The organism is Paraburkholderia ferrariae NBRC 106233, from assembly GCF_000685035.1.
Taxonomy (GTDB): Bacteria; Pseudomonadota; Gammaproteobacteria; order Burkholderiales; family Burkholderiaceae; genus Paraburkholderia; species Paraburkholderia ferrariae.
In genome coordinates this window covers 1-112,419 of the sequence record NZ_BAYB01000029.1, presented here as the reverse complement: position 1 = coordinate 112,419, position 112,419 = coordinate 1, and the positions used below count along the sequence as shown (strand labels likewise).

Below are 112,419 nucleotides of genomic sequence, written 5' to 3'. Positions count from 1 at the left end.
GCCTTCCCGGGCGTTGGGTTTTTTTCGCATGGCGAACGCGAAAGAAAAAGCGGGCGCGGGGCGCCTTTGCGCCCCGCGCCCGCTTTCGTTCAATCGCGCAACTGCGCCTAATTCACACTCTGGCTCGTGGGAAGCGAAACGCGCCGCTCGCCGATTTCCAGCAGGCGGTGAGCGCTCGCGAGTGGAATGGCAAAGCCGGTCCAGCCCAGCCCGCTATGCCGGAAGAAGAGCACCACGCCCGCGAACGCGGGATCGACAACGATCTTCCAGTGGGGCTCGGTTTCGATGGGGAAGGGGTGATCGCGCGGCACTTCCGCCGGCACAGCCGGTTCGAGATCCGCGCGGGCGAAGCCCAGCGCCTCGATCAGTTCGTCGATTTCGGCAGGGTCGAGCAACACGCGGCTCGTGCCCAGCTTGAGCATGAGTGCGTTCGCACCGTACGGGTTGACGATTTCGAGTTCGACTTCGGCAGAAGGTTCGTTGGCCGCTGCCACCTCGGCCACCGATACGCGGGGGTCTAGCACGGCTTCTCTCCGCGGCCGGGTCCGCCTTCCAGGGTTCGCACGGCCCCGCGCAGTTCGCCGAGCCAGTCCGCGCGTTGCCGGTCCTTCAGCGCGAAGCCGCTCCAGCCCAATCCCTGGTGGCGAAAGAACACGACCGTGGCATCGAGAAGCGGGCTGGGCTCGGCGTACCAGCAGGGATCGACGGTGATGTGATAGCGGTGCCTTGGCGACATCGCTTCGGGAACCGCGGGTTTCATCGCGGCCCGGTGCAGCGCTAGCTGCTCGATCAGCTCGCCCAGGCCTGCGCCGTCCAGCACGGTGCTATCGCCGCCGACGGTGAGACGAAGCGCACGCTGCCCGCCTTCGTCGATCATTTGTACCCGCATGGGATGGTGCATGGAAAGGCCGCCCTCTCTATCGCTAGTCCGGTTCCCACACGGTAGCGGCATCGTGCCCCACGGGCAATTGCGCGAACATTAAAAGTCTTTTAGCGTTCGCGCGAAAAGCGGGCGCCGCGCCGGGCGCGCGGCGTTTCCTGCGTGCCGTTAAGAAAGCTTAATCCTCAAGTGTTGGGCATCTCGCGAGAGTGGGACTAAGTTGGTCTTTGCATTGCCCCCTATCGCACACCAAGGAGGATCACCATGAAGCTCGCCACTCTTGCCGCCCTCTTCGGCCTGGCCCTCGCGCTCTCCGTTCCGGCTCATGCAAGCCGCTATCAGGTATGCCACAAGGTCATGCAGCATCAGCAATGGGAAATGCATTGCGCACCATGACAAGCACTCCTGTGCAGAGGTGCCGGTTAAACAATATTAACGTCCCCGACACCTCAATTTTTATCAGGTCTTCTAACATGAATTCCGAATCCGACCGATCCACCCAACACAGGAGTCCATCATGAGCAAAGCTACCGTACTGAGCCTGACCGCTGTCTTTCTCGGCCTGAGCCTCGGTTATTCCACTGCTTCGCAGGCCGCGCCGCTCACGCCGCACGAATGCCACGCTTACCCCTTCGTGCGTTCCGGCAGCGTCACGCACCGGCAAATGGTGCGTGAACTCCGCGAACTCGAATCGGTGGGCTATCAGCCCGGCCGTATCGATGCTTACTACCCCACCGACATCGAAAAGGCCGAAGCCCGCCTTCACGCCAAATATGAGCGCGACTGCGAGGGCAATGCCAGCACGGCCAGCGTGAACGGCACGCAAGGCCTGTAATAATCTGGCCAGTGCGGTGGACTCCTGATGATCCACGCTCTGCGCCGGCACGAACAGCAGCACGAGCAGCGTGACGATAGCGGCGGCATTGACGTTGCCCGTGGCCGTGATGCAGCCCGCGCCGCCATGCTGGAGCGTGGGCAGCAACAGGGTTTCGGTGCCCGCGAACACGTCGAAGTCCGGCGACTGGAACGCGTCCAGCAACGCGCGCGTATGGGTCCAGTCGCCCGCATTGCGGCCACCGCCGCGAGCCATGGCGTGGCGATGTGCCCGCACTGGTTCCATGACGTGCATGCGCCGCTCGTGGCCGCCACGCCCAATGCGTGCTACGTCGAGTACTTCTGGGACGACCAGGTGCTGAACTTCCGCCGCCTCATCGACCGCCAGCTCACGCGCCGCAACGGGCGCATCGTGCTGCATCAAACGCCAGGGCTTGGCTTCGGCTTCGACGAAGCGGCCGTTGCGCGCTACGGCAAATGGACGGTGGTGCGCTAACCGCCTGGCCGCGCCACGCTTCGAGAAAACGCAGCCACGCGGTCGCGGCGCTCACCTGCTGCGCGGCGGTCGCGATCATCGCGGCGAGTGGAGCGCGCAGCGCTCTTTTAGGCCATTACCCATATGAACGACGAAAACTAGCAAGTACTGTTTGGCGTTTCACACGCATAGTCACGGAATAATCGAAATGAGCCACATACTGGCTAACGCGGCAGTCTACGGCGGGCGTCGCTTTCCCAATGCGAAAGGCCACACGGAATGCGTCGAGTTCGTCCGCCAAACCTTGAATGCGCCCACTACGGCGGTGTGGCGTGAGGGCACGAAAATCGTCAGGCTGGTTCCCGGCGCAACAGACCCGGTTCCGGCGGGAACGCCTATTGCCACTTTTGTGAGCGGCAAATATCCGCAGCACGGAAGCACCGGCAAACACGCCGCCATCTACCTTGGCCAGAACGACCAGGGGATTCAGGTCATGGATCAATGGAACAGCCAGAATCAGGTACGTCAGAGGACAATCTACTGGCACCCGCATTCCGGTGGGCTCAGCAACAACGGCAACGCTTTCTCGGTGATCGAATGGTGAAACGCAACTTCCTGCCGGTGGCGGTGGCGGTGGCGGTGGCAACCTCACTTGTTGCGGGTCTGATAAACCAGGCCTGCGCAGCAGAGCTGTCGTGCCCCTCGTCGATTTCAGTCAATGAGTCATTGGCTGCAGCGCTACCTGACGGCTGGACCTCTCATGTGGATACGTCGCCTCGCTATCTGCAAGGGGTAACGTTCTTCGACGATAACCCTGAAAAGAACGCAAGCCTCGCCCCGACCAGCGACAAAGCATCTTCGGGTAACGAACGGATCGCGCAGTGGCGTTTTGGATCGAGCGGGGTTCCGGTCTGGTTGGGGTGCCGGTATGAAGGCACCCACGTTATGCTGACAAGGCAACTGCCGATTTCCAGCAAGGAATGCAGGCTCGTCTATGGTCCTGGCGGCATCGTCAGGAAGCTAAGCTGCGATTAGTCACGCAGAAGCCGTTGCGCGCTACGGCAAGTGGACAGTAACGCTAACCGCCTGGCCGCGCCACGCTTCGAGAAAGCGCAGCCACGCGGTCGCGCCGGGGTCCGGGTGGCCGGCGCTGCGCTCCTGGAGCCAGCCCGCGCGCCCCTTCCTCGACTGCAGCGCGGCCGTGGCGCTCACCTGCTGCGCGGCGGTCGCGATCATCGCGTCGAGTTGCGCGCGCTCGTCGCCGCTCGCCGCTTCAAGCGTGTCGAGGCTCGGCACGAGCGCATCGAGCACGGTCTTGTCGCCCAGTTGCGCCTTGCCGCGCTCGGCGATCCGGTTGGCCAGCGCCCGGCCCATGGCAAGCGCCTCCGCTTTGCCCACTTCGTGCCGGCCCGTCACCGTTTTGGCGGCTGCCAGCAAGCCGCCGCCCACGAGTGCGGCAAAGGTCGATGGGTTCGCCGTGGAAAATGCCTTGCCCATGGCGAGCAGCACATCCGAAGCCGTGGCCTCGTCAGGCAGCTTCGCGATGGCCTCGGCGGCCGCGCGCGAGCCGGCCGATACCGTCAAGCCCAGATCGCCGTCGCCCAGGGCGGCGTCGAGTTCGCGCAGTTCCTCGGCGCAGGCTGGCATCTTGTTCAGGACTGCTATGAGGTGCACACGCAATTTCTCCACGGGCAGGCTCATCGCACACCTCCCTCGTCCACACGCCAACCCTCGCGCCAGAACGGCGAGCGCGCCGGCGCATCGAGCAGCGCATCGAGTTCTTCGTCGAGTTGCATCACGGTGATCGAGGCACCCGCCATTTCGAGGCTCGTCACATACTCGCCGAGATAGGCACGCGTAACGTGCAATCCCGCTGCTGCCACTTCGCTTGCCGCACGCCGGTACAACAAATACAGTTCTTCGAGCGGCGTAGCGCCCAGCCCATTGATAAGCAGTGCGACGCGCGATCCCGCGGCCGCGTGCAGATCGCGCAGGATCTCCTTCGCAAGCCGTTCGGCAATCGCGTCCGCGCTTTCCAGCTTGCCGCGGTGCGTGCCCGGCTCGCCGTGAATGCCGATGCCGATCTCCATCTCGCCGTCGGGCAGCGTGAACGTGGGCTTGCCTGCCGCCGGCAGGATGGTGGGCGAGAGGCCCACACCCATCGTGCGCGTCGCGCCGTTCGCCTTTGCGGCGATACGGGCCACTTCATCGAGCGTATCGCCGCGTTCCGCCGCCGCGCCCGCGCATTTGAAACCAAACACCATGCCCGCCACGCCGCGCCGCTCCGAAGCGCGTTCGGCGGGTGCCGAGGCCACGTCGTCGGCCACCGGCACGGTGCGCGTTTCGATACCGTCTGCCTCCGCGAGGTCGGCGGCAAGATCGAAGTTGAACACGTCGCCGCCGTAGTTGCCGTACAGATAGAGCACCCCCGCGCCGCCGTCCACGGCCTTCGTGGCCTCATGGATCTGCTCGGAAGAAGGCGACGAAAACACGTTGCCCACCGCCACGCCGCTCGCCAACCCCTTGCCGACATAGCCGAGAAAACCGGGCAAATGCCCCGAACCGCCGCCCGTCACGATGCCCACCTTGCCCTCGCGCGGCGCATCGGCGCGCACGAGCGCACGGCGGTCGGCCGTCACGGGCTTGAGCCAGCCCGGGTGGGCGAGCAACAGCGCGTCGATCATTTCATCGACGAAGTGGTCCGGGTGATTGATGATCTTTTTCACGTCTCGCGTCTCCAGAATCGGCGGCGTGTGCGCCGCCCGTCAGGGATGAGGCGGCGCACTCAGCGCTTGCGCCGCTGGCTGAGCGCGTCGAGCAGCACGGCGGCCAGGATCACGCCGCCCTGGATGAACTGCGTCCAGAAGGGATTGACGCCGAGCAGCGACAGCCCGACATTGATCACGCCGATCAGCACGACGCCGATGAACGTGCCGACAATCGAGCCGCGCCCGCCCGAAAGCGAAGTCCCGCCAATCACGATGCCGGCGATCACCTGCAACTCCAGGCCGTTCGCGGCCGAGGGCAGCGCGGAGTTGAGCCGCCCCGCCAGCACGATGCCCGCAATCGCGGCCGTCGCGCCGGCCAGCGTGTAGGTGAGGAAGATCACGCGGCTTACCGGAATGCCGGCGAGGCGCGCCGCCTCCTTGTTGCCGCCGACCGCGAACACCTGGTGGCCGAAAGCGGTCTTGCGCAGCAGCACGTGCCCGATCACGAACACGGCGAGCATCACGAGCATGGGCATCGGCAAGCCGCCCAGATGCTTCGCGCCGAAGGCGGTAAACACATTGGGGAAGTCGAATTTGGTGCGGCCGTCCGAAATCGCGAGCGTGAGACCGCGCCCCATCGCCATCATCGCGAGCGTGACGATGAACGGCACGAGACGCAGCCACGCAATGGCGAAGCCGTTGATCGCGCCCACCACGGCCCCCGTCACGATCGCAACGACGAGGCCCGCCAGGCCGAGACCCACGGCATCCGGGCTCGCACCGGCCATCACCGTGGCCGCCACCATGCCCGAGAGCGCCACGAGCGAGCCGACCGAAAGATCGATGCCGGAGGTGATGATGACGAAGGTGCCGCCCACGGCGGCAATGCCCACCACGGAAACCTGCACCATGATGTTGGTGAGCGTGCTGGGGGTGAGAAACTCCGGCGAAGCGATCGAGAGCCCGATGCAGATCAGCACGAGCGCCGCGATCAGCGGCCCGAGGCCGCTGCGCATCTGCCTGAATACGCGCTGCTGCAGGGTTTCCGTTTCGTTTTGCTGAACGGTGGTGGACGTCATGCTGCAACTCCGGTGGTGGCCCATTGAATGATCGTCTCCGAGTTCGCGTGCTCGCGCGCCACCTCGCCGACGATACTGCCGCGGTACATCACGAGCACGCGGTCGGACATGCCCAGCAGCTCCGGCAATTCGGAGCTCACGAGCACGACGGCGGCGCCCGCGCGCGCCATCGCGACGATATCGGCGTAGATCTCGGTCTTCGCGCCCACGTCGATGCCGCGCGTGGGCTCGTCGAGCAGGATCACGGAAGGCGACGTGGCCGTGGCGCGCCCCAGTATCACCTTCTGCTGATTGCCGCCCGAGAGATTGCCGGTCAGCTGCGTGACCGAAGGCGCGCGCACGGCGAAGCGCTCGCTCGCCTCGCGCGCGAGACGGCGCTTGCGGGCCGCGCTCACGAAGCCGCCGCGCACGAGCGCACGCAGGCTGGAGAGCGCGATGTTCTCTTCGATGCTCGCCTCCAGCACGAGCCCTTCGAGCTTGCGGTCTTCGGCGGTATAGACGATACCTGCGCGCACGCCCTGTGCAGGGGAACGCAGCGCGAGCCTGCGTCCGCGCAGCCACAGTTCGCCGCCGGTAAGCGGGAGTGCCCCGCACAGCGTCTTGAGAAGCTCCGTGCGCCCCGCCCCCGCAATCCCGCCGATCCCCACAATCTCACCCGCACGCACGCTGAAGCTCGCGTCGCGCAGCACGGGCGCGCTCGCCAGATGGCGCGCTTCGAGTACCACGTCGCCATAGGGGCGCGCTTCCCACGGATAGAACGAGTCGAGATTGCGCGCCACCATGGCCTGCACGAGCGCAGGCTCGGTCCATTCGGACATGGGTCTCGCCCCCACGGTCGCGCCGTCGCGCATCACCACGGCCGAATCGGCCAGCTCGAACACTTCTTCGAGGTGGTGCGAGATGAAGATGATGCCCATGCCCGCCGCGCGCAACCGGCGCACCACGGCGTAGAGGTGTTCGATGTCGTGGTGCTGGAGCGCCGCGGTAGGTTCGTCCATCACGAGGATGCGGGCGTCGCGCGCGAGCGCCTTCGCCACTTCCACCAGTTGACGTTTGTTCAGCGGCAGGTCGCCCACGCGCAGGGTGGGCGCCACGCCTTCCAGCCCCACCTGCGCGAGCGCCTCGCGCGCCATCGCATTGGCCTCGCGCTGCGCGAGAAAGCCATAGCGCGCGGGCATGCGGCCGAGGAAGAGATTCTCGGCCACGGTCATGTCGTTGACGAGCGAGAGCTCCTGGTAAATCACGGCCACGCCCGCGTCGATGGCCGCCTGGGTGCCGCGCCCAAGGCGCCGGCCGTCGATCTCGATCGTGCCCTCATCCGGCTCGTAGGCGCCGGAAAGCGTCTTGATGAGCGACGACTTGCCCGCGCCGTTCTCGCCGACGATCGCCATCACGTGGCCCGCATGCAGTTCGAGGCTCACGCCGCGCAGCGCCTTCGCGCCGGGAAAACTCTTCACGATGCCGCTCATGCGCAAGAGCGGCGCCGCGGCCCGTGCGGCCGCGCCTTCCGAGGCACCTTCCGCACCTTGCGCACCTGCGCCGACATGACCGCCGGCGCCGGCGCCCGTGCTGCCCTGCGCCGCGTGCTGCGCGTGCAGGGCCGAACCTGGTTCGCGTTTCATCCGTTCATCCTGAGCGCCGGCGCGCGCCGCGAGGCGCGCGCCAGACGCGTTGATCGACGCGCGTTACTGCGAGACTTCCTGCGCCCACAAGCCGTACTGCTTCACACCGTCCGAATCGATGTTGGCCTTGTCGATCAGATAGGTCGGCCATGCGTAGTTCGCCGGTACGTCCTTCTTCGCCTCGTAGTCGGTAATGAAGCTCATCGCCTTCGCCGACATGCCGATGGGATTCTGCGAAATGGTCGCGTCCTGCTTGCCCGCACGGATTGCCTGCAGCGCCTGGGCCGTGCCGTCCGCGCCGATGATCATGATGTGATCCGGAGCGCCGAGCGGCTTGTAGCGGCCTGCATTGTCGATGGCTTTTTCGGCGCCCACCGTGTTGTCGTCGTTCGCGCCGAACACCGCATCGATCTTGGGGTACTTCTGCAGGATATTGGTCATCGCGTTGAGCGACTTCTCCTGATCGAAGCCACCTTCCTGACGCGCCACGACCTTGATATCGGGATACTTGGCGATTTCATCCGAGAAGCCTTTCTCGCGGTCCGTCGCCGCCGTCGTGCCAACGAGGCCGATCAGATCGACCACGTTGCCCTTGGGCGAGCCATAGCGTTTGGTGAGCTGGTCGGCGATCCACTTGGCGCCGGTTGCGCCGAGCGCCACGTTGTCCGAGGCGACGAACGACGTCACCTTGCCGCCGTCCGAACCGCGGTCGAGCATGAACACGGGCACGTTCATCGCGTTCGCCTTCTCCACGGCGGGGATGATCGCCTTCGAGTCGATGGGGTTGAGCACGAGCGCGTTCACGCCCTGGCTCAGCAGGTTCATCGCGTCGTTGACCTGCTGCTGCGCGTCGCCATTGGCATTCGTCTGCACGAGATCGAAGCCCTGCTCTTTCGCCCCGCGCTCCACGCCATTCTTCAGGCCTACGAAGAATGCATTGTTGAGCGTGGCGATCGAAAAGCCCACCTTCAACTTGCCGCCCGCCGGTGCGGCCGCTTCCTGCGCCGGCGCGCTCGCGGGCGCGTTCGCCGCGGCCGCGCCCGAAGACGCATCGCTCGAAGAAGGCGACTCGCTCTTCGAACAGCCGCCCAGCATCGCCGCAAAGGCAAGAACCATCGCGCCCGCCGTTGCCCCCGCCTTTGCCCCAAAACGCGCACGCGGCGCGACCCATCCGTCGAAACCTGCAGAACTCCACGCCATCGCTGTCTCCTGTCTCTTGTGTGCCGTCTCGCCTGATGCGAGCCGTCTCTCGATTACCTGAGTTACCGTGTGTACCGCACATTGCTACGACTTGCCACGACTGCCCGGGCCCACGCTTCTCGTCTCACTTGCGCGGCCCGTACCCCTTGAACTTCTCGATCACTTCGCTCATCTGCGCATCGGTCAGCAGCGGCGGTTCGCCGAGCTGGCACGCCAGCAGATATTGTTTTGCCAGCACCTCGACTTCGTTCGCGAGCCACAGCGCGCGCGAAAGATCCGGGCCCAGCGCAATCACGCCATGATGGGCAAGGAGACACGCGAAGCGGTGGCGCAGCGCTTCGAGCGCGCGGTCCGAGAGCGCCTGGCTGCCGAAGATCGCATACGGCGCGCAGCGGATCGAGTTGCCGCCCGCTGCCGCCACCATGTAGTGATGGGCGGGAATGCCGCGGCCATGGATCGCAAGCGCGGTGGCCGCACTCGAATGCGTATGGACGACTGCGTTCACATCGAGCCGCGCGCTCAGAATGTCGCGATGAAAGCGCCACTCCGAGGAGGGGCGTTGCGCCTCGAACAGCGGATTGTCGTCGCGCACGTCGAGCGGCATCCAGACAATGCGCTCGCGCGTGAGATCGGCAGACGGCACGCCGCTCGGCGTAATCAGCAGCCCCTCGCACCAGCGCGCGCTCACGTTGCCCGAGGTGCCCTGATTGATGCCCAGATGCTCCATCTCGCACACCGTATCGACGATCTGCTGACGCAAGGCCGCTTCTTCGCGCACTTCGCGTGCGCGCACCGCGGCTTCGCCTGCGCGGCGCTCGCCGTTCATGCCGCTTCTCCCGCTGCTTTCTCTCCGGCCGCAAAGAGCGCCGCGAGATTGGACTCGAACGGCGCACGCACTATGCCCAGTTCCGTGACGATGCCGGTCACGAGTTCGTGCGGGGTCACGTCGAAGGCGGGATTGCGCACCTGGATGCCGGCGGGGGCGCTGCGCTGCCCGCCCAGCTGCGCCACTTCGTCGGCGCCGCGCTCCTCGATCACGATGTCCGTGCCGCGCGCGGTGCGCAGATCGAGCGTGGAGGAAGGACACGCCACGTAGAACGGAATGCCGAAGTGCTTCGCTGCAATGGCCACGCCCAGCGTGCCGATCTTGTTCGCTACGTCGCCGTTCGCGGCCACGCGGTCGGTGCCCACGATCACGAGATCGATCAAACCCTCGGCCATCAGCGCGGGCGCCATGCTGTCGGTGATCAGCGTGACGTCGAGCCCCGCCTGCTGCAACTCGTAGGCCGTCAATCGCGCGCCTTGCAGGAGCGGACGCGTTTCGTCCGCGTAGACGCGGAACGGCACGCCGTCGCGGTGCGCGCAATAGAGCGGCGCGGTGGCCGTGCCGATGCCCGTGGTCGCCAGCGCGCCCGCATTGCAGTGCGTGAGCACGCCCTTGCCCGGCGCGATCAACGCGCGCCCCTGCTCGCCAATCTGCGCGCAAAGCGCGATGTCCTCGCGATGAATGCGCATGGCTTCGGTCAGGAGTGCTTCATAAAGCACTTCGCCGTTTGCCGCCTGCTGCGCCGGCAGGCCGCGGCTGTGCGCGAGCATCCGGTCGAGCGCCCAGCGCAGATTCACCGCCGTGGGCCGCGCACTGTCCAGATACGCGGCATGCTGTTCGAGGCGCGCGAGGAACGCTTCGCGCGAAGCGCCCCGCTCCGGCTGCATCGCCACGCACAGACCGTACGCCGCGGCCACGCCGATAGCCGGCGCACCGCGCACGCGCAACTCGTGTATGGCCCGCCACACGGCTTCCACGGTGCGGGTTGCCTCGACGACGCACGCGTGGGGCAGGCGCGTCTGATCCAGCAGGAAAAGAGTGTCGTCACGCCACTCGATGGTGGGAGGGAGACTCGGTTGCGTTGGCTGCAAGGCCATGTATTCTCCGTGATGCCGGTCGATACCAGATCGGTGCCTGGATCGGCGCCCGGTGTGCGGATCGATCCGCACGGGCGCCAGCGTGTTTCAATGCGCGAACGCGCGCCTACGCTTCGATGTCCTGCGCAAGTACCGCCGCCGCGAGCGCAGTCACCGCTTCGATCGAGGCCAGTTCATGCCGGCGCACGAGCAGTGCTTCGGCAAGACGCAGGCAGCGCAGTTCCACGAGCGCGCGCACCGCGGGGTCCGCAATGCTGGTGATTTCCGCCACTTTCGCCATGCCCACGATACGGCGAATCATCTTGCAGCCGGCAAAACCCAGCGTGTCGGCAAAGAGCTGCCGCATGAAGTCCTCGCGATACGCTTCGGCCGCGCGCGTATCGGCGGGACCGCCGATAAAGGCGCGCCCCGCCTTGCGTTCGTGCATGCGCCATAGCCCCGCGAATTTTTCGGCGAAGCCGTTCCACACCTGCGCGACCTGCCCAAGCAGCCAGCGCTGATACTCGCGCGGATCGCGGCCCTTCAGCCGGTCGTGCCAGTCGCGCGCGTAGTACGCGAGCAGCAGGTTCGCAACGAACGCGCCCGTATCGAAACCGAATGGCCCGTAAAACGCAAACTCGGGATCGATCACGTAGGTCTCGCTTTCGTTCGCCATGACGGACCCCGTATGCAGGTCGCCATGCACGAGCGTTTCCGCGCGATTCATGAAAGCCCACTTCATGTCGGCCGCCGCGCGGCGCAGCGGCTCGTGCGTGCGCAACCGGTCGATGGCGCCAGCCGGCAGCGCCGGGCTGTACACGTTCGATGCGGCGTCCTCGAACGGAAACGTGAACACGAGGTCTTCGGTAATGCGGCACAGCTCGGTGTTGATGTTCGCGCGCACCGCTTCCTTCTTTTCGGCGGCCGAAAGATACAGGTCGGAGCCGTGAAAGAGCGTGCGCGCGAGAAACGTGGAGATGTGGTCGGCAAGGCGCGGGTACACGATGCCCTCGGTCAGCCCCTGGCGCAGCACGCGGTGCGACATGAGCCGCTGCATCACCATGAGGTACTTGCCGCTGTCCGCGTGAAAGACGCTCGGCACATGCTGCGGACACAGCGCGCCGAAGCGGCGCAGCGCCTCCACTTCGCGCTCCATGCGCTCGCGCGGCAGCGGCCAGCCTTCGCCCACGAGCCGCAGGAAAGGCGGCGCCTGCTTCACGACCACGCTGTGCCGCGGATCGCGCACGCTGCTCACGAAGTACACGTAGTTCAGATTGCCGTCGCCCACTTCGACGACCTGCAGGTCGGTGTCTCCCCCCAACTGCTCGCGCACGGCGGGAATGCCGCTCAGGTATGCCGCGAGCCCGGAAGCGCTGAAAGCCTCGAATTGCATCGGTTTTCCTCGACCCGAAGGTCCGTCTACCGCCGTTTGCGTACGAGATCGAACTTGAAGATGCTGGTGTTGTAGTAGTCGTTGCTGTAGCACACCGCGCGCCCCGTATCGTCGAAATCGACCTCGTCGATCAGCAGGAAGAGTCCCAGGCTCTCCTGTAGTTCGGGCAAATCGCGCGGCGTGAGCACGGTGGGCTGAATCGAGCTATGCGTGTGCGAGAGGCGGATGCCGGCGCGCTCCAGCGTGCCGAAGAGCGATTCGCCCAGCGCCTCGCCGTCGAACACCGACTTCGGCACGATGTCGATGCAGTAGGCTGCGATGGCATCGTTCGCGCGGCGCACGCGCTCCACCCGCATGCAGGGGTCGCCCACGGCAATGCCCAGCTTCTGCGCGAGATTCTCCGAAGCGGCGATCGTCTTCACCTGCAGGCGGCTCGTGGAGGGCACCGCGCCCACGCTGCGGATCATGTCGGTCACAGAGATCAGATCATCCAGACCGCCCTCCAGCTTCAGCACGACCTGTCTGACGAAGGTGCCCTTGCCTTGCACACGCGTGAGCACGCCATGCGAAATCATCTGCGCAACGGCCTCCCGCAGACTCGAGCGGCCGACGCCGAGCAGCTCGCAAAGCTCGGTTTCCGTGGGGATCTGATCGCCCGGCTTGAGCGCGCGCTCGCGTATCATCGCCAGCAGCGAATCCTGGATTCGCTCGCTCATCGACTGATCGACGCTCAGGCGCATGATGCCCCTTGGTAGCCACAATGAGCGCCAATGTACATCAGACGTCTGATGTTATCGATTCATGGTTTTCCCTGGCGCGCGCCGCACAATGGCATGCTGCAACGCCACAGGAAACGAGGGGCTATGCCGGGACGGACAAGCCCGGCGGGGCTTGCTTATTCGTGCCCTTGCCGCATGAACGGGAATGTGAATGCCTTGCCGTCGAAGCCGTAGTAGTAGGTTCCGTGGGCGGCGCTCTCGTTGCGGCTTCCGCGCACAACCAGAATGCAGCTATCGGCGCGATACGACAGCGGTTCCGTCACGTCTAGCGGCCAGTCCGAAACCGTGAAAGGTAGTGACGTCACGCGGCCTGTCTTTTTGTCGATCGCCGCCGCCATGACACAGCCTGCACCGCAACCCCAGGTGGCGAGAACATAGTGCCCCGCGAAATTGACGGGCCCACGTGCGGCGTCACGAATCGCGGTTTTGTAGTGGCGCGACTGGGCATCCCCGTATTGCAGGCGCGGCATGGATGTGTGGATGTTTTCAACCGGGACGGGGCAATCCGCGAACCGGGGGTCTGCTTCGCCGCGTGCGGCACCGGACAGCACAGCAATAAGGCTTGCGATGAGAAGGGGATGAACGCGCATGGCTCAATACCCGCGGTGATGTTGCCAAAAGTCTCTTGCAGCACGGGTCGTGTGATCGCGGTTGCAAAGGTAGCGTCTGCCGCCCGCGCACTCGTCCAGCGCATTGCGGGAGGTAGAACGACGTTCGTGGCCTTCGATTGCCATTCGGATTGGCGATTTTTCCCGGTGCCGTAGGGGTGCTTGCCGTGCAACTTGCCAACTCCAGTGATCAGTGGAAATTGAGCATACTTCCCACACACAACCACAAAGACAATGGGCCGATACCCAAAAGCAGCCATTCCGGAATTTTCGCGTGTGAATCGCAGCACGTTGTCCGCTATCAGTCTGCGTAGAGGCGGCTCGCGGCACGCCGGATAAAAAACACGAGGGAAGTATCGCAAATCCTCTGCGCGATTACATGAAAGATCCTTTATCTCCACGCCCGTTTGCGTATAAGTAACCGCTTGCGAATTTGCCGCGAATTTTTTACCTAAAGAAAGCTTAATCTCCATTGCGTTCTGCGCAACAGCCGGACTTGAGATGATAGGAGTGCGTCACATGCAAGCGGATGAAGAAAACCCGCCGCATGGCGATGCGTACTCCTCTTCAACTCGTCCCAAGGTGGCACACCATGAAACGTACTCTCGCCGCTGTTCTGCTTACCGCAACGACTGCGCTGCTCGCGGCAGGCGCCCACGCTCAAACCACCTCGCAGGGCCTGACCCGCGAGCAGGTTCGCGCCGATCTCTACCGCTCGTTCCTCAACGGCACGACGTCGGCCGACGAAAAGACCTCGTATCCGCAGGCGCCCGGCGACCGGGCTTCGGTCGCGGCACAGCGTACGCACGAAGCGCGCGTAGATCCGGCCTACTCGAACTTCGTGCAGTGACAACGCGCAAAGGCGGTACTGATGTGGCCCGCGCCGACTTCACGCTTATTTCGTACCTACTTCGCATCTTCGGCGCGACGCTCTTCGGGATTGCTCGGATACCTGGCCTGCCCGTAGCGAATCATCAGTACTCCTAGCGCGATCAGCACGATGGCGCCCGAAGACGCCAGCAGGTGAAGTTCCGAATTCGAACCCGCGCGCAGGATGAGGTCCCGTGCGATCGAGACCATCGCAATGTAGAGCGGAAAGCGCACCGGCAACTGGCCTGCCTTGAGGTATTGCCCCACCATCGCGAACACTTCGAGGTAGAGGAACATGAGCAGGAGATCGGTCAGGGTCACGCCATCCGACTGCACCATGTGCCAGATCAGGGTTCCCATGGCCGCAACGGTGCCAATGCCGATAATGAACAGGCCGAAGAGTTCGGCGAGTTCCATGGCGCGCTCGAGGCGCACCTTGATCGCCCGTTGAAGGGCATTTTCGTATTTCATTTGCAGGCTCCCCATATACACGGTTTTCGGGGGATGGTAACGCGACAGAATGTCATTCCCCTAACGGTGCAGCGAGGTGCGGCAGAATGCCCCTAGCCCGAGCGCGCCGGCCGGCGCCGGCTTGACCGGCTCAGGGTCTTGACGTCGCCCGCTGCGAGCGTCGGGCGGCCGATCTCGCCGGAGCGGATGCGCGAGAGCACCCGCTTCGCGTTGGCAGCACAATCGATTTCATCGGGCCTGGCCTCGATTTCCGCCATGAGCGCGACGAGTTGTGCCTTGCTCTGCGCGAGCCGCGCCTCCAGCGCCTCGATGTCCTGCACCTTGCGGCGCAACGTGTCGAGCAGCACGCCGTGCTGCCATTGCGCCATGTCGTGCGGCACCAGCATGCGAATTTCGTCGAGGCTGAAGCCCGCCTTCTGTGCGGCCGCGATCAGGTCGAGCACCATGACCGCTTCCGGCGGGTAGGTGCGGTAGCCGTTCGACTCCCGTTCGACCTTCAGGAGGCCAATTTCCTCGTAGAAGCGAATGCGCGACGCGGCGAGGCCCGTGCGCTCCGCCAGTTCTCCAATCTTCATGTTGCCCATGCTCCGCGATTCAGGCCGACGTTCGGCCTCGCTGCCCGGCGCAATACCCGTGCATGCCAGTGCGCTGCCGCCCTTCACCTTAACATCCCGTTCACCTTCGCGCATCGTCGAACGCCTTTAGCGGTGCCGGCAGATTCAGCACCACCTGAGCGTCCTTCACCACGTCGAAGCGAAGCGCGGTCGCGGCGCCCAGCCCGTCGAGCAACTGGCTCAGCGGGCCGCCGCCGCGCAGCAGCTTCACATTGCGCGGAAAAATGCGCTGGGCGAACGAGAGCGTATTGGTCTGAACCGAGGTCTGATGCCATTGCCCGTCGATCAGGTTGACCATGGTGGTCGTTCCCATATGCGATTGGGGCGCGACGTGGCGCATGGTCGGCAGCGGCGCGCTCAGGAGCAGATCCGGCGTGCCGTCCGGCGCATCGATACGGGCACTAACGTCGGCACCGAGTTTCAGATCGATCGCAGCGCGCCACTTGGGCAACTGGTAGCCATGTACCCCGCGCACGCGCGCAATCTCGGTGGTGACGGGCAGCGCCAGCACGTGGGCAAAGAAACTGCGCCGCCGCATGGAATCGCGCAGCTCCAGCGCAGCGGACCCGCGCGCGCCAGGCCGCCGGATCACTACCGCAACGGACACTTCATCGTACGGGTCGTTATCGCAAACCGCGTACGAGAAGAAGGTCAGCGCCACCAGCCCATAGCCCGGGAATGCCCGCAGCGGTTCGAGCGGCACGGGCAGCGCTGCCCGCAGGCGGGCGAGCGGCGCGAGCATCAACAACTGCACGTTGCTCGTGCGGTAGTAGAAGTTGGGCGCCCATGCGGGTCCGACTCTCGACTCCACAAGATGCTTCGGTATCCTTCTGAAATAGTCGATGTTGCCGGCGGCAGGATCGCGCGCCACCTCGTCGAGATTCGGGTTCATCCGGAAGCGGTCGTAGTAGCCGCCCGCGGGAACCGCCACCTTGTACGATCCGAATTCGACCTCAGTAAGCGCCCTGTCCATATTCGCCGCCCCTTTTCCGTTGATTGACCCATGCCTCGCGGCAACCGATGGTCTTCACTCTAAGGTTGAACTCAACCTGAAGGTCAAGAGCGCACGATGCGCCACGATGCAAATAGAGACTGAAACCGCGCTCATGAGGCACCTGAAAAAAATATTGACTTCAACCTTAATTTAAATTCTAGAGTGGTACGGCGTGCCGCAATGCCACGCGTAGGCTCAACGTTTTCAAACGATTCGAGCATGCCGCGCGGCGCTCACGCCATTCACCGGGGAAAACATGCCTGCCGGGTTTCCGTTGCCCCCTTACCGGAGAAGCGAACATGGGATTCGTCACAACGAAGGACGGTGTGGATATCTTCTACAAAGACTGGGGTCCGCGCGACGCGCAGGTGATCTTCTTCCATCACGGCTGGCCGCTCAGCGCCGACGACTGGGACGCCCAGATGCTCTTCTTCCTCGCGCACGGCTATCGCGTGGTGGCGCATGACCGCCGCGGGCATGGCCGCTCCACCCAGGTCTGGGACGGCCACGACATGGATCACTACGCCGACGACGTCGCCGCCGTCGTGAACCATCTGGGCGTGCAGGGCGCGGTGCACGTAGGCCATTCCACGGGCGGCGGCGAGGTCGCGCACTACATCGCGCGCCATGGCGAAGACCGCGTGGCCAAGGGCGTGCTCATCAGCGCCGTGCCGCCGTTGATGCTGAAGACCGAGGCCAATCCGGGCGGCCTCCCCAAGTCGGTTTTCGACGACCTGCAGGCCCAGCTCGCGGCGAACCGCGCGCAGTTCTATCACGACGTGCCGGCCGGACCTTTCTACGGTTACAACCGCCCGGGTGCGAAGCCGGAGGCGGGCGTTATCTGGAACTGGTGGCGCCAGGGCATGATGGGCGGCGCCAAGGCGCATTACGACGGCATTGTCGCGTTCTCCCAGACCGACTTCACCGAAGACCTGAAGCGCATCTCGATCCCCGTGCTCGTCATGCACGGCGACGACGATCAGATCGTCCCTTATGCGGACTCCGGCCCGCTCTCGGCCAAGCTGCTGAAGAACGGCACGCTCAAGACCTATGCGGGTTTCCCGCACGGCATGCCCACCACCCAGGCCGAGACGATCAACGCCGATCTGCTCGCGTTCATTCGCGGCTAACCGGCGGGTGACGCGTGGCCGGCCGGTCGCCAACAGCCGCCCCGGATGCCGCGGATGCCGCGGATGCCGGGCGCAACAGCCCGGCATCCGCCGGCCGATCCCCCGCCGAATGCGTGCTCCCAGGCCACCCACTGCTCGCGCCCGCCCCGCGCGGGAACGGCACTGTCAAAGCGCGACGGCGCCCACCCGTGTTAGCGTTCGCGTTGGCAAGTTGCATTGCCCCGGCTGCGTGATTCAGGTGACTTAGGCGCGCTCTATCGAAGACATTGTCACTGCCAAATTCAGTTTGCAGACGATCTTCCCTATAGTGAAGCTGCGGTCATCACAAAGCCAAAACCGCAGCAAAAGCGCAGCCGCAAAAGCGCCGCAGTCAATGCGCTCAAGGCATTGCAATTTCACGTTTGCACGATGGGCGCCACGGGCGCAGCAAGGCCCGGGTACGCCCGCCGTGCACGACGACACAATCATTACATCCCCTCATGGAGGTGCTCATGTCGCAAGAAGGAAAGTGCCCGTTCAACCACACCGCCGGCGGCGGTACGACGAACCGCGACTGGTGGCCCAAACAACTACGGCTGGATCTGCTGAACCAGCATTCGAGCCGCTCCAACCCGCTCGACCCGGAATTCGACTACGCCAAAGCATTCAAGTCGCTCGACCTCGCGGCGGTGAAAAAAGACCTCGCCGCGCTCATGACCGATTCGCAGCCCTGGTGGCCCGCCGACTTCGGCCACTACGGCCCGCTCTTCATCCGCATGGCATGGCACAGCGCGGGCACCTACCGCATCGGCGACGGCCGCGGCGGCGCCGGGCGCGGCCAGCAGCGCTTCGCGCCGCTCAATAGCTGGCCGGACAACGTGAGCCTCGACAAGGCCCGCCGCCTGCTCTGGCCGATCAAGCAGAAGTACGGCCAGAAGATCTCGTGGGCCGATCTGCTGGTCCTCACTGGCAACGTCGCGCTCGAAACCATGGGCTTCAAGACCTTCGGCTTCGCGGGCGGCCGCGAAGACACGTGGGAGCCGGATCTCGACGTCTATTGGGGCACGGAAAAGACCTGGCTGGGCGGCGACCTCCGCTACGGCAAGGGCGCGGCCGGCGCAGAAGACGATGGCGTGATCGTGGCCGACGAAGAACTGCACGGCACCGAGAAGAGCCGCACCGATCACGACCGCAACCTGGAGAATCCGCTGGGCGCCGTGCAGATGGGCCTCATCTACGTGAACCCCGAAGGCCCCGACGGCAATCCCGATCCCGTTGCTGCAGCGCACGATATCCGCGACACCTTCGGGCGCATGGCCATGAACGACGAAGAAACCGTCGCGCTCATCGCGGGCGGCCACACGTTCGGCAAGACCCATGGCGCGGGGCCGGCCGACAACGTCGGCCCCGAACCCGAAAGCGCCGGCCTCGAAAGCCAGGGCCTCGGCTGGAAAAACAGCTTCGGCACCGGCAAGGGTGCGGACACCATCACGAGCGGTCTGGAAGTCACCTGGACCACCACGCCCACGCAGTGGGGCATGGGCTTCTTCAAGAACCTGTTCGGCTACGAATGGGAACTGACGAAGAGCCCGGCCGGCGCGCATCAGTGGGTGGCGAAAGATGCCGATGCGGTGATTCCGCACGCGCACGACCCGTCGAAGAAGCTGCGCCCGACGATGCTGACCACCGACCTCTCGCTGCGCCTCGACCCGGCCTACGAGAAGATTTCGCGCCACTTCATGGCGCACCCCGAAGCGTTCGCCGACGCCTTCGCGCGCGCGTGGTTCAAGCTCACGCACCGCGACATGGGTCCGCGCAGCCGCTACCTCGGCCCCGAAGTGCCGGCCGAAGAACTGATCTGGCAAGACCCGGTTCCGGCCGTCGATCATCCGCTCGTCGACGAGAAGGACGTTGCCTCGCTCAAGCAAAAGGTGCTTGCCTCGGGCCTCTCCGTCAAGGAACTGGTCTCCACGGCGTGGGCTTCGGCGGCTACCTTCCGCGGCTCGGACCGTCGCGGCGGCGCCAACGGCGCGCGCATCCGTCTCGCCCCGCAGAAGGACTGGGTGGTCAACGAGCCCGCGCAACTGGCGAAGGTGCTGAAGGTGCTGGAAGGCATCCAGGGCGAATTCAACGGCGCGCAATCGGGCGGCAAGCAGGTTTCGCTCGCCGACCTGATCGTGCTGGCCGGCGGCGCCGCCATCGAACAGGCCGCGGAAAAGGGCGGTCACAAAGTAAGCGTGCCGTTCACGCCGGGCCGCACGGACGCCTCGCAGGAGCAGACCGACGTGGAATCCGTCGGCAAGCTCGAACCGTTCGCCGATGGTTTCCGCAACTTCGAGAAAGCCCCCTCGCACGTGCCCGCCGAAGCGCTGCTCATCGACCGCGCGCAACTGCTCACGCTCACCGCGCCCGAAATGACGGTGCTCGTCGGCGGTCTGCGCGTGCTGAACGTCCATACCGGCAAGGACACGCACGGCGTGTTCACCGACCGGCCCGAAACGCTCACCAACGACTTCTTCCGCAACCTGCTGGACATGGGTACGGAATGGAAAGCGACTTCGGAAGCCGCGGACCGGTTCGAAGGACGTGACAGCAAGACGGGCAACGTGAAGTGGACCGGCACGCGCGTCGATCTGGTGTTCGGATCGAATTCCGTCCTCCGCGCGCTCGGCGAGGTCTATGCGAGCGACGACGGCAAGGAGAAGTTCGTGCGCGACTTCGTTGCCGCGTGGAGCAAGGTGATGAATCTCGACCGGTTCGATCTCGCCTGAGCGATCGCGCGCGATTGATCTTTGAAGCAGGGCAAGCGGGTCAAACCGCTTGCCCTTTTTCATTCGAGTGTCCCCTCGAAAACGCTGCGCAAAAAGCCGTTGACATTCAAGTTAGCTTTAACCTTAAAGTCGGAACACGATCCAGTGAGGTATGCCCATGAACGTGTTCGACAAGCTGACGCTTCCCAACGGTTCGACGATTTCGAACCGCATCGCCAAGGCCGCCATGGAAGAAAACATGGCGGACGCCAACCACGCGCCTTCCGCGCCGCTCATGCGTCTTTACGATGCATGGGCGAAAGGCGGTGCGGGCCTCCTCATCAGCGGCAACGTGATGGTGGATAGCCGCGCCATGACCGGCCCGGGCGGCGTGGTGCTGGAGGACGACACACATCTGAACGCATTCGGGCAGTGGGCGCGCATCGGCCGCTCCCGGGGCGCGCAGTTCTGGCTGCAGATCAATCACCCCGGCCGCCAGATGCAGTCCAACCTCGGGCAGGAAACGTGGGCGCCTTCCGCGGTGCCGCTCGCGCTCGGCAAGATGTCCCGACACTTCGGCACGCCGCGCGCGATGACGCAGGCCATGATCGAAGAGGTCATCCAGCGCTTTGCCCGCACGGCGCGGTTGGGCGAGATGGCGGGCTTCAGCGGCGTGGAGATTCACGCGGCCCACGGCTATTTGCTGAGCCAGTTTCTCTCTCCGCTCACGAACCAGCGCACGGACGAATGGGGCGGCGCGCTCGAGAACCGCGCGCGCCTGTTGCTGGAAATCGTCAAGGCGGTGCGCGCGGTGGTGTCGGCGCAGTTCGCCGTGGCGGTCAAGCTCAACTCCGCCGACTTCCAGCGCGGCGGATTCAGTGCGGACGACGCGAAGCAGGTAGTCGTGCTCCTCAACGGTCTGGGCGTGGATCTGGTCGAACTCTCGGGCGGCAGCTACGAAGCGCCGGCCATGCAGGGCGACGCGCGCGATGGCCGCACGCTCGCGCGCGAAGCCTATTTCGTGGAGTTCGCTCGCGACATCCGCAAGGTCGCAGCGATGCCCGTGATGGTCACGGGCGGCATCCGGCGCCGGCCCGTGGCCGAGCAGGTGATCGAAAGCGGGGTGGACATGGTGGGCATCGGCACCGCGCTCGCCATCGACCCGAATCTGCCGCGCGACTGGCGCACCGGCAAGGACAGCGCGCCGGCTCTCGCGCCCATCACGTGGAAGAACAAAACGCTCGCCTCGCTCGCCAATATGGTCACGGTCAAGTTCCAGTTGCGCAAGCTCAGTCTCGGCAGGACTCCTGATCCTCGCGTCTCGCCGCTGCGGGCGCTGATCCAGCAGCAAATGGCTACCGCGTGCCGCACCCGCCAGTACCGCCGCTGGATGGCGCAGCGCGCGAAGTCCTGAGGCGCGACGAGCGCCGCGATCTGCGGCGTACCCGGCACGACGCGAAATCCGTTCGGGACGGGGTGGCGGCATGGGGCTCCTGGCACCGCTGCCAGTTCGTGCCGGACTGTCGAAAGCTCTTCGGCGTACAGCCGTCCGACATGCTCAAAGGCGCAATCGATCAGGATGACGATCTATCCTGGTGCTCTCGCGCTGTCCTGAACCGCCGACCCAGGCTGACCGCCCCCGCCGCCGGCGCCCCAGGAAAATGCTTGCCGTGACCGATTTGAACAGGTAGTCTTGCGCTGTTCTACGACGCAGCACGGGAGAGATCGTCCATCGGGACGACGCCGACGGAGCAACCGCCCCGGAAACTCTCAGGCAAAAGGACCGTGCAGCGGGAACATCTGGAGAGCGGCGCAGCACGCGCCCACCGAAGGGGAGCCTGCCACCACAGCCGGTCGGCAGGCGAAACTCTCAGGTACATGGACAGATGGGGCATTGGCGCCGGTACAGATCGGCCGGCAATGCTCAACACCACTGGACATGTCATGTCACGAATCGCCATCATTGGCGCCGGCATTACCGGCGTCACGACCGCTTACGCCCTTGCCCGCCGCGGTTGCCGCGTCACCGTTCTCGAACGCCACCGCTACGCGGCCATGGAAACCTCGTTCGCCAACGGCGGCCAGCTTTCCGCCAGCAATGCCGAGGTGTGGAACAGCCGCGCCACGGTGCTCAAAGGGCTGCGCTGGATGTTCCGGCGCGACGCGCCGCTCCTGATGAACCCGAAGCCGGGCTGGCACAAGTACAGCTGGATCGGCGAGTTTCTGCGGCAAATTCCGCACTACCGCGACAACACGATCGAAACCGTGCGCCTCGCCATCGCCGCGCGCGAACACCTCTTTTCTATCGCGGAGCGCGAAGGCATCGACTTCGACCTCGAAAAGCGCGGTATTTTGCACTTCTATGCAACGCGCCGCGAGTTCGAAACCGCCACGAAAGTGAACGCGCTGCTGCGCGAGGGCGGTCTCGACCGGCAACCGGTCACGCCCGACGAAATACGTGCGCTCGAACCGGCCCTTCACGGCCAGTTTCACGGCGGCTTTTTCACCGCATCCGATTCCACCGGCGATATCCACAAGTTCACGCGCGGCTTGGCGCAAGCGTGCGTTCGTCTCGGCGTGGAGTTTCGCTACGACACGAGCGTGCAAAGCATCGCCGAATCTGCAGACGGAACGCTTGCCGTTACCGCGCAGCGCGAAGGGCAAACGGACACGGAGCACTTCGATCGCGTAGTGATCTGCGCCGGCGTGGGCAGCCGCGCACTGGCGGCGTATGTGGGCGACCACGTCAACGTGTACCCCGTGAAGGGCTACTCGATCACGGTTTGCCTCGATGACGAAGCGAGCCGGAAAGCGGCGCCGTGGGTCAGCCTGCTCGACGACAGCGCCAAGATCGTCACGAGCCGGCTGGGTGCCGATCGCTTCCGCGTTGCGGGCACGGCGGAACTGAACGGCATGAATCGCGATATCCGCGCAGACCGGATCGAGCCGCTCGTCAACTGGACCCGCAGGCATTTTCCGGGCATGTCCACCTCGCGCGTGATTCCGTGGGCCGGACTGCGCCCGATGCTGCCGGGCATGCTGCCGAAAGTGGGCGCTGGACGGCAACGCAATATCTTCTACAACACGGGGCATGGACACCTGGGCTGGACGCTTTCGGCGGCAACGGCTGAGGCCGTCGCGCAACTCGTGGATGGCGAGCGCACCAGCGCGCCGATTGCGCTGAATCCCGGCAAACGGCAGGGCCTCGCAAGCAAGGCAAGCTGAGTACAGCAGCCCGATTTTCGCGGACCTCGCCGTTCGGGAGGTTCGCGAGTCGGTTCAATCGGCGGACGTGCAAACATAACCTTGCCCCCAAAATCTGTCCGGTATTCAAAAGCAGATGACTGAATAGCGGTCCGCCGCCCCCTTATCATGAGCGTCAGCCATCGAAACTCATGAAATGCCTCAAGCGCCGGACGCCATGAACCCGTCTCTCCTCAAACCCGACTCGATCGTCTTTGCGGTTTTCCTCGGAACCCTTGCGGCCCTTCCGCCGATCTCGATCGACATGGCGCTGCCTGCCCTCGTCGATATCGGGGACACGCTGCATGCCACGAGCAGCCAGGCGGGCTTCACGCTGAGTCTGTTCATGGCCGGCTTCGTGATCGGACCGCTCGGCTACGGGCCGCTCTCCGACGCCTACGGCCGCAAGCCCATGTTGCTGCTCGGCCTCTCGATGTTCACCGCGGGCGGACTGCTCGCCGCCCTCGCCCCCACCATCGACGCGCTGCTGTTCGCCCGTTTCGCCCAGGGCCTCGGCGCGGGTGCCGGCATGACGATGGCGCTCGCGATCGTGCGCGACCTGTTCAAGGGCGTACCCATGCAGCGGCGCATCGCATCGATTACCGTCGTGGCCAATGTCGCGCCGGTACTGGCGCCTTCGATCGGCGTCGCGCTACTCGCCGCCGTTCACTGGCGCGGCATTTACGCCGTGATGGCCGCATGCGGACTGCTCTGCACGCTCGCCACGTGGACGCAACTGCAGGAGTCGTCGCGCACCGCGCGCAGCACGTTCTCCCTTGCGCGTCTTTGCCGCGACTATGCAACGGTCCTGCGCAACCGGCCTATCACGGTGCATATCCTGCTCAACGGACTGGGCTTCGGCTGGATGTTCGCCTACGTGGCGGGCTCGCCGCTCGTGTTCCTCGCTTTGATGCACGTGAGTTCGCCCGCCTACGCCGCGATCTTCGCGACCACGGGTTCCGGTATCGTTGCTGGTGCAACCATCAACGGTTTCCTTGCAAGGCATGGTGTCTCGTCGGCGCGGCTGTTGATGCTGGCTGTCACGCTGGCTGCGCTCGCAGGTGCAGGATTGATCGTGCTGGAAACGCTGGGCCGGGTTTCGGTCGCCACCGTCCTGCCGCTGCTCGTCGCCAGCACGTTCTGCTTCGGGCTCGCCGCGCCGAGCGCCGCGCGCGGGGCGCTCGAACCGCTGCCCCAACTGGCCGGCGCCGCAGGCGGCCTGCTGACTTCCGTGCAAATGCTCTTCGGCGCGGCATCCAGTTCGCTCGTGGCTATCCTGTTTCCGAAGCTGGGCTTGCTGGGCATGACCGGCGTGATGACCGCATGCGCGGTCGCGGCCCTTGCCGTTCTGCTCGCGAATAACGGCGCCGCACGTCACTCGCATTAAAGGCACGGGAGGGCCTTACGTGCCTCTCCCGCTTTCTCGCCTTCACGCGTCAGGTCAATACCTGCCTCGTCTTTTCACAAGAAACATCACCGCACCCGCGTGGTCCCGGCGCGCCTCGCAAAGCGGCCCAAAACAACAGCATGGCCGGCACCCGTACCCGGAATGCCGGCCATGCCGTATGCAGCGGGGCAGCGCGCCGCGCGCGGCCCGCGAACCATTACGAATGGGCGTAAATCGTCGAATTCAGGTAGGCAAGCTGACCGTCCTGTTCTGCCTGGATGAGTTCGTTGTACACCTGCGCACGGGTCTTTTGCGCAACCGGCTGGCCATACGGCGCCACCCATTGCCCCGCCTGCGCGGACTGGCCGACTTGTGCGACCTGCGCAGGTTGAGCCGCAGCGTTGGCGCTGTTCGATTGGGCAAAAGCGGAGGTCGTAGCGGTGGCGCCCAGCATGGCAATTGCGATCATCAGGTATTTCATGACAGTTTTCCTTGAAACGGTGAGGGAGAGAGCCTGACGGCGTTGCGTTGCGCCGTTCGGTGATCTAACGATACGCACCTGTCTCTAGCCGTCCCGTTTCATCAAGATGAAATCAAATTTAAATGCCGGCCCCGCACTGCGCCGTCGCCGCCATCCCGTTCAATCCGCTGGCATTGAAACACCGGACAATCGCTTCCATGTTTCTGCCACGTCGGCTGCAATATCCGGCGCTCGAGCGGGGGCTTCTGAGTCGCATTCGCACAACAAGGTGTGCATGAACCTGGCCGCCCGAGCGGCCCTTTCTCCGCTTTCTCAACCTGGCCGCTTCGATGCAGCAGGCATCGGGAAAGATGTGTCTTTTTTATGAACGGAAATTTCGAATTCTGAACAATTCAGTTTCATGGCACGAAGTCCACGCTAATCAGGGCTATCCCTATACTCCGGCCGTTCCACAGTCGCCGTAATCGTTGCGGGGAACGGAATCTAGAACGGAGAAGAATCTCATGAACTACCGGCAATTCGCCGTCGCGGCATCGGTGCTGTTCGCCAGCGTCGCCGCCCATGCTCAAAGCAGCGTGACGCTGTTCGGCATCATCGACACCGGCGTGGCGTACAGCAGCGACGCCCGCGCCAGCGCAGCGAAGCCCGCCGCCGGCGGTGGAGCGCAATGGCAAGAGTTCGCAGGCAGCGTCTATACGCCGCGCTGGGGCCTGCGCGGCACGGAAGACCTGGGCGGCGGCCTCTCGGCGGTCTTCTGGCTGGAAAACGGCTTCAATTCCGCGAACGGCACGCTCAAGAACGGCGGCGACCTGTTCGGCCGGCAAGCCTGGGTGGGCCTGAGCTCGAAGCAGTACGGCACGCTCACGCTCGGCCGCCAGTACGACTTCATGGTCACCTATCTTGCGCCGCTGAGCGCAACGGGCTCCGGCTTCGGCGGCAACATTGCCGAGCACCCGTACGATAACGACAACCTGAACAACGACCTGCGCCTGAACAACTCGGTGAAGTTCAGCAGCGCATCGATCAACGGCCTGAAGATCGGCGCCATGTACGCCTTCGGCGGCGAAGCCGGTGACATCTCGAACAACAGCGCCTATAGCGCGGGTCTCGCCTACTCGTTCGGCCCGGTCAACCTCGCGGCCTCTTACCTGCAGATCAACCGCGACCCGAATGCGCAGAACGCCACCGGCGCGGTCAGCACCGGCGACGGCGACGCGTTGACCATCGGCGGCACGCAGAAGATGTTCGGCCTCGGCGCGCATTACATGTTCGGCAAATCGTCGGTCGGCCTCGTGTGGACGCACACGTCCACCGATAGCGTGTCGAACCTCTGGTACGGCGGCAGCACGAGCAACGGCGCGCTGCCCGGCCCCTCGAACGGTGCGGGCAACACCATCAAGTTCGACAACTTCGAAGTGAACGGCCGCTACTTCGTGCGCCCCGACTTCAGCCTGGGCGCGTCTTATACGTACACCATGGCGTCGTTCGATTCGTCGGCCACCAACGCCCACCCGCACTGGAACCAGGTCATGGCGCAGGCCGACTACCTGCTCTCGCCGCGCACGGACGTCTACCTGGAAGGCGTGTATCAGCGCGTCGGCGGCGGCAACGACATCTCGGCGTTCGACGCCGGCGTCTATACGCTCAACCCGTCCACGGGCAACCAGCAAGTGGTTGTCGCGGTTGGCCTGAAGCACCGCTTCTAAGGGCGCGTTTGAGATTTGCGGGGGGACGTTGTGCGAGGGGCGCCGAAGCGTAGGCGCTCCGCTCCCGCGCGCTAACTCACCGCCCCGGTTTCCTGAACATCTGCGACAGCGCCTGCGCGAGCTCCTTGACCACCTTGTCCGCAGTGGGCCGATGGAGCAGCGCGATATCCATGGTTTCCACGGGCGGCAAGCCGCTCTTGCGCGTGAGCACGGTATGTTCGGGCGTGACCGCGCGCGCAGGCAGCAGGCTGATGCCGAGACCATCGGCAACGGCCGCCTGAATGCCGCTCAGGCTCGAACTGATGAAGCTCATGCGCCAGCGGCGCCCGAGCCCCTCGATGGCGTTCGTCATGTCGTCGCGATACAGCCCGCGCGGCGGAAAGGCCACAATGGGCACCGGGTCGAGCTGGATCGAAGGATTCTTCGCGCTGTCGATCCAGCGCAACTGCTCCGGCCAGGAAGCCACCGCCTCGCGGCTGTTGCGCCGCTGCTTGACCAGCACGATGTCGAGATCGCCGCGATCGTAGCCGCTGATGAGATCGCGGCTAAAACCGCTCGTCACCTCGAGCTTGATCTGCGGATGCTTGCGGTTGAATTCCGCAAGCACATGGGTCGTCTGTCCGCCGACGAAATCCTCCGGCAGCCCGAGACGCACGGTCAGCCCCACCGTTTCCCCTGCCAGCGATTCGATCATTTCGTCGTTGAGCGCCAGCATGCGCCGCGCGTAGCCCAGCAAGGTTTCGCCCGCATCGGTGGGACGCACTTCGCGGCTGCCGCGTTCGAGCAGCTTGTGTCCGGCCATCTCCTCCAGACGCTGCACTTTCTGGCTCACGGTGGACTGCGTCGAATGCAGCCGCGACGCGGCCGCCGTGAACGTGCCGCAATCGGCCACCATGACGATGGCCTTGAGCAGATCCAGATCGAATAGCGGCCGATGGCCTTTCGCTTTGCCTTTCATCCGGCCATTTTACTATCGTCCCTTCTGCGTCGGAGCCGCGCCGAGCGTGAGCTTCATGTGGCGGTTGACGTCCTTGTAGAGCAGATAGCGAAAGCGCGACGGGCCGCCCGCGTAGCAAGCCTGCGGGCAGAATGCGCGCAGCCACATGAAGTCGCCGGCTTCCACTTCGACCCAGTCCTGGTTCAGACGGTAGACGGCCTTGCCTTCCAGCACGTACAGACCGTGCTCCATCACGTGCGTTTCCGCGAACGGAATCACGCCGCCGGGCTCGAACGTGACGATGTTGACGTGCATGTCGTGCCGCATGTCGCTCATGTCCACGAAGCGCGTCGTCACCCAGCGCCCCTCGGTGCCGGGCATGGGAATCGGTTCGATGTCGCGCTCGTTCGTCACAAACGCTTCGGGCAGCGGCACACCCTCCACTGCTTCGTAGTGCTTGCGGATCCAGTGAAAGCGTGCGCAATCGCCGGACCGGTTATGCAGCGACCAGTTCGTGCGCGGCGGAATGAATGCGTATCCGCCCGGCGCCAGCTGGTGCTGGACGCCGTTCAGCGTGAGCGAGATCTCGCCTTCCACCACGAAGAGCACGCCCTCTGCGTTTTCGTCCTGTTCCGGATGCTCGCTCCCGCCGCCGGGACCCACTTCCATGATGTATTGCGAGAACGTTTCGGCGAAGCCGGACAGCGGACGCGCCAGCACCCAAAGACGGGTCTTGTTCCAGAACGGCAGATGGCTCGTGACGATGTCGCGCAGCACGCCTTTCGGAATGACCGCGTACGCCTCGGTGAACATGGCGCGATCGGTCAGCAATTCCGTCTGGGCGGGATGGCCGCCGTGCGGCGCATAGTAAGGAGTGTTTGACATGGGGTACCTTCTATAACGAGAGAGACTGCAACTTGGGGTAAGACCGTGCGTGTTAGCGTGTTACCAGGCCTGCGAAACCGCGAGCTTCAGATCCGCGGCCTCCGACCAGAACTGCCCTCGCCGGACGATGCTCCGTTCCGCCGGCGAGGTTGAAACGGCCGCCGCCGCATTCTGTGCATCGACAACGACGAACGATGCCTCGTTGCCTGCCTTCAGGCCGTAGTCCTGCTTTCCGAGCACCGCCGCGGCGGCATGGGTTGCCATGTCGAGCGCCACCATCAGCGCTTCGTCGGTGTAGAAACCGGAGCGGTAGCCCACCAGCATGGCCCGCTGCAGCATGTCGCCGTTTCCGTATGGCCACCAGGCGTCCTGAATGTTGTCGTTGCCCGTGAAAACGCGCACGCCCGCTGCGCGCAGTGGCAGAACGGGAGGAAAGGCACGGTCGCCCGGCGCGTTTGTCATGATCGAGATGTCTGCCTCAGCCAGCGCGGCGGCGATGCGCTCGACCTGCCCCGCATCGACATCGCCCAGCGCATAGGCGTGACTCACCGCCACCCGGCCTTCGAGCCCGCAAGCCCGGGTACGGGCTGCAATGCGATGCAACTGGAGAATGCCCAGTTCTCCCGCTTCGTGCAGATGGATATCGATCTTGACGCCGCGCCGCTCTGCAATGCCGAATACGATATCGAGCTGACCGTCCGCGTCGCCATCCAGTTCGGTCGGGTCGATGCCGCCGACCACTTCCACGCCTTCGCACGCAGCCTGATCGAGCAGATCCGCCGTGCCCGGGCACGACGTCACGCCCGCCTGCGGGAACACCACGAGTTCGATGTCCACGAGTTCACGGCATTTTTCGCGCGCTTCCATCACGGCGTGAAGGTGGGCGAGGCCGGTCGTCGCGTCGATATCGACGTGGCTTCTCATGGCCACCGTGCCAAACGAGGCGGCCTGGCGTATCAGCGCTTCGGCACGCACGGCAATGGGCAGTGCGCTCGCCAGCGCTTCTTTTTCGATGGCAAGACGCTCGCGCAGCGTCGCCGCCGCGCGGTGAGGACGCCAGCGGTCGCCGACAAAGCTCTTGTCGAGATGGATATGGCCGTCCACGAAGCCCGGCAGCACGAGCTGCCCTCCCAGATCGATGACCTCGGCGCTGCCGGGCTCGGGGCGCTCGGAGCCCACCGCGATGAAGCGTCCATCGCGCACGGCGAGATTCAGAGGGGTGCCGTCCGCGCCCACGGCGTTGACGAACAAGCGGTCGATCATGGCGATGTCCTGGCGAATCGGGGACCGCGCATTGCGTCCGGTTATCGATTGCCGTTGCAACGCTGCGTGTTCTCGTTGAGATGAGTTTCGACAAGATATCGGACGCTTATGGCATTTACAAATTAAATGTTGGAATGTAATCTATTCGATTTATGGATAGTTTGAAGCGCGTGGAAACGTGAAGCTCAAGGCTTACTGATGCCCCAATTCGCCGAATACCTTTCTCATTACTGTCATGAGATCCCGTATCGGGGTCGTGTATAGCTGAAAATCGTGCACCGAAGCAATCGGGTACCGGCTTGCTCACCGTCGTATCATCGTGCCTGTGCGCCGCCCGTCGCGGCATTTCCCGTCTTTCACCGGTCACCCGATGTCCAGGTCAGCAAAGCTTTCCGAGGTTCTCACGCTTGTTGAAGTCCAGTCGCTGGCCGACACGAAGACGTTTGCGCGCGGCAAGGCCTATTTCCACGATGGCGTGGTCTCCCGCCTGAACGAGCGCGACGAAGCGGTACGTGCGACCGTACGCGACACACACAGGTACCGGGTCGAACTCGCTGTCGACGATGGCGAACTCGCATACGACTGCAATTGCCCCGTGGGCGACAGCGGCGTTTTCTGCAAGCACGCTGTTGCGGTTGCACTCTGCTGGCTCGAAAACTCCGGTGAGGAGGTGTTTCACGCCGAAGAGCCGGCGGTGCCGGGAAAGCCGCGCAAGAAGCGGAAGACCTACGAGGAAGTCATTCGGGAATATGTAGCGACATTAGGCAAGGGCGCGCTTCAGGAGTTGTTGATGGACGCCGTCGAACAAGACCTCGCGCTGCGCGACAAGCTGCTGTTCGCTGCGCGTGCAGCAGGGGCCTCCGACCTGCCCGGCATGAAGGCCGCCGTCAAGCAGGCGACACGCATTTCACGCCCGCTGGACTGGCGCGAGTCGGGTGCATACGGCGACGGCCTGATGTCGCTGGCCGACATGCTGCGTCAAAGGCTTTCCGGACCTCATGCAGCGCAGGTGGTCGAGCTATGCGAACTGGCGATTGCAGGTGCGGAAAAGAGCCTCGAACAGATTGACGACTCCAATGGCGACGTGATGCCGGCGATTCTCGAACTGGCCGCTGTGCACCTCGATGCCTGCACGGTAACGGGCCCCGACCCGGTAAAGCTTGCGGAGCGGCTTTTCCGCTTCCAGACCGAAGGCAGCTGGGACACCTTCTACAACGTCCTGCCGGCGTACGCGGAGCCGCTGGGCAAGAGCGGACTGCGCCGCTATCGCGAACTGGTCAACGCGGCATGGGAATCGATGCCCGCACTCGTCCCGGGCCGGGAATATCGACGGTCATACAACTCGCCGCGCATGCAGCTCGAACATGCGATGGCGGCACTGGCCGAACTCGACGGAGACGTTGACGCGCTCATCCGCCTCCGCTCGAAGGACCTGTCCAGCCCGTACCGGTTTCTGCTGGTCGCGGAGCTTTGTGCGAAACACGGTCGTCCGGACGAAGGGCTCGCATGGGCCGAGCGCGGCATCACGGAGTGCGGCCAAAGCTTTGACCAGCGTTTGCTCGACTTCTGCATCGACGCATACCTGCGGCGCAGCGAATTCGACAAGGCCGACGCATGCGCGTGGCGACGTTTCGAGATGCGTCCGACGGCTGAAGCATTTCCTGCTTTGATGGAAGTCGCTACTGTTATCGGCAGACATGCGGAAACCCGGGAGCGTGCACTCAAACATCTGTGGGAACGGGTCGGTAAAGAGGAGGCAGCCTCAAAATCGAAGCGTACCGCCTGGCAAAGCGGCACACGAACCGAGCTGGTCAGGATTTTTATCGCCAGCAAAGAAAACGACGTCGCATGGGCCACGTTTACCGGCGGCCCGGTCGCCGCGCACCTATGGCCTGAGATGGCATCCGTCCGGGGCAAGACGCATCCGCACGACGCCATCGCCCTGTATCACCGTCTGCTGCCAATTGCTGCCGAGGGCGGTACGCGCAACGCGCGATATGACGAAGCGTTCGAAATCGTTCGGGCTATCGGCATGCTGCGGGCGCGGCTGGACGAACGTGCAAAGTTCGCCAGTGAACTGGAGAAGATTCGGACTGCGTATCGTGCAAAGCGCAACTTCATCAAGCTGCTCGCCAAGCTGTCATGAAGTCGTCCGCAGAGTTCGCAAGACCCCACGTTTTGTCTGCATCGCGCTGAAAGACGTCAACGACTGCGTTCCTGGACGTCTCTGAAAAACAATCCCCTATTGAAACCAGTGCCATCGCCCATATCGTATAATTGCGATATAAACTTCGCTCAGTTACGATGCACTTCGTATGAAGAAACCCGCTTCCGTCCCTGCCAAACTCGACATCGACGCCATTCACAAGGCCCTCGCCAACCCCATGCGGCGCGAGATCCTGGCGTGGCTGCGCGAGCCGCAGGCGCACTTCGCGGAACAGGAACTACCGCTCGACCACGGCGTCTGCGCGGGCAAGATCGACGCCCGCTGCGGCCTCTCGCAGTCCACCGTCTCGGCGCACCTCGCGGTGCTCCAGAAGGCCGGGCTCGTGACGTCCAAACGGGTCGGCCAGTGGGTTTTCTTCAAGCGCAACGACGCCGTCGTCGAGGCATTTCTCGCTCACGTGAACGCGCAGTTGTGACGGGGGCATCGTCCATTCATTCGTAGCACCAGCACGACGCGGGCCGTGCCCGCCAAAGGTGAAATATGGCAACCCTGTTCGACCCCATCCAGATCGGCGACCTCACGCTGCCCAATCGCGTCATCATGGCGCCGCTCACGCGCCAGCGCGCCGGCGAGGCACGCGTGCCCAACGCCCTCATGGCGCAGTACTACGCCGAGCGCGCGTCGGCCGGCCTCATCATCAGCGAAGCGACTTCGGTCACGCCGCAAGGCGTCGGCTACGCCGAAACGCCGGGCATCTGGTCGCAGGAACAGGTGGCGGGCTGGAAGCTCGTGACCGACGCCGTGCACGCCGCAGGCGGCCGCATCTTCCTGCAGTTGTGGCACGTGGGCCGCATTTCCGATCCCATGTTCCTCGACGGCGAACTGCCGGTCGCGCCCAGCGCCATCGCGGCGCAAGGCTTCGTGAGCCTCGTGCGTCCGCAGCGCGCGTTCGTAACGCCGCGTGCGCTCGCAATCGACGAAATCCCGGGCGTCGTGGCCGCGTTCCGCCAGGGCGCGCTGAACGCGAAGGCCGCGGGTTTTGACGGCGTTGAAGTGCACGGCGCGAACGGCTATCTGATCGACCAGTTCCTGCAGGACAGCACGAATCACCGCACGGACGCGTATGGCGGCCCGATCGAAAACCGTGCGCGCCTCCTGCTCGAAATCACCGACGCGTGCATCGACGTCTGGGGCGCGAATCGCGTGGGCGTGCATCTGGCACCGCGCGGCGACGCCCACACGATGGGCGATTCGAACCCCGCCGCCACGTTCGGCTACGTCGCACGCGAGCTCGGCAAGCGCAAGATCGCGTTCATCTGCGCGCGCGAATCGCTGGGCGACCCTCGCCTCGGCCCGCAACTGAAGGCCGAATTCGGCGGCCCGTACATCGCGAACGAGAAGTTCACGCTGGAATCGGCGCAAGCGCTGCTTGCCGGAGGCGAAGCCGATGCCGTGGCCTGGGGTCAACTGTTCATCGCGAACCCCGACCTGCCGCGCCGCTTCGAACGGAATGCGCCGCTCAACACACCGAATCCGGCCACGTACTATGCGCGCGGCGAAACGGGCTACACCGATTACCCGGCGCTCGAAAACGTAGCGTGACATCGCGTCGCAGCCAATGAGAGAAAAAGGGGTGGCCACAGCCGCCCCTTTTTTCGTATGGCGCAACGCGCAGCGACGGCGCGCGGGAACGCCGAAAGTCATCCACCCCGCCGCCTCCTCGGCGCGTATTCCATAGGGCGATTCAATTGGCGCCCGGCGCGGCCGTGTCCTCTAATGGAAACCCTGCGCTTTTTACCCCGCCCCTGCCTCGCCCCGCTGACTGGAGACCCTCATGCCTCAAGCCGACGTCGCGCAAATCGTTCAAACCATTGCCACCGAAACCAACACCCCCGAGGAAACCGTCGCGCGCATCTACGCCGATACCTTCGACAGCTATCGCGAAGGCGCACGCATTCAGGACTATCTCCCGCTATTCGTGGCCCGCAAGGTGAGAGCCACGCTGCGCGAGGAGCAGAAGTCGCGGCACTAGGCTCTTTTCCGGGCTTTTTTCCTCGCTTTTTCCAGGCATCTGCCCGGTCTCTCACTATCTGGACGTCACTCGCCGGATCGTTCGATCCGTGTCTTTACGCGCGCCCGTTTTTCGGTTGCCGCGTCGCCCCGGCACGCGTGTTCGCTGCATCGCCCCCTCTTAAGCTGCATTTAATTCTTCACTGTAACCATACGATCACCCCTGTTGAGCCGCCGGAACATTGGCGGCGTCTTTTTATACGGTGCCGTCGCCTGTCTTGCGTCGGCAGTGGCCGGCGAGGCGAAGAAGAACGAAGGAGCCAGTTCATGGTTGAAAACGACGTGCTGATGCACCTGCGGGCGCTGCTGAACGACGGCGCGCGGTCAAACGTCGCGAGCTGCCGGGTTTCGGGTCCGCTGCAGCAGCCTTGGGGGCGCCCCTGCCTGCTCGTCGAGTGGACCACGCCGCTCGACGACGGCGCGCGCCGCCAGGTCGTGCCCGCCGATAGCTCGGCGCTCGACATCGCGCGCCTCGTGGCCGCGCACGTGCCTGGCCGCCGCATCCTGCTGAACGGCGAACCCGCCGAGCCCGAAGGCGGGCGTCCCCGCCGCCGGCGCTCGCGCTCCAGCGCGAGCGCGAGCGTGCGCGTGGCGCGCTGAAGGCGCCGCGGCGCGCCGTTGCGCCGGCGCTTTACGCCACCCGCTCCCCTAATTCCGCTTCGAGCTCTGCGCTCGCCGTCGTCATCGGCGCGCGCAGTTCGTTGCGGATCAACCCGCAGCGCGCCAGCGCGGCCTTCACGGGCGCCGGATTCGGCTCCGCAAACGACGCGCGCACCAGCGGCACGAGCACGTGCCAGAGCGAACGCGCCTCGGCCAGCCGCCCCTCGCGCAGCGCGCGCTCCATCGCCACGAAGCGCTCCGTCTGCAGATGCGCCGACGCCGCAATCGCGCCGCTTGCGCCCGCGCACAGTACGCCGAACATGTCCAGATCTTCGCCGCAGAGCACCTGCAAACGTCCGTCGAGGATCAGCGAAAGCGTCTTGTCGAGCGAGCCGCCGCAATCCTTCACCGCGACAATGCGTTCGTGGCCCGCGAGTTCCAGCAGCGTCGGCAGTTCGAGCCGCACGCCGGTGCGCGCCGGAATGTCGTAGAGGATCACGGGCTTGCAGCTCGCGTCGGCAATCGCCGTGAAATGGCCGATCACGCCGGCCTGCGAGGGCCGGATGTAATACGGCGCGGCCGCCAGCACGCCCGCAATCGGCAGTGCATTCAACTCGCTCACGCGCTCGCACACCGAAGCCGTGTGGTTGCCGCTCACGCCCGCAACCACCGGCACGGCACCGGCCGCCGCCAGCACGGTCGCGAGCACCGCATCCTGCTCGCGTGCGTCGAGCGCGGCGGGTTCGCCCGTCGTGCCGAGCGCCACGAAACCGGCCACGCCCGTGCGCACGTAGTGGCGCACGAGCGCGTCGAGCGCGGCGTGATCGACCTCGCCCGCGTTGAACGGCGTGATGAGCGGAATCCAGATACCCGAAAAGTTGGACATGACTTTCCCTTGAACTCGACCGTATCGAAAAGTCCGTCGTGCGGTGCGCAGGAGGGAAGCAAGCCGGGGATGCGGGAGGCAGGGCGCCTTCGACTGGCTGTTCCGTCGCACATCATCTGACGGAACAGCAGGCTCCGGTCAGATGAGCAGCTGTTTTTTGGCTTTGGCGTTCACGCAGACCGCCACGGCGCGCACGAACGCAGGCACCGCGCGCGTAGCGGCGGTATTCGGTCGATCGTGGCGGACGGGGGTGCGTGACATGTTGCGCAGTGTAACCGGGATGGGGCAATCGCGCGCGTGTTCGAGGCTGCCGGGGGGCACGGCAGCCCTGCGTGATCGGCACGGCGCATGTGGCGCGCTCCTGCCCGAACCGCCGCCGCACTGCGGCGCGACGCCGCCCACGGTCATCCACGACAAAAGGGCTTGACTTCTGTCAGCGTCCCACTAATATACGCACCGCGTACATCAACCCGACTCAAAGGTGCCTGCATGAGCGTCCCGCAACAAGCCTTCCTTCGCGACGCCATGCGGCGTCTGAACATGACCCGCGACGTGTTCGCGAGCCGCATCGGCGTCTCGCGCCGGGCGCTCGACACCTGGCTTCTGCCCGAAGAGTCGCAGGAATCGCGGGCCATGCCGGAGATCGTCGAACGCTTCGTATCGGAAATCGTCGGCAACGGCGAATTGCGCGAAGGCTATACGCAAAGCGTAGACCCGCAATCGCTCGCCAGCCAGATCCAGTTCGAGGGCCGGCCGCAGCTGCTGTCCGTCGATCAGTTCTCGCGCGACTCGGTGGAAGCCCTCTTCCGCGTGGCCGACATCATGCAGCCCATCGCACGCCGCCGGAAAATCTCGCGCGTGCTCGAAGGCGCGGTGCTCGGCAACCTGTTCTTCGAAGCGAGCACGCGTACGCGCGTGAGCTTCGGGGCCGCGTTCTGCCGCCTGGGCGGTTCGGTGTGCGATACGACCGGCTTCACGTTCTCGTCGATGGCGAAGGGCGAATCGATCTACGACACGAGCCGCGTGATGGCCGGCTACGTGGATGCGATGGTGATTCGGCATCCTGATCAAGGTTCGGTGGCCGAGTTCGCGCGCGCGGTGAACATCCCCGTGATCAACGGCGGCGACGGCCCCGGCGAGCACCCGAGCCAGGCCCTGCTCGATCTCTACACGATCCAGCGCGAGTTCTCGCGGCTCGGCAAGATCGTCGACGGCGCGCACATCGCGCTCGTGGGCGACCTCAAGTACGGCCGCACCGTGCACTCGCTCGTGAAGCTGCTCGCGCTCTACCGCGGCATCAAGTTCACGCTCATTTCGCCGCCGATGCTGGAAATGCCCGCGTACATCGTGGACAAGATCTCGACCAACGGCCACGTGGTCGAGCAGACGACCGACCTCACGGCGGGCCTGCGCGGCGCGGATGTGGTGTACGCCACGCGCATCCAGAAGGAGCGCTTCGCCGACGAGTCGTTCGAAGGCTACACGCCCGAGTTCCAGATCAACCAGGCGCTCGTGGATTCGGTCTGCGGCCCGGACACGCTGATCATGCACCCGCTGCCGCGCGACAGCCGCCCGGGCGCGAACGATCTTTCGACGGACCTGAACCACGACCCGCGCCTCGCGATCTTCCGCCAGACCGACAACGGCATTCCGGTGCGCATGGCGATCTTCGCGGTGCTGCTGGGTGTGGACACGCTGGTGCAGCACTCGATGCGCGACGCCGCCTGGCGCCCGCCCGTCTACCTCGGCCCGGACGACGCCGTGTTCCACGGCATCGACTGAACGGCGGCGCGGTCTGGAGCACGATCCGCAGCGTAATCTTCAGACGCCAGCGGGCCGGGAAGCGCGATGCTTCCCGGCCGCGCGCGGGTTTTACGCTTCTCGCGGCGCGTTTCCCACGGGATTTTCCACCGCATGGGTCACGGCATCTCCACGCATCTCCACGACTACGCAGCGCAGCCCCTGCGCCTCCCCCGCCGCATCGATAGCGGCTTCGAGCTGCCCGAACGGGTAACGCTCCACCTCCACCGCATCGAGCGGCAACTGCCCCGATGCCGCCAGCGCAATCAGCGCCCGGTAATCCGCGCCGCTGTACATGAAGTGGCCCATCACCTCCCAGTTGTTGATGAGCATCTCCCCGTAAGCGAGCGGCAGATCGCACGCCATGCTGCCCATCAGCACCATGCGGCCGTTGCGCCGCAGGCTGCGCAGGCAGGCGAGCGTCGCTTGCGCGTCGGTGGCGTGGCCCAGCATGTCGAAGGCCAGATCGGCGCCGCCGCCTGAAGCTTCGCGAATCGCGGCGACATCGCGCGCCGCATCGCCGCTCAGTGCGACGGTGACGACACGCGTACCGGCCCGCCCTGCGATCTCCGCCAGCGCCTGAGCGCGGCGTCCCACAGCCACCACCCGGCTCGCGCCGAGCGCCAGCGCACCCAGCACGGCCGCCGAGCCAAACGCCCCGGCCGCGCCGTTCACGATCACCGTTTCGCCCGCGGCAAGGCGCCCGCGCCGCAAGCCGCCGAACGGCACGACGAGCTTGCCCAGCGCCGCAAGCCGGGCGGACGGCAGCGCGTCGAGCCCGTCGAGCGGGAACACCGTCGAAGCCGGAAACTCCGCGGCTTCGCGCAGGGTGCCATGCGGAAAATCGGCCAGCATCGCGGCACTGCCGGGGCTGATGGCGGTCAACCCGATCAGGGCCTGCTCCGGCTCGCGCAACGCTTCGTCGGACACCCAGTAGGGGCTCAGCGCAACGCGCTGGCCGGCGCGGTAGCCGCCATAAACGCCCTCGCCGACGGCGATCACGCGGCCAATGCCGTTGGTGCCGGGCGAGAACGGCCCCGGCGGATAAGCGTAGGGCAGCTCGCCGCGCAGGTACTGACGCGTATAGCTCAAGAGCGGCACGGCCTCCACGCGCACGAGCAGCGTGCCGCGGCGCGGTTCCGGTTGCGTTTCGTCGCGCAGCGCGAGCGGCTGGCCGGGGGTATCGAGCATCCAGGCTTTCATGGTCTTCTCCGTTCGGAATCGATTGACGGATTGAACTGTAGGTGTCCGCCACGTATTCTTGAAATCAATTCCTCTAATTCCACCCATCCACGTGACTGATCTCTCCGGCATCGACCTGAATCTGCTCGTTTCGCTCGACGCCCTGCTCGCCGAATCGAACGTCACGCGCGCCGCCGCGCGGCTGAACCTCTCCCAGCCTGCCGTTTCGGCCCAGCTTGCGCGGCTGCGCCAGCTATTCGGCGACCCGCTCCTGATTCCGGCCGCGAACGGCCGCGGCATGACGCGCACCGCCCGCGCGCTCGAATTGATGGAGCCGTTGCAGTCCGCGCTGCGCACGCTCGAAACCGTGGTGCGGCGGCAGCCTGTGTTCGACCCGCTTGCCGACGCGCGCCGCTTCGTCGTGGCCGCGAGCGACCAGTCGGTTGTCGTGCTGGGCTTGCCGCTGATGGAGAACTGGCCGCGCCTCGCCGGGCCGCGCGTGCAACTGGCGTTCGTTTCCGCCGAACTCGCGGGACTGGCCGAGCGCTTCGAGCGCGGCGAACTCGACCTGCTGCTCGGCTCCGAACGCATGCTGCCGCCCACGCTCAAGGCGCGGCGCCTCTACGAAGAACGTTTCGTGGCGGCGCAGCGCAAAGGGCATCCGCGCGGCACCGGGCCCTATACCCTCGACGATTACTGCGCCTTCGGCCATGTCCTCGTCTCCACCTCGGGCGGCAGCTTCTTCGGCTTCATGGACGAGCATCTCGAAACGCTCGGCCGCGCGCGGCGCGTGGCCTTGTCGGTGCAGCATTTCACGCTCGTGCCCGACGTGCTGGCCTGCACCGACTACATCGCGACCCTGCCCGAGCGGTTGATCGCCCGCTACCGGGACCGGCTCGACCTCTTCGAACTGCCGTTCGACGCACGCGGGTTCACCATGCTGGCGGGCTGGCATCCGCGCAGCCAGAACGATCCGGCGCATGTCTGGCTGCGTGGGACGGTGGCGGCGATGGTCTCGGCCACAGGTCGAACGCAGGCGTAAAACGTAGCCCTCCCCGCCGATCCGCCAGTCTATAGCCTGGCAAACCCGCGCATCTACCTTCATATCTCAACCTTTTTCGCTCAATTTCATCCATCTATACGTCATTCTGCAAAAACCCTTCCCTCCATCAGCATTAGGCATCAATGCAAACGCTTCTCAATTACATGTTTATTGAATAGAATGCTCGTCGAAAACAATTTGTAATTAATAGCAATGAATCGGTAAGGAACGCCGTCCTCATTGCAGCCAACCATGAGGACGAGAGGTATGAAGTCGCGCGCCGACGAGCTCAAGCTCGGCAAACTCAGCACCACCCTGTGCAGCGTGCTCGCGGCGAGCCCCGCGCTCGCACAATCCGCCGCCACCGAGCCTGCCACCGACCGCGAGGGCCAGCTTGCGCCCATCCAGGTCTCGGGCCAGAACACGCCCAGCTTCAAGACCGATCACGCCTCCGACATCAAATTCACCGCGCCGCTCGTCGATACGCCGAAGTCGGTCACCGTGATTCCCGAAGCACTCATCAAGAGCACGGGTGCGAGCACGATGTCCGAAGCGCTGCGCACCGTGCCGGGCATCACCTTCGGTGCGGGCGAGGGCGGCAACCCGCTGGGCGACCGGCCCTTCATCCGCGGCTACGACACCCAGGGCAGCCTGTTCGTGGACGGCATGCGCGATATCGGCGCGACGACGCACGAAGTCTTCAACACCGAAAGCATCGAAGTGATCAAAGGCGCGGATGGCGCATACGGCGGCCGCGGCGGCGCGGGCGGCAGCATCAACATCGTGAGCAAGGCGCCGCACCTCGGCAACGCGGCCGAAGGCAACGTGGGCCTCGGCACCGACCGCTACCGCCGCTTCACCGCCGACGGCAACTGGCAGTTCGCCGACCACGCCGCTTTCCGCCTGAACCTGCTCTCGCACAACAACGACGTGGCCGGGCGCGACGCCGTGAACAACGAGCGCTGGGGCGTGGCGCCATCGGTGGCGTTCGGGCTCGGCACTTCCACGCGCGTGACGGCCAGCTATTACCACCTGCAAACGGACGATCTCCCGGACAGCGGTATTCCGTACTACTACACGAGTTCGAACAAGCCGAAGGGTATGAATACGCTCTACCCTGCCGACGTCGATCGCCATGACTTTTACGGCCTCGTGGACCGCGATTTCCGCAAGACCCAGTCGGACATCGGCACGGTACGCATCGAGCACGACATCACGCCGTCGCTCTCGATCCGCAACACCACGCGCTACACGAAGTCGAGCCAGGACTACATCTGGACCCAGCCCGACGACAGCCAGGGCAACGTGGCCAACGGCATGGTCTGGCGCCGCGCGAACACGCGCGCGAGCGACGTGTGGAGCCTCGCGAACCAGACCGAGCTCTACGGCGAGTTCAAGACCGGCTTTCTCAAGCACAACTTCACGACCGGCCTCGAATTCTCGCGCGAGAGCAGCGAAAACGACGCCTATACGGTGGCCACGGGCACGGGCGCGATCTGCCGCACGGCGGGGATCGGCGCCCCCTCGGGCTACAACTGCACGAGCCTGTGGACGCCCAATCCGCACGACCCGTGGGCAGGCTCGATCCGCAAGAACAACGACCCGACCCACCAGCGCACGATCACCAGGTCGCTCTACGCCTTCGACACGATCGAACTCGCGCCGCGCTGGCAGGCCAACGTGGGCCTGCGCGTGGACGACTACACCACGCGCTTCCAGAACACGATGGCAAACGGCGGCGCGAAGATCGACCGCGACGACACGCTCTTCAACTACCAGCTCGGCCTCGTCTTCAAGCCGGCGCGCAACGGCAGCATGTATGCATCGATTGCCACCTCCGCCACGCCCGCGGGCTCGCTGCTCGGCCAGGGCAGCGAAACGCAGTCGCTCACGCCGGGCCGCGGCGGAGTCGGCGCCAATGCGGCGGACCTCGGCCCCGAAAAGAACCGCAGCATCGAATTCGGCACGAAATGGGATTTGCTGAACAACCGCGTCTCGCTCACCGGCGCGCTGTTCCAGATCGACACCACGAACGCGCGCGTGACGCTGCCCGACAACACCTATGCGATGGTGGGCAACAAGCGCGTGCAGGGCCTCGAACTCGGCGTGGCGGGCAAGCTTACCGACAAGTGGCAGGTCTTCGGCGGCTACACCTGGCTGAAGAGCGAACTGCGCGACAACGGCAAGACCACGTCCGACAACGGCCACGCGTTCCCGAATACGCCGAAGAACAGCTTCACGATGTGGACGACGTATGACGTGCTGCCGCAATTCACGATTGGCGGCGGGGCGTTCTACATGTCGCAGGTGTACGGCGACACCGCGAATCTGCATGCGGTGCCTTCGTACTGGCGCTTCGACGCAACGGCCGACTACCGCATCAACAAGCATCTCGAAGTGCAGCTGAACGTGCAGAATCTCTTCAACCGCACGTACTTCGACCAGGCCTATCCCACGCACTATGCGTCGATCGCGCCGGGCCGCTCGGCCTTCGTCACGCTCACGGCACGGTACTGATCGTCATGCGTCCACACCGTGAAATCGCTTCGCCCCGGGCCGTGAGCGGCGAATCCGTCAATGAACTTCCGCTGCACGAACGGGTGCCGCTGCGGCGGCTCGCGAACGTCACCGCCGAGGAATTCGCGGCCATTCTCGCGGGGTCGCCCGAGCGCGCCGCCGCGTGGGTGGCGGCGGCGGCGCACAACGGCATCGTGGAAGCGCAGGCGGTCTACGGGCAATTTCTGCTCGACGCCCACGGCGTCGAACGCGACCTGGAAGGCGCGTTCACCTGGTTTCGCCACGCAGCGCGCCGCGATCATCCGATGGCGATGAACATGCTCGGCCGCTGCTACGAGAATGGCTGGGGCACCCTGGCGTGCGCGCCGGTTGCCGTGTACTGGTATCGGCTTGCCGCGCGCGCCGGGCTCGACTGGGGCATGTACAACTATGCGTCTTCGCTCGCGCTCGGCCGCGGCATCGAGGAAAATCGCGCCGAAGCGCTCGACTGGTTTCGCCGCGCGGCGGCGCTGGGCCACGTGAAGTCGCTGAACTTCATCGGCAGCTTTTACGAGGACGGCTGGGTGGTCGACGCCGATCTCGAACAGGCGCGGCACTACTATCGCGAGGCCGCGCACGGCGGCGATTTTCGCGGCCAGTTCAACTATGCACGGCTGCTCGCCCTGCGCGGCGAAATCGACGAGGCGCTCGTGTGGCTCGCCCGCGCCAGCGCGCATGCCACGCCGTCCTTCATCGCGCAGATGCAGACCTGGCTCGCGCACGCGCCGCTCGACGCGTTCCGGCGCTTTGCCGCCGCGCTGGGCACGGCGCGCACAACGCGCGGGAGTGCCCTCGCATGATGCTGCACATCCCCGGCGTGCTGTCTGCCGAGCAGGTTCGCCAATGCCGCGAGGTGCTCGACGCGGCGCACTGGATCGACGGCAACGCCACGTCGGGCATGCAGTCGGCGCAGGTCAAGCGCAACGAGCAGCTGCCCGAAGGCTCGGCGGCCGCGCGCACGGTGGGACGCGCGATAGAAGACGCACTCGCAAGCCATGCCAGGTTTTTTTCGGCGGCGCTGCCGCTCAAGGTGTTCCCGCCGCTCTTCAACCGCTACGCCGGCGGCGACGGCTTCGGCACGCATGTGGACAACGCCATCCGCCTGTTGCGCGGCAGCGATTTTCGCGTGCGCAGCGATCTCTCGGCCACGCTCTTTCTTGCCGACCCCGAGAGCTACGACGGCGGCGAGCTTTGCGTGGACGACACCTACGGCACGCACCGCGTGAAGCTGCCCGCCGGCGATCTGGTGCTCTACCCGGCTTCGAGCCTGCATCGCGTGACGCCCGTCACGCGCGGCGTGCGCGTGGCGTCGTTCTTCTGGATTCAAAGCATGGTGCGCGACGACGCCGGGCGCTCGCTGCTCTATCAGCTCGACAACGATATCCAGCGGCTCAACGCGCAGCAGGGAACGAACGACCCTACGGTGGTGAGCCTCACGGGCATTTATCACAACCTGCTGCGCCGCTGGGCCGACGTGTGAGCGAGTGGGGGCATCGCCGGCCGTGTTTGGTGCTCGTTAAAGATGTCGCCAGCGGACGTCAATCCGACATCGAGAAGAACGATTTCTGTCCATTCCGCCAGCCTGACGTCAGCCCTTTGCCAGTCTTGCGCCATGCTCGCGCACGTCACGAAAGTTTCTCCCCCGGACCCTTTACTTTCCCGGCCGGCAGGCGCAACGTGCAGATCTGACGAAACGGCCGCACGGGTTTTTGCGGCACCTTTCGTCGCGTATCACGTGAATCGCGCCCGTCAAGTCGCCGCGCTCGAAGCCGCCTGACACCGGCCCCCAACCGCGGCACACCGCGCGACTTCGCGGTATCGGAATTGCTATCAAGCCGAGGTCCGCACGCTGCTGCCGGCCGAATCTCAAGCGACCGCGCGCAGGTGCGTTTCCGTCCTTCGATGGAGCCGCCGAACGCCATGTCCAAAGATCTCCCCAACGACGCGGGCGAGCCCGCGCCGGCCGATGTCTCGCGCCGCCGCTTCCTGCAGTCGGCGGCGGCCGCCGCCGCACTGGGCGCAACGCCGCATCTGCACGCGCAGAACGATCCGCCCGCCGCCAATCCCGCTGCGTCTGTGCGCGCGGCACCGCCCCAGCCGGTGCATCTGAGCATCAACGGCCGCGAGTACGTGCTGCATATCGAGCCTCGCGTCACGCTGCTCGACGCGTTGCGCGATTACGCCGGCCTCACCGGCACGAAGAAAGGCTGCGACCGCGGCCAGTGCGGCGCGTGCACTGTGCTCGCGGACGGCCGCAGAATCAACGCGTGCCTGACGCTCGCGGTCATGCACGAAGGCGAGCGCATCACGACGGTCGAGGGCCTCGCGAGCGCGACGGCCCTGAGTCCCGTGCAGCGCGCCTTCATCGACAACGACGCCTTCCAGTGCGGCTACTGTACGCCGGGGCAGTTGTGCTCGGCGACCGCGTGCATCAGCGAGTTCAACGCGGGCACGGCAAGCGCCGTGACGCACGACGTGAGCGCACGCCCCGCGCAGCTAAGCGACGCCGAGATCCGCGAACGCATGAGCGGCAACCTGTGCCGCTGCGGCGCCTACGCGAACATCGTGGCCGCGGTGCGCGACGCGCACGCGGCCAGCGCGTGAACGGGAGGCGTTCGCCATGGATGCCATCTCCTACCAGCGCGCCGCCGACGTCAACGGTGCAATCCAGGCCGCGCAGCAGCCCGGCGCCGTCTTCATCGGCGGCGGCACGAACCTGCTCGATCTCATGAAGGGCGGCGTGGCGCACCCCGTAACGCTCATCGACATCACGCGGCTCACGGCCTTGCAGAACGTCGAAACGCTCCCCGACGGCGGCCTGCGCATCGGCGCGCTCGTGCGCAACAGCGACGCCGCCAATCACGCGCTCGTGCGCACGCGCTATCCCCTGCTCACGCAGGCGCTGCTCTCGGGCGCCTCGGCCCAGTTGCGCAATATGGCGACGGTGGGCGGCAATCTCATGCAGCGCACGCGCTGCGGCTACTTCTACGACACCGCCTTCACGCAATGCAACAAGCGCATACCGGGAAGCGGCTGCGCGGCGGCGGGCGGCTTCAACCGCATGCACGCGATCCTCGGCGCGAGCCCGCAATGCGTTGCCGTCAATCCGTCCGATATGAGCGTTGCGCTCGCCGCACTCGATGCGACCGTACAGGTAAGCGGTCCTAACAGTACGCGCGCGATCCCGTTCGCGCAGTTTCATCGTCTGCCCGGCGACCGTCCCGATCTCGACACCACGCTGCAACCGGGCGAGCTGATCACCTCGGTCGATCTGCCGCCGCCGGCGTTCAGCGATCACGCGCACTACCTCAAGGTGCGCGACCGCGCGAGCTACGCGTTCGCGCTCGTTTCCGTGGCGGCGGCGTTGCAGATGGACGGCCATACGGTGCAGGCCGCGCGCGTGGCGCTGGGCGGCGTCGCGCATCGTCCATGGCGCGCGGGCGTCGTGGAGGCGCGCATCACGGGGCAGCCACTCAATGCGGCGACGCTGCGCGAAGCCGCTGCCGCCGAACTCGCGAGTGCGCAGCCGCTCAAGGGCAACGCGTTCAAGGTCGCGCTCGCGCAGCGCGCGATTGTCCGCTCGGTGCTGCTGGCCGCGGGCCAGACGGGAGATTTCGCATGAGCAACCTCACGGGTCAGCCGCTCGACCGTATCGACGGCATCCTCAAGGTCACGGGCAACGCGCACTACGCCGCCGACTTTCCCGAGTCGCGCCTCGCGCATGCCGTCCTCGTCACCAGCACGATATCGAGCGGCACGATTACCGCCATCGACACGCGCCGCGCGCAGCAAATGCCCGGCGTGCTGCTGGTGATGACGTATCAGAACGCCATGCGCCTGCCCAATGGCGGCCGCCCGCCGCTCAGCCCGCCCGCGGGCCGGCACCTCACGCTGCTGCAGGACAACGTGGTGCGCTACAGCAACGAGCCCGTGGCCGTCGTGGTGGCCGACACCTTCGAGCACGCAACGGATGCCGCGCGCCACGTGAGCCTGACGTACGCGGCGTCCCCCGCCACGCTCGATTTCGCGAGCGCGAAGGCCGGCGCCCACGTGCCGCCCAGCCAGCCGGCGCGCCCTGTCGATTCGGCGCGCGGCAACCCCGAAGCGGGGCTGCAGGAAGGCACGGTGCGCCTCGACGCGGTCTACACGACGCCCATGCAGTTCCACAACCCCATGGAACCCCACGCGACGATGGCGCACTGGGACGGCCCCGACCTCACGCTCTACGACGCCACCCAGGGCGTATCGGGCACGCGCGCGGCAGTGGCGGGGGTACTTGGCATTCCTGCCGATAACGTGCGCGTGATCTCGCCGTTCATCGGCGGCGGTTTCGGCTGCAAGGGGTCGTCGTGGTCGCACGTGAGCCTGTGCGCGATGGCGGCCAAACAGACGGGGCGGCCCGTGCGCCTCGCGCTCGCGCGGCCGCAGATGTTCGGCCCCGTAGGCAGCAGGCCGCGCACCGAGCAGCACATCCAGATCGCGGCGCACCCGAACGGCACGCTCACCGGCATGCGCCACGACACCTTCGCGCACACCTCCACGTTCGAAGACTGGACCGAGATGTCGGGCCTCGTCACGCGCATGATGTACGCCGTGCCGAACCAGAGCACGAGCCATCGCGTGGTGCCGCTCAACGTGGGCACGCCGACTTTCACGCGGGCGCCCGGCGAAACCACGGGCTCGTTCGCACTCGAATCGGCCATGGACGAACTGGCCTGGCAGTTGAAGATGGACCCGGTGGCGCTGCGCCTCGCCAACTATGCCGAAGTCGAGCCGCAGGACGGCAAGCCATGGTCCTCGAAGGCGCTGCGCGAATGCTACGAAACGGGCGCCCGGCGCTTCGGCTGGTCGCGCCGCACCTCAACGCCGCGTTCGATGCGCGAGGGCAACACGCTGGTCGGCCTCGGCATGGCGAGCGCCACCTACCCCGCGAACCGCAGCGAGGCCGCCGCGATCGCGCGCATCCTGCCCAACGGCAGCGCGATGGTGGCCTCCGGCACGCAGGATCTCGGCACCGGAACGTACACGGTGATGACCCAGGTGGCCTCGGACGCCCTCGGCTTTCCGCCCGAGCGCATTCACTTCGCGCTCGGTGACTCCACGCTGCCGCGCGCGCCGGGCTCGGGCGGCTCGCAGTCGGCGGCGAGCGTCGCGCCCGCGGTGCAGGCCGCCGGGCAGCAGGTGCGCGACAAGCTGATCGCGCTGGCGCTCGCGGACCCCGCGTCCCCGGTTCATGGCGCGGCACCCGAAGAGGTCGCGGTGCAGGAAGGCTGGGTCGTCGTGCGCCGCGACACCTCGCGCCGCGACCCTGCCGCCGCGATCCTCGCGCGCGCGGGCGGCAAGCCCATCGAAGCCGTGGCCACGACGAAGCCCGGCAGCGAGCGCCAGCAGTACGCGTTCCACTCGTTCGGTGCGGTCTACGCCGAAGTGCACGTCGATGCGGACCTGGGCACGATCCGCGTCGCGCGCATCGTGGGCGTGTACGACGTGGGCCGTCTGCTCAACGAAAAGACCGCGCGCAGCCAGTTGATGGGCGGCATGGTCTGGGGCGTGGCAACGGCACTCGAAGAAGAGGCGCTGCTCGATCCGCGCTTCGGGCGCATCGTGAACGGCAATCTCGCGGAGTACCACGTGCCCGTGAATGCCGATATCGGCGAGTTGGACGTGCAGTTCGTCGGGCCGCCCGATACGCGCTTCAATGCGCTCGGCGTGCGCGGTATCGGCGAGATCGGCATTACCGGCGTGCCGGCGGCGATTGCCAATGCCGTGTACCACGCAACGGGCGTACGGGTGCGCGATCTGCCCATTACGCTCGACAAGGTCGTGCCGCAAATGACGGCCTAGCTCGCCCCCCGTTCGCCCGCGCCGCGCGATCCGCCTGGCCGCCGTTCCCGCCGGAACGCGCCCGGGCAGACGGATTGCGCGCGCGGGCCTTGCCTCACGCGCGCTTGCGCCGCACAATCGACGCTTCCCTTTCTCGCGCGCGAGACACGAGACACCCATGGCCTACGCATCGCTTGCCACCGGCGTTCTTCTCGCCGCCGGCACCGGGTCGCGCTTCGACCCGGAGGGTCTGCGCAACAAACTCCTCGCCCCGCTGCCCGACGGCACCAGCGTCGCGCGCGAGGCCGCGCACCGGCTGCTGCTCGTCGTTCCCAAGGTGGTGGCCGTGGTGCGCCCCGGCGCGGAAACGCTCGCCTGGGTGCTCAACGAAGCGGGCTGCGACGTGGTGTTTTCCGCGGATGCGGTGAGAGGCATGGGCGCAAGCCTCGCGGCCGGCGTGAGCGCGGCCGCGGAGGCGGAAAGCTGGATCGTGGCGCTCGCCGACATGCCGCGCATTGCGGTCCAGACGATTGCCGAGGTGGCGCGCGCCATCGACGAAGGCGCTTCGATCGCCGCACCCTTCTACCAGGGACAGCGCGGACACCCTGTGGGCTTCGGCTTCGAGCATCGCGACGCGCTGCTCGCGCTCGACGGCGACGCCGGCGCCCGCGCGCTGCTCGCCAGCCATCCACTCACGCGCATCGACGTGAACGACCCCGGCATCCTGCGCGACGTCGATACGCCGGCCGACCTGAGCGGCATGTAACGCCCGGCGCGGCTTAGGGACGGTCGATAGCGGCGCTTTCGGCGGCGACAGGCACACCCGTATCGGCAGCGGCGACTTCGGCCGGCGCCGCAAGCTGCGTTTGCATGTGCGGCTGCCCCGCAGCAACCTGCTGCGGGGCCTGCGGTTTGGCGTGGGCTTCGTTGTGACCGAATAGCGAGGGCACACCCAGCAAGCCCGCTACGAACACCACCCCAATCACTGCCGCACCCATGACCGCACTCCGCCTGAACAAACCGGGGGCGCTTCGCGTCCCCCAATTTCGAGAAAGGCTGGAGTCTAAGGGCTGGGATGTCATTGTGAAACCTCGATGACATATAAACAGCGTTGCTTCAACGGCAACAATGGGTGCCGCATCCGCGTCGTGCCCGGCCACGCGCATCGTGCCGCGCGAAACTGCGCAGGACGTGCGGCCATCGCCTACGCTATAGATTGGAGAACGGCCCCGCCGCCACGACGGCTGCTGCGACACACGAGGTATTCGCGATGATCTGCTCGCACACGAATCCGCTGCCCGATCCGCTCGCCGATCCGACGCGCGATCCCGAGCGCGACCCACTCACGCCGCCGCCGCCCGGCCATCACGGCGAGGAGCCGCAACGGCCCGAAGGACCGCCGAGCAAAGACCCGGTATAGGGCACCCCACCCGGGCTTCGACTGGGTCCAACCAGGACCCAACCAGGGACCAACCCAGGGGCCGCCCAGGACGCAACTGCCGCGCCTGCCCCCTTCCGCACGCCCGATATTGTCGGACGAAAAATCCGCGCAAAACGCCGCGCTTTCGCGGATGGCTGGATCTTGGCGTAAACAGCCAGAACCATCTCGCTAGACTGAAGTCCGGGCAAGTCGCGCGCGCTACCCTTGCGTGCGCAAAGACCGAAGCCCGGAAAAGGCGCGCCGCAAGACATCTGGCTGAGCACGAACGGCGCACCCTGCGACAGGAGACCTGGTGGACAGGGGATGCGTCCGCTGGCGTGGAGCGCGCCGGCCATCGCACACCGCGTGTTCATCAGCACGACATGAACGGGTGACCGATGACGACCGTACGAGACCGCGCCCCGCGCGACGGTGTGCTGCCGGCTGCCCCCGCCGGCGCGGCGCCTGCTCGCGCAGCCCATTCGCTTTTTCACGAGCCCTGGTGGCTCGACATCGCCACGCAGGGAAACTGGGCGCTCGCCACGGTCCGGCACAACCACGAGGTCATCGGCGAGATGCCCTACACGCTCACGCGCAAGCATCTCTGGCGCGTCTCGCACCTGCCGCCGCTCACGCGCACGCTCGGACCGGTGATCCCGGCCGTGACGGGCAGCGCGTCGCGCCAGACCCGCCACCGGCTCGACGTCACCGGCCAGTTGATCGACCAGTTGCCTCATTGCGACAGCTTTTTCCAGGTGCTCGATCCGCGCATTGGCGACGCGCTTGCGTTCGCGCTGCGCGGCTTCACGGTGTCGGCGCGCTACACCTTCCGCATCGGCGCGCAGGCCTCGGCCGAAGAGGCCTGGACGCGGCTCGACAGCAAGACCCGCAACGTCATTCGCAGCGCCTCGCGCGAACTCACGATCGCGCCGGTCGCAACGCCCCGCGAATTTCTCTCGTTCTACGAAGCAAATCTCGCCGCGCGCTCGCGCACCAACGCCTATGGCGCGGGCGTGATGCGCCAGCTCGTCAACGCGTTCGTGGAGCGCGGCGCCGGCACGCTGCTGGGCGCCTACACGGATGGCGCCAGGCTCGTCGCCGCGATCGGGCTCGTGTGGGACCAGCAGGCGATGTACTACCTGCTCTCCACGCGCGTGCAGGACGCGCACTGCGGCTCGATCAGCCTGCTGCTCTGGAACGGCATCCTGCGCGCGCTGGAACACAAGCTCACGTTCGACTTCGACGGCTTTTCGAGCCCGGCCACCTTCAGCTTTCTCAACGGCTTCGGCGCGACGCTCACCCAGCGCCTGGGCATTGAGCGGCTCAGCACCTTCTATCTGCTCACGCGCACGCTCAAACGCAGGCTCACGCCCGCCTCGGAAGTCGTGTTCGTTCCCACGCTTTGATTCGCCGATTCGGGCGTACAGACGCCGCCCCGCGCGCCTCACACAAGACCGTGCTGCGCCGCGCCGCGGGCGCCGCGCCGGGTGGCTTCGGCCAGTTCGAGCGCGCTCGCGGCAAAGAGATGCGGCGTCCAGTGCCGGATGGTTTCCAGCGCGCGTGCGGCGAAGCGTTTGCGCAGCGCCTCGTCCTGTCCCAGCCGTTCGATGCGCTGGGCGAGCGCAGACACGTCGCGCGGCTCGACGATAAAGCCGTTGACACCGTCGAGCACGATTTCGCCGGCCACGCCGGCCGTGCGCGTAACGATGGCCGGGCACCCCGCCGCAAACGCCTCGTTCACGCACAGCCCCCATTGGTCGAATTCGCTGGCGAGCACAATGAACTCCGCGAGCGCATAGAGGTTGGGCATCTCGTCGTTGGCAACCGATTGCAGGATCGCCACGTGCGAAGCGAGTTCGAGCACGGCGATACGCTCGCGCAGTTGCGCCTCGAGCGGCCCCTGGCCCACCAGCACGAGCCCGACGCCCGCGCCGTGCAGGCCGGACTGCGCGTAGGCTTCGAGCACCGCGTCCACGTTCTTGCGCGCCACGAAACGGCTCACGCACAGCAGATAACGCTGTGGCAGACCATAGCGCGCACGCACGGCCGCGGCGTCTTCGCGCGCGGCCCCGGCGAGGCGCGAGAAATAGTCCACGTCGATCACGTCGAAGCCAACGCGCGAGCGTTCCATAGGAATGCCAAGCGATGCTGCGTAGCGCCGATGCCGCTCGCCCGCAACGAGCGCGCCGTCGAAGCGGCTCACCACAAGACGCTTGAGCTGCTCCTTGAGCCGGTGGCGTACGCCGTCGTCGGCCTTCGAATCCGACATGTAGATGAGCCTGAAGCGCCGCGTGACGAGCCGCAGCAGGCCGAGAATCGCGGAATAACTCGTGTTGTAGCCGAGCGTGATGACCACGTCCGGCGCGAACGCGCGCAAGCGCGCGATCAGGTGGGCGCACTCGCGCGGGCTCAGCGTATCGCCCTCGGCGCCGTCCGCCACGAGCGTTTCGGCGCGGCCGGGCCGGTTCGCGAAGAAAGCCGCGCGGCGCGGCTGGGGAAAGCCGTACACGCCGGAGCGCCCGAAGACTTCGATCAGCGCCACTTCGTGCCCGAGGCCCGACGCGCTATCGACGAGCGCCTCATAGCGAGGCACGTGGTAGTCACCCAGATTGCCAATGACGAAAAGAATGCGCATGGACAATGACCGCTCGATGTGGAGTTGCCGGGGACTGCGAGGTGAGGCGTTCGCGTTGCTTCGCGTTACGTTACGTCGCAACCTCTTCAGCGTAACCTGAGCGCGCGGCGTTGCGGCGTCGTGGCGAGAATCAGCGAACGTTTGTCCGGGCGGACCCGGTGCGGCGACGGCCCCGCGCACCGGCAAGACAGGCCGCGCGCCGGCGCCTTTCGCGAAGCTTGCGTCTTCGTGTCCGCACCCGTAAAATGCGAACGATTCCCATTTACACGATCGATACGACCGCAATTCCAATGGCGATTGTTCGCAACACGGCGCGTTCCGACGCTGCCGCATGAGACCCCTGCTCGTCCGCCTGCACCGCTGGTTCGGCCTCGGCACGGCGGCCTTCCTGTTTCTCGCCGGGCTCACCGGCGCCGTGATCGCGTGGGACCACGAACTGGACGCGTGGCTCAACCCGTCCTTCTATCAGGCCCGCACGGCCGGCACGCCGTTGCCGCCGGTGACACTGGCCGAGCGCCTCGAAGCCGCCGACCCGCGCCTGCAGGTAACCTACCTGCCGCTCTCGATCGAACCGGGCAGCACGCTGCTCGTGCGCGTGCTGCCGCGCATCGATCCGGCCACACAAGCGCCCTACGCGCTCGATTTCAACGAAGTGTCGCTCGACCCTGTCACAGGCGCGGTGCAAGGCCGCCGCCTGTGGGGCAAGCCTTCGCTCGCGCGCCTGAACCTCATTCCCGCGATCTACCAGTTTCACTACACGCTGTTTCTGCCCAGCCGCGCCGGCATCGATATGAGTGTGTGGACGATGGGCGTGGTCGGCATCGTCTGGCTCCTCGACGGACTCGTCGCGATCGTGCTGGCGTTTCCGAACCTCAAGAGCTGGCGCAAATCGCTCGCGTTTCGCGTGAAGCGCGGCGGCTACGCGCTCACGTTCGATCTGCACCGCTCGGGCGGCGTGTGGCTCTGGGGACTCCTGATGATCGTCGCGCTCACGTCGATCTCGATGAACCTCGCCACGCCCGTCGTGCGCCCGGTCGTTTCGCTCTTTTCGAAGCTCACACCCGATCCGTTCCGCACGGCGTCGCCCGGCCCGCTCCTCGCGGCGGACGAAGAGACGGGCGCCCGCGAACGCATCGTGGCCGCCGCGCCGGAAGCGGGCCGGCGCGAAAATCTGGCGGCACCGCCGGGCGGCCTTTTCTACGTGCCATCGCTGGGTATCTACGCGGTGGGTTATTTCGCGGCGGGAAACAGCCACGGCGATGCCGGTCTCGGCAATCCGTGGCTCGTGATGGACGCTCGCTCGGGCAAGCTCCTCGGCGCGCAGGTTCCGGGCCGCGGCACGGCCGGCGACGTCTTCATGCAGTTGCAGTTTCCGCTGCACTCGGGCCGCATCGCGGGGCTCGCGGGGCGCATTGCGGTCAGCATCATCGGTGTGTTCGTCGCCGTGCTCAGCGTGACGGGCTTTCTGATCTGGCTGAAAAAGGCGCGGGCGCGGCGCAAGCCGGCGAGGCAAGCGGCGGTGGTTGCGGCGGCGCGTGAGCGTGTGGTGAATTGAAGGGGCACGTGGCATAGAAGCACCTGCGCGCGGTAACCAATGGATTACTCTCTTAGAAGACGTTTCAATTCGTCGAGAAATGAAGCGGTTGTATAGCCCCACAACGCCGGGTCAAAATCTTGCCCGTAATCCGTTTCAAACGCGGAATCCAGATCGTCCTGGTGTTCGCTCATAAACGAATCTATTTCGTGAATCATTGCAAGATGGCTTTCCCTCGCGCAATCCTTCCTGTAGCACGAAACAATCTCCGGAATCGTATCCCCCCATAAATCAGAATCTTGATTAAGGTATGCGCCAAACAACTGGTACAGTTTCGGGTAGCGGCTTGATAGCATGACTTTTGCGTTCATCCTACGTAAGCGGTAATACAAAGCGACGTTCACCATGGCGAAGCTGGATGACTTCGCGCCTGCGCGAACGCATGCCGGTGGAGCCAACCCCATAGGGTATGCTGTTTCGCTGGTTTTTCAGTCTTGCCATCGACGATGTGGTGTGGGACCACTCGACCTTCGGAAAGGATCATGACTGGATGCTCAGGCACAACGTCATCATCGCCGCACGGCGACCAGCGGATCACTCGCATAGAAGGCGCTTCAACTCTTCAAGAAATGATTGCGCCGTATAACCGCTCGGTGCTAGTGAAATTTGCTGTTCAAAATTGGATTCAAACGCACTGGCCAAATCCTCGCGATGCTCAGACTTAAACGTCTCTATTTCCGTGATTGCGCCCAGGCGCATGCTCTCATCTATCTCGGATCGATAAACACGCAAAACGTCTGAAATTTTCTCTCCGTACAGATCGTAGTCCTGGTTCAGATACGCATCGAAAAGAAATTGCAGATTGGGATATTTGGTCTCTCCTTCCACTATCACTCCAGAAAAGATGTCAGTATGTAATACGGCATGCCGTTATATTCCTTGCGCCTCAAAACAATCTGCACATTGCTCAAAGGCACGAGCTTTCCTGTCGTACGCACAATGCCGTAACCCGCGTTTTCGCCAGCGCTACCTTTCAAGATCAACGGATAGGTTACCGACGATTGGGACCAATTCCTGATTCTTGAGGCGTTAGCCTGCATTACCCTGGAAATAACGCGTTCTGCGGTTTCCAGGTTAGTGAAGGACGAAACCACTTTCCTGTCGGTTTCATTCGCCAACCGTTCCCGCAGTTGAGCTTCGGTGCGAGCGACATGCTTTTCAATCGTATGTCCACCAACCCAGCTACCTGCCTTCGCCTCATGCATCTGCAGATCGATGCGGCCCATTGTAACGCTGGCTACACGGGCGGCCTTGATCGAGCCGGCAAAGCCGAACGGCACGACCATATCCAGCGACAGGCCGATATTGTTTGCCATCTCGGGGCTGGCGTTCATCGCCTCAGCCAGCCTGGTTGTGCCCAACTGGGTCAACGAGGCCGTATCGCGGGCTGTCCAGAGCTGGCGGAGTCCCGTCGCCACCGTATCCGAACCATGCACGCCAAACACGACACACCCGGCCTTGCTGGCCATCGTCGGCTCCGGCAGCACACAGAGCGCCGCCGCGCCGACCATTTCCAGTACCCCGCCGACAACCTGCAAACCGCCCCATAGCCGGTTGGACAGCATTTCGGACTGGCTAATCGACTGGCGGGAAAGTACCGCCGCCAGTTGCGGAGCGCTCAGTACCACGCGCACGCTGTCTGAATCCTGTTGATACGACATCTGATCCGTACTCCTGATTGCCAAAGCTTCCAGGCTAACAGTCAGATTCCGCCTCTGGAATGGGCGATGGATGATTCTTGCGTGCGGCAAGTCAAATAGTCGAAGTGCATAAGTCAGACACTTCGTACCGCGCTCCAGTCATGGCGATCTGGGAGTGGGATTCCTCGCTTAATCCTCGCCCTCAAACCACATACAAAAATATCGGCCGTCGCCATTCGACATCACGATTCCCGAGTCAAAAGTAGAATCAGTAAAAGGGTACCATGAACCCTGTATTATTGAACTTCCATTTGAAAAGTATCGACTATTTTTGCATTCATTTTCTTCGATAATCTTTTCAGCGAAAAATCGCGCCCGATCTTCCTGCATGCGTTCGCAGCCATACGCCTGGTCTTTCCATAGCAAATTTGTCAGGATAGATACTGCGCAATCCCTGTCTCGCTCTGTTAGTTCACTGACATCAGGCTTCAATCCAAATTTCTGAAGAATTATTGATAAATTACCAGAATAATCAACAACGACGGACACCCTGATCTCACCAGGCGATCGCTCTGCAAGCATTTCCGCTATGACGTTCATTTCATCGATTTCCGTCACTTAATAAAACAGGTCGCGAGAATATAATACGGCATACCGTTATATGCCCCCAGGATCAATTTTTCCACCTCTAATCACAAAGTGTTCTGCGTTAGAACCAGGCACAAAGAACCGCCAATCTTCTTCACCCGCCACACCATCCGGAACGACGGTAAGGAGAAAACCGTGCGACAGGAGAAGATCCAGGCCGCCCGCCTCATGAGCCGTCACAGCTTCAACTGCCGAGAAACCGCGCGCAAGCAAGATCCCTTGAAGACAGCGGGCGCTCGCGTGCGCTTTCTCATCCGGGCCGCGAAGATCAGCTTCCGTTGCCATGGCGTGGCCCGCTTCCTCTAGCCGCCACGCACATTGGACATGCAGCGCCCACGCGCCGACAGACTTCGCCACGCCTTTAAAGTTGGTAACTTGCCGCAGCGGACCAAAGCTCAACGTAAGCATATCGGTGGCATGGTTCACGCCACTCAGTTCCAACCCGCATAGCACCGACAGGCGTTTCTCAACTTCTTTTCGAATATCGATCATCGAATCACCTTCTCCCTATGCCGTCGGAGTTGCGCGGGTCAGATGAAAGTTCTGACACTCCACCTCACATCGGTTTAGCAGGCTATGTAGCCGAGAATCCGAAACAGAAACGCACTCCTAACTTTATGAGGCTATCCATGATTCACCCCCGATTCCATTAGACTAGACTGAATTCGGGTCGAGCAACGGCTCCCCACATAGATGGCAACCGACAGCAAACGGATAGACGCAATGGAGATTCCGATGGCCGGATAGTCGGCCTTCAAACCCGGCGATGACGTGTTTCAGAGGTATTTCAGCAGCCTGCCAGCCAAGCACAGCTATTTTCATTAGCACCGATGCCGCACCAGCATTCCACCCACACATTTAAGGCGTATCCGGTCTTTTAACTTCCGTATTGCCCGCATTCAAAGGCCGGCCATCGTCATGCCGCAGCGTCTGCTTCTTGACCGCGCGCCCGCTTTTTCGATCGATCAGCACGGCGCGCTTCTCCCCCGCGGGAAACAGGTTCGCCTCGCCCCACTGGCGCAGCATGACGATCACGGGGAAGAGCCCCTCGCCCTTCTTCGTCAGGACATACTCCTGATACGCACTGCCGTCCGAAGCGGGCACGCTTTCCAGCACGCCCGCTTCCACCAGCATCTTGAGCCGGTCCGAGAGAATGTTGCGAGCCACGCCAAGACTTGCGAGAAAGTCGCTGAAACGACGCACCCCGTCGAACGCATCGCGCACGATCAGAAGGGCCCACCGGTCTCCCACGATATCGGCCGCGCGGCCGACAGGGCAGGGCGAATCCGCGAAACTCTTTTGCCTGGCCAGCCCGGAATAACGATTCCGGCCTGGCCGTCAATCGTCATGCGCGCTCAGCGCACGATCTCGTCGAACGCAGCCAGCAGCCGCTCGACATCGGGCGCGTGGATGTCGCCCATGGTGGAAATGCGGAACAACTCGGCGGAAAGGCCGCCCTGCCCCGCGTAAATCACGAAGCCGCGCGCCTTCAGCGCGTCGTGCAGCTTCGGATAATCCACGCCTTGCGGCAAGCGGAACGCGCGCAGCACCACCGACGATTCGTCCTTAGGCAGCACGCTCGGCATGCCGCGCGCGGCGAGTCCCGCGCGCACCTGCTCCGAAAGCGCCGCATAACGCGCGTGGCGCGCCTGCCAGCCGCCTTCGTCGGCCAGTTCGCGCAGCGCTTCGACCAGCGCGTAATACGCATGCACCGAGGGCGTAAACGGCGTGTTGCGCTGATCCTGCAGCGTAGCGAGGCGCTTGAGGTCGAGGTAGTAAGTCCGGCTCGCCGCGTTCGCCAGCGCCGCGCGGCGCACGATCACGAAGGCTGCGCCAGGCACGCCGTGCAGGCACTTGTTCGCGGTTGCGGCCACGGCGGCAATGCTGGTGTCGCCGAAGTCGATCGTCTCCGCGCCGAAGCTGCTCACGCCATCCACGAGCATCTGCACGCCGCGCGCGCGGCATGCCTCGCCCAGCGCGCGCAGGTCGTTCAGGCGGCCCGTGGTGGTTTCGTGATGGATGATCGCGACGTGCGTGATCGCGCGGTCCGCATCGAGGTGCGCCACGATGCGCGCGAGATCGGGCGCCTGCATCCAGTCGTGCTTCTCGACTTCATAGGCGATGCCGTACTGCTTCGCGATCTGCGTGATGCGCTCGCCATACACGCCGTTTTCGACGATCAGCAGTTTGCCGTCAGCGGGCACGAGCGACGAGATCATGCTCTCGACCGCCGCGGTGCCGGAGCCGGTCATCAGGACAGCTTGCCATTGGGTCGCGTCGAGGCCATAGACGTCCACGAGGCGCGTGCGCGCTTCTTCCTGCACGTCGAAGAACTCGCTTTCGCGATGGCACAGGTCTTCCTGCAGCAGGCTGCGGCGCACGCGTTCGGTCAGCGTGACGGGGCCGGGGTTGAGCAACAGCATCGGCAACTCCTTATTGAGCGCGTGCGCCGATGTGGCGCATCAGGCGTGTCTTCACATCGGGCGGCGTAATCGTGGGGCGCGGCAGGCCGTCCGGCGTGCCGCGGCGGATCGTAATGCGCACGAAGCGCGTGCCGCTCACGCCGTTGGCACCGGCACGGCGCTCGCGCGCAGCGGCCAGTACTTCGTCGAGCGCGGCGAGGTCGTCGCTTTCGGCAGCGTCGGCATAGCCGCACGCCGCGGCGACGTTCGCGAACGACACCTGCTGCGAGACCGTGGCCTGACCGCCCGTCGAGTCGTGCGCGCCGTTGTCGAGCAGCACGTGCGTGAGGTTCGAAGGGCCATACGCGCCGAGCGTCGCAAACGCGCCCATGCGCATCAACGCGGCACCGTCGCCGTCGAGCGCGACCACGTTCAGGTCGGGGCGCGCAAGCGCGAGTCCAAGCGCGAACGGCGTGACGCAGCCCATCGAGCCGACCATGTAGAGCTGATTGGCGCGGTCGTCTAGCGCATACAACTCGCGGCCGCAAAAACCGGTGGAGGCGACCACCACCGTCGAATCGGCCGGCGTGCCCGCGATCACGCGTTCGAGCGCATCGCGGCGCGACGGCCATTCATCGGCAGTCCTGCCGGTCCACTTCGGCTGCGCCACAGCGAGCGCATGCTTCGCGGGCGCGGCACCATCCTTGAGTTCGACCGGCGCGACGCTGCCCTTCTGCATCACGAGCGCATAGGGGCGGCCCGTTTCGTCCATATGGCGAATCGCGCGCTCCAGCGCCGGCGCGATCTGGTCGGTCCCGGTGGGAAACGTCTCCCACGGAATCTCCATGGTCTCCAGCATCTGCGGCGTGACGGGGCCCATCAGCGCGTGCTGCGGCTCGTCGGCAACGCCAGGCTGGCCGCGCCACGTCACGATCAGCAGTTGCGGCAGACGGAAGGTCCACGTGAGCGAGGTGAGCGGGCTCACGGCGTTGCCGAGGCCCGAGTTCTGCATCATCGTGATGCCGCGCTTGCCCGCGAGCGCGACGCCCGCGATCAGCGCCACGGCATCGCCTTCGTTGGCCGCCGAAACGTAGTGCAGCGACTCGTCCTGCAGCACGTAGTTGATGAACGGCGTGAGAAACGAGCACGGTACGCCCGCGTACCACTCGAAGCCGCGCGCGCGCGCCGCCTCGACGAACTGTGCCGCCTCGATCATGCGTTGCCCTCCGCGCCCTCGCCGGCCGGCGTATAGACGCCCTGGGCGAAGTCGCCCGCGCTGCGGAAATCTTCGAGGTCGTTCACGCCGCGCCAGTGGCCATGCACGTACTGCACTTCGATCTTCTCGCCGTCTTCGATCAATGCGTTCAGGAGCGCCGGCATGTCGAGCGTGTCGAAGTCGGCGCGCGTCTGCAGTTGCGCGAGCTTCTTCGCGAGCTTCTCGCGGCCCGCGCCGCGCACGTTCATGAGGCCGATCCAGCGGCCGTGCGGCGCTTCGCCCGGAGTGCCCCCAGTGCCCACGTCGCTCGAAACGCGCGAGAGCAGCACCTTGTTGCCGAAGAGGCCGCGGTCGTCGGCCGAATTGCACCAGGCGAAGTCGCGCACGCTGCGGTTTTCCGTCGCCGGCGACGAATCGATCACCACGCTGAAGTCCGCCTCGCTCTCCACCAGGTCGCGCAGGATGTAGCTGCGGAACACGAGGTCGCCGTACGCAATGACGGTGTCGTTCTTGAGCGCGTCCGCGGCGCAGGCGAGCGACGCCAGTTCGTTCGTTTGCGCGTAGCGTTCGTTGCGCACGAGCTTGATGCCGGCGGTGTCGATGGCGTCGGCGCGATAGCCGCCCACCACGGTGATGTCGTTCACCTGCTCCTTCTTGAACGCATCGACCAGCCAGCGCAGGAGCGGCTTGCCCGCCACGGGCAGCATGACCTTGGGCTTGTCTTCGGTCACGGCGTCGAGGCCCGAGCCCCGGCTCGCGGCCAGCACGATGGCCGAACCCGCGCCGCGCGAGGTGGACAGGTAACGGTCTTCGGCCTCCGCGTATTCGTCGGCGTCCTGCAAGCGGAAAATTTCGTTGACCGAAGCAATGCGGTCTTCCACGTCCACCAGCGTCTCGGTGTCGTGAATGGTCTTCGCCACCGCCTGCATGGCCGAGGCCGAGGCGCGCACGAGATGGTTCGCCCAGATCACGACGCTGATGCCCGCCTTGCGGAACACGTCGGTCGGCGTGCTGTAGTACTTGGTCGGCACAATCACGAGCGGGCCGCGGCCAGCCCATTCGCGCGCGAACGTGAGGATCTCGTCGGATTTCGAGAGCTTGCTGTGGATGAGAATCGCATCGGCGCCCGCAAGGCGGTAGGCCTCGGCGCGCTTGAGCGCCTCGTCCATGCCCCAGCCCGCGATCAGCGCTTCCACGCGCGCGACGATCGAGAAGTTCTCGTCGGTCTGCGAGTCCTTGCCGGCCTTGATCTTGCCGCAGAATTCGTCCATGTCGGCAAGCGGCTGCGCTTCGCCCTTGATGAAGCTGTTGGTCTTCGGGAACTGCTTGTCTTCGATGCACACGCCCGCAATGCCGCGCTGTTCGAGCTTGCGCACGAGCCGGCGCACGTTGTTGAAGTTGCCGTAGCCGGTATCGCCGTCGAGCAGGATGGGCAGGTCGCTCGCGTCGGCCATGAATTCGAGGTTGTCGACCACCTGGGTCCAGCTCGCCTCGTTGTTGTCGCGCACGCCGAACTGCGCGGAAATCGAAAGACCCGAGCCCCAGATGGCCTTGAAGCCGGCCTCGCGCGCAATGCGTGCGGAAAGGCCGTTGTGGGCTTCCATCAGGAATTCGAGTTCGTTGGAAACAAGCATCTGGCGCAGACGGGCGCTGCGGGATACCGGAACCATGGCGGGTTCGCGTGCGTTCATCGTGTCACTCCTACCGGACGGCGCAGTTGCGGCAGCACCTGCTGCGCGGCGCGCGTCACATCGTTGGGAAAATCGATTTCGATCCAGGGGGCGCCGGTCACATCGGCGGTCTCGAACGCGTCGCCGCGTTCGAGCAGCAGGTCGCGCAACGCCTCTTCGTGAGGCAGGTTGGCGCGGCCGCTTTCGACATAGCCCGCGACGATCTGCGCAAAACGCCGCGCCGTGGCTTCGTTCAGGCGAAAGAAGCCCACCGACTCGCCGATCGTGTCGTACTGCAGACCCACCGCGAGCTGCTTGCGCAGTTCGATGGGCACGCCATCGCGCAGGCACAGCTTCACCGGCTCGTCGCCGGTTTCGAAGTCGCGGTCGATCAGGAGGCGGTTGGCGGGCGCGCTGCCGGCCACGAGCGGCGCGAGCACGCGTTCGTCGTAGAGCACGTCGGCGTCCATGAGCAGCACGTCGCCGCCGCGCGTGAGCGCCTCGGCCACGCAGTGCACCGTGAGCACGCTGCCCAGATCGAAGCGCGTGTTAAGCACGGTTTCGACAGGGTGCGGCCAGCCCATGCGCGCGAGTTCCGCCTCCACGCTGTGCGGCTGAAAGCCGAGCGCAAGGACGACCTCCGTCACGCCCGCCGCTTCGAGCAGGCGCAAATGCCGCTCTAGCAGCGACGTGCCGTCGAACTGCAGCAGGCATTTCGGAAACTGTTCGCCCTCGGTTTGCTGAAGCCGCAGGCCGAGCCCTGCGGCAAGAATGATCGCTCGCATGCGTTTTCCAAGGGTGTCGTTCTGGAGCGGTCGGCGCCGCCCTCTCTGGTCGCGGCCCACACGGCGCCGGCGCGGCAGGGCCGCGGCGGCCTCTGCGGGTCCTGTGTCGGATGTGGGCCGAAGCCGCGACTATAGCGGAAACGATTCCCCATTGCCTTGCAGCACCGCCAATCGTGGCAAAACATGGTGTTGCAGTGAAATTTGTGGCTTTGATGCGGGTCTTTTGGCGTTTTTCCCACATATCGATCGGGCCGCTGCCAAAGGCTTGATTCGTCGGATGAAACTGCGCTCGCACCGGGTTCGCCCTGGGTCACGTGGCCATGGCGGCAAGCCGTTAACGCAAGAAGGGCAGGAGGGGCATGCAGGTGCAGCCCGTCTCGCCCGCCCCTCGCAGCCACGAGAAAGAACCACCCCGACCGACCATGACACTGACCAAAAAACTCCGCTCGATGATCACGATCCTCTGGATCGGTCTCCTGCTCATCGTCGCCTTCGGCGCATGGCAAAGCCGCAGCGCGATGATCGGCGAACGCGAGGCGCAGTTGAAAACGCTCGTGGAAGAAGCCACGAGCGTCGCCAACTACTACTACACGCTCGCGCAGCAGAACAAGCTGTCCGACGCCGATGCGCAAAAGCAGGCGCTCGCCGTGATCGGCTCGATCCGCTACGGCACCGACGGCTACCTGAGCATCAACAACTCGCAGGCCGTGATGCTCATGCACCCGATCAAGCCGGAACTGGTGGGCAAGTCGCTTGCCGGCTTCACGGACCCGGCCGGCCACCATCTGTTCACCGACCTCGCCGAGGCGGCCAACCGGCCCGGAGGCGCCTTCGTCGATTACCTCTGGGCCAAGCCCGGCCACGACCAGCCCGTGCCCAAGAAGAGCTACGCCAAACGCTTCGCGCCGTGGGACTGGTGCATCGTGACCGGCATGTACATGGACGACGTGCGCGCCGCCTTCTACGAAAGCCTCGGCATCTGGCTCGCCGTGACCTTCGTACTGGGTGCGATCGCAACCATCGTGATGATCTTCGTGGTGCGCAGCGTGCGCGCCTCGATCGGCGGCGAACTCGAAGTGGCCGTGGACGCGGCCAACCGCATCGCCCAGGGCGATCTCACCGCGCGCGTGCAGGCGCTCGGCCACAACGAACGCAGCCTCATGCACGCGCTTTCGACGATGCAGGGCTCGCTCGTGCAGACGGTGTCGCGCGTGCTGGGCGGCGCGGAGAACATCAACGTGGGCGCCAACGAGATCGCCTCGGGCAACACGGATCTCTCGCAGCGCACGGAGCAGCAGGCCGCGGCGCTCGTGGAAACCGCCTCGAGCATGGACCAGATGACGACCAACGTGCGCCAGAACGCGGACAGCGCCCAGCACGCGGCGCAGCTCGCGAGCCAGGCCGCCGACGTGGCGACGCGCGGCAGCGAAGTCGTGGAAAACGTGGTGCGCACGATGGGCGACATCACCACGAGCTCGCGCCAGATCGGCGACATCATCGGCGTGATCGACGGCATTGCGTTCCAGACCAACATTCTCGCGTTGAACGCGGCCGTGGAAGCCGCGCGCGCGGGCGAGCAGGGCCGCGGCTTTGCGGTGGTTGCCGCCGAGGTGCGCAGCCTCGCCCAGCGTTCGGCCACGGCGGCCAAGGAGATCAAGGCGCTGATCGGAAAGTCGACCGGCACGGTGGCGGAAGGCGCGCAACTCGTGACCGACGCGGGCACGACGATGGGCGAGATCGTCCAGTCGGTGCGGCGCGTGCACGAGATTCTCGAAGAGATCAGCCATGCCTCGCGCGAGCAGAGCGCGGGCATCGAGCAGGTGAATCGCGCCGTGGGCGAGATGGATCAGGTGACGCAGCAAAATGCCGCGCTTGTCGAAGAGGCCGCCGCCGCCGCTCACTCGCTCAAGGACCAGGTGACGATGCTGCGCGAGGCAATTGCGAGCTTCAGGCTGCCCGCATTCGCGTAACGAAACCGATGTCCCCTGGGCCGGCTACGCCGTCCGGCCCAGGCTGCGATTTACCCCTCCGGCTTCCCCCGCCTCGTTAGTTCTCCCACGTTGTTCCTTGCTGTTTCCCTGCTCGGCGAGCCCCGCTGTGCCGGGCAACCGCACGCGCCAAACATTTCATTTAAATTACACTACATTTACAATCAACCCCATGACACCCCCGCACGCCCCCCGATGACCCGCCGGAACACGCCGCCGCGCGACCCGCACGCCACGGCCACCCGCCACCCGATGCTCTCCCCGCGCCTGCCCGCGTGGCGCTCGAAGTTCGTGGTCTTCGTGGCCTTCGCCGCCTTCGCGGCGCTCGCCGGCCGTGCGCTGTGGGTCCAGGTGGTCAACCACGACTTCTATGTTGCGCAGGGGCAAAAGCGCTATCAGCGCACGCTCGCACTCGACGCGATGCGCGGCCGCATCGTGGACCGCAACGGCGCGCTGCTCGCCGTGAGCCTCGAAACCTTCGAGATCTGGGCAAGCCCGAAACTCGTGGACGAAGCGGCCCACGAACCGCTCGCGAAACTCCTCGGCATGCCGGCGGCCGAGCTGCGCCGCCGCCTTGCGGGCGACCGCTCGTTCGTGCTGCTCAAGCGCCAGGTGGACGCGGAAACCGCCGCGCACATCGACGAGATGGCCACCGGCGGCATCACGCTGATCGCGGACTCGCGGCGCTTCTATCCCGAAGGCGAATCGGCCGCGCACGTGGTGGGCTTCACCGATATCGAGGACGCCGGGCAGGAAGGGGTCGAGCTCGCGGCAAACGACCGCCTGCGCGGCACGCCCGGCCAGCGCGAAGTGATCCGCGACCGGCTGGGACGCGTGATCTCGGAAACGCGCGAGCGCGTGTTGCCGAAGAACGGCGAGACCGTTCAGCTCACCATCGACCGCCGCGTGCAGCAGCTTGCCTACACGCAGCTCAAGGCCGCCGTCACGAAGCACAACGCGGAAGCGGGCAGCGTGGTGGTGCTCGACGCACGCAACGGCGACATACTCGCGCTCGCGAACTGGCCGTCCTACGACCCGAACGACCGCTCGCGGCTCACGGGCCGCCAGTTGCGCAACCGGGCCGTGGTCGATACGTTCGAGCCCGGCTCGACCATCAAGCCGGTGGTGGTGGCGCTCGCGATGGATCAGCGCAAGGTGGGCCCGGGCACCATCGTCGATACCTCGCCGGGCACGTATCGCATCGGCCCCGCGACGATACACGACACCTCGAACCACGGCCGCATGACCGTGGCGGAGGCGATCCAGAAGTCGAGCAATATCGCGCTTGCCAAGATCGCGCTGAACCTGCCCGCGCAGACCATCTGGGACACCTACCAGTCCTATGGGCTCGGGCAGCGGCCCGAGGTCACGTTCCCCGGCGCCGCGGCGGGCCGCGTAAGGCCGTGGGCGCGCTGGCGCCCCATCGAGCAGGCGACGATGGCCTACGGCTACGGACTTTCTACGTCGCTGCTGCAGATCGCCCAGGTCTACACGGCCTATGCGGGCGACGGCACGATGTACCCCGCGCGGCTGTTGCGTACGCCGGAAACGCCCGTTGCCGCCGACTCCGCGGATTCCGCCGATGCGCCCGCCGCCCTGGCCCGCCGGGTCACGACGCCGGCCACGGCCGCGGCAATGCGCGGCATGCTGGAAATGGCGACGAGCGAAGGCGGCACGGGCCGCTCGGCGAAGGTCGAAGGCTATCGCACAGGCGGCAAGACCGGCACGGCACGCAAGCAGATCGGCGCGGGCTACGCGAAGAACCGCTATCGGGCGCTGTTCGTCGGCATGGCGCCCATGAGCGCGCCGCGCGTGATCGTCGCCGTGATGATCGACGATCCGGCGGGCCGCACTTACTACGGCGGCACGGTCGCGGGGCCGGTGTTCTCCGGTGTGACGGCCGGCACGCTGCAACTGCTCGGCGTGCCGCCGGACGCGTGAGCGCGAGGCGCGGGCGTTTTCACGGTAAGCTTGGCGCTTTGCACTCCACCGCGCAAAGAGGCGCACGCCGATCGCCATGAACTTCCTGCCTCAACTTGCCGCCATTGCCGGCGTCATGCTGCTCGCCTGCGCGAGCCCGGGCCCCGACATGCTGGCCGTCACCTCGCACGCGTTTGGCCGCCGCCGCGCAGGGCTGTTCGCCGCCGCCGGCATTGCCACTTCGCACGTGCTCTGGGCCACGCTCGCCGTGTTCGGCCTCGGGCTGATACTCGCGCAACTCGCGTGGCTCTATGAGGGCATCCGTATCGCGGGCGCGATCTATCTCGTGTATCTCGGCGCGAAGACGCTGATGAGCCTGCGCCAGTCGTCGGGCGCGGCAGCGGCGCCCGCAGCGGCCGCGAAAACGGCAAGCAGCGCGCATTCGTACCGGCGCGGCCTGCTGGTCGGCCTCACGAACCCGAAGGCCGCCGCGTTCTTCGGCAGCCTGTTCGTGACGCTGCTGCCGGCCCATGCGCCGATGTGGGTGCACGGCGCGACGGTAGCGACCGTGGGCGCCGTGTCGATCACGTGGTTCACAGCGATGGCGCTGCTGTTCTCGACGGGCAGCGTGCAGCGCGGCTACCAGAAGCTGCGCCGCCCCGTGGACGCCGTGATGGGCAGCGTGCTCGTCGCACTGGGCGCGCGGCTCGCGCTCGATCACTAGGCGCCAGGCGGCGCGCCCGCGCCGCCAATACCGCTCCCGCTTCATTCAGTTCAGTGATGCGGGTACGCCTGCGGCGCCTCGCCCACCGGTACAGACGGTCCATGCGACACCCCATGCGATAGAGGCGGCACCTTCGCCGCAGCAGGCGCGCCCGACTCCCCGTTCAACTCCGGCGGATTGCCGTAACCCGAGTCCGCCACCTGGCGCTCCTGCGCAAGACGCGCTTCGTTCGCACGCTTTGCGGCCAGACGCTGCATCGCCGCCTGCGTTTCTTCCGGGTAGGTGGAATCGTTCACGTGCGCCGGGTTATATCCCACCGACTCCAGATCGACGATCTCCTGCACCACCTGCGCTCGCGTCAGCGGGCCGTTGCCGGCGGTCTGGGCAAACGACATTGCGGGAACGACGGCCATCATCGAAACCAGTGCTGCGCACAGCATGGGGCGCTTCATTTTGCTCTCCTGACGAATTGACGAGACTCGTGCCGCGGACCGGAGGCCGCAAACGGCGCACGCGTCGATGCACAAAGTCTACGCAGGAAGGCATGCCCCAAAAACCGCCCGCCCGGGAGGAGACCCTTCCAATCCGTGCAACACCGGGATGAGAAACCGGGTAACGGTCCAGGTCATGGATCAGGTAACGGACCAGGTCAGGACGCGTCCCGCCTCAGAGCTGATCGCGCCCGTAGGCCCGCAAGCCGCCCAGATCGAGCACGTCCACGCGGTTGTAAGAGAGCGTGACGAGCCCCGCCTTCTCGAGCGCCTGCAACGCCTGATTGACCCGCTGCCGCGAGGCGCCCGCCAGCATGCCGATCTCCTCCTGCGAGATCTCCAGCGCGCTGCCGGTCTCCGGGTAGAGGTCGGGGTTGAACATTTGCGCGAGCGATTGCGCCACGCGCGCGTCGATGTCGAGCAGGCGGCTGTTCTGGATCAGGCCGATGAATTCGCCCATGCGGTTGTTCAACTGATGGATCACGAAACGGTTGAACGGCAGGCTGCAGTCCATCAGCCGGTGAAACGTATCGGCGGTCACCGCCATCACGAGCGAGGGCTGCAGTGCGATCACGTCGTACTTGCGCGGCTCGCGCTTGATCACGCTGCCCTCGCCGAACCATCCGCCGTGCGGCACGCCGGAGAACGTGCAGCCGCGCCCCGAGGCGTTGAAGATCGCGAGCTTCACGAGACCCGAGCTCACGCCCAGCCAGTACGCCGAGGGCGCCTCGCGCGCGGCCACGGTCGCGCCCGGCGCATACGCCTGCGCGTGCGAATCGGCCAGCACCCGCGCGCGATGCTCCGGCGCGAGCGCGCGGAACCAGGCGCAGCGCTCGAAGAGAGCCGCGAGGCGCACAGGGTCCGCGGCGTCGATGCGAGACACGGGACGGCCGGCCTCGCCGGATGCTTCGCCGCCCGACGGTAGGGTGGAATGCATGATCGCGCACACTCTCAGAGGGAGGGAGACGGCGGGCCGCTCTGTCGCGCCGGCGACAGACTAATGCGCGCGGTCCTGCCACGATAGCGCGCATCATACCGATAAAGATACCGACGACGACAGCGGCCCGCTGCGGCAAACTGGCCAGCGCCCGCCGCCCGGCTGGCGCTGCCGTTGTCGTCGTAGACCGGACTCAAGGAGACCACGCCATGGCGCACCCCTACGAAACAGGCCTCGAACAACGCGACGCCAACTACGTGCCGCTCACCCCGATCGACTTCATCGTGCGCGCGGCCGAGGTGTACGGCGAACGCCTCGCGGTCGTGCATGGCGACGTGCGCCGCAACTGGCGCGAGACCTACGCCCGCACGCGCCGGCTCGCCAGCGCCCTCGCCCGGGCCGGGATTGGCCGCGGCGACACGGTGGCGGCGCTCCTGCCCAACATTCCGGCGATGGTCGAAGCCCACTTCGGCGTGCCGATGGCGGGCGCCGTGCTCAACACGCTGAACACGCGTCTGGACGCCGCAACCATGCTGTTCATGCTGCGCCACGGCGAGGCCAAAGCGCTCATCGTCGATACCGAATACGCGGCGCTCGCGCAGCGCGCGGCGGCGGAGCTTCCCGACCTCAAGATCATCAGCGTGGCCGACATCGCCCCGGCCGACCCCGGGCACTTCCCGCGCGCCATCGACTACGAAGCGTTTCTCGAGGGCGGCGATCCCGAATTCGAGTGGCTCCCGCCCGCCAGCGAATGGGACGCCATCGCGCTCAACTACACCTCGGGCACGACGGGCGACCCCAAGGGCGTGGTCTATCACCATCGCGGCGCGTGTGTGGCGGCGGTCAGCAACATTCTCGAATGGGACATGCCGAAGCACGCGGTGTATCTCTGGACGCTGCCGCTCTTTCACTGCAACGGCTGGTGCTTCGCATGGACCGTCGCGGCGCGCGCGGGCGTGAACGTCTGCCTGCGCAAATTCGACGCGAAGCTCGTGTTCGACCTCATCCGCCGCGAGGGCGTCACCCACTATTGCGGCGCGCCCATCGTCCAGGCCGCGCTCGCCGACGCGCCCGCCGAATACCGCGAAGGCATCGCCCACACGGTGCGCACGATGGTTGCGGGCGCACCGCCCGCGCCGGCCGTGATCGCCAAGATGAAGGCCATAGGCGTCGAGCTCACGCACGTTTATGGGCTCACCGAGGTCTACGGCCCTGCCGCCGTGTGCGCCGTGCAGGAACACTGGCGCTCGCTCGACGCCGGCGAGCAGGCGCGCCTCGCCGCGCGCCAGGGCGTGCGCTATCACCTGCAAAGCGGCCTTTCCGTGCGCAATGCGCAGACCATGGAGCCGGTGCCCAACGACGGCGAGACGCTCGGCGAAATCATGTTCCGCGGCAACATCTGCATGAAGGGCTACCTGAAGAACGAGCGCGCGACCGAAGACGCGTTCCGCGGCGGCTGGTTCCATACCGGCGACCTGGGCGTGATGACGCCCGATGGCTACGTGCGCATCACCGACCGCAGCAAGGACGTCATCATTTCGGGCGGCGAGAACATTTCGAGCATCGAGGTGGAAGACACGCTGTACCGGCACCCGGCCGTCGCGCTTGCTGCGGTGGTGGCGATGCCCGATGCGAAATGGGGCGAAGTGCCGTGCGCGTTCGTCGAACTGCGCCCGGGCGCGAGCGCGACCGCCGAAGAGATCATCGCCCACTGCCGGCAGTTCCTCGCGCACTACAAGGTGCCGCGCGCCGTGCAGTTCGGCGAACTGCCGCGCACGGCCACGGGCAAGATCCAGAAATACGAGTTACGCACGAAGGTGGGCTCGCAAAGCGCGATCGATCTGAGCGCTCCCCCGGCCGCGAAGCGTCCGTCGTGAAACCGGGGGCGCCTTCACGCGCCCCCGCAGTCCACGAATCGCGCCCGCGAATGTAACGTGAGTTGACAACCCGACCCCATCAAGGGTGAATGGAGACTGTCAAGTTCGCGGCTTTATCCTTTCCGCATCAAGGGCCGATTGTCAGGTTGGCCCTTTCTTGCGCCGCTTCGGGTTGAAATTTACGCTTACAAGTGGTCACGCACGACCCGCCTTCCGGCCTATAAGCTCGGTTCGTGGGTGACGGCAAGGCATTTCACGCCGCGCTGCCACAACGCAACCTGGAGGGAGGAACGAAATGAACACGAAGAGCTGGAAGACCCCTGCTCGCGCCATGGCCGCGGCGCTGATCGCCGGCGGCGCGCTGATGGGCGCGACGAGCGCCTTCGCGCAGTCCGCACCGTTCGCATTGCGTGCCGATTCGCAGCCGCAGTACGGCGCGCCGCAGATGATCCCGGTGGACGTGCGAGTCACCATCGGCTGGCATGGCGACCGCTACTGGGACGGCCATCGCTACTGGGCCCACGACGAGTGGATGCACCATCATCCGCACGATCCGGGCCCCCCGGGCTGGCACGACGACCATCGTCCGCCCCCGCCGCACTATTGATCGGTTCGGCACGCCGCCGTCACGCATGACGGCGGCTCGCAACGAGGCCGGTTTTCCGCAAGGGAAACCGGCCTCGCGCGTTTACTTTGCCTCTGTGGATGGGCGATATTTGCGGCCCGAGCACGGCCGGAAAGGCCATCGCAAGTAATTGCAAGTAATGTGTGAGCCATTGCCTCCCGGCGGGCAGGCAGGTAACTTATCCCTGCGTTTCGTTCCCCGGAGCGCACGGTGTATTCTCATTCGCCCCGGCCGGCAACGCCCGGGGCTTTTTTCGCTGGCGGTCAGCAACATTTATTTTCGCGTTGCCGTTTGATTTTGGCGGGCGTAAGGTTGCGTGGCCTCTTGAGAACAGGCGAGCCTTATGAACCCCCGGTCATTGGACAATGTCCTGACCGGGGATTTTTTTGTCCGGCGTGCAACCGGGGAAACGGCCGCGAAACTGTCGGGAAGGGTCGCTGCAGCCCGTCGAACCCGGGGCAGCGAACAGAAAGAGAGGAAATGACGGATCACCGAATGAGGAGTTCGGCTTCGCTCCAGCCAGAGCTAGACCCGTCATGTGCGGCATTATCGGGCCTCGCAGGCGGCGCGTCATTACCGAAACCCGCAAGTATTCATTACAGAAACTGTCAGAATTTGGGGCCGGACGCGTCGGCCGTGCCTGGCCGGATCGGTTAACATGGCGCTTTAGCCTGTGCCGCACCGCCTGTCTTGCCCACCTTCACGCTTGCCACCCCCGTCAGCGCGGAACTCGAAATCCGCAAGAGCCGATTCATCGCGCATGCCATTCCGGTTGCCGGCCGCGAGGCCGCCATGGCCGAACTGCGCCTGCTGCGCGAGGCGCATCCCGCGGCCACCCATGTGTGCTGGGCGCTGCTCGCGGGCGGCCAGTCGGGCATGTCCGACGACGGCGAACCTTCGGGCACGGCAGGACGCCCCATACTCGAAGTGCTGCGCCATCACGATCTGGACGGCGTGCTGGCCGCTGTCGTGCGTTATTACGGCGGCGTGAAGCTGGGCGCGGGCGGGCTCGTGCGCGCCTATACCGACGCCATCGCCCGCGCCCTGCAAAGCGCGGCCCGAGTCGAGCGCATTGCCCTCGCGCGCCTGACTGTCGAGGTGGGATATCCGGACGAAACGCGCGTGCGCCACTGGATCGAACAGACGCAGGCAACGCTGGTGGAGAGCGCCTACGCCATGACCGTGCGCCTGACGATCGAGTTGCCCGCCACCGCGGCCGACGCGGCCCGCGACACCCTTCGCGATATCACCCAGGGCCGCGCCGGTTTCCCGAGGCACGACTGACCCCGCAAGCAGAAGGCAACGCGAGGCGAGACAAGACAAGGCGCGCCGATCGATGCGCGCGCACGCAATGCCCGCGTTCAGACAGGGCAAAAAAAAGCCGCCGATACAATCGGCGGCCCAACAGGGGACGTGAAGAACAACCGCGAATCGAACTATCAAATCGACCCGACGACTCCATCATGGCGGCGCAAAATTAAGGCAAACTTAAATGGCGCCCGAACTTCGCGAAAACTTCCGCCCCGGCGCGGAGCACACCCAGAAAGCACGCCGCCGCACGGCCGATATAATCGATTGATCGAAGGCAAGCTGGCTGCATCGCACCCGCTGTGGGGTTTCGCCCAATGCCTCGGTTCCCTTGGCTCATCTGGAAAGGCCGCCCATGATATTCGACCGACTCAGGGAAGGCGCCGGCCCCGAACGGCGCCATCGCGTGTGGAGCAAGCTGCGCATCCTCGTCGCGGCCATCGGCACGCTCGGGTCCGCCACCGGCATCGCCATCGCCGTCTTCGGGCTCGTTCAGTTCGACAACAGAATGGTGATTACCGGCGTGGCGGTGATCATTGTCTCGACAACGGTCTACGTGTCGATTCTCGTGCGCGACCGCAACCGCGTCGATTAGGACACTGCGGGGCATTGCGGGACACTGCGCCATGTGCCCGCTTTGCCGCCACGCCGGAATTAATCAGAAGAAATGGGCAGATAAAACGTGCAATTGAAATGCATGCATAAAAGGGTCCATGAAAAACCAGGCCAATCCATCCGGCCCGCCAGCCCGCATCGGTAAAAACGAAATACGCAATGCTCAGGCACATTGTTGAGCATTTCGCAGCCGTTTCCTTTTTTCCGATAGTCCACGATATCGTTCAAGTCAAGCAGACTATTTTTTTCCGCGCTATACACATTCCCTACAAAAACAATTATTAATATCCGATGCGAAACGTAATCGCGTTTCGTAAAACCCGTGCTCTGCCAAAGAGCACGCACTTCGCCGTCCGCCACAGGCCAGGCGTCACGACCGCCAGCGCAAGGCCGTGGCAAGCGACAAGACCCGCATGCTGGAACCAGGGTTGACAGCTGTGCATGCGACCCGGGCAGGCGCCACCGCATCCGATGAGGCGCCCGGCCCGGATCGACAGGAGCGGCATCTATCCGCCATGCCGCGCTTCCGGAATCTTTCGTCGACGAGTGATCAAATGCTTACCCGAACCGAGGACTTGCCAAGCGTCACGAGAAGAATGGCCGCTGGCCAAATGCTGATCGAAGGCGCGACGGTGAATAGTGTCGCCGACTCCCTGCACCTCTCCGCCCAGACGGTGCGCCGCTACAAATCGATTGTCGAAGACGGCGGCCTCGCCGCGCTCAAGCAGATGAGCGTAGGCGGCCGGCCCTCCGTGCTCGACCAGGCCGCGCTCATCTGGATCGCGAGCGCCCTGCACGGCTCCGCGCGCGATCACGGCTTCCCGAGCGACGCGTGGACCAACAGCCGCGTGCGCGAGCTGATCGGCCGCCAGTTCGGCGTGCACTACTCGCGCGTCTATACCTGGCAAATCGTTTCGAACCTCGGTCTCGGCCATCGCCTGTCGAAATCGGCACGCTGAGCGCAACGCGCCGGGGTGCCACGACACGCCGGGCCGGGCGCGGGTTGAACCTCCCCCATCCTCTCAACCCGCCCCGGCAAGACCCTCTTCCCCGCGCCGACGCCGCCTGAGCCCCCTCAGGCGGCGGCCGGCGGCCCCGCCTCGGCCGGCTCGACGCCGTCCCCGCTCCACTGCTGCGCCTTCACCTGGTTGCGGCCGCCTTCCTTGGCGTCGTAGAGCAGGTGGTCCGCGGCGGCGAGCAGCTTTGCCGCGCTGCCGCCCTGCGGCGGGTTGCAGCTCGTGCAGCCCACGCTCACCGTGACGCGGCCAAAGCTCGAGCCGTCGTGCGCGAGGTTGGCCGCTTCGATACGCTTGCGGATCTTCTCCGCGACCTTCACGGCGCTCGCCAGCTCCATGCCGGGCAGCACCACGGTGAACTCCTCGCCGCCGTAGCGCGCGGCCATGTCCGCCGCGCGCCGCGTGCCCGCGGCAATGCGCTCGGCCACGAGCGTCAGCACTTCGTCGCCGGCCGCGTGCCCATAGGTGTCGTTAAAGCGCTTGAAGTGGTCGATGTCGAAGAACAGCACCGCAAGCGGCTCGTGCTCGCGCGCCGCGCGCCGCCATTCGGACGCGAGGCGCCGGTCCAGCGCGCGGCGGTTGGCGAGGCCCGTGAGCGGATCGGTCACGGCCAGCCGCATCAGTTCCCCTTCCGCAACCACCTTGTCGCGCAGCGCGAACGCCAGCACCCACGAGACGATCACCCACGCGCCGCCGAAGAGCGCCGTCATTGCGATGGCGAACCACGCGCGCCGCCGCCAGGGCGCCAGCACGTCGTCCACGGCGGGCGCGATGGCCACGATCAGCGGAGTCGCGCCCACGTGTTCCCACGTGTAGATGTGCTCCCTGCCGTCGATGGGCGAGCGCCCGGTGTACGTGCCCGCAGCCTGCTTCGCCATTCGCCCGAAGCTGGACGAATCGGCGTAGTTCGCGCCCGCTCCGCGCGGGTCCGCCGGCTTGCTCGCGATCATCGTGCCGTCCTGCATCAGGATGAACACGCCGCCGTGGCGGCCCACGTCGATGCGCGCCAGCAGGTGATCGAAATATTCGATCCGCACGCCGAGCAGCGCGACGCCTGCAAACGTCCCTTCACGCCCGCCGATGCGCCGCGAGAGCCCGACGGTCAGGACGCCGCCGCGCAGGCGCGAACGATAGGGCTTCGAAATGAAAAGGCCGGTGTCGGGACTGCGCGCCTGGGCGAGAAAGTAGTCGCGGTCCGACGCCGCGATGCCGATCGCCGCTTCGCCGCTCTGCGAGGCCACCACGTGGCCATCGGAGCCGATCACATAAGCGCCGCCCAGCGACGAAGCCGCCGTCGCCCGGTTGAACAGCACCTGCTGGCGCAGCGCTTCGGGCAACGTCCAGGTGAGCGGCTGCTGGGCGCCCGTCACCACGGCCTGCAACGCGAGGTCGTAAAGCTCGACGTTGCGCGCGATATCGCTGCTGACGATCCGCACGATATTGCGCGAGTTCTCCGCCGCGTGGCGCAGCTCTTCCGCGCGCCCGCTGTAGATCGCGGCAAACGTCACGCCGGCCATCACCGTGGCGACGAGGGTGCCTGCGAGACCGCCGAAAAACGGATAGTTGCCGATGAACCGCGTAGCCCGCTTGCCGCGCGCGAAGAGCCACCGGCGCGCGCGATGCCTGAGCGAGAGAACCCGTCGTGCCACTGGCGCCATCCTCCCTTTCGCAATGCCGCAAATGTCTGATTATTGCCGCACATCCGGCCCGCAGCGCGAGCGCCCCCATTCTCGCTATTTTCGTCAATTGGGGGCCGAAGCTTGCACAAGACCTGTCATCAATCCGACACGCCCGCAAGCCAGGATCGGGACGTTGCATTTGCGCTTTTTTTATACGCACAGGAGCGTGCTGACCATGCCGGATATTTCCCTCACTCCGCCGCCGGGCGGCGCCGCCGAAACACGCGGCCGCAGCGCGAGCCTGCTCGCCTTCGTTGCCGTTATCGCCATCGGCGCGGTCTACGTGGGCATGCACCTCTCCGACGACCTCTCGCCCATCCACCAGAGTTCCGTGCTGCCTTGGGTGCTGCTCGGCATCGCCCTCGTGATCGCGCTGGGCTTCGAGTTCGTCAACGGCTTCCACGATACCGCGAATGCCGTGGCCACCGTCATCTACACGCACTCGCTCTCGCCCAACCTCGCCGTGATCTGGTCGGGCGGATGGAATTTCCTCGGCGTGCTGACCTCCACGGGCGCGGTCGCGTTCGGCATCCTGCAACTGCTGCCCGTCGAGCTGATTCTGCAGGTGGGCAGCAGCGCGGGCTTCGCGATGGTGTTCGCGCTCCTCATCGCCGCGATCATCTGGAACCTCGGCACGTGGTACTTCGGCCTGCCCTCGTCCAGCTCGCACACGCTCGTGGGCTCGATCATCGGCGTGGGCCTCATGAACCAGCTCATGCACGGCGCCTCCGGCACGAGCGGCGTGGACTGGAGCCAGGCGCTCGGCGTGGGCAAGTCGCTGCTGTTCTCGCCGCTCGTGGGCTTCCTGCTCTCGGGCCTCTTGCTGATCGTGCTGAAGGCGCTCGTGCGCGTGCCCGAACTCTATGCGGAACCCAAGGGCGACGAGCCGCCGCCGTTCTGGATCCGCTCGCTGCTCATCCTCACCTGCACGGGCGTTTCGTTCGCGCACGGCTCGAACGACGGCCAGAAGGGCATGGGCCTCATCATGCTGATCCTGATCGGCACGGTGCCCACGGCCTACGCCCTCAACAAGGCGGTCACGCCCGCCGAAACGCAGACCTACCTCGCCGTGGCGCAACAGGCCGCGCACGCGCTCGACCAGTACGCGAACGGCGTGGCCGCCCCCGCCCAGCCGCGCGCCGAAGTCGAGCGCTACGTGAGTTCGCGCACGCTCACGCCGCAAACCGTGCCTGCGCTCGCCGCGCTCGCGAACCAGGTGGGCGAGCAGGTGGGCGGCTTCGGCTCGATGTCGAACGTGCCGCAGTCGATCGTGGACAACGTGCGCAACACCATGTACCTCACCTCGGAGGCGATCCGGCTGATGCAGAAGAGCAAGCAGCCCGCCTTCACGCCCGCCGACACCAGCGCCATCGAAAACTTCCGCACCCAGACCGATCACGCCACCAAGTTCATCCCGACCTGGGTGAAGGTGGCCGTGGCCATCGCGCTCGGCCTCGGCACGATGGTGGGCTGGAAGCGCATCGTCGTGACGGTGGGCGAGCGCATCGGCAAGCAGCACCTCACCTACGGCCAGGGCGCCGCGGCCGAAGTGGTGGCGATGGCGACGATCGGCATGGCCGACGTGTACGGCCTGCCCGTCTCCACCACCCACGTGCTCGCCTCGGGCGTGGCGGGCACGATGGCGGCGAACGGCTCGGGCCTGCAATGGAACACCGTGCGCAGCCTCATTCTCGCGTGGGTGCTCACGCTGCCCGCTTCCATCGCGCTCTCGGGCCTGCTGTACTGGGTGTTCCGCCACGTGTTCTGAGTCCGCTGCGCAGCACCCGCAAGCCGCAAGAAAAAACGCCGTGCTCCTCATCATCGGAGCGCGGCGTTTTCGTTGATACCTGCCTGTTACCGTGCGGCCACTACCTGCGCATCAGTAGATATCCGGCACGACCATTTCGCCCGGCACCGGCTGGCGGATGTAGTCGGGGTGATGCTCGCGCGCGGGCAACGTGACCTGCGGATGCTCGATCTCTTGATACGGCACCTGGGTCAGCAGGTGATGGATGCAATTCAGGCGCGCGCGCTTCTTGTCCACGCCCTGCACGACCCACCACGGCGCCTCGGGAATATTCGAGCGCTGCAGCATGACTTCCTTCGCCTGCGTGTACTGCTCCCAGCGGCGGCGGCTTTCGAGGTCCATCGGCGAGAGCTTCCATTGCTTGAGCGGGTCGTCGATGCGGCTCTGGAAGCGGACCTCCTGCTCGTCGTCGGTGATGGAGAACCAGTACTTGACGATCTGGATGCCGCTCCGCACGAGCATCTTCTCGAACTCGGGCACCGAGCGGAAAAACTCCTCGTACTCGTCGTCGGTGCAGAAGTTCATCACGCGCTCCACGCCCGCGCGGTTGTACCAGCTACGGTCGAACAGCACCATTTCGCCGCCCGCCGGCAGATGCTGCACGTAGCGCTGGAAATACCACTGCGTACGCTCGCGGTTGCTCGGCGCCGGCAGCGCGGCCACGCGGCACATGCGCGGGTTCAGGCGCTGCGTGATGCGCTTGATGACGCCGCCCTTGCCCGCCGCGTCGCGGCCTTCGAAGATCACCACCATCCGGTGGCCCGTGTTCACGATCCAGTCCTGCAGCTTGACGAGCTCGCCCTGCAGGCGGATCAGCTCGCGGAAATACACGCGGCGCAGCGCGCGCGCGTCGTCGCCGATCTCGAGCCCCGTCCCGTGGAGGTGGTCGTCCACTTCCATTTCCAGTTCTTCGTCGTAGGCGTCGATCAGCTCTTCGTCGAGCCGGCGGCGGCGGTCCCGCTCGGCTTCCAGTTCGCGGTCGATTTCGTTCATGGCGACTCTCCTGTGTCGATCAAATGGCAATCCGTATCGCCTTCACGGCAACGATATCCCAACACTATCGGCGCGGCGGGTGTCATTCGTATTTCAGACGCATCGTTTTCGCTGTGCCCGAAGAGCGCGCAGCGCTCATCCGAGCGGCTTCGCAAAGCTCAGTTCATGGCCATCCGGATCGACCAGATGGAAGTAACGCTCGCCCCAGGGCGCGTCGCGCGGCGCGAATTCGGGCGTGTGCCCGGCCGCCAGTGCCGCGCGGTAGAACGCGTCCACGTCGGCGACGTAGAAAATCACGCGGCCCCAGCCCGCCACCTCGCCGTGGCCGCCTTCGAGCAGGTTCAGGTACGCGGGCGCCTCGCCCAGCGCGAACGACGCGAAGCCCGGCACGACTGGCCCCGGCCGCCGCCGGAAACCCAGCGACGCGTAAAAGCGCTCCGCATGCGCGACGTCGCGCACGGTCAGCGTCACGGCGCTCAGCGATTCGATGTGCGTTGCGGGGTTTTCCATGCCGCGGTCTCCTCTTGTCTCTCGTGCCGGCTATAGGGGTGCTTAGGGTGCTATAGGGGTGCGTCAGGGGCGCGCGTGGGCCAGATGGCCGTGGGCGAGGTGTCGATGGCAAGGGGGCGCAGGGCCTTGAAGCGATCTGCGCCGGCGGCGCCGAGCGCTCGGATGGTCGTCATGGGCGAAGGGCGAGCGATGAACACCCCCAGCATAACAGCCGGCCGCGGGCCGCTTATTTTGGCCCGGGCGCCGGAACCGGCGCCTCGATGCCGCACTGCGTGATCACGCCACCGACCTCGCCGCCGGCCCGGTCGCGCTCGCGCATCTGTCCCACCGCGTGCCCGCGGGCTTTCACGGCAACTGGCGACACGCCGCGGGCTAGACGCCACACGCGAATCGACGGCAACGCGGCGACAACACGACGATAGCGCGACGACAAAAAGGACGCATTCCTGCAGCACTGCGAATCTCGGGCGACGGAACCGGAAAACTGATCGGCACGCCCGCCGCATGCCGGCGCGGATCGCCGCCATTCCCTATCGTCGCGAACGCGCGCGAAAGCCCAGCATTCCTCATTGTGATCTCGCATAACGGGCCCGCGCGACGTGCCGATCGACAACGGGTCGCGCGAGGGCTAGTCGAGAGCTTCGAGCCCGCTTTAAGCGATGTTTAAGCCATCCGCCCTACGCTCAATCCGTACGCTTGCCCGACGCATCAACACCGCGCCGCGCAAACGTTCGGACGATTCATCAATGGAGGTCGAAATGAAAGCACGCTCAACCCCGTGGATCGGCGCGGCATTCGCGCTCGCTGTCGTATTCGGCACACCGGCCGCCTTCGCGGCCGACAACAACGCCGCCGCAGTCACGGCACCCGCGGACGGCGCCTCGCGCCTGCCGCCGCTCCAGCACTCGGGAGACATCGCCTATCTCTCGGGCGGCATCGGCAGCGACCAGTCGGCGGCGTTCAAGGAAGCGATGCCGCGCTACCCGCTCTCGCTCGAATTCGCGCAGCACACCGCGGCAAACGGCAACGAATATCTCGCCAACGTGCCCGTGACCATCGCCGACATGCACGGCAAGACCGTGCTGCACGCCAACGCGCGCGGCCCGTTCATGCTCGTTTCGATTCCCGGCGGGCGCTACGTCGTGACCGCTCACCACGACGGCACTACGCAGCAGCGCACCGTGGACATCGGCAAGACCGCCCGCGTCCACGAGGCATTCGTCTGGTCGATGTGACGCGCAAGCCCGCTGCACTCGACCCGGCCCCGCGCGCACGCTGAAGCGGCGCGCGGATTGCCGTCCACAAACGCGTCGAACTCCTAACCAGGTACGGCGCACACTCCCCTCGCGCCGATCCACCGCGACTCGCGCAGAACATCGTCGCCCCTGCGCCTGCCGCGTACGTCGCTCACTCCGGCAAACCGCCCTGCGCTCTCGCTCCCGCGCCCCCTCGCGCGCCCCATCCGCCCGGCGATCCAGGACCGGCGACCACGCAGCCCGCAAAAACGCTCATACCGGTCCGAAAAACGCGTCTCCCGGGCCGCCACTCATGCCACTTGCATGAATTCCGGCCCCGTTTCCGGCTATGATCCTGAGCTAGGGCGCCCGGCACGCGGGGTGCCGCCCCGATCCCGTCCTTCAATCACGCAGGCGATCAACCGGAGATTTACGCATGGTGTTGGGATGGCTCGTCGTTCTCCCGTTTGCCGCCGCGGCGCTCGTTGCGCTCGCGACGCGCCTCGCCCGTCCGCTCACCACCTGGATCGCCTTCGCGGCGGCCCTCCTCGGCCTCGGGCTCCTCGCCAGCGAGCGGGTGGGCATGCCCACCTACGGGGTGCTGCAGTGGCGCCAGGACTGGGTGCCGGAACTGGGGCTCGCGCTGAGCTTTCGCCTCGACGGCCTTTCGTTCATGTTCGCGCTGCTGGTGCTCGCCATCGGCCTGCTGGTGTTCGTCTACGCGCGCTATTACCTGGCGGGCAGCGAGTCGCTGCCGCGCCTCTACCTGCTCCTGCTGCTCTTCATGGGCGCGATGCTCGGCCTCGTGCTCGCGAACAATCTGCTGCTGCTCGTGATCTTCTGGGAATTGACGAGCCTCGTCTCCTTCCTGCTGATCGGCTTCTGGCCATCGCGGCCCGACGCGCGGCGCGGCGCGCGCATGGCCCTCACGATCACGGGCGCGGGCGGCCTCGCGCTGCTCGGCGCCGTGCTGCTGCTCGGCCACGTGTGCGGCAGCTACGAACTCACCACCGTACTCGCGCAGGCCGGCAAGGTGCAGCAGCACCCGCTCTATCCGGCCATCCTGCTGCTGCTCCTCTTCGCGGCCTTCACGAAGTCGGCGCAGTTCCCGTTCCACTTCTGGCTGCCGCACGCCATGTCGGCGCCCACGCCCGTTTCCGCCTACCTCCATTCGGCGACGATGGTGAAGGCCGGCGTGTTCCTGCTCGCGCGCCTCTACCCCGTGCTCGAAGGCACGGACTGGTGGTTCTACATCGTGAGCCTCGTGGGCCTCGTCACGCTCACGGGCGGCGCCGCCATGGCGCTCGTGCAGCGCGACCTCAAGGGCCTGCTCGCATATTCGACGATCAGCCACCTCGGCCTCATCATGCTGCTGTTCGGCCTCGACACCGAGCTCTCCACCGTCGCCGCGCTCTTCCACACGTTCAACCACGCGGTCTTCAAAGCCTCGCTCTTCATGGCCGCCGGCATCATCGACCACGAGACCGGCACGCGCGACCTGGGCGTGCTGCGCGGCCTGCGCCGCTATCTGCCTTGGACCGCCGCGCTCGCAGGCGTGGCCTCGCTGGCGATGGCGGGCGTGCCGCTCCTCAACGGCTTCCTCTCGAAGGAAATGTTCTTCGGCGAAACGCTCGCGCAAGGGCTTTTCGGCGCCTTCAACTGGGTCATTCCGGCGCTCGCCGTGGTGGCGGCCGGGCTTTCGGTCGCGTATTCGCTGCGCTTCGTCTACGGCGTCTTCTGGGACGGCACGACGCCGCGCGACCTGCCGCAGTATCCGCCGCACGAGCCACCGCGTTTCATGCGCCTGCCGGTGGAAATTCTCGTGGTGCTCTGTCTGCTGGTGGGTCTCTTTCCCGAGCAGACCATCGGCCGCATGCTCGAATCGGCGGCATGGTTCGCGCTGGGCGGCAAGATTCCCAGCTATAGCCTCAGCATCTGGCATGGCTTCAATCTGCCGCTCATCATGAGCGCGGTGTCGTTCGGCGCCGGTGCGCTACTGTTCTTCTTCCGCCGCGACGCCTTCCGCCGCCACCGCTCCGTGCTCTCGGAAATGAACGCGAGCGAAGGCTTCGACCGCTTCGTGCAGCGTCTCGAACACGTGGCCGCCGCGCTCGTGCGCGTGTTCGAGACCGGCTCGCTGCCCACATACCTTTCGTGGATGGTGGCCGCGATGATCGTGGTGCCCGGCTCGGCGCTCCTCGCATTCGGGCCGCTCGGCGGCACGCTCGCGCGCACGCCGCTCGATCCCGTCACGCTGATCGGGCTCGCGCTCACCGCGCTCCTTGCGCTCGCCGTCGTGCGCGTGCGCACCCACACGCTCTTTGCGCTCGTCATGCTGAGCACCTGCGGGCTGCTCGTGACGCTGGCCTTCGCGCGCTTTTCCGCACCCGATCTCGCACTCACGCAGATCTCGGTGGAAGTGGTCACCATCCTGCTGCTCGTGCTCGCCATCTACTTCCTGCCCGACGAGCAGCGCGTGATCGAAACCGTACCGGCGCGCGTGCGCAACGGCGTGCTCGCGATTGCGGGCGGCACGCTGCTGGGCGTGCTGGCCTATGCGGTGATGACGCGGCCCGCGGCGCAAGGCATCGCGCCGTTCTTCCTCGCGCATGCGCTGCCGGGCAGCGGCGGCCATAACGTCGTGAACGTGATCCTCGTGGACTTCCGCGGCTTCGACACCATGGTCGAGATCAGCGTGCTCGTGGTGGCGGGCCTCGCCGTCAAGGCGCTCCTGCGCGGCCTGAGGCTGCCCCCGCCCGCCACCGGGCCAGGCGGCTTGCCGTGGTCGTCGCAGTCGCATCCGCTGCTGCTCTCGCTGCTCGCCCGCCTCATGCTGCCGCTCACCGCGCTCATCGCCGTGTTCGTTTTCCTGCGCGGCCACAATCTGCCCGGCGGCGGCTTCATTGCCTCGCTCATCGTCTCGGTCGCGCTGCTGCTGCAATACGTGGCGAGCGGCGTGCTGTGGGCCGAATCGCGCATCCGCATCAACTACCGTGCGCTCGCCGGCATCGGCATTCTCGTGGCCGCGGCCACCGGGCTCGGCAGCCTCGCTTTCGGCCAGCCGTTCCTCACGAGCGCATTCGGGCACCTGCACGTGCCGCTCATCGGCGAAATCGAACTGAGCACGGCCATGCTGTTCGATCTGGGCGTGCTCTGCGCCGTGGTGGGCACGACGCTCACGATCGTTTCGCACCTCGGCACGCGCGACAAAGACCTGCAATCCGTGGAGAAAAGCTGATGGAAGCCGCTTTTGCCGTGACGATCGGCGTGCTCTGCGCGTGCGGCCTCTACCTGCTGCTGTGCGCGCGCGTGCTGCCCGTGATCCTCGGGATCACGCTCTTCTCGTATGCCGTGAACCTGTTCCTGCTGGGCATGGGCCGGCTCTCGCCGGGCAAGCCGCCCGTGATCGCCGCCGGCGCCCAGTACGCCGACCCGGTGCCGCAGGCGCTCGTGCTCACGGCCATCGTGATCGGCTTCGCCATGACGGCCTTCACCGTCGTGCTGGCGCTGCGCTCGCTCGCGCTTACCGGCAGCGATCACGTGGACGGCCGGGAGGTCCCCGCCGAATGAACCACGGCCTCATCCTGCCCATCCTGATCCCGCTTTTCGCCGCGGGCGCCATCGTCGCGCTGCCGCCGCGCGCGAAGCGTCTGCAGCGCACGCTCAACGTGATCGCCACGATCGCGCTCGTGCCCGTCGCGATCGCGCTCGCGGCGCGCGCCGCCACGGGGGAAATCGCCACCTACGCGCTGGGCGCGTGGCCCGCGCCCTTCGGCATCGTGCTGCAACTCGACCGGCTGGGCGCGCTCATGCTGCTGCTCACCGCCGTGCTCGCGTGCTGCTGCCTGCTCGGCACCTCGAGCGCCGACGCACGGCGCGGCCGCTATTTCCGCGCACTGTTCCAGTTCGAGTTGATGGGCCTGAACGGCGCGTTCCTCGCGGGCGATCTCTTCAACCTGTTCGTATTCTTCGAACTGCTACTGATTGCTTCCTATGCGCTGCTGCTGCACGGCGGGGGCGAGCGGCGCGTGCGCAACGGACTGCATTACCTGCTGCTGAACCTGGTGGGTTCGTCGTTCTTCCTGATCGCGCTCGGCGTGCTGTACGGCGTGACAGGCACGCTCAACATGGCCGACGTGGGCGAGCGCCTCGCGCATCTGGACGCCGCCTCGCTGCCGCTCGCGCAATTCGCGGGCGCCATGCTCATGCTCGTTTTCGGCCTGAAAGCCGCGGTGTTTCCGCTCTCGTTCTGGTTGCCGCAGGCCTACCGCAGCGCCATCGGGCCGGTGGCCGCGCTCTTTGCGATCATGACGAAGGTGGGCGTCTACGCGATGCTTCGCTGCGACGCGCTCGTCTTCGGCGGCGCACTTCAGGCGGGCTCGGGCGGCCTGCTCGATGCGTTCATGCACGACTGGGCGTGGTGGCTCGCCATCGCCACCATTGTCTTCGGTGCGCTGGGCGCGCTCGCCGTGTCGAGCCTCAAGACCACCACGGCCTATCTGGTGCTGGTCTCGGTGGGGCTGCTGATCGCGGCGGTCACGATGCAAAGCGCGGCGGCATGGAGCGGGCTGCTGTACTACCTCATCAGCACCACGCTGTGTTCCGCGGCGCTCTTCCTGCTGGCCGACACGCTGGAGCCGGAAGCGCGGGAATCCACGGCCAACGAACTGGCTTCGCACACGGCACTCGACGACACCACGGCACCTGCGATCTCGCCTGTCGCCGATGGCGATAACCCCAACGACAGCGGCACGGAGGCTTCCGCGCAGGACGGGCGCACCCGATCGCCGTGGCCCACCACACCCGCGGCCCTCCTCTATCTGGCCGCCGCCGTGGGCGCGGCGGGCCTGCCGCCGCTCTCCGGTTTTCTCGGCAAGGCGATGGTGCTGGCCGCCACGCCCATCGCGCAAGCGGCCGTGCTGTGGCCCGCCGTGCTGCTCTCCAGCCTCCTGTTGATCGTGGCGCTGAGCCGCACCGGCACGCGCATCTTCTGGGCCATCCCGGCCTCGCAATCCTATGCCGCCGCGCCGCACACGGCGCCGCGCGGCACCCCCGCGAAACTCGCCGCCTGCACGCTGCTGCTCGCCTGCGTGGTGGCCGCCACGCTCGGCGCGGGCGGCCTCAAGCACTATCTCGACGCCACCGCCGCGCAACTGCTCGACCGCGCCGCCTACGTGCACGCGATCCTGCCGGCGGCCTCGCCGGCAGGATCACCCGGCAACGGGAGCTGACCATGCTCAAACGGCTCTTCCCCCATCCCTGGCTCAGCATGATTCTGTTCGTCTGCTGGCTGCTGCTGATGAACGACGTTTCGCCCGGCAACCTCCTGCTCGGCGCGGTGCTGGGCTGCGCGATCTCGTTCATGATCGGCGCGGGCCTGTGGATGCGGCCCGTGCGCTTCGGACGGCCGTGGCTGCTCGCGCGCCTCGCGCTGCACGTGCTCGTCGATATCGTGGTCGCGAACGTGGAAGTGGCCCTGCTCGTGCTGGGCCGCACGGACAAGCTGCGCCCCGCCTTCATCGAAGTGCCGCTCGACAGCACCCACGAAATCGCGCTCACGGCGCTCATCAGCATCGTGTCGCTCTCGCCCGGCACGCTCTGCGCCGAACTCTCCGACGACCGCACGCGCCTTATCGTGCACGTGCTCGATCTCGACGACGAAGCCGCGCTCGTCGCGCAGATCAAGTCCCGTTACGAAGCCCCGCTGATGGAGATCTTCGCATGCTAGCCATCGCCATTCCGGTCTCGCTCGCGATACTGGGCCTTGCCTTCCTGCTCACGCTCGTACGCCTCGTGCGCGGGCCTTCGCTGCCCGACCGCATCGTCGCGCTCGACACGCTCAACATCAACGCCATCGCGCTGATCGTCGTGTACGGCATCAGCCTGCGCTCGACGCTCTTCTTCGAAACCGCGCTGCTGATCGCGGTGATGGGCTTTATCGGCACCGTTGCGCTGACGAAGTACCTGCAGCGCGGCGACATCATCGAACTGAACTGACGGGGGCGCCTGATGCAAACCGTCATCGAAGCCATCGTGAGCGTGCTGCTGCTGCTCGGCAGCCTTTTCATGCTGGTGGGCGCAATTGGACTGGTGCGCCTGCCCGACTTCTTCATGCGCCTGCACGGACCGACCAAATCGACCACGCTCGGCGTGGGCGGCGTGGTGCTCGCCTCGGTCGTCTATTTCAGCGTGCACAATAACTTCGCGAGCCTGCACGAGCTGCTGATTCCCGCCTTCCTCTTTCTCACCGCGCCGATCAGCGCGCACATGCTCGCGAAAGCGGGCATCCAGCAACGCGTGCCGCTCACGCCCGCCACGCGCGGGCGGCCGCCCATGACGGGCGCCTGCGAGGAACCCGACGAGGCTCAGGCAGGCACGCATGCCGAGGATGCACCGGACACCTGAGCATCCGGCGCGACCAGGCGTCACGCAGCCGCCGCACCGCGCCCGGTCTTGCGCGCTTCGCCCAGCACGAACTCGATGAACGTGGACGCTGCCCGCGTGTGATGGCGATTCGGCATGTAGAGCATGTACATGTGAGTGCCGAAGATGCTGAGCCGCCACGCGTCGAGCGACGTCACGACTTCGCCGTGGCGCAGGTCGTCGTGCACCACGTAGTCGGGCACGATGCCCACGCCGAGCCCGGCCAGGATCGACTGGCGCAAAAAAAGAAAGTTCTCCGAAATAATCGACGGTTCCAGCAGCACCTCGTGACGCTCCGCGCCGAGATAGCCCGCGAGGCGCAACTGCCGGCCCACCACGGCCGCAGTAATGACGGGAGCGGTAGCGAGATCCTCCAGCCGCTGCGGCATGCCGTGCTCGCTTGCCCACTGCGCCGAAGCGCACGCCACGTATTTCACCGGCCCCATGTCGCGCGCGACGAGATTTTGCGGCGGCTCCGACATCACGCGCACCGCGATATCGACTTCGTCGCGCAGCAGGTCTTCCACGCGGTTTTCGAACATCACGTCGAGCACGATGCCGGGGTAGCGCCGCTTGAATTCGATCAGCCAGTCGGACATCACGAGCTGCCCATAGCCGCTCGGCACCGATAGCCGCACCCGCCCCTGGAGGCTCTGGCCGAGCGTCGAAACGGACTCGCGCGCCGCAAAGAGCGCATTCTGTATCGCGCGCCCGTGCTCGTAGAGCTTCAGGCCGATCTCGGTGGGTTCCACACGGCGCGTGGTGCGCCTCACGAGCTGCAGCCCGATCGACTTTTCGAGGTGGTTGAGGTGGTAGCTGACATTCGCCCGGCTCATCTTCAGGCGCCGGGCGGCCTCGCTCAGGTTGCCCGCGTCGAGGATCTCCACCAGCAAGGTCAAGGCATTGACGTCCACAATCGGTCCACTGTCAAAGATATTTTGACAGTCTGTCAACTGGCTATGCGATTGTCAATAAAGCCTGACGAGCCCACAATCGAACGAACATCCGATAATCGGCGCTCCGTGCACGCGCCGCCCGAATTCCTCTCTGGAGACAAGGCAATGGCATCCGACACCGTTTCTTCCCCCGCTTCCCACCCGATCGCCCAGCCGGTCTCCCACGAACTGCGCGGCAAGGTGCTGCTGGTCACGGTCGACAACCCGCCCGTCAACGCGCTCGGGGTCGAGGTGCGCCGCGGCCTCGCCGCCGCCATCGACTACGCCGAATCGAACGACGCCGTGCAGGCCGTGCTGATCGTCGGCGCGGGTCGCAACTTCATTGCGGGCGCCGATATCCGCGAGTTCGGCAAGCCGCCGCAGCCGCCCGCGCTGCCCGACGTCTGCAACCGCATCGAAGCCTGCCGCAAGCCCGTGATCGCTGCGATCCACGGGGCGGCGCTGGGCGGCGGCCTGGAAGTGGCGCTGGCCTCGCACTACCGGCTTGCCGTGGCGGGCGCGAAGCTCGGCCTGCCCGAAGTGCAACTGGGCCTGCTGCCCGGCGCCGGCGGCACGCAGCGCACGCCGCGCCTGATCGGCGCCGAAGCCGCGCTCTCGCTGATGCTAAGCGGCCGCCACGCGGGCGCCGAAGAAGCGCTGAAGCTGGGCCTCGTGGACCGCGTGGGCACGAGCGACGACGTGCTCGCCGAAGGCCTCGCCTACGCGCAGGCCCTACTGGCCGGGCATGCGCCCGTGCGCCGCACGCGCGACGCGCAGGGCCTCGCGAACCGCGAAGCCGCGCAAGCCGCCATCGACGCCGCGCGCGCCGACACCGCGAAGAAGTCGCGCGGCCTGTTCTCGCCGCTGAAAATCGTCGATTGCGTGCAGGCCGCGCTGGACGAGCCGTTCGACGAAGGCCTGCGCTTCGAGCGCAAGCAGTTCCTCGCCTGCCTCGAAAGCCCGCAGCGCGCGGGCCTCGTGCACGCGTTCTTCGCCGGGCGCGAAGTCCAGAAGGCGCCGGAAACCCGCAGCGCGGCGCCGCGCCCCATCGAAAGCGTGGGCGTGGTGGGCGGCGGCACGATGGGCGCCGGCATTGCCGTGGCGGTGCTCGACGCGGGCCTGCCGGTCACGATGATCGAACGCGACGATGCGTCGCTCGCGCGCGGCCGCGCGCACGTCGAGAAGGTCTATGACGGGCTCATCGCGAAGGGCCGCATGACGCCCGAAGCGAAAGCCAAAGTGCTCGCGCGCTTCTCCGGCAGCACGGCTTACGATGCGCTCGCGAACGCCGATCTCGTCATCGAAGCCGTGTTCGAAGACCTCGACGTGAAAAAGGCCGTGTTCGCCGAACTCGACCGCGTGTGCAAGCCGGGCGCCGTGCTCGCCACCAACACGTCGTATCTCGACATCGACGCCATTGCCGCCAGCATCTCGCGTCCCCAGGACGTGGTGGGCCTGCACTTCTTCTCGCCCGCCAACATCATGAAGCTGCTGGAAGTCGTGGTGCCGAAGCAGGTTTCGGCCGACGTGGTGGCCACCGCCTTCGAACTCGCGAAGAAGCTGCGCAAGGTGCCGGTGCGCGCGGGCGTGTGCGACGGCTTCATCGGCAACCGCATTCTCGCCGTGTATCGCACGGCCGCCGACCACATGATGGAAGACGGCGCCTCGCCCTACCAGATCGACAAGGCCGTGCGCGAGTTCGGCTATCCGATGGGCCCGTACCAGGTGGTCGATCTCGCGGGCGGCGATATCGGCTGGGCCACGCGCAAGCGCCGCGCCGCCACGCGCGACCCGAAGGCGCGCTACGTGCAGATTGCCGACCGCATCTGCGAGCGCGGCTGGTTCGGCCAGAAAACGGGCCGCGGCTTCTATCTCTACCCCGAAGGCGCGCGCACCGGCACGCCGGACCCCGAAGTGGAAGCGATCATCGCCGCCGAGCGCGCGCGCGCGGGCATCGCACCGCGCAGCTTCACCGACGAGGAAATCCTGCGCCGCTACATGGCCGCGATGATCAACGAAGGCGCGAACGTCGTGCACGAAAAGATCGCGCTGCGCCCGCTGGATGTGGATGTGACCTTCCTCTACGGCTACGGCTTCCCGCGCTACCGCGGCGGCCCGATGAAGTATGCGGACACGGTGGGCCTCGCCAACGTGCTCGCGGATATTCGCGAATTCGCGAAGGAAGACCCGCTGTTCTGGCGCCCCTCGCCGCTCCTCGTGGAGCTGGTGGAGCGCGGCGCCACCTTTGCGAGCCTGAACGAATCAGCCTGAGCGCATGCTCTCGACGGAGTGAAACAAGCATGGACCTGAAATTCACGGCGCAAGAGGAAGCCTTCCGCACCGAAGTGCTGGACTTCCTGCGCGAGCGCCTGCCGCAGCGCATCGCCGACAAAGTGCACAACGGCAGGCACCTCACGCGCGACGACATGGCCGCGTGGCACGCGATCCTCAACGAGAAGGGCTGGCTCGCGAACCACTGGCCGAAGGAGTACGGCGGCCCCGGCTGGAACGCGGTGCAGAAGTTCATCTTCGAGAACGAATGCGCGATTGCCGGTGCCCCGCGTATCGTCCCGTTCGGCGTGAACATGCTCGGCCCCGTGCTGATCAGGTATGGCAGCGAAGCGCAAAAGCGCTACTGGCTGCCGCGCATCCTGAGCGGCGCCGACTGGTGGTGCCAGGGCTATTCGGAGCCGGGCGCCGGCTCCGACCTCGCCTCGGTACGCACGAGCGCCGTGCGCGACGGCGATCATTACGTCGTGAACGGCCAGAAGACGTGGACCACGCTCGGCCACTACGCGAACATGATCTTCTGCCTCGTGCGCACCGCCACCGACGTGCGCAAGCAGGAGGGCATCAGCTTCCTCCTGATCGACATGAACACGCCGGGCATCGAGGTGCATCCCATCGTCACGCTCGACGGCGAACATGAGGTGAACGAAGTGTTCTTCACCGACGTGCGCGTGCCGGCGGCGAACCTCGTGGGCGAAGAGAACAAGGGCTGGACCTACGCGAAGTATCTGCTCACCTACGAGCGCACCAACATTGCGGGCGTGGGCTTTTCGGTGGCCGCGATGGCACGCCTGAAGCGCGCCGCGCAGAACGTCACGCGCAACGGCAAGCCGCTCGCCGACGATCCGCAGTTCGCGGCGCGGCTGGCGAAGGTCGAGATCGACCTGGAGAACATGAAGACCACGAACCTGCGCGTGATCGCGGCGGTGGCGGGCGGCGGCGTGCCGGGCGCGGAAAGCTCGATGCTCAAGATTCGCGGCACCGAGATCCGCCAGGAGATCTCGTCGCTCCTGCGCCGCGCGATGGGACCCTACGCGGCCCCGTTCGTCGAAGCAGCGCTCGAAGAAGGCTACGCGGGCGAAGCCATCGGCCCGGACGAAGCCGCGAGCGCCGCCGCGCAGTACTTCAACAACCGCAAGCTGTCGATTTTCGGCGGCTCCAACGAAATCCAGAAGAACATCATCGCCAAGATGATGCTCGGTCTTTAAGAGGTCCGGTCATGAATTTCCAGCACACCGAAGACCGCCGGATGCTCGCGGATACGCTGAACCGCTTCGTCGCCGAGCAGTACGGCTTCGCCACGCGCGATACAATCGCGCGCTCCGCAGAGGGCTTTAGTGCGGACATGTGGCGCCGTTTCGCCGAACTCGGCGTAATCGGCGCGCTCTTTCCCGAAGCGCAGGGCGGCTTCGGCGGCGCGGGCTTCGACGTGTCGGTGGTGTTCGAATCGCTTGGGCGCGGGCTCGTGGTCGAGCCGTTTCTCGATACGCTGATCGTCGGCCGCGCGCTGGCGCACGCGGGCAACGAGGCGCAGCAGGCGCACATCGCCTCGCTCATCGACGGCTCGCAGATCGCGGCGTTCGCGCACGACGAGCCGGGCTCGCACTACGAAGCCTCGCGCGTGACCACGCGGGCCGCGAAGCACGGCGGCGGCTGGGTGCTCAACGGTGCGAAAGGCGTCGTGCAGCACGCGGAGCACGCCGATCTGCTGCTTGTGTCCGCACGCACCGCGTCCGGCAAATCCGGCGAGCGCGGCGATGCGTTCGACGAAGCCGGCATCTCGCTCTTCCTCGTGCCGCGCAATGCCGCGGGCGTCGGCGTGCGCGGCTACCGGAAGATCGACGGCGGACGCGCGGCCGAAGTCGCGCTGAACGACGTGCAGGTGGGCGCCGATGCGCTGGTCGGCGCCGAAGGCAGCGGCTTCGCCACGCTCGAACACGCCACGGGCTACGGCCTGCTCGCGCTCGCCGCGGAAGCCGTGGGCGCGATGGAGGTGGCGCGCGACAACACGCTCGACTACCTGCGCACGCGCAAGCAGTTCGGCGTGCCCATCGGCAGCTTCCAGGCGCTCCAGCACCGCATGGCCGACCTGCTGCTCGAAATCGAGCAGGCCCGCTCGGCGGTCATCAACGCGGCGGCGGCCATCGACGCGCCGCGCCACGAACGCGAGCGCGCGCTCTCCGCGGCGAAGTACACGATTGGACGCATCGGCGCGCGCGTGGCCGAAGAGTCGATCCAGCTGCACGGCGGCATCGGCATGACGTGGGAGCTGCCGCTCTCGCACTACGCCAAGCGTCTCGTGATGATCGATCATCAACTGGGCGACGAGGATCATCATCTCGCGCGCTACATCGCGCTCGGCCGCCCGGTCTCGCCGCAGCCCGAGGGCGCGCGCGACGGGACGTGAAGCGGCCCGCACAAAGCCCCGATGCGCGCCGATGCAGAAACCCGGCGGGCCCCACGCCCGCCCATGAACGAGGACCCTTTCCCGATGCAAACCGAAGACAGGACCCTGCCGCTCGCCGGCGTGCGCGTGCTCGACCTTTCCCGCATTCTCGCGGGGCCGTGGAGCGGGATGGTGCTCGGCGACCTGGGTGCCGAGGTCATCAAGGTCGAGCATCCGGGCCGCGGCGACGACACGCGCGACTGGGGCCTGCGCATCGGCGAAACCGAAACGGCGTACTTCAACAGCGTGAACCGCAACAAGCGCTCGATCACGCTCGACCTGCAGACGCCCGAGGGCCAGCGCATCGCGCAGGACCTCGCCGGAACCTGCGACGTGGTGATCCAGAACTTCAAGTTCGGCGGCGCGGAGAAGCTGGGCCTCGGCTACGCGCAACTGAGCCGCGACAACCCGCGCCTCGTCTATTGCTCGATCTCGGGCTACGACCGCACCGGCCCCGAAGCCGCGCGCCCCGGCTACGACCTCGTCGTGCAGGGCGAAGCGGGCCTGATGGCGCTCAACGGCGAAGCGGACCAGGCGCCGCTCAAGTTCGGCGTGGCGGCCGTCGATCTGTTCACGGGCATGTACTCGGCGCAGGCCATGCTCGCCGCGCTCTTCGAGCGCGAGCGCACCGGCCGCGGGCGCCACATCGAAATGGCGCTGTTCGACTGCGGCCTGATGATTACGGCCTACTACGGGCTCGAAGCGCTCGTGATGGGCGAGGATCCGCCGCGCTACGGCAACGCGCATCCGTCCATCGTGCCTTATGGCGTGTTCGATGCCGCGGACGGCCCGCTCGTCATTACCGTGGGCAACAACAGCCAGTTCGAGCGCTTCTGCCGCGAGGTGATCGAGCGCCCCGACCTGGCCGACGACGCGCGCTTCAAGACCAATATCCAGCGTTCGCAGAACCGCGCGGTGCTGGTGCCCGAGCTCACGCGCGAGCTGGGCAGCCGGCCGCGCGCGCTGCTGCTCGAACGGCTCGCGCGCGCCGGCATTCCGTGCGGCGAGGTAGCGGGCTTGCGCGAGGCGCTGCTTTCGAAACGCGCCACGGACGCGGCCCTCGTCACCGAGCAGCCGCATCCGCACACCGCCAGCGGCACGACGCCCGTGCTCGCGCCGCCCTGGCGTTTCGACGGCGAGCGCATGCCCGTGCGGCGCGCGCCGCCGCAACTGGGCGAGGGCACGCGCGAGGTTCTGCAATCGGTGCTCGGGATTTCGGAAGCGGCGCTCGCGGAGCTCAAAGGCAAAGGCGTGATCTGATGGCGCGGCACGCAAGGTGCGCTTGATCGGGCGCCGGGGCCTGGCGTGATCCCGCGCTGATTCCCCGTGATCCGTCACTCAGCTGCCCGCCCGGCGCGGCGCCCGGGTATATTGCGCACTACGCGCATCGCCCGCGCCCCGCGCAGGGCATCGCGCCACTGCCCGCCACCCAGTCCGCCACGTCGATGGAGCACGCCTACGCCCACCTGATGCACCTGCTCGCCGCGCACGCGGGGTGGACGTTGGCATTCGTCTTCGTCGCCGCGTTCCTGGAGTCGCTCGCGCTCGTCGGCACGTTCATTCCGGGCAGCACGGCCATGTTCATCGCGGGGGCATTCGCGGGCACCGGCGCGCTGAACCTCGGCTGGCTTTTCCTCACCGCGATCGCGGGCGCCGTGGCCGGCGACGCCCTGAGCTTCTGGGTCGGCCATCGCCACCGCGACTCGCTCGCCCAGATGTGGCCGTTCTCGCACTATCCGGCCATCCTCGAAAAGGCCCAGGCGTACTTCCGCAAGCACGGCACGCGCAGCGTGATCCTCGCGCGCTTCATCGCGCCGCTGCGCGCCGTCGTCCCCATCGTCGCCGGCATGGCGGGCATGGCGCCCATGCGCTTCCTCGCGATGAACGTCATTTCGGCGCTCGTCTGGGCGCCCGCGCACATCCTGCCGGGCGTGGTGTTCGGCGCCTCGCTGCAGATCGCGGGCGCCGTGTCGTTCCGCCTCGTCGTGATCGTCCTGATCCTCGCGCTCGCGGTCTGGCTCATCTGGCGGTTCGTGCGCATCCTGCTGCTGCACGTCGATGCCTGGGCGAGCGCCTCGCGCCGCAGCGTCGCACGCTGGGCCGCGCAGCACGAAGGCGCGGCGGCGCGGCGGCTCGCGCGCGCGCTCGACCCGAGGCAACCCGCGCTCGGCGCCCTCATCGTGGTCACGGGGCTCGTCCCGGTGGGCGCCGCCGTGTTTTCGTACGTGCTCGACAACGTGCTGCACGGCGACCCGCTCGTCCAGGTGGACCAGTCCGTGCGCCAGTTCATGCATTCGATCCATGCCGTATGGGCCGACGCCGTCTTCGCGCGCGTGGCCACGCTCGGCAGCAACGTCACGCTCGCCGCCATCATCCTCACGGTGACGGTCTGGATGTTCTTCGAGCGGCGCTGGCGCACCATCGCCTACTGGATGATCGCGGCGGCGTTCTCGCAGATCGTGATCCTCGCGATCCGCCTCGCCGTCCATCACGCGCCGTTCGCGAGACAGAGCGTGGACGCCTACGTGTTCCCGAGCGACCGCGTCTCGTCCATGGTGATCGTCTATGGCTTCCTGATGTTCCTGCTGGTGCGCCGTGCCAGCATGCTCGAAGCGGCGCTCGTGGCCGCGCTCGGCAACGGCATCATCGTGGCCGTGACCTTCGCAGGGCTCTATTTCGACCGCTTCCTGTTCTCCGATGCGATTGGCGGGGCCGCGCTCGCGTCGATCTGGGTGGCGGCCATCGTGCTGCTGTCGCTGTGGCGCTACCCGCAGCGGCCGCCGCAGCGCAACTTCATGCCGCCCATCGTGCTGGCCGTGCTCGCCGCGGCGCTTTTTCTGCAACCGGGCGAGGTGCCGCCGAGCGTGGGGCCCGCCGAGGCGCCCGCCGTCGTGGTGTCGCAGATGGAATGGAGCGACACGCTGTGGCGCGATTTCGCGTGCTACCGCTTCGACATGAAAGGCGAGCGCCGCGAACCGATGACGCTGCAATGGGCCGGCAGCCCCGACGACCTGCGCGCCGCACTGCGCGACGCGGGCTGGAGCGAGGGCGCGCAGTTCTCGCTGCGCAACGTGCTCGCGCTGGTCGCACCGCACGTGGACGTGATGACGCTGCCGCTGTTGCCCAAGCTGAACAACGGCTTGCCCTCGCCGCTCATCTTCTCGCGCGCGCCGGCGCTGGCCGATCCCCGGCACCCGGACGGCAGGCGCGACGTACTGCGCTTCTGGCCCACGGGCTACGCGCTGCGGCCCGAAGGCGGCGGCGCCACGGTGCCGATCTGGACCGGCTCGCTGATCCACGAGCGGCTGCGCCGCGCGTCCTGGCCGTTCAACGTGCTCGTGAGCTATCCCGACGAAGACGGCGTCGAGCCGGACCTCGCGCCGCACGTGCAGCCCGCGCCGTGGCGCGTGCTGCACGTGCCGGGCGCGGTGGGCTGCGACGGGCGGCCGGTCACGCTCATCACCTCGGGCGCGCGCCACTGAGGGCGCGGCCGGGCGAAGCCAGCGCGATTCGCCGCAGTGCAGCATCGCGCGGCTCGCCAGCTTGCCGGCCAGCTTGCCGCCCAGGTTTCACAGCGAGGTTTCACAGCGGGGTTGCCCACCCGCGTTGCGAACCCGGCCGCGGGCGGTGCTCCCAGCCGTACATCAGGCCCAGCCGCCGCTCGCGTGAAAGTGGTCGATGCGCCTGCGGGCGTCGGCGTAGGCAGCGTCGAGCGCAGCGTCGGCGCCGGTATAGTTGCGCATCATGTCGTGAAAGCGGATGCTCTGTCCGGCCAGATGGGCGTCGGCGCCGTGCCGGCAGATATAGCCGCTGTAGTGGAACAGCGGTTCCGGCGAGCGCGGCCCGAACGCGGGAATCGGCAGCACCCAGACCTCGAAGCCTTCATGCTCGGTGTGATCCCACATCATGTGTCTCCTTCCGGTGTGTCCCGGTCCTGACATGCCGGTTATCCTCGCACGAGGCCCGCTCCACCTGCAAACGCGGATTGCCCCAGTTAGCTAAACTATGTGCTCGCGAGGTTGCGAGGCTTCTGCGGCCGGACCCGGTCCGGCACGCGCCGCGCGCTTTGACCATGGCTTTGACCATATTTTCGCAGGCTTTTGCCACGCTTTTGCCACACCCACGTCCAGCCAAACTTCAGACCATGACGCCGTCTTCCGCCCCGCCCGAATCCCAGGCCGTCTCCACCTCCGTCACGAAGAGCGCGTTCTTCATCGTGCTGACGGTCAACGACGACGCCGCGAGCCGCGCCACCGTACGCGCCTGGTGCGCCGACGTCGCCAACCTCGAGCGCGCCGTCGGCAAGCGCGTGCCCACGGGCAACCTCAGCTGCGTGGTGGGCTTTGCCTCCGACGCCTGGGACAAGCTCTTCGGCGAACCGCGCCCGGCCGAGCTGCATCCGTTCCGCGAGTTCGGCACCGGCGAGCGCATCGCGGTGGCCACGCCCGGCGACATCCTCCTGCATATCCGCGCGGACCAGACCGACCTGTGCTTCGAGCTCGCCTCGCAGCTCATGAAGCGCCTCGACGGCGCGGTCACGACCGTGGACGAAGTGCACGGCTTCCGCAACTTCGACATGCGCGCCATGATCGGCTTCGTCGACGGCACGGAAAACCCGGTGGGCAACGAAGCCGTGCACTTCACGGTGATCGGCGACGCCGACCCCGACTTCGCGGGCGGCAGCTACGTGCTCGTGCAAAAGTACCTGCACGACATGAAAGGCTGGAACGCGCTGCCGGTGGAAGCGCAGGAGCACATCATCGGGCGCACCAAGCTGTCCGACATCGAACTCGAGGAAGGCGTGAAGCCGAGCTGGTCGCACAGCTCGCTCACGACGCTCGAAGACGCCGATGGCGACGAGATCAAGATCCTGCGCGACAACATGCCCTTCGGCCGCCCCGGCCAGGGCGAATTCGGCACCTTCTTCATCGGCTACGCGCGCTCGCCGCAGCCCATCGAGCAGATGCTCGAAAACATGTTCGTCGGCAATCCGCCCGGCAACTACGACCGCCTGCTGGACTTCAGCCGCGCCGTGACGGGCACGCTCTTCTTCGTGCCGTCCGAGCCGCTGCTCGAAGCCCTGGCCGAACGCGACCCCGGCGCCGCGCATGCCGCGAGCAGCGCGGCAAGCGCCGCCAACGAATCCGAACCCGTCGTCCCGGCGCTGTCCGGCGACGGCTCGCTCGCCATTGGATCTCTCAAAGGAGCCCCCCGGTATGAATAACCTCCATCGCGAACTGGCGCCCATCTCCACGGCGGCCTGGTCGCAAATCGAAGAAGAAGTGGCGCGCACCTTCAAGCGCTCGCTCGCAGGCCGCCGCGTGATCGACGTAAGCGGCCCCGGCGGCGCCGATCTCGCCGGCGTGGGCACCGGCCACCAGAACGGCATCGAGGCGCCGCTCGACGGCATCCGCGCGCGCCAGCGCGAAGTGAAGGCGCTGGTCGAACTGCGCGTGCCGTTCGAACTCTCGCGCGACGCCATCGACGACGTCGAGCGCGGCGCGGAAGACTCCGACTGGCAGCCGGCCAAGGACGCGGCCACGCGCCTTGCCTTCGCGGAAGACCGCGCGATCTTCGACGGCTACACGGCCGCGCAGATCACCGGCATCCGCCAGGGCAGCTCGAACCCCGTGCTGCCGCTGCCGGCCGACATCGCCGACTACCCCGCCGTGATCGCGAAGGCGCTCGAAGAACTGCGCCTGCAAGGCGTGGACGGCCCGTACACGGTGCTGCTCGGCTCCGACGCCTATACGGCCGTGAGCGAAGCGAGCGACCAGGGCTACCCGATTCTCGAACATCTGCGCCGCCTCGTGAACGGCGAGATCATCTGGGCACCGGCGATCGTGGGCGGCAGCATCCTCAGCACGCGCGGCGGCGACTTCGCGTTCCACCTGGGGCAGGACCTTTCGATTGGCTATCTGAGCCACGACGACAAGAGCGTGCGCCTGTATCTGCAGGAGAGCTTCACGTTCATGCTGCTCACGAGCGAAGCTTCGGTGACGATCAAGCCGGAGTAATCGCGCAGCCGGCCGCATGACGAGAGGGGCGCCGCGTGCGCCCCTCGTTCGTTGTGCGGTGCCTGCGTGGCTGCCGGGGGAGCTCATCTCCCGCCTGTCTTGCGCCGCTGCCCCGCCGTGGCGCACCCGGCCGGGCTCAACGCCGGTATCATGGCGGGCTCGCGCCGGCGGCGCGCCCGCCAGGCTCGCGCGCCGGCGCGGCGCCAACCGGGCGACAGACGCTCCCATCACGATGATCCAGAGGAAGACCGCCATGACGGCCGCAACGCAATTCGACCAGGTTTCCGTTGTCAAACGCGCCAACGTGTATTTCGACGGCAAGTGCGTCTCGCACACCGTGCTGTTCGCCGACGGCAGCCGCAAGACGCTCGGCGTGATCCTGCCGGGCACGCTCAACTTCGGCACCGATGCACCCGAACTCATGGAAGTGCAGGCCGGCAAGTGCCGCATCCGCCTGGAAGGCAGCAGCGAATGGCAGACCTACGGCGCGGGCGAGACCTTCCCGGTGCCCGGCAAGAGCCGCTTCGACATCGACGTGATCGAGACGCTCGACTACGTTTGCAGCTATCTGTAATGCCCCGGGCGAGGCGCAGGCCCCGCGTCCGCGGCATCGGGCGCCGCTGACCGACGCCCGATAAGCGCTCGCCCGCTGCCCCGCACGCCCGCCCGGCACCACGCCGCGCGGGCGTGTGTGTTTTCCGGCGGACGGGCCGCCATGAGCGCGCGCGCCCACGCGCTCGCTACAATAAAATGCGCCCCCGCCCACCGGATTCATCGCCATGTCCACGCCCCGCTCCGCAGCCAGCCGACCGCCCCCGCGCAGCCCGCTTGCCACGCTCGCCGTGGTCACCGTGCTCACGGGCATCGGCGCGGGACTCGGCGGCATGTTGCTCGCCATGCTGCTGCACGAAATCCAGCACATCGCCTATGGCTACAGCCAGGCGCACGTCATCAGCAGCGAGAGTTTCCTGCAGGGCGTCACCGGCACCGCGCCCGCGCGGCGCGTGGCCGTGCTCGTGGTGTGCGGCTTCGTGGGCGGCTTCGGCTGGTGGGCGCTCTATCGCTATGGCAGGCCGCTCGTGAGCATCAGCGCCGCGATCAAGCCCGGCGGCGCACGCATGCCGCTCTTCGCCACGACCGTGCATGCGCTCCTGCAGATCGTCACCGTGGCGCTCGGTTCGCCGCTCGGGCGCGAGGTCGCGCCGCGCGAGATCGGTGCGGCCTTCGCCACCTGGATTTCGAAGGCCACGGGGCTCACCGCGGCCGAGCGCCGCGTGATGATCGCGTGCGGCGCCGGGGCGGGCCTCTCGGCCGTCTATAACGTGCCGCTGGGCGGCGCGGTGTTCGTGCTGGAAGTGCTGCTCGGCACCTTCGGCTGGTCGGCGGCGATTCCCGCGCTCACGACCTCGGCCATCGCGGCCGTGGTCGCGTGGATCGGGCTCGGCGACGAACGGCAATACCACGTGCCGTTCTATACGATCAACGCGCAACTCGTCGTCTTTTCGGTGCTGTGCGGGCCGTTCTTCGGCGCCGCGGCACACGGCTTCAGCCGCATGACGGGACGCGCGCGCGACGCCTCGCCCAAAGACTGGCGCTTGCCGCTCTACTCGCTCGCGAACTTCACCGGCATCGGCCTGCTGGCAATCTGGTTTCCGCAACTGCCCGGCAACGGCAAGGGCCCGGCGGGCCTGAGCTTCAACGACGATCTCGGCATCGGCCTTGCCGCCGCGCTGCTCGTGCTGAAGCTGCTCACCACCACCACGAGCCTGCGCGCGGGCGTCAAAGGCGGTCTGCTCACACCGGGCATCGCCATCGGCGCGCTCTTCGCCGTCGTGATCGCCGGGCTTGCGAACCACGTCTGGGCCGGCCTAGAGCCGGGCGCGTTTGCGATAGTCGGCGCGGCGGCGTTTCTCGCGGCGTCGATGCAGATGCCGGTCACGGCCGTCGTGCTGATGCTCGAATTCACGCACGTCAACTACGACCTCGCCATTCCCATGCTGCTTGCCGTGGCCGGATCGGTCGCCACGCTGCGGCTCATGGCGCACGCGCAACGTCCGCCGAAGCCGCGGGGCGAAGCATCGGCAACCCGGGCGAACGACAGGGCCGCCCCGGCGACGCGCGAAACGCTCGACTAGCGGGTGACGGCGGGCGCGGCCGCTGCGTATCATGGCGCCTGCGCGCCACGCACTTATGTCGCGCTTATGTCGCGCCTATGCCGATCACAAGGACCCTCGCATGACCCCCGACCATTTCCGCACCGACGTCGATCTCGCACGCTGCACGCGCCTGCTCAATCACGGCCCCGTCACGATCATCACGAGCCAGCACGGCGACCGCGCGAACGTGATGTCCGCCTCGTGGGCCATGCCGCTCGATTTCGCTCCGCCGAAGGTCGTCGTGGTGATCGACGGCCAGACGCTCACGCGCAAGCTCGTGGAAGAAAGCGGCGTGTTCGGCCTGCAGTTGCCGGGCGTGGCGTTCGCGCAGCAAACGCTCGCGGTGGGCACGAGCAACGGCGTCGAGCTCGACAAGTTCGCCGCCTTCAGGCTGGAAACCTTCCGCGCCCGGAAAATCGACGTGCCGATGCTCGCCGCGTGCACGGCGTGGCTGGAGTGCAAGGTGATACCCGACGAAAGCCAGCGCTACGACCTGATTCTGGCCGAAGTCGTGGCCGCCTATGCGGATAGCCGGGTGTACTCGAACAACCGCTGGCACTTCGACGCCGCGCCGGAATTGCGCACCTGCCACTACGTGGCGGGCGGCACCTTCTTCGCGACGGGCGAGCCGTTCGAAGTGCAGGCTACGCCCTCGGCCGTGACCGAGAGCAGCGCGCCGCGGGCCTGAACGCCGGGCGGCGCGCGCCGCCGTGAATCGAATCGAACCGAATGGATTGGATTGGATTGGGCAGCGAACCCGCGATCAGGCGCCGAGCGCCGCCAGCGGATGCGCGTCGGCGGCCCACGGCGAGGCGAGGAAGTGCTGCACGCGCTCAGGCGCCACTTCGGCCAGCGTAGCCGGCGCCCAGCGCGGCGTGCGGTCCTTGTCCACGAGATGCGCGCGCACGCCCTCGCAGAAGTCGCCCTCACCGATTGCCCGCGTCACGATGCCGAGTTCCATGCGGAAGCAATCGGCAAGCGTCATCTGCCGGCCGCGCAGCAGCGCTTCGCGCGTGACTTCGAGCATGGTGGGCGAATAGTGCGTGAGCGCATCGAGCGTCGCGCGGCGCCAGGCCTGCTGTGCCTCCGGCGCATCCGCTGCGCCGGCCAGATCCGCTTGCAGCGCATGGACGATCTGCTGCACGGTCTTGCGGCCGTCGAAGTAGCGGGCGATCAGCGGCGCGTTCTGCGCCAGCGCGCCGGCCTGTGCCTCGCCGTCATGTCCCGGCGCGTCGAAGACACGGCGCAGCGCGGCGCGCACGTCGCCTGCCATCGATGCCTGCACGAGACGCGCCTCGAAGCCGTCGAGCCATTCGCCCGGCACGCAGAGATCGGCAAGTCCGCAATAGAGCGCATCCGCGCCCGTTAGCGTCGCGCCGGTCAGGCCCACGTAAAGCTCCGTTTCCAGCGGCATCACCGAAAGAAAATGCGTGGCGCCCACGTCGGGCAAAAGGCCGATGCGCGTTTCCGGCATGGCGATCTTCGTGCGCGAGGTGGCCACCCGCAGCGTGGCCGCCTGGCCGAGCCCCATGCCGCCTCCCATCGTCACGCCGTCGAGCAGTGCCACGAGCGGCTTGGGGAACGTATGCAGCGCGTAGTCGAGTTCGTATTCGTCGACGAAGAACTGCCGCCAGCCCGTGTCGCCCAGCATCTCGCCGCGCTGCGCCGACTGGTAGATCGCGCGCACGTCGCCGCCCGCGCAGAAGCCCTTCGGGCCCGCTCCGTCGAGCACCAGGGCAACGATCGCGTCGTCGGTGCGGATGCGCTCGAGCAGCGCCGCGAGCGTGCGCACCATGCCATGCGAAAGTGCATTGAGCGCCGCGGGCCGGTTCAGCGTGACGATCGCGACGCGATTGACCACGCGAAACAGCACGTCGGCGTCGGCTTCGAGAGGCGCCGCTACGGCAGCCGGTGTTGCATTCATTACTTCGTTCTCCCTGTCAATTTTCAGCGCAGCTCGGGGAAGTCCTCTTCCCAGTACTCGTCGGGCATGCGCGCCATGTCGGCGGTGCGCTCCATTTCGCGGCGGCGCAGCTCGACACGGCGGATCTTGCCGGAAATCGTCTTCGGCAGGTCGCTGAACTGCAGGCGCCGAATGCGTTTGTACGGTGCGAGCTTGTCGCGCGAAAAGCGGAACACTTCGCGCGCCAGTTCGGGGCCGGCCTCGTAGCCCTGGCGCACGATCACGAACGCCTTCGGCACCGAGAGGCGCAATTCGTCGGGGCTCGGCACCACGGCAGCCTCGGCAATCGCCTCGTGCTCGATCAGCACGCTCTCCAGTTCGAACGGGCTCAGCCGGTAGTCGGACGACTTGAACACGTCGTCCGCGCGGCCCACGTACACGTAGTAGCCATCGTCGCGGCGCATGGCGACGTCGGACGTGTGGTAGTAGCCGTTGCGCATCGCGTATTCGGTGGCCTTCGCGTTGTTGGCGTAGCCCGTCATCAGACCGAGCGGACGGTGTGCCAGCGGCAGCGCGATTTCGCCTTCGGACGCGGGCTGGTCGTCGGCATCGACGAGTTCCACGCGGTAGCCCGGCAGCGGCCGGCCCATCGCGCCGGCCACCACGGGCTGGCCCGGCGAATTGCCGATCTGGCAGGTGGTTTCGGTCTGACCGTAGCCATCGCGGATCGTGATATCCCACGCATGGCGCACGCGCTCGATGATCTCCGGATTGAGCGGCTCGCCCGCACCGACGATCTCGCGCAGCTTCACCGGATACGAGGCAAGCGGCTCCTGCACGAGCATGCGCCACACCGTGGGCGGCGCGCACAGCGTGGTCACGCCGCATTGCACGAGCGCGTTGAGCGTGTCCCTGGGCACGAAGCGCGCGTAGTTGTACACGAACACGCAAGCCTGCGCGTTCCACGGCGCGAAGAAACAGCTCCACGCATGCTTGGCCCAGCCCGGCGAACTGATGTTCCAGTGCACGTCGCCGGGTTGCAGGCCGATCCAGTACATCGTCGAAAGATGGCCGACCGGGTAGCTCTCGTGCGTATGCTCGACGAGCTTCGGCTTCGAGGTGGTGCCCGAGGTGAAGTAGAGCAGCATCGGGTCGCTCGCGCGCGTGGGCGCATCCGGCTCGAACGCGGCGCTCGCCTCGCAGGCGCGCGCGAGATCGATCCAGCCGTCGCGTTGCGCGCCCACGGCGATGCGCTTCACGCTCGCGTCGAGTGCATCGAACTTGGCCAGTTCCGCGCCGTCCACCACCACGCAGCGCACGCCGCCCGTCTCCACGCGCTCGCGCACGTCGTCGGGCGAAAGCTGCGTGGTGGCCGGCAGCACGATCGCGCCGAGCTTCATGGCCGCGAGCATCACGTCCCAGAGTTCGACGCGGTTGGGCAGCATCAGCAGCAGGCGGTCGCCGCGCGCCACACCCTGCTCGCGCAGGAAGTTCGCCATGCGCGACGAACGCTCGGACATCTGCGCAAACGAAAGGCGCTGGCCGCCGCCTGCCGGGTCGTCCACGATCCACAGGGCCGGGTTGTCGTTGCCGCGCGCCATCACGTCGAAGTAGTCGAGCGCCCAGTTGAACGTGTCGAGCTTCGGCCATGCGAACCCGGCATACGCACCCGCGTAATCGGTGCGATGGCGCAACAGCAGGTCGCGGGCCGCGAGGAAGGCCTGTGCGGAAGGGGAATAACCGGTCATCGTCGTCTCCATTTGAGGCGCCTCTCCGCGGCGCTCTATCGGCACAACCAGGTACAACGCTTTTATTTCGCCATGCTAACCACTCAAAGCTGCCGCGCGATCACCATGCGCTGCACTTCGCTGGTGCCTTCGTAAATCTGCGTAATGCGTGCATCGCGATAGTGCCGCTCCACAGGATAGTCATTGAGGAAGCCGTAACCGCCATGAATCTGGATCGCATGCGAACAGACTTCCTCGGCCATTTCCGAGGCATAGAGCTTGGCCTGCGAGGCTTCCGAAAGACACGGCTTGCCGAGCGAGCGCAGCCTGGCCGCGTGATGCACGAGATGACGGGCCGCGTTGATGCGCGTATGCATGTCGGCGAGCATGTTGGCCACGCTCTGATGGCGGATGAGCGGCTCGCCGAACTGCACGCGCTCGTGCGCATAGGTTCGCGCCGCATCGAACGCCGCGCGCGCGATGCCAAGCGCCTGCGCCGCAATGCCGATGCGTCCGCCCTCCAGATTCGAGAGCGCGATCCTCAGTCCCTCGCCGCGCTGGCCGAGCAGGTTCGCCTCGGGAATCGCGCAGTTTTCGAGCGCAATCGGGCAAGTGTCGGAGGCGCGGATGCCCATTTTCTTCTCGGGCGGCCCGACGTTGAACCCCGGCGTGTCGGTGGGGACGACGAAAGCGGAAATGCCGCGCTTGCCGGCATCGGGGTCGGTCACGGCAAACACGATCGCCACGTCCGCGCGCGAACCGTTGGTCACGAACTGCTTGTTGCCGTTGAGCACCCACTGGCCGTCGCGCAGTTCGGCGCGCGTGCGCAGATTGTTCGCCTCGGAACCCGCCTGCGGCTCGGTCAGGCAGAACGCGCCGATCAGCTCGCCCGCGGCGAGCTTGCGCAGATAGCGGTCTTTCTGGGCCTCGTTGCCGTATTGCAGGATCGGGCCGCAGCCCACCGAATTGTGGACGCTCACGAGCGTCGCGCACGATGCGCAGCCTGCGGCGATCTCCTCCATCGCGAGCGCGTAGGCGACGTAATCGGTATAGGAGCCGCCCAGTTCCTGCGGCACGATCATGCCGAGAAAGCCGAGCTCGCCCAACTGCGTCACGATTTCGTCGGGCAGCTTGCTGTCGCGGTCCCATTGCGCCGCGTTCGGCGCAAGACGCTCGGTGGCGAAATCGCGCGCGGCGTCGCGGATCATGCGCTGATCCTCGGTGTAAAACTCGTCCATCTGTGTCCCCTTCCTGTCTCTCGCCCGGCGCGGCCGCATCGAGGCCGACGCCGGTTCCCTGCCCATCGCGGCAACACGGGCCGCCGTGCTGCGCCGCGTCACGAAGAACCGCGACGCGCGCGGCACATCGCGCCCTCCACTGTCGCGCCCCACGGCGCCGGCCGCAAGGCTTGTGAAAAGTGTAGGGACCCGGGCGACCGCCTTCCATGTCCGCCACGATCAAATTCTCTGATCGGATTTACCATATCGGCTCTGGCAACGCCTTCTGGAGCACCTCTCTTGCAACACGACAAACCCATCCGGCTGAGCGAAAAAGGCACCATCGCCATGAGTCTCGTGACCGAGACGCTCGCGCTGGCGCGCTTGCGCGGGCTCGATACCGCGCCGCTCGCCGAAGCGGCGGGCATCGCGACGGCCGCCCTGGCCTCGCCGCGCGCCCGCGTGAGTGCAGCGCAATACGGCGCGCTGTGGTCCGGCATCGCCCGCGCGCTCGACGACGAATTCTTCGGCCAGGACTCGCACGCCATGAAGAGCGGCAGCTTCGTCGCGATGACGCACACGGCACTCACCGCGCGCACGGGGCGCCACGCGCTGCAGCGCGCGGCCGGCTTCATACGCCTCGTGCTGGACGATCTGGCCGGCCACGTGGAGATCGACGCGGCGCGCGCACGCATTGTCTTCGTGCACCGCATGGGCACGCCGGTGCCGACGATGTTCGCCTACGCGACCTGGTTCATCCTCGTGTACGGGCTCGTGTGCTGGCTGGTGGGGCGGCGCATTCCGCTTCTCGCGGCGCGCTTTCGCTGCCCGGCGCCCGCCGCCGTGGAGGAATACCGGCTGATGTTCTGCGACGACATGGCCTTCGGCCAGGCGGCGTCTTACGTGGACCTCGCGCCCGGTTTTCTCGACCTGCCGGTGATCCAGACGCCTGCCTCGGCTCGCACGTTCCTGCGCAACGCGCCGGGCAGCTTCGTCGTGAAGTACCGCAATCCCGGCTCGTTCGCGGCGCGCGTGCGGCGCACGCTGCGCGCGCTGCCGGCAACCGCGTGGCCCGACGCCGACGCGCTCGCCCGCCGCCTGAACGTGGCGCCCGCCACGCTGCGGCGGCGGCTCAAGCAGGAGGGCCACAGTTGCCAGTCGATCAAGGACGCGTTGCGCCGCGACCTGGCGATCGCCGCACTGGCAGACCCGGCGCGCACGGTGGCGGACGTCGCGGCGGCCGTGGGCTTCGCCGAACCGAGCGCATTTCACCGCGCGTTCCGCAAGTGGACCGGCATGCGTCCTGCCGACTACCGGCTGGCCCGCCAGCGGGAGGCGGCGCACAGCGGGATAAAAGCGGAGTAGAAGCGAGATGAATCCGCAAGCGTGCGCGGAGACGCGCCAGGAACCCCCGGACTTTCCCCTTCCGTTTATTGAGATACGGCCTATACTGATCAGGGTAATCCCTAGTACGAAAGGCATCGCCATGTTCTCCCCCTCGCGCATCACGCTCGGCCTGCTCGTGGCCGGGTGCTCGCTCGCGTCGGCATCCGCCCTCGCGCAGAGCTACGATCCCTCCGCCCCGAAAACCCGCGCCGAAGTCCGCGCCGATCTCGTCGAATGGCTCGCGGCAGGCTACGATCCGCTGGACTGGGTCGACTATCCCGAGAACGCACAGCGCGCAGGCGCCATCGTGGCGCAGCGCCGCGCGGCCCGCATGGGCGCGACGGGACTCACGCAGTAGCACGCCCCGCCGCAGTAACCCGCATCATCCGCATCGGGCGCTGACCTGACGCCGCGCAACACCGCCCGCGTCGCACCCGCACGCACCCGCGCACGCACCTTTGCGGGCGCATCGATCTGCCTCCTCCCGCGAGGCGGCGCGTGAGCTTTGTGCGCCCGCCCCCGCCGATACAGCCCCCCTGCCCGCAGCCCTGCCCTGTTGCACCCGCTCCACGCCCGCTGCGGCAATTCGGCACTTTGCGGACAAGCTTGTTTACAATCCCGCCCGTAGCGGTGCTGTCCACCCGACCGCAGGCAACCGCCGCCGCTCTTCACAATAACGCAATCCGCTCGACACTCAGGGGGCCGATCCACATGGACGCCATCAAACGCTATTTCGGTTTCGAAGAAGCAGGCACCAACCTGCGCACCGAACTGCTAGCCGGTTTCACCACCTTCCTCACGATGGCCTACATCATCTTCGTGAACCCGGCCATTCTCGGCGATGCCGGCATGCCGAAGGAATCGGTGTTCGTGGCCACCTGCCTCGTTTCGGCGCTCGCCTCGGCCATCATGGGCCTCTATGCGAACTACCCGATCGCGCTCGCGCCGGGCATGGGACTGAACGCCTATTTCGCCTACGCGGTCGTCAAGGGCATGGGCTTCACGTGGCAGGCGGCGCTCGGCGCCGTGTTCATCTCCGGGTGCCTGTTCTTCGTCGTCACGCTGCTGCGCGTGCGCGAGGCGATCATCAACGGCATTCCGCATTCGATCCGGGTGGCCATCACGGCCGGCATCGGGCTCTTTCTCGCCATCATCTCGCTCAAGACCGCGGGCATCATCACGGGCAACCCGGCCACGCTCGTCACGCTCGGCAACCTGGGCGACCCGCACGCGATCCTCGCCATCATCGGCTTCTTCGCCATCGTCACGCTCGACGTGCTGAAGGTGCGCGGCGCGATCCTGATCGGCATCGTGGGCGTGACGATCCTCTCGTTCTTCTTCGGCGGCAACCAGTTCCACGGCATCTTCTCCGCCCCGCCCTCGATTGCGCCGACCTTCGCGCAACTCGACATCAAGGGCGCGCTTTCCACGGGCGTGCTGAACGTGATCCTGGTGTTCTTCCTCGTCGAACTGTTCGACGCCACCGGCACGCTGATGGGCGTCGCGAACCGCGCGGGCCTGCTCGTGCACGGCAAGATGCACCGCCTGAACCGCGCGCTGCTCGCGGACAGCACCGCGATTCTCGCGGGCTCGGTGCTCGGCACGTCTTCGACCACGGCCTACATCGAAAGCGCCTCGGGCGTGCAGGCAGGCGGCCGCACCGGCCTCACGGCGCTCACCGTGGCCGTGCTGTTCCTCGCGTGCCTCTTCGTCGCGCCGCTCGCGGGCGTGGTGCCCGGCTACGCGACCGCGCCCGCGCTGCTCTACGTCTCGTGCCTGATGATGCGCGAGATCGCCGGGCTCGACTGGGAAGACGCCACCGAAGCCGTGCCGGCCGCGCTCACGGCGCTCACCATGCCGTTCACGTATTCGATCGCGAACGGCGTGGCCTTCGGCTTCATCTCGTACGCGGGCCTGAAGCTCCTGACGGGCCGCGCGCGCCAGGTGAAAGCGATCGTCTGGATCATCGCCGCGGTGTTCCTGTTCCGCTTCTTCTACCTCGGCGGCGAGTGAGCACGGCAAGTATGCAGTAGCCGGTTGGACATCGGGCGGCCAAGAGGGCCGCCCGATTCGTTTCCGGAGGGGGACGTCTTCGCGACGAACCGCGGTCTTTCCCCCCCTCCACGTCAAACCCGCAGGCCAGCCAACTGCACGCCGCACCGGGACCTCCTTATCATAGGGAGAAACGCCCCCTACGCCGATACGTTCCCCGACACCAGGAGTGCCCTGTGGCCACCTTCCCCGCCGCCGCCGACCGCTATTCCCGGCCCGCCATCTTCTTTCACTGGGCCATCTTCGTGCTCGTCGCGCTCGCGTATCTGGCGATCGAAGTCCGCGGCCCGAAGGGCTCGGACAGCCGCGTGTTCTGGAGCAACGTGCACTTCTGGGCGGGCACGCTCGTGCTCACGCTCGCCGTGCTGCGCCTGCTGTGGCGCCTCTGGCACGGCGCGCCGGCCGATATCGACGCGAACCGCCTGCTCGCCTTTCTCTCGCGGCTCGTGCACCTCGCGCTCTATCTCTTCATCTTCGTGCAGCCGCTGTTGGGCATCCTGATGATCAACACAGGGGGCCACCCGGTCACGCTGGCCGGACTCGACCTGCAGATCACGCTGGCCGGCCCCGATCCCATCGCGCGCAAGGCGATCCGCGACGCGCACGTGCTGATCGGCAATGCGTTCTACTGGGTGATCGGCCTGCATGCGTTCGCGGCCATCGCGCACCATCTCGTGCTGCGCGACAACACGCTGCGGCGCATGATCTGAGCGCAAAAACGCAACGCCGGGCAGGTAGCCCGGCAGCAGGGACAATGCTGGCGAAGACGCAGGCGACTAGCTGCCCGCGTGGGCAAGAAAGCAAAAAGACGGGGAATGCGCGAGGTGAAGCGCCCGCCACGCCGGCGGGCGCCGCCTTCAGGATGCCGAACCGTGCGCCTGCACGAAACGGACGTAGCCGCTGCGCAGCACGAGGCATTGCGCCCGCGTCTCCGATAGCAGCCGGCGTGCAACCGCCTCGATGCGGTCGCGATGATGATCGAAGGCGTCGAGCATGTCTTCGGCGCGCGGCGAAGCCGCTCCGAAGTGGTCCTCCAGCGCCGCGGCGGTGATCGTGCACTCCACCCTCTCCCCATCGACCATTGCCGGAAATGCCAGGGTCAGCTCAGGCCCCGAATACTCGGGGACTTCATTCGGAAAAATGATCTGCATGGGAATGGCCTTCGGTTGAGGGTGAACGGGCCCGCGCTACAGATGCCCCTCCCAGGCGCACGCGGAGAAACTCATCAGCCGCCGTCTTCAATGGCTGGTGCAATACGTTTGCGGCGGTTGACTGGATTCACTTTAGACGACTTCAGCCGAGCCGCAAGTCCCACGTTGCCGCACTGGGGAAAATATGTGTCCTGGCCCCTTGCGTGGCCATGTTCGACCGCCCCCGGACCCGCACTTTACGTTTGCCGATGCCGGTGCGCTTCCACGTCCTTCGGGTGCAGCGTCAGCATCACCACGAACGCGACAATGCCGCCGGCTATCGTAGCGACGCCGTACAGGACGAGCTTGTCCAGGTCGAAAAGGAGTCCGTGGATCACGAGCGTCACGCCGAACAGCGCGACGAACGTGGCGAGCGTCGCCACGACGATCCTCAATTCGCTTTGCACCATGATGGTCTCCGCAAGACGGAGCCGGAGCGCACGCATTACGCGCCCATGCTTGAATCCTGGCACTCGCGTGGACAAAGGCAAGCCGAAAATACCCCCGCCGCGGCGCGCGCCGGAGGGCGGCTCTGGCGAGCGCGCTTATCCTGTACCATGAGATGGCGTTCGCGCCGCACGCGGCGCGATGTTGCACCGCAGCGCCGCGCATCGCGGCCGCCCAGAACAACTGGAGACACGAGTGACCCGACGCCCCGTCACGCCGCACGACGCGGCCCACGCGGACGCAATCGCGCAGGCGCATGCGCGCTCGCGCGCGACAGGCCTGCGCGCCGCCGAGGCGCCCGAATTCGAGTCCCTGCGCGCGGGGGAATTGCGCGATCTCATCGACACGAATCACACGCTCTATCACCAGGCGCGCCCGGTCATGGACGCGCTGCACGCGCAAATCGTCGATACGCAGAGCATGGTGCTGCTCACCGACCGCAACGGCGTGATCCTGCACAGCCTCGGCGACACGGACTTCGTCGAGAAGGCGCGGCGCGTCGCGTTGCGCCCGGGCGTCTCGTGGTCGGAACGGCATCGCGGCACCAATGCGATCGGCACGGCGCTGGTCGCGGGCCAGCCCACCACGGTCCACGCCGACGAGCATTTCCTGCGCGCGAACCACATCCTCACCTGCTCGTGCGCGCCCATTGCCGATCCCTACGGCCGCACGCTCGGCGCACTCGACGTGAGCGGCGACTCGCGCGGCTTTCACAAGCACACGCTGGCGCTCGTGCGCATGTCGGCGCAGATGATCGAAAACCAGCTCTTCAACAGCGATTTCGCCGAGGCGGTGCGCCTGCAGTTCCACGCCCGCGCCGAATTCATTGGTACGTTGTACGAAGGATTGGCCGCGTTCTCGCCCGACGGCACCCTGCTATGCGCGAACCGCAGCGCGCTGTTCCAGTTCGGCGCGCCGCTCGCGGACCTGCGCCAGCGCGACTTCGCGTCGCTCTTCGGCATCGACTTCCCCGTCTTCATGCAGCAGTTGATGCGCGCGCCGGGCGACCTGCTCACGCTCACGTTGCCGAGCGGCGTGCGCGTGCTCGCGCGCGGTGCGCCGGGCACCGCGCTGACCCTGCGGGAATCGCCGGGGGCGCCCGCTGCACCGGCCTCCGCCAGGCGCACGCCGCCACGCCCGGGCGCAGCGGAAGAAAGGACACCTGCCGTACCGCGCCCCACGCTCGCCGAACTCGATACCGGCGACGCGCGCATGCACGCCGTCCTGCAGCGCGTGGCGCGCGTGCGGGGCCGCGATATTCCCGTGCTGGTGCTGGGCCGCACGGGCACCGGCAAGGAATGGCTCGCGCGGGCATTGCATGAGGACTCGCCGCGCCGCGATGCGCCCTTCGTCGCGCTCAACTGTGCGGCGCTGCCCGACACGCTGATCGAAGCCGAACTCTTCGGCTACGAGGACGGCGCATTCACGGGCGCGCGGCGGCGCGGCAACCCGGGCAAGATTGCCCAGGCTCATGGCGGCACGCTCTTTCTCGACGAAATCGGCGACATGCCGCTCGCGCAGCAGGTGCGCCTCATGCGCGTGCTTCAGGAGCGCATGGTCGTACCGCTCGGCGCAAACCGGGCGGTGCCGGTGGACCTGCGCATCGTCTGCGCAACGCATCGCGATTTGCGCGCGATGATCGCCGAGGGCACCTTCCGCGAAGATCTTTACTACCGCATCAACGGGCTCGTCGTCACGCTGCCGCCGCTTGCCGAACGCAGCGATCTCGATGCGCTCGTGGAAAGCATGCTGGGCGCCGTGCGGCGCGAAGTGCGCGAGGCGCCGGCGCGTCTTGCGCCCGCTGTGCGCGAGGTGTTTGCGCGTTGCCGCTGGCCGGGCAATCTGCGCCAACTGGCCAATGTGCTGCGCACCTCGGCGATCCTGGCCGAAGGCGAAGCCGCCATCGACCTGGAGCATCTGCCCGAGGATCTGCTGGAGGACTGTGAGAGCGTCGCTCAAGCGGCGAGCGCCGGCCGCCCTGGCCGCATCGCGGACTGGCAGGCGGCACTCGTTGAGGACGCACTCACACGGCATCGTGGCAATGTTTCGGCAGCCGCTCGCGAGTTGGGGCTTGCTCGCAACACCGTGTATCGGCATATGCGGCGCAGGCGGTAGGCGGGCGGTTGGGGGTGGGTGTGGGGAGGTTTTTTTTGGGGGGGTTTGGGGTTTCTTGTTTTTGT

General features: G+C 66.3%; 104 protein-coding genes, 3 pseudogenes and 1 riboswitch. Of the genes and pseudogenes, 60 read left to right on the top strand and 47 right to left on the bottom strand.

Annotated elements, in window-relative coordinates:
* Nucleotides 1–107: 107 nt before the first annotated feature.
* Both BFE01S_RS40390 and BFE01S_RS40385 read right to left on the bottom strand, forming a co-directional pair.
* On the bottom strand, nt 108–524 hold the full coding sequence (locus BFE01S_RS40390) for a hypothetical protein (RefSeq protein ID WP_156967166.1): 417 nt from the start codon (nt 522–524) through the stop codon (nt 108–110).
* Nucleotides 518–877 carry a hypothetical protein gene (locus BFE01S_RS40385; protein ID WP_052420998.1) on the bottom strand — a complete coding sequence of 120 codons (360 nt, stop codon included), beginning with the start codon at nt 875–877 and terminating at the stop codon, nt 518–520. Before BFE01S_RS40385 ends, BFE01S_RS40390 begins: the two co-directional genes overlap by 7 nt.
* 267 nt (nt 878–1,144) lie before the next feature.
* Here BFE01S_RS40385 and BFE01S_RS46295 point away from each other — a divergent pair, with 267 nt between their 5' ends.
* The 5 genes and pseudogenes from BFE01S_RS46295 (at nt 1,145) to BFE01S_RS44620 (ending at nt 3,224) form a co-directional block, all read left to right on the top strand.
* A complete protein-coding gene (locus BFE01S_RS46295; protein ID WP_281177413.1) occupies nt 1,145–1,276 on the top strand; it encodes a hypothetical protein in 132 nt (43 codons plus the stop codon).
* Between the two features lie 121 nt (nt 1,277–1,397).
* Nucleotides 1,398–1,715, top strand: a complete 318-nt coding sequence (locus BFE01S_RS27365) for a DUF4148 domain-containing protein (protein WP_028228243.1) — start codon at nt 1,398–1,400, stop codon at nt 1,713–1,715.
* Nucleotides 1,716–1,943: 228 nt separating this feature from the next.
* Nucleotides 1,944–2,210 (top strand): annotated as a pseudogene (locus BFE01S_RS43455) (enolase C-terminal domain-like protein); the annotation flags it as partial.
* Nucleotides 2,211–2,397: 187 nt separating this feature from the next.
* Entirely contained in the window at nt 2,398–2,793 is a 396-nt protein-coding gene (locus BFE01S_RS40380) for a BPSL0067 family protein (protein ID WP_042338713.1), read from the top strand.
* Nucleotides 2,787–3,224: an STY0301 family protein gene (locus tag BFE01S_RS44620; protein WP_156967165.1), complete on the top strand. Its 438-nt coding sequence runs from the start codon at nt 2,787–2,789 to the stop codon at nt 3,222–3,224. The genes BFE01S_RS40380 and BFE01S_RS44620 overlap by 7 nt, the downstream gene beginning before the upstream one ends.
* Before the next feature lie 21 nt (nt 3,225–3,245).
* Here the strand turns inward: BFE01S_RS44620 and BFE01S_RS40375 are convergent, their stop codons facing one another.
* The 10 genes from BFE01S_RS40375 to BFE01S_RS44615 form a co-directional block, all read right to left on the bottom strand.
* Nucleotides 3,246–3,890: a DAK2 domain-containing protein gene (locus BFE01S_RS40375; protein ID WP_042338712.1), complete on the bottom strand. Its 645-nt coding sequence runs from the start codon at nt 3,888–3,890 to the stop codon at nt 3,246–3,248.
* Complete coding sequence (locus BFE01S_RS27345; RefSeq protein WP_028228241.1) at nt 3,887–4,915, bottom strand: dihydroxyacetone kinase subunit DhaK; 1,029 nt, start codon at nt 4,913–4,915, stop codon at nt 3,887–3,889. Before BFE01S_RS27345 ends, BFE01S_RS40375 begins: the two co-directional genes overlap by 4 nt.
* 59 nt (nt 4,916–4,974) lie before the next feature.
* On the bottom strand, nt 4,975–5,976 hold the full coding sequence (locus BFE01S_RS27340; RefSeq protein WP_028228240.1) for an ABC transporter permease: 1,002 nt from the start codon (nt 5,974–5,976) through the stop codon (nt 4,975–4,977).
* Nucleotides 5,973–7,598, bottom strand: coding sequence for a sugar ABC transporter ATP-binding protein (locus BFE01S_RS40370; protein ID WP_245621206.1), 1,626 nt, complete (start codon nt 7,596–7,598; stop codon nt 5,973–5,975). Before BFE01S_RS40370 ends, BFE01S_RS27340 begins: the two co-directional genes overlap by 4 nt.
* A gap of 63 nt (nt 7,599–7,661) precedes the next feature.
* On the bottom strand, nt 7,662–8,798 hold the full coding sequence (locus tag BFE01S_RS27330; protein WP_028228239.1) for a sugar ABC transporter substrate-binding protein: 1,137 nt from the start codon (nt 8,796–8,798) through the stop codon (nt 7,662–7,664).
* Nucleotides 8,799–8,922: 124 nt separating this feature from the next.
* The gene (locus BFE01S_RS27325) at nt 8,923–9,624 is read right to left on the bottom strand and encodes a class II aldolase/adducin family protein (protein WP_042338710.1); all 702 of its coding nucleotides are present in this window, start codon (nt 9,622–9,624) and stop codon (nt 8,923–8,925) included.
* Nucleotides 9,621–10,721, bottom strand: coding sequence for an S-methyl-5-thioribose-1-phosphate isomerase (gene mtnA, locus BFE01S_RS27320; RefSeq protein ID WP_028228237.1), 1,101 nt, complete (start codon nt 10,719–10,721; stop codon nt 9,621–9,623). The genes BFE01S_RS27325 and mtnA overlap by 4 nt, the downstream gene beginning before the upstream one ends.
* 106 nt (nt 10,722–10,827) lie before the next feature.
* Nucleotides 10,828–12,093, bottom strand: a complete 1,266-nt coding sequence (gene mtnK / locus BFE01S_RS27315) for an S-methyl-5-thioribose kinase (RefSeq protein WP_028228236.1) — start codon at nt 12,091–12,093, stop codon at nt 10,828–10,830.
* 26 nt (nt 12,094–12,119) lie between these two features.
* Nucleotides 12,120–12,809 (bottom strand): GntR family transcriptional regulator, encoded by a 690-nt coding sequence (locus BFE01S_RS27310; protein WP_245621205.1) that lies wholly within the window; start codon nt 12,807–12,809, stop codon nt 12,120–12,122.
* A gap of 179 nt (nt 12,810–12,988) precedes the next feature.
* Nucleotides 12,989–13,462: a hypothetical protein gene (locus tag BFE01S_RS44615; protein WP_156967164.1), complete on the bottom strand. Its 474-nt coding sequence runs from the start codon at nt 13,460–13,462 to the stop codon at nt 12,989–12,991.
* A gap of 610 nt (nt 13,463–14,072) precedes the next feature.
* Here BFE01S_RS44615 and BFE01S_RS27300 point away from each other — a divergent pair.
* Nucleotides 14,073–14,330, top strand: coding sequence for a DUF4148 domain-containing protein (locus BFE01S_RS27300; RefSeq protein WP_028228234.1), 258 nt, complete (start codon nt 14,073–14,075; stop codon nt 14,328–14,330).
* Nucleotides 14,331–14,386: 56 nt separating this feature from the next.
* On the opposite strand, the gene BFE01S_RS27295 is transcribed toward BFE01S_RS27300, so the two are convergent.
* The 3 genes from BFE01S_RS27295 to BFE01S_RS27285 all read right to left on the bottom strand — a co-directional run bounded on the left by BFE01S_RS27295 (nt 14,387) and on the right by BFE01S_RS27285 (nt 16,408).
* Nucleotides 14,387–14,821, bottom strand: a complete 435-nt coding sequence (locus tag BFE01S_RS27295; protein WP_028228233.1) for a phosphate-starvation-inducible protein PsiE — start codon at nt 14,819–14,821, stop codon at nt 14,387–14,389.
* 92 nt (nt 14,822–14,913) lie between these two features.
* A complete protein-coding gene (locus BFE01S_RS27290; protein ID WP_028228232.1) occupies nt 14,914–15,396 on the bottom strand; it encodes a MerR family transcriptional regulator in 483 nt (160 codons plus the stop codon).
* Nucleotides 15,397–15,496: 100 nt separating this feature from the next.
* A complete protein-coding gene (locus BFE01S_RS27285; protein ID WP_028228231.1) occupies nt 15,497–16,408 on the bottom strand; it encodes a hypothetical protein in 912 nt (303 codons plus the stop codon).
* A gap of 320 nt (nt 16,409–16,728) precedes the next feature.
* Between BFE01S_RS27285 and BFE01S_RS27280 the strand changes: the two genes are divergently transcribed.
* The 5 genes from BFE01S_RS27280 to BFE01S_RS27260 all read left to right on the top strand — a co-directional run bounded on the left by BFE01S_RS27280 (nt 16,729) and on the right by BFE01S_RS27260 (nt 24,918).
* Entirely contained in the window at nt 16,729–17,559 is an 831-nt protein-coding gene (locus BFE01S_RS27280; protein WP_028228230.1) for an alpha/beta fold hydrolase, read from the top strand.
* A gap of 491 nt (nt 17,560–18,050) precedes the next feature.
* On the top strand, nt 18,051–20,309 hold the full coding sequence (katG, locus tag BFE01S_RS27275) for a catalase/peroxidase HPI (protein WP_028228229.1): 2,259 nt from the start codon (nt 18,051–18,053) through the stop codon (nt 20,307–20,309).
* A gap of 157 nt (nt 20,310–20,466) precedes the next feature.
* Nucleotides 20,467–21,702, top strand: a complete 1,236-nt coding sequence (locus tag BFE01S_RS27270) for an NADH:flavin oxidoreductase/NADH oxidase family protein (RefSeq protein WP_028228228.1) — start codon at nt 20,467–20,469, stop codon at nt 21,700–21,702.
* 292 nt (nt 21,703–21,994) lie between these two features.
* Nucleotides 21,995–22,084, top strand: a riboswitch (glycine riboswitch).
* Between the two features lie 148 nt (nt 22,085–22,232).
* Nucleotides 22,233–23,513, top strand: coding sequence for a D-amino acid dehydrogenase (locus BFE01S_RS40360; protein ID WP_042338708.1), 1,281 nt, complete (start codon nt 22,233–22,235; stop codon nt 23,511–23,513).
* Between the two features lie 196 nt (nt 23,514–23,709).
* Nucleotides 23,710–24,918, top strand: a complete 1,209-nt coding sequence (locus BFE01S_RS27260) for a multidrug effflux MFS transporter (protein WP_042338736.1) — start codon at nt 23,710–23,712, stop codon at nt 24,916–24,918.
* Nucleotides 24,919–25,135: 217 nt separating this feature from the next.
* Here the strand turns inward: BFE01S_RS27260 and BFE01S_RS27255 are convergent, their stop codons facing one another.
* On the bottom strand, nt 25,136–25,399 hold the full coding sequence (locus BFE01S_RS27255) for a DUF4148 domain-containing protein (protein ID WP_028228226.1): 264 nt from the start codon (nt 25,397–25,399) through the stop codon (nt 25,136–25,138).
* A gap of 503 nt (nt 25,400–25,902) precedes the next feature.
* Between BFE01S_RS27255 and BFE01S_RS27250 the strand changes: the two genes are divergently transcribed.
* Nucleotides 25,903–27,105, top strand: a complete 1,203-nt coding sequence (locus BFE01S_RS27250) for a porin (RefSeq protein WP_028228225.1) — start codon at nt 25,903–25,905, stop codon at nt 27,103–27,105.
* Nucleotides 27,106–27,181: 76 nt separating this feature from the next.
* Here the strand turns inward: BFE01S_RS27250 and BFE01S_RS27245 are convergent, their stop codons facing one another.
* Genes BFE01S_RS27245 through BFE01S_RS27235 form a run of 3 tightly spaced genes read right to left on the bottom strand, consistent with a single transcriptional unit; the run spans nt 27,182 to nt 30,190 of the window.
* Entirely contained in the window at nt 27,182–28,063 is an 882-nt protein-coding gene (locus tag BFE01S_RS27245; RefSeq protein WP_028228224.1) for a LysR family transcriptional regulator, read from the bottom strand.
* Nucleotides 28,064–28,075: 12 nt separating this feature from the next.
* On the bottom strand, nt 28,076–28,927 hold the full coding sequence (locus BFE01S_RS27240; RefSeq protein WP_028228223.1) for a bifunctional allantoicase/(S)-ureidoglycine aminohydrolase: 852 nt from the start codon (nt 28,925–28,927) through the stop codon (nt 28,076–28,078).
* A gap of 60 nt (nt 28,928–28,987) precedes the next feature.
* Complete coding sequence (locus BFE01S_RS27235) at nt 28,988–30,190, bottom strand: amidohydrolase family protein (protein WP_028228222.1); 1,203 nt, start codon at nt 30,188–30,190, stop codon at nt 28,988–28,990.
* A gap of 370 nt (nt 30,191–30,560) precedes the next feature.
* On the opposite strand from BFE01S_RS27235, the gene BFE01S_RS27230 reads away from it, so the two are divergent.
* From BFE01S_RS27230 to BFE01S_RS40355, 5 genes and pseudogenes are all read left to right on the top strand, one after another.
* On the top strand, nt 30,561–32,336 hold the full coding sequence (locus tag BFE01S_RS27230; protein WP_028228221.1) for an SWIM zinc finger family protein: 1,776 nt from the start codon (nt 30,561–30,563) through the stop codon (nt 32,334–32,336).
* Nucleotides 32,337–32,505: 169 nt separating this feature from the next.
* A complete protein-coding gene (locus BFE01S_RS27225; protein ID WP_028228220.1) occupies nt 32,506–32,832 on the top strand; it encodes an ArsR/SmtB family transcription factor in 327 nt (108 codons plus the stop codon).
* A 65-nt stretch (nt 32,833–32,897) separates the two neighbouring features.
* A complete protein-coding gene (locus BFE01S_RS27220) occupies nt 32,898–33,959 on the top strand; it encodes an alkene reductase (protein ID WP_028228219.1) in 1,062 nt (353 codons plus the stop codon).
* Between the two features lie 232 nt (nt 33,960–34,191).
* Nucleotides 34,192–34,389: a DUF3562 domain-containing protein gene (locus BFE01S_RS27215; RefSeq protein WP_028228218.1), complete on the top strand. Its 198-nt coding sequence runs from the start codon at nt 34,192–34,194 to the stop codon at nt 34,387–34,389.
* Nucleotides 34,390–34,694: 305 nt separating this feature from the next.
* A pseudogene (locus tag BFE01S_RS40355) lies at nt 34,695–34,925 on the top strand (DUF2866 domain-containing protein); the annotation flags it as partial.
* A 133-nt stretch (nt 34,926–35,058) separates the two neighbouring features.
* Here the strand turns inward: BFE01S_RS40355 and dapA are convergent.
* Nucleotides 35,059–35,913 carry a 4-hydroxy-tetrahydrodipicolinate synthase gene (dapA, locus tag BFE01S_RS27205; RefSeq protein WP_028228217.1) on the bottom strand — a complete coding sequence of 285 codons (855 nt, stop codon included), beginning with the start codon at nt 35,911–35,913 and terminating at the stop codon, nt 35,059–35,061.
* Between the two features lie 489 nt (nt 35,914–36,402).
* Here dapA and BFE01S_RS27195 point away from each other — a divergent pair, with 489 nt between their 5' ends.
* Entirely contained in the window at nt 36,403–37,695 is a 1,293-nt protein-coding gene (locus BFE01S_RS27195; protein WP_028228216.1) for an aspartate carbamoyltransferase, read from the top strand.
* A 90-nt stretch (nt 37,696–37,785) separates the two neighbouring features.
* On the opposite strand, the gene BFE01S_RS40350 is transcribed toward BFE01S_RS27195, so the two are convergent.
* A complete protein-coding gene (locus tag BFE01S_RS40350; protein WP_042338704.1) occupies nt 37,786–38,916 on the bottom strand; it encodes a zinc-binding dehydrogenase in 1,131 nt (376 codons plus the stop codon).
* A gap of 91 nt (nt 38,917–39,007) precedes the next feature.
* On the opposite strand from BFE01S_RS40350, the gene BFE01S_RS27185 reads away from it, so the two are divergent.
* From BFE01S_RS27185 to BFE01S_RS27150, 8 genes are all read left to right on the top strand, one after another.
* Nucleotides 39,008–39,937, top strand: coding sequence for a LysR family transcriptional regulator (locus BFE01S_RS27185; RefSeq protein ID WP_028228215.1), 930 nt, complete (start codon nt 39,008–39,010; stop codon nt 39,935–39,937).
* Nucleotides 39,938–40,204: 267 nt separating this feature from the next.
* Nucleotides 40,205–42,454: a TonB-dependent receptor gene (locus tag BFE01S_RS27180; protein WP_028228214.1), complete on the top strand. Its 2,250-nt coding sequence runs from the start codon at nt 40,205–40,207 to the stop codon at nt 42,452–42,454.
* A gap of 5 nt (nt 42,455–42,459) precedes the next feature.
* Entirely contained in the window at nt 42,460–43,293 is an 834-nt protein-coding gene (locus BFE01S_RS27175) for a tetratricopeptide repeat protein (protein ID WP_084170186.1), read from the top strand.
* Nucleotides 43,290–43,973, top strand: a complete 684-nt coding sequence (locus BFE01S_RS27170) for a Fe2+-dependent dioxygenase (protein ID WP_028228212.1) — start codon at nt 43,290–43,292, stop codon at nt 43,971–43,973. Before BFE01S_RS27175 ends, BFE01S_RS27170 begins: the two co-directional genes overlap by 4 nt.
* 440 nt (nt 43,974–44,413) lie before the next feature.
* A complete protein-coding gene (locus tag BFE01S_RS27165) occupies nt 44,414–45,097 on the top strand; it encodes a 2Fe-2S iron-sulfur cluster-binding protein (protein ID WP_028228211.1) in 684 nt (227 codons plus the stop codon).
* A gap of 16 nt (nt 45,098–45,113) precedes the next feature.
* Nucleotides 45,114–46,115 carry an FAD binding domain-containing protein gene (locus BFE01S_RS27160; protein WP_028228210.1) on the top strand — a complete coding sequence of 334 codons (1,002 nt, stop codon included), beginning with the start codon at nt 45,114–45,116 and terminating at the stop codon, nt 46,113–46,115.
* Nucleotides 46,112–48,337 (top strand): xanthine dehydrogenase family protein molybdopterin-binding subunit, encoded by a 2,226-nt coding sequence (locus BFE01S_RS27155; RefSeq protein WP_028228209.1) that lies wholly within the window; start codon nt 46,112–46,114, stop codon nt 48,335–48,337. The genes BFE01S_RS27160 and BFE01S_RS27155 overlap by 4 nt, the downstream gene beginning before the upstream one ends.
* A 157-nt stretch (nt 48,338–48,494) precedes the next feature.
* Complete coding sequence (locus BFE01S_RS27150) at nt 48,495–49,082, top strand: nucleotidyltransferase family protein (RefSeq protein ID WP_028228208.1); 588 nt, start codon at nt 48,495–48,497, stop codon at nt 49,080–49,082.
* Nucleotides 49,083–49,095: 13 nt separating this feature from the next.
* On the opposite strand, the gene BFE01S_RS27145 is transcribed toward BFE01S_RS27150, so the two are convergent.
* Nucleotides 49,096–49,314 carry a hypothetical protein gene (locus tag BFE01S_RS27145; protein WP_028228207.1) on the bottom strand — a complete coding sequence of 73 codons (219 nt, stop codon included), beginning with the start codon at nt 49,312–49,314 and terminating at the stop codon, nt 49,096–49,098.
* A 272-nt stretch (nt 49,315–49,586) separates the two neighbouring features.
* Between BFE01S_RS27145 and BFE01S_RS45155 the strand changes: the two genes are divergently transcribed.
* Complete coding sequence (locus BFE01S_RS45155; RefSeq protein WP_169742673.1) at nt 49,587–49,736, top strand: hypothetical protein; 150 nt, start codon at nt 49,587–49,589, stop codon at nt 49,734–49,736.
* Between the two features lie 398 nt (nt 49,737–50,134).
* Nucleotides 50,135–51,142, top strand: a complete 1,008-nt coding sequence (locus BFE01S_RS40345; RefSeq protein ID WP_042338702.1) for a GNAT family N-acetyltransferase — start codon at nt 50,135–50,137, stop codon at nt 51,140–51,142.
* Nucleotides 51,143–51,180: 38 nt separating this feature from the next.
* On the opposite strand, the gene BFE01S_RS27130 is transcribed toward BFE01S_RS40345, so the two are convergent.
* Nucleotides 51,181–52,371: a glycosyltransferase family 4 protein gene (locus BFE01S_RS27130; protein ID WP_028228206.1), complete on the bottom strand. Its 1,191-nt coding sequence runs from the start codon at nt 52,369–52,371 to the stop codon at nt 51,181–51,183.
* Between the two features lie 331 nt (nt 52,372–52,702).
* Between BFE01S_RS27130 and BFE01S_RS27125 the strand changes: the two genes are divergently transcribed.
* A complete protein-coding gene (locus BFE01S_RS27125; protein ID WP_028228205.1) occupies nt 52,703–53,926 on the top strand; it encodes a PepSY-associated TM helix domain-containing protein in 1,224 nt (407 codons plus the stop codon).
* Between the two features lie 44 nt (nt 53,927–53,970).
* On the opposite strand, the gene BFE01S_RS27120 is transcribed toward BFE01S_RS27125, so the two are convergent.
* The 10 genes from BFE01S_RS27120 to BFE01S_RS27080 all read right to left on the bottom strand — a co-directional run bounded on the left by BFE01S_RS27120 (nt 53,971) and on the right by BFE01S_RS27080 (nt 62,326).
* A complete protein-coding gene (locus BFE01S_RS27120; protein ID WP_245621204.1) occupies nt 53,971–54,312 on the bottom strand; it encodes a contact-dependent growth inhibition system immunity protein in 342 nt (113 codons plus the stop codon).
* 187 nt (nt 54,313–54,499) lie between these two features.
* Nucleotides 54,500–54,793 (bottom strand): contact-dependent growth inhibition system immunity protein, encoded by a 294-nt coding sequence (locus BFE01S_RS27115; protein ID WP_042338699.1) that lies wholly within the window; start codon nt 54,791–54,793, stop codon nt 54,500–54,502.
* 2 nt (nt 54,794–54,795) lie between these two features.
* The gene (locus BFE01S_RS27110; RefSeq protein ID WP_028228202.1) at nt 54,796–55,626 is read right to left on the bottom strand and encodes an RNase A-like domain-containing protein; all 831 of its coding nucleotides are present in this window, start codon (nt 55,624–55,626) and stop codon (nt 54,796–54,798) included.
* A 168-nt stretch (nt 55,627–55,794) separates the two neighbouring features.
* Nucleotides 55,795–56,205, bottom strand: coding sequence for a hypothetical protein (locus tag BFE01S_RS44610; protein WP_156967163.1), 411 nt, complete (start codon nt 56,203–56,205; stop codon nt 55,795–55,797).
* 57 nt (nt 56,206–56,262) lie between these two features.
* Entirely contained in the window at nt 56,263–56,745 is a 483-nt protein-coding gene (locus BFE01S_RS43450; protein WP_084170185.1) for a hypothetical protein, read from the bottom strand.
* A gap of 366 nt (nt 56,746–57,111) precedes the next feature.
* Nucleotides 57,112–57,564 (bottom strand): winged helix-turn-helix transcriptional regulator, encoded by a 453-nt coding sequence (locus BFE01S_RS27100; RefSeq protein ID WP_028228200.1) that lies wholly within the window; start codon nt 57,562–57,564, stop codon nt 57,112–57,114.
* Between the two features lie 44 nt (nt 57,565–57,608).
* Nucleotides 57,609–58,676, bottom strand: coding sequence for a 2-aminoethylphosphonate aminotransferase (locus BFE01S_RS27095; protein WP_028228199.1), 1,068 nt, complete (start codon nt 58,674–58,676; stop codon nt 57,609–57,611).
* 10 nt (nt 58,677–58,686) lie between these two features.
* Nucleotides 58,687–59,871: a phosphonopyruvate decarboxylase gene (gene aepY, locus BFE01S_RS27090; RefSeq protein ID WP_028228198.1), complete on the bottom strand. Its 1,185-nt coding sequence runs from the start codon at nt 59,869–59,871 to the stop codon at nt 58,687–58,689.
* Nucleotides 59,868–61,562, bottom strand: coding sequence for a phosphoenolpyruvate mutase (gene aepX / locus BFE01S_RS27085; protein WP_028228197.1), 1,695 nt, complete (start codon nt 61,560–61,562; stop codon nt 59,868–59,870). The genes aepY and aepX overlap by 4 nt, the downstream gene beginning before the upstream one ends.
* Nucleotides 61,559–62,326, bottom strand: coding sequence for a phosphocholine cytidylyltransferase family protein (locus BFE01S_RS27080; protein ID WP_028228196.1), 768 nt, complete (start codon nt 62,324–62,326; stop codon nt 61,559–61,561). Before BFE01S_RS27080 ends, aepX begins: the two co-directional genes overlap by 4 nt.
* Nucleotides 62,327–62,748: 422 nt before the next feature.
* Here BFE01S_RS27080 and BFE01S_RS27075 point away from each other — a divergent pair, with 422 nt between their 5' ends.
* From BFE01S_RS27075 to BFE01S_RS27065, 3 genes are all read left to right on the top strand, one after another.
* Complete coding sequence (locus BFE01S_RS27075; protein WP_028228195.1) at nt 62,749–64,296, top strand: methyl-accepting chemotaxis protein; 1,548 nt, start codon at nt 62,749–62,751, stop codon at nt 64,294–64,296.
* A 213-nt stretch (nt 64,297–64,509) separates the two neighbouring features.
* On the top strand, nt 64,510–66,255 hold the full coding sequence (locus tag BFE01S_RS27070; protein ID WP_028228194.1) for a peptidoglycan D,D-transpeptidase FtsI family protein: 1,746 nt from the start codon (nt 64,510–64,512) through the stop codon (nt 66,253–66,255).
* A gap of 76 nt (nt 66,256–66,331) precedes the next feature.
* Nucleotides 66,332–66,958, top strand: coding sequence for a LysE family translocator (locus BFE01S_RS27065; protein WP_028228193.1), 627 nt, complete (start codon nt 66,332–66,334; stop codon nt 66,956–66,958).
* Nucleotides 66,959–67,008: 50 nt separating this feature from the next.
* Here the strand turns inward: BFE01S_RS27065 and BFE01S_RS42370 are convergent, their stop codons facing one another.
* Both BFE01S_RS42370 and BFE01S_RS27055 read right to left on the bottom strand, forming a co-directional pair.
* Nucleotides 67,009–67,410 carry a DUF4148 domain-containing protein gene (locus BFE01S_RS42370; protein ID WP_063834446.1) on the bottom strand — a complete coding sequence of 134 codons (402 nt, stop codon included), beginning with the start codon at nt 67,408–67,410 and terminating at the stop codon, nt 67,009–67,011.
* A gap of 214 nt (nt 67,411–67,624) precedes the next feature.
* The gene (locus BFE01S_RS27055; protein WP_084170192.1) at nt 67,625–68,386 is read right to left on the bottom strand and encodes a Crp/Fnr family transcriptional regulator; all 762 of its coding nucleotides are present in this window, start codon (nt 68,384–68,386) and stop codon (nt 67,625–67,627) included.
* A 209-nt stretch (nt 68,387–68,595) separates the two neighbouring features.
* On the opposite strand from BFE01S_RS27055, the gene BFE01S_RS27050 reads away from it, so the two are divergent.
* The 5 genes from BFE01S_RS27050 to BFE01S_RS27020 all read left to right on the top strand — a co-directional run bounded on the left by BFE01S_RS27050 (nt 68,596) and on the right by BFE01S_RS27020 (nt 73,770).
* Nucleotides 68,596–70,263 (top strand): acyl-CoA synthetase, encoded by a 1,668-nt coding sequence (locus BFE01S_RS27050; protein ID WP_028228191.1) that lies wholly within the window; start codon nt 68,596–68,598, stop codon nt 70,261–70,263.
* 295 nt (nt 70,264–70,558) lie between these two features.
* A complete protein-coding gene (locus BFE01S_RS27045) occupies nt 70,559–70,870 on the top strand; it encodes a hypothetical protein (protein ID WP_028228190.1) in 312 nt (103 codons plus the stop codon).
* A 708-nt stretch (nt 70,871–71,578) separates the two neighbouring features.
* Nucleotides 71,579–72,172, top strand: a complete 594-nt coding sequence (locus BFE01S_RS27040; RefSeq protein WP_028228189.1) for an IMPACT family protein — start codon at nt 71,579–71,581, stop codon at nt 72,170–72,172.
* 379 nt (nt 72,173–72,551) lie between these two features.
* Entirely contained in the window at nt 72,552–72,791 is a 240-nt protein-coding gene (locus tag BFE01S_RS27030) for a DUF2964 family protein (RefSeq protein ID WP_042338694.1), read from the top strand.
* Nucleotides 72,792–73,326: 535 nt separating this feature from the next.
* Nucleotides 73,327–73,770, top strand: a complete 444-nt coding sequence (locus tag BFE01S_RS27020; RefSeq protein WP_322787841.1) for a helix-turn-helix domain-containing protein — start codon at nt 73,327–73,329, stop codon at nt 73,768–73,770.
* A 116-nt stretch (nt 73,771–73,886) separates the two neighbouring features.
* On the opposite strand, the gene BFE01S_RS40335 is transcribed toward BFE01S_RS27020, so the two are convergent.
* On the bottom strand, nt 73,887–75,476 hold the full coding sequence (locus BFE01S_RS40335) for a GGDEF domain-containing protein (protein WP_042338727.1): 1,590 nt from the start codon (nt 75,474–75,476) through the stop codon (nt 73,887–73,889).
* Nucleotides 75,477–75,681: 205 nt separating this feature from the next.
* Here BFE01S_RS40335 and BFE01S_RS27010 point away from each other — a divergent pair, with 205 nt between their 5' ends.
* Nucleotides 75,682–77,274, top strand: coding sequence for an inorganic phosphate transporter (locus BFE01S_RS27010; RefSeq protein WP_028228186.1), 1,593 nt, complete (start codon nt 75,682–75,684; stop codon nt 77,272–77,274).
* Nucleotides 77,275–77,385: 111 nt separating this feature from the next.
* On the opposite strand, the gene ppk2 is transcribed toward BFE01S_RS27010, so the two are convergent.
* The 4 genes and pseudogenes from ppk2 to BFE01S_RS45150 all read right to left on the bottom strand — a co-directional run bounded on the left by ppk2 (nt 77,386) and on the right by BFE01S_RS45150 (nt 79,249).
* Nucleotides 77,386–78,306: a polyphosphate kinase 2 gene (gene ppk2 / locus BFE01S_RS27005; RefSeq protein WP_028228185.1), complete on the bottom strand. Its 921-nt coding sequence runs from the start codon at nt 78,304–78,306 to the stop codon at nt 77,386–77,388.
* Between the two features lie 135 nt (nt 78,307–78,441).
* Complete coding sequence (locus tag BFE01S_RS27000; protein WP_028228184.1) at nt 78,442–78,816, bottom strand: VOC family protein; 375 nt, start codon at nt 78,814–78,816, stop codon at nt 78,442–78,444.
* 59 nt (nt 78,817–78,875) lie between these two features.
* Nucleotides 78,876–78,989 (bottom strand): annotated as a pseudogene (locus BFE01S_RS46415) (GNAT family N-acetyltransferase); the annotation flags it as partial.
* Between the two features lie 53 nt (nt 78,990–79,042).
* Nucleotides 79,043–79,249, bottom strand: coding sequence for a hypothetical protein (locus BFE01S_RS45150; protein WP_169742672.1), 207 nt, complete (start codon nt 79,247–79,249; stop codon nt 79,043–79,045).
* A 325-nt stretch (nt 79,250–79,574) separates the two neighbouring features.
* Here BFE01S_RS45150 and BFE01S_RS26985 point away from each other — a divergent pair, with 325 nt between their 5' ends.
* The 7 genes from BFE01S_RS26985 to BFE01S_RS40330 all read left to right on the top strand — a co-directional run bounded on the left by BFE01S_RS26985 (nt 79,575) and on the right by BFE01S_RS40330 (nt 86,456).
* The gene (locus BFE01S_RS26985) at nt 79,575–80,051 is read left to right on the top strand and encodes a carboxypeptidase-like regulatory domain-containing protein (protein WP_042338691.1); all 477 of its coding nucleotides are present in this window, start codon (nt 79,575–79,577) and stop codon (nt 80,049–80,051) included.
* Nucleotides 80,052–80,487: 436 nt separating this feature from the next.
* Nucleotides 80,488–83,289, top strand: a complete 2,802-nt coding sequence (locus BFE01S_RS26980; protein ID WP_028228182.1) for a monovalent cation/H+ antiporter subunit A — start codon at nt 80,488–80,490, stop codon at nt 83,287–83,289.
* Nucleotides 83,289–83,621 (top strand): Na+/H+ antiporter subunit C, encoded by a 333-nt coding sequence (locus BFE01S_RS26975; protein WP_028228181.1) that lies wholly within the window; start codon nt 83,289–83,291, stop codon nt 83,619–83,621. The genes BFE01S_RS26980 and BFE01S_RS26975 overlap by 1 nt, the downstream gene beginning before the upstream one ends.
* Complete coding sequence (locus BFE01S_RS26970) at nt 83,618–85,282, top strand: monovalent cation/H+ antiporter subunit D (protein WP_028228180.1); 1,665 nt, start codon at nt 83,618–83,620, stop codon at nt 85,280–85,282. The genes BFE01S_RS26975 and BFE01S_RS26970 overlap by 4 nt, the downstream gene beginning before the upstream one ends.
* 2 nt (nt 85,283–85,284) lie before the next feature.
* Complete coding sequence (locus BFE01S_RS26965; protein WP_028228179.1) at nt 85,285–85,779, top strand: Na+/H+ antiporter subunit E; 495 nt, start codon at nt 85,285–85,287, stop codon at nt 85,777–85,779.
* Nucleotides 85,773–86,048 carry a K+/H+ antiporter subunit F gene (locus BFE01S_RS26960; protein ID WP_028228178.1) on the top strand — a complete coding sequence of 92 codons (276 nt, stop codon included), beginning with the start codon at nt 85,773–85,775 and terminating at the stop codon, nt 86,046–86,048. The genes BFE01S_RS26965 and BFE01S_RS26960 overlap by 7 nt, the downstream gene beginning before the upstream one ends.
* Nucleotides 86,049–86,060: 12 nt before the next feature.
* On the top strand, nt 86,061–86,456 hold the full coding sequence (locus tag BFE01S_RS40330) for a Na+/H+ antiporter subunit G (protein ID WP_042338689.1): 396 nt from the start codon (nt 86,061–86,063) through the stop codon (nt 86,454–86,456).
* 20 nt (nt 86,457–86,476) lie between these two features.
* Here the strand turns inward: BFE01S_RS40330 and BFE01S_RS26950 are convergent, their stop codons facing one another.
* The gene (locus BFE01S_RS26950) at nt 86,477–87,388 is read right to left on the bottom strand and encodes a LysR family transcriptional regulator (protein ID WP_028228177.1); all 912 of its coding nucleotides are present in this window, start codon (nt 87,386–87,388) and stop codon (nt 86,477–86,479) included.
* 147 nt (nt 87,389–87,535) lie between these two features.
* On the opposite strand from BFE01S_RS26950, the gene BFE01S_RS26945 reads away from it, so the two are divergent.
* The 5 genes from BFE01S_RS26945 to BFE01S_RS26925 all read left to right on the top strand — a co-directional run bounded on the left by BFE01S_RS26945 (nt 87,536) and on the right by BFE01S_RS26925 (nt 95,626).
* The gene (locus BFE01S_RS26945; RefSeq protein ID WP_042338687.1) at nt 87,536–89,680 is read left to right on the top strand and encodes a 3-hydroxyacyl-CoA dehydrogenase NAD-binding domain-containing protein; all 2,145 of its coding nucleotides are present in this window, start codon (nt 87,536–87,538) and stop codon (nt 89,678–89,680) included.
* Nucleotides 89,681–89,709: 29 nt separating this feature from the next.
* Nucleotides 89,710–90,906 carry an acyl-CoA dehydrogenase family protein gene (locus tag BFE01S_RS26940; protein ID WP_028228175.1) on the top strand — a complete coding sequence of 399 codons (1,197 nt, stop codon included), beginning with the start codon at nt 89,710–89,712 and terminating at the stop codon, nt 90,904–90,906.
* An 11-nt stretch (nt 90,907–90,917) separates the two neighbouring features.
* On the top strand, nt 90,918–92,105 hold the full coding sequence (locus BFE01S_RS26935; protein ID WP_028228174.1) for an acyl-CoA dehydrogenase family protein: 1,188 nt from the start codon (nt 90,918–90,920) through the stop codon (nt 92,103–92,105).
* Nucleotides 92,106–92,189: 84 nt separating this feature from the next.
* Entirely contained in the window at nt 92,190–93,404 is a 1,215-nt protein-coding gene (locus tag BFE01S_RS26930) for a CaiB/BaiF CoA transferase family protein (RefSeq protein ID WP_028228173.1), read from the top strand.
* A gap of 185 nt (nt 93,405–93,589) precedes the next feature.
* Nucleotides 93,590–95,626, top strand: coding sequence for a VTT domain-containing protein (locus BFE01S_RS26925; RefSeq protein WP_028228172.1), 2,037 nt, complete (start codon nt 93,590–93,592; stop codon nt 95,624–95,626).
* A gap of 162 nt (nt 95,627–95,788) precedes the next feature.
* On the opposite strand, the gene BFE01S_RS40325 is transcribed toward BFE01S_RS26925, so the two are convergent.
* Nucleotides 95,789–96,052, bottom strand: coding sequence for a hypothetical protein (locus tag BFE01S_RS40325; RefSeq protein WP_156967162.1), 264 nt, complete (start codon nt 96,050–96,052; stop codon nt 95,789–95,791).
* Nucleotides 96,053–96,288: 236 nt separating this feature from the next.
* On the opposite strand from BFE01S_RS40325, the gene BFE01S_RS26915 reads away from it, so the two are divergent.
* From BFE01S_RS26915 to BFE01S_RS40315, 5 genes are all read left to right on the top strand, one after another.
* Nucleotides 96,289–97,368: a Dyp-type peroxidase gene (locus tag BFE01S_RS26915; RefSeq protein WP_028228171.1), complete on the top strand. Its 1,080-nt coding sequence runs from the start codon at nt 96,289–96,291 to the stop codon at nt 97,366–97,368.
* A complete protein-coding gene (locus tag BFE01S_RS26910) occupies nt 97,361–98,161 on the top strand; it encodes a family 1 encapsulin nanocompartment shell protein (RefSeq protein WP_028228170.1) in 801 nt (266 codons plus the stop codon). Before BFE01S_RS26915 ends, BFE01S_RS26910 begins: the two co-directional genes overlap by 8 nt.
* Before the next feature lie 253 nt (nt 98,162–98,414).
* Complete coding sequence (gene ppnP, locus BFE01S_RS26905; protein ID WP_028228169.1) at nt 98,415–98,735, top strand: pyrimidine/purine nucleoside phosphorylase; 321 nt, start codon at nt 98,415–98,417, stop codon at nt 98,733–98,735.
* Between the two features lie 205 nt (nt 98,736–98,940).
* Entirely contained in the window at nt 98,941–100,296 is a 1,356-nt protein-coding gene (locus BFE01S_RS40320; protein ID WP_084170183.1) for a chloride channel protein, read from the top strand.
* Between the two features lie 100 nt (nt 100,297–100,396).
* Nucleotides 100,397–101,005, top strand: coding sequence for a flavin reductase family protein (locus tag BFE01S_RS40315; protein ID WP_042338681.1), 609 nt, complete (start codon nt 100,397–100,399; stop codon nt 101,003–101,005).
* 75 nt (nt 101,006–101,080) lie between these two features.
* On the opposite strand, the gene BFE01S_RS26890 is transcribed toward BFE01S_RS40315, so the two are convergent.
* The 3 genes from BFE01S_RS26890 to BFE01S_RS40310 all read right to left on the bottom strand — a co-directional run bounded on the left by BFE01S_RS26890 (nt 101,081) and on the right by BFE01S_RS40310 (nt 105,185).
* The gene (locus BFE01S_RS26890) at nt 101,081–102,241 is read right to left on the bottom strand and encodes an enoyl-CoA hydratase/isomerase family protein (RefSeq protein WP_028228168.1); all 1,161 of its coding nucleotides are present in this window, start codon (nt 102,239–102,241) and stop codon (nt 101,081–101,083) included.
* Between the two features lie 23 nt (nt 102,242–102,264).
* Nucleotides 102,265–103,968 (bottom strand): AMP-binding protein, encoded by a 1,704-nt coding sequence (locus tag BFE01S_RS26885; RefSeq protein WP_028228167.1) that lies wholly within the window; start codon nt 103,966–103,968, stop codon nt 102,265–102,267.
* A gap of 83 nt (nt 103,969–104,051) precedes the next feature.
* Nucleotides 104,052–105,185, bottom strand: a complete 1,134-nt coding sequence (locus tag BFE01S_RS40310; protein ID WP_042338680.1) for an acyl-CoA dehydrogenase — start codon at nt 105,183–105,185, stop codon at nt 104,052–104,054.
* 327 nt (nt 105,186–105,512) lie between these two features.
* Between BFE01S_RS40310 and BFE01S_RS26870 the strand changes: the two genes are divergently transcribed.
* From BFE01S_RS26870 to BFE01S_RS26855, 4 genes are all read left to right on the top strand, one after another.
* A complete protein-coding gene (locus BFE01S_RS26870; protein WP_042338722.1) occupies nt 105,513–106,529 on the top strand; it encodes an AraC family transcriptional regulator in 1,017 nt (338 codons plus the stop codon).
* Between the two features lie 121 nt (nt 106,530–106,650).
* Nucleotides 106,651–106,908, top strand: a complete 258-nt coding sequence (locus BFE01S_RS26865; protein WP_028228165.1) for a DUF4148 domain-containing protein — start codon at nt 106,651–106,653, stop codon at nt 106,906–106,908.
* Between the two features lie 353 nt (nt 106,909–107,261).
* On the top strand, nt 107,262–108,563 hold the full coding sequence (locus BFE01S_RS26860) for an NCS2 family permease (RefSeq protein WP_028228164.1): 1,302 nt from the start codon (nt 107,262–107,264) through the stop codon (nt 108,561–108,563).
* 215 nt (nt 108,564–108,778) lie between these two features.
* Nucleotides 108,779–109,312: a cytochrome b gene (locus BFE01S_RS26855; protein WP_028228163.1), complete on the top strand. Its 534-nt coding sequence runs from the start codon at nt 108,779–108,781 to the stop codon at nt 109,310–109,312.
* Between the two features lie 147 nt (nt 109,313–109,459).
* Here the strand turns inward: BFE01S_RS26855 and BFE01S_RS26850 are convergent, their stop codons facing one another.
* Nucleotides 109,460–109,753, bottom strand: a complete 294-nt coding sequence (locus BFE01S_RS26850; protein ID WP_028228162.1) for a DUF1488 family protein — start codon at nt 109,751–109,753, stop codon at nt 109,460–109,462.
* A 236-nt stretch (nt 109,754–109,989) separates the two neighbouring features.
* Complete coding sequence (locus BFE01S_RS26845; RefSeq protein WP_028228161.1) at nt 109,990–110,202, bottom strand: DUF2964 family protein; 213 nt, start codon at nt 110,200–110,202, stop codon at nt 109,990–109,992.
* A gap of 232 nt (nt 110,203–110,434) precedes the next feature.
* On the opposite strand from BFE01S_RS26845, the gene BFE01S_RS26840 reads away from it, so the two are divergent.
* On the top strand, nt 110,435–112,354 hold the full coding sequence (locus tag BFE01S_RS26840) for a sigma-54-dependent Fis family transcriptional regulator (RefSeq protein ID WP_028228160.1): 1,920 nt from the start codon (nt 110,435–110,437) through the stop codon (nt 112,352–112,354).
* The last annotated feature ends 65 nt before the right edge of the window (nt 112,355–112,419 follow it).

What these genes read in the sequence shown, in the direction of transcription:
- mtnK (WP_028228236.1), bottom strand. Translation starts at nt 12,093, where the DNA reads ATGCAATTCGAGGCTTTCAGCGCTTCCGGGCTCGCGGCATACCTGAGC.
- BFE01S_RS26930 (WP_028228173.1), top strand. Translation starts at nt 92,190, where the DNA reads ATGCAAACCGAAGACAGGACCCTGCCGCTCGCCGGCGTGCGCGTGCTC.
- BFE01S_RS27220 (WP_028228219.1), top strand. Translation starts at nt 32,898, where the DNA reads ATGGCAACCCTGTTCGACCCCATCCAGATCGGCGACCTCACGCTGCCC.
- BFE01S_RS27165 (WP_028228211.1), top strand. Translation starts at nt 44,414, where the DNA reads ATGTCCAAAGATCTCCCCAACGACGCGGGCGAGCCCGCGCCGGCCGAT.
- BFE01S_RS26965 (WP_028228179.1), top strand. Translation starts at nt 85,285, where the DNA reads ATGCTCAAACGGCTCTTCCCCCATCCCTGGCTCAGCATGATTCTGTTC.
- BFE01S_RS40375 (WP_042338712.1), bottom strand. Translation starts at nt 3,890, where the DNA reads ATGAGCCTGCCCGTGGAGAAATTGCGTGTGCACCTCATAGCAGTCCTG.
- BFE01S_RS27300 (WP_028228234.1), top strand. Translation starts at nt 14,073, where the DNA reads ATGAAACGTACTCTCGCCGCTGTTCTGCTTACCGCAACGACTGCGCTG.
- BFE01S_RS26865 (WP_028228165.1), top strand. Translation starts at nt 106,651, where the DNA reads ATGTTCTCCCCCTCGCGCATCACGCTCGGCCTGCTCGTGGCCGGGTGC.
- BFE01S_RS26870 (WP_042338722.1), top strand. Translation starts at nt 105,513, where the DNA reads ATGAGTCTCGTGACCGAGACGCTCGCGCTGGCGCGCTTGCGCGGGCTC.
- BFE01S_RS40320 (WP_084170183.1), top strand. Translation starts at nt 98,941, where the DNA reads ATGTCCACGCCCCGCTCCGCAGCCAGCCGACCGCCCCCGCGCAGCCCG.
- BFE01S_RS27130 (WP_028228206.1), bottom strand. Translation starts at nt 52,371, where the DNA reads ATGCGCATTCTTTTCGTCATTGGCAATCTGGGTGACTACCACGTGCCT.
- BFE01S_RS40345 (WP_042338702.1), top strand. Translation starts at nt 50,135, where the DNA reads ATGACGACCGTACGAGACCGCGCCCCGCGCGACGGTGTGCTGCCGGCT.
- BFE01S_RS27310 (WP_245621205.1), bottom strand. Translation starts at nt 12,809, where the DNA reads ATGAGCGAGCGAATCCAGGATTCGCTGCTGGCGATGATACGCGAGCGC.
- BFE01S_RS27285 (WP_028228231.1), bottom strand. Translation starts at nt 16,408, where the DNA reads ATGGACAGGGCGCTTACTGAGGTCGAATTCGGATCGTACAAGGTGGCG.
- BFE01S_RS27070 (WP_028228194.1), top strand. Translation starts at nt 64,510, where the DNA reads ATGACCCGCCGGAACACGCCGCCGCGCGACCCGCACGCCACGGCCACC.
- ppk2 (WP_028228185.1), bottom strand. Translation starts at nt 78,306, where the DNA reads ATGAACGAAATCGACCGCGAACTGGAAGCCGAGCGGGACCGCCGCCGC.
- dapA (WP_028228217.1), bottom strand. Translation starts at nt 35,913, where the DNA reads ATGTCCAACTTTTCGGGTATCTGGATTCCGCTCATCACGCCGTTCAAC.
- BFE01S_RS45155 (WP_169742673.1), top strand. Translation starts at nt 49,587, where the DNA reads ATGATCTGCTCGCACACGAATCCGCTGCCCGATCCGCTCGCCGATCCG.
- ppnP (WP_028228169.1), top strand. Translation starts at nt 98,415, where the DNA reads ATGACGGCCGCAACGCAATTCGACCAGGTTTCCGTTGTCAAACGCGCC.
- BFE01S_RS27010 (WP_028228186.1), top strand. Translation starts at nt 75,682, where the DNA reads ATGCCGGATATTTCCCTCACTCCGCCGCCGGGCGGCGCCGCCGAAACA.
- BFE01S_RS26850 (WP_028228162.1), bottom strand. Translation starts at nt 109,753, where the DNA reads ATGCAGATCATTTTTCCGAATGAAGTCCCCGAGTATTCGGGGCCTGAG.
- BFE01S_RS42370 (WP_063834446.1), bottom strand. Translation starts at nt 67,410, where the DNA reads ATGAAGCGCCCCATGCTGTGCGCAGCACTGGTTTCGATGATGGCCGTC.
- BFE01S_RS27080 (WP_028228196.1), bottom strand. Translation starts at nt 62,326, where the DNA reads ATGCGAGCGATCATTCTTGCCGCAGGGCTCGGCCTGCGGCTTCAGCAA.
- BFE01S_RS40350 (WP_042338704.1), bottom strand. Translation starts at nt 38,916, where the DNA reads ATGAAAGCCTGGATGCTCGATACCCCCGGCCAGCCGCTCGCGCTGCGC.
- BFE01S_RS27030 (WP_042338694.1), top strand. Translation starts at nt 72,552, where the DNA reads ATGATATTCGACCGACTCAGGGAAGGCGCCGGCCCCGAACGGCGCCAT.
- BFE01S_RS27170 (WP_028228212.1), top strand. Translation starts at nt 43,290, where the DNA reads ATGATGCTGCACATCCCCGGCGTGCTGTCTGCCGAGCAGGTTCGCCAA.
- BFE01S_RS26915 (WP_028228171.1), top strand. Translation starts at nt 96,289, where the DNA reads ATGACGCCGTCTTCCGCCCCGCCCGAATCCCAGGCCGTCTCCACCTCC.
- BFE01S_RS27295 (WP_028228233.1), bottom strand. Translation starts at nt 14,821, where the DNA reads ATGAAATACGAAAATGCCCTTCAACGGGCGATCAAGGTGCGCCTCGAG.
- BFE01S_RS43450 (WP_084170185.1), bottom strand. Translation starts at nt 56,745, where the DNA reads ATGATCGATATTCGAAAAGAAGTTGAGAAACGCCTGTCGGTGCTATGC.
- BFE01S_RS27255 (WP_028228226.1), bottom strand. Translation starts at nt 25,399, where the DNA reads ATGAAATACCTGATGATCGCAATTGCCATGCTGGGCGCCACCGCTACG.
- BFE01S_RS26945 (WP_042338687.1), top strand. Translation starts at nt 87,536, where the DNA reads ATGGCATCCGACACCGTTTCTTCCCCCGCTTCCCACCCGATCGCCCAG.
- BFE01S_RS27120 (WP_245621204.1), bottom strand. Translation starts at nt 54,312, where the DNA reads ATGGTGAACGTCGCTTTGTATTACCGCTTACGTAGGATGAACGCAAAA.
- BFE01S_RS26960 (WP_028228178.1), top strand. Translation starts at nt 85,773, where the DNA reads ATGCTAGCCATCGCCATTCCGGTCTCGCTCGCGATACTGGGCCTTGCC.
- BFE01S_RS46295 (WP_281177413.1), top strand. Translation starts at nt 1,145, where the DNA reads ATGAAGCTCGCCACTCTTGCCGCCCTCTTCGGCCTGGCCCTCGCGCTC.
- BFE01S_RS27250 (WP_028228225.1), top strand. Translation starts at nt 25,903, where the DNA reads ATGAACTACCGGCAATTCGCCGTCGCGGCATCGGTGCTGTTCGCCAGC.
- BFE01S_RS27230 (WP_028228221.1), top strand. Translation starts at nt 30,561, where the DNA reads ATGTCCAGGTCAGCAAAGCTTTCCGAGGTTCTCACGCTTGTTGAAGTC.
- BFE01S_RS40385 (WP_052420998.1), bottom strand. Translation starts at nt 877, where the DNA reads ATGATCGACGAAGGCGGGCAGCGTGCGCTTCGTCTCACCGTCGGCGGC.
- BFE01S_RS40360 (WP_042338708.1), top strand. Translation starts at nt 22,233, where the DNA reads ATGTCACGAATCGCCATCATTGGCGCCGGCATTACCGGCGTCACGACC.
- aepY (WP_028228198.1), bottom strand. Translation starts at nt 59,871, where the DNA reads ATGATCGAGGCGGCACAGTTCGTCGAGGCGGCGCGCGCGCGCGGCTTC.
- BFE01S_RS40330 (WP_042338689.1), top strand. Translation starts at nt 86,061, where the DNA reads ATGCAAACCGTCATCGAAGCCATCGTGAGCGTGCTGCTGCTGCTCGGC.
- katG (WP_028228229.1), top strand. Translation starts at nt 18,051, where the DNA reads ATGTCGCAAGAAGGAAAGTGCCCGTTCAACCACACCGCCGGCGGCGGT.
- BFE01S_RS26980 (WP_028228182.1), top strand. Translation starts at nt 80,488, where the DNA reads ATGGTGTTGGGATGGCTCGTCGTTCTCCCGTTTGCCGCCGCGGCGCTC.
- BFE01S_RS27095 (WP_028228199.1), bottom strand. Translation starts at nt 58,676, where the DNA reads ATGCTGTTGCTCAACCCCGGCCCCGTCACGCTGACCGAACGCGTGCGC.
- BFE01S_RS27340 (WP_028228240.1), bottom strand. Translation starts at nt 5,976, where the DNA reads ATGACGTCCACCACCGTTCAGCAAAACGAAACGGAAACCCTGCAGCAG.
- BFE01S_RS27110 (WP_028228202.1), bottom strand. Translation starts at nt 55,626, where the DNA reads ATGTCGTATCAACAGGATTCAGACAGCGTGCGCGTGGTACTGAGCGCT.
- BFE01S_RS26975 (WP_028228181.1), top strand. Translation starts at nt 83,289, where the DNA reads ATGGAAGCCGCTTTTGCCGTGACGATCGGCGTGCTCTGCGCGTGCGGC.
- BFE01S_RS27175 (WP_084170186.1), top strand. Translation starts at nt 42,460, where the DNA reads ATGCGTCCACACCGTGAAATCGCTTCGCCCCGGGCCGTGAGCGGCGAA.
- BFE01S_RS26985 (WP_042338691.1), top strand. Translation starts at nt 79,575, where the DNA reads ATGAAAGCACGCTCAACCCCGTGGATCGGCGCGGCATTCGCGCTCGCT.
- BFE01S_RS26860 (WP_028228164.1), top strand. Translation starts at nt 107,262, where the DNA reads ATGGACGCCATCAAACGCTATTTCGGTTTCGAAGAAGCAGGCACCAAC.
- BFE01S_RS26970 (WP_028228180.1), top strand. Translation starts at nt 83,618, where the DNA reads ATGAACCACGGCCTCATCCTGCCCATCCTGATCCCGCTTTTCGCCGCG.
- BFE01S_RS27330 (WP_028228239.1), bottom strand. Translation starts at nt 8,798, where the DNA reads ATGGCGTGGAGTTCTGCAGGTTTCGACGGATGGGTCGCGCCGCGTGCG.
- BFE01S_RS40310 (WP_042338680.1), bottom strand. Translation starts at nt 105,185, where the DNA reads ATGGACGAGTTTTACACCGAGGATCAGCGCATGATCCGCGACGCCGCG.
- BFE01S_RS26925 (WP_028228172.1), top strand. Translation starts at nt 93,590, where the DNA reads ATGGAGCACGCCTACGCCCACCTGATGCACCTGCTCGCCGCGCACGCG.
- BFE01S_RS27280 (WP_028228230.1), top strand. Translation starts at nt 16,729, where the DNA reads ATGGGATTCGTCACAACGAAGGACGGTGTGGATATCTTCTACAAAGAC.
- mtnA (WP_028228237.1), bottom strand. Translation starts at nt 10,721, where the DNA reads ATGGCCTTGCAGCCAACGCAACCGAGTCTCCCTCCCACCATCGAGTGG.
- BFE01S_RS27050 (WP_028228191.1), top strand. Translation starts at nt 68,596, where the DNA reads ATGGCGCACCCCTACGAAACAGGCCTCGAACAACGCGACGCCAACTAC.
- BFE01S_RS27155 (WP_028228209.1), top strand. Translation starts at nt 46,112, where the DNA reads ATGAGCAACCTCACGGGTCAGCCGCTCGACCGTATCGACGGCATCCTC.
- BFE01S_RS27150 (WP_028228208.1), top strand. Translation starts at nt 48,495, where the DNA reads ATGGCCTACGCATCGCTTGCCACCGGCGTTCTTCTCGCCGCCGGCACC.
- BFE01S_RS27055 (WP_084170192.1), bottom strand. Translation starts at nt 68,386, where the DNA reads ATGCATTCCACCCTACCGTCGGGCGGCGAAGCATCCGGCGAGGCCGGC.
- BFE01S_RS26940 (WP_028228175.1), top strand. Translation starts at nt 89,710, where the DNA reads ATGGACCTGAAATTCACGGCGCAAGAGGAAGCCTTCCGCACCGAAGTG.
- BFE01S_RS44615 (WP_156967164.1), bottom strand. Translation starts at nt 13,462, where the DNA reads ATGCGCGTTCATCCCCTTCTCATCGCAAGCCTTATTGCTGTGCTGTCC.
- BFE01S_RS27290 (WP_028228232.1), bottom strand. Translation starts at nt 15,396, where the DNA reads ATGAAGATTGGAGAACTGGCGGAGCGCACGGGCCTCGCCGCGTCGCGC.
- BFE01S_RS44610 (WP_156967163.1), bottom strand. Translation starts at nt 56,205, where the DNA reads ATGAACGTCATAGCGGAAATGCTTGCAGAGCGATCGCCTGGTGAGATC.
- BFE01S_RS27180 (WP_028228214.1), top strand. Translation starts at nt 40,205, where the DNA reads ATGAAGTCGCGCGCCGACGAGCTCAAGCTCGGCAAACTCAGCACCACC.
- BFE01S_RS27235 (WP_028228222.1), bottom strand. Translation starts at nt 30,190, where the DNA reads ATGATCGACCGCTTGTTCGTCAACGCCGTGGGCGCGGACGGCACCCCT.
- BFE01S_RS44620 (WP_156967165.1), top strand. Translation starts at nt 2,787, where the DNA reads ATGGTGAAACGCAACTTCCTGCCGGTGGCGGTGGCGGTGGCGGTGGCA.
- BFE01S_RS27000 (WP_028228184.1), bottom strand. Translation starts at nt 78,816, where the DNA reads ATGGAAAACCCCGCAACGCACATCGAATCGCTGAGCGCCGTGACGCTG.
- BFE01S_RS27195 (WP_028228216.1), top strand. Translation starts at nt 36,403, where the DNA reads ATGAGCGTCCCGCAACAAGCCTTCCTTCGCGACGCCATGCGGCGTCTG.
- BFE01S_RS27075 (WP_028228195.1), top strand. Translation starts at nt 62,749, where the DNA reads ATGACACTGACCAAAAAACTCCGCTCGATGATCACGATCCTCTGGATC.
- BFE01S_RS27215 (WP_028228218.1), top strand. Translation starts at nt 34,192, where the DNA reads ATGCCTCAAGCCGACGTCGCGCAAATCGTTCAAACCATTGCCACCGAA.
- BFE01S_RS27045 (WP_028228190.1), top strand. Translation starts at nt 70,559, where the DNA reads ATGAACACGAAGAGCTGGAAGACCCCTGCTCGCGCCATGGCCGCGGCG.
- BFE01S_RS27240 (WP_028228223.1), bottom strand. Translation starts at nt 28,927, where the DNA reads ATGTCAAACACTCCTTACTATGCGCCGCACGGCGGCCATCCCGCCCAG.
- BFE01S_RS27245 (WP_028228224.1), bottom strand. Translation starts at nt 28,063, where the DNA reads ATGAAAGGCAAAGCGAAAGGCCATCGGCCGCTATTCGATCTGGATCTG.
- BFE01S_RS27160 (WP_028228210.1), top strand. Translation starts at nt 45,114, where the DNA reads ATGGATGCCATCTCCTACCAGCGCGCCGCCGACGTCAACGGTGCAATC.
- BFE01S_RS27145 (WP_028228207.1), bottom strand. Translation starts at nt 49,314, where the DNA reads ATGGGTGCGGCAGTGATTGGGGTGGTGTTCGTAGCGGGCTTGCTGGGT.
- BFE01S_RS26935 (WP_028228174.1), top strand. Translation starts at nt 90,918, where the DNA reads ATGAATTTCCAGCACACCGAAGACCGCCGGATGCTCGCGGATACGCTG.
- BFE01S_RS26890 (WP_028228168.1), bottom strand. Translation starts at nt 102,241, where the DNA reads ATGAATGCAACACCGGCTGCCGTAGCGGCGCCTCTCGAAGCCGACGCC.
- BFE01S_RS27270 (WP_028228228.1), top strand. Translation starts at nt 20,467, where the DNA reads ATGAACGTGTTCGACAAGCTGACGCTTCCCAACGGTTCGACGATTTCG.
- BFE01S_RS27065 (WP_028228193.1), top strand. Translation starts at nt 66,332, where the DNA reads ATGAACTTCCTGCCTCAACTTGCCGCCATTGCCGGCGTCATGCTGCTC.
- BFE01S_RS40315 (WP_042338681.1), top strand. Translation starts at nt 100,397, where the DNA reads ATGACCCCCGACCATTTCCGCACCGACGTCGATCTCGCACGCTGCACG.
- BFE01S_RS40325 (WP_156967162.1), bottom strand. Translation starts at nt 96,052, where the DNA reads ATGATGTGGGATCACACCGAGCATGAAGGCTTCGAGGTCTGGGTGCTG.
- BFE01S_RS27365 (WP_028228243.1), top strand. Translation starts at nt 1,398, where the DNA reads ATGAGCAAAGCTACCGTACTGAGCCTGACCGCTGTCTTTCTCGGCCTG.
- BFE01S_RS26845 (WP_028228161.1), bottom strand. Translation starts at nt 110,202, where the DNA reads ATGGTGCAAAGCGAATTGAGGATCGTCGTGGCGACGCTCGCCACGTTC.
- BFE01S_RS26910 (WP_028228170.1), top strand. Translation starts at nt 97,361, where the DNA reads ATGAATAACCTCCATCGCGAACTGGCGCCCATCTCCACGGCGGCCTGG.
- BFE01S_RS27260 (WP_042338736.1), top strand. Translation starts at nt 23,710, where the DNA reads ATGAACCCGTCTCTCCTCAAACCCGACTCGATCGTCTTTGCGGTTTTC.
- aepX (WP_028228197.1), bottom strand. Translation starts at nt 61,562, where the DNA reads ATGAACGCACGCGAACCCGCCATGGTTCCGGTATCCCGCAGCGCCCGT.
- BFE01S_RS27325 (WP_042338710.1), bottom strand. Translation starts at nt 9,624, where the DNA reads ATGAACGGCGAGCGCCGCGCAGGCGAAGCCGCGGTGCGCGCACGCGAA.
- BFE01S_RS26885 (WP_028228167.1), bottom strand. Translation starts at nt 103,968, where the DNA reads ATGACCGGTTATTCCCCTTCCGCACAGGCCTTCCTCGCGGCCCGCGAC.
- BFE01S_RS27020 (WP_322787841.1), top strand. Translation starts at nt 73,327, where the DNA reads ATGCCGCGCTTCCGGAATCTTTCGTCGACGAGTGATCAAATGCTTACC.
- BFE01S_RS40380 (WP_042338713.1), top strand. Translation starts at nt 2,398, where the DNA reads ATGAGCCACATACTGGCTAACGCGGCAGTCTACGGCGGGCGTCGCTTT.
- BFE01S_RS27225 (WP_028228220.1), top strand. Translation starts at nt 32,506, where the DNA reads ATGAAGAAACCCGCTTCCGTCCCTGCCAAACTCGACATCGACGCCATT.
- BFE01S_RS27125 (WP_028228205.1), top strand. Translation starts at nt 52,703, where the DNA reads ATGAGACCCCTGCTCGTCCGCCTGCACCGCTGGTTCGGCCTCGGCACG.
- BFE01S_RS40370 (WP_245621206.1), bottom strand. Translation starts at nt 7,598, where the DNA reads ATGAAACGCGAACCAGGTTCGGCCCTGCACGCGCAGCACGCGGCGCAG.